This window comes from Serratia sp. szju (assembly GCF_044594185.1).
GTDB classification, from domain to species: Bacteria; Pseudomonadota; Gammaproteobacteria; order Enterobacterales; family Enterobacteriaceae; genus Serratia; species Serratia bockelmannii.
The window spans coordinates 1,426,999-1,542,341 of sequence record NZ_CP172576.1 but is presented as its reverse complement, the minus strand read 5'-3'; the positions used below and the strand labels follow the sequence as shown (position 1 = coordinate 1,542,341).

Annotated in this window: 97 protein-coding genes, 4 tRNA genes, 3 rRNA genes and 1 riboswitch (2 of these 105 only partly in view); of the genes, 48 read left to right on the top strand and 56 right to left on the bottom strand. The window is 60.0% G+C overall.

Annotation, left to right across the window (positions count from 1 at the left end):
* The 4 genes in view from RE418_RS07310 to RE418_RS07295 are tightly spaced (at most 10 nt apart) and all read left to right on the top strand, a layout consistent with a single transcriptional unit that may run on beyond the window.
* Positions 1 to 573 carry the 3' portion of an ABC transporter permease gene (locus tag RE418_RS07310; RefSeq protein ID WP_015379367.1) on the top strand. Its footprint begins 417 nt before the window's first position, so 573 of the gene's 990 nt are visible here — the last part of the coding sequence; its start codon lies off the left edge, out of view; the stop codon is at positions 571 to 573.
* Position 574: 1 nt separating this feature from the next.
* On the top strand, positions 575 to 1,528 hold the full coding sequence (locus RE418_RS07305) for an ABC transporter permease (protein ID WP_049294968.1): 954 nt from the start codon (positions 575 to 577) through the stop codon (positions 1,526 to 1,528).
* 10 nt (positions 1,529 to 1,538) lie between these two features.
* Positions 1,539 to 3,176, top strand: coding sequence for an FGGY-family carbohydrate kinase (locus RE418_RS07300; RefSeq protein ID WP_038873847.1), 1,638 nt, complete (start codon positions 1,539 to 1,541; stop codon positions 3,174 to 3,176).
* Positions 3,176 to 3,775, top strand: coding sequence for an SIS domain-containing protein (locus tag RE418_RS07295; protein WP_043139085.1), 600 nt, complete (start codon positions 3,176 to 3,178; stop codon positions 3,773 to 3,775). Before RE418_RS07300 ends, RE418_RS07295 begins: the two co-directional genes overlap by 1 nt.
* A gap of 28 nt (positions 3,776 to 3,803) precedes the next feature.
* Here the strand turns inward: RE418_RS07295 and rsmJ are convergent, their stop codons facing one another.
* The 4 genes from rsmJ to RE418_RS07275 form a co-directional block, all read right to left on the bottom strand.
* On the bottom strand, positions 3,804 to 4,550 hold the full coding sequence (gene rsmJ, locus RE418_RS07290) for a 16S rRNA (guanine(1516)-N(2))-methyltransferase RsmJ (protein WP_049209145.1): 747 nt from the start codon (positions 4,548 to 4,550) through the stop codon (positions 3,804 to 3,806).
* An 8-nt stretch (positions 4,551 to 4,558) separates the two neighbouring features.
* Positions 4,559 to 6,601, bottom strand: coding sequence for an oligopeptidase A (prlC, locus tag RE418_RS07285; RefSeq protein ID WP_089181433.1), 2,043 nt, complete (start codon positions 6,599 to 6,601; stop codon positions 4,559 to 4,561).
* Between the two features lie 118 nt (positions 6,602 to 6,719).
* Positions 6,720 to 7,181, bottom strand: coding sequence for an HIT family protein (locus RE418_RS07280; RefSeq protein WP_025304615.1), 462 nt, complete (start codon positions 7,179 to 7,181; stop codon positions 6,720 to 6,722).
* A gap of 16 nt (positions 7,182 to 7,197) precedes the next feature.
* Positions 7,198 to 7,602 (bottom strand): ASCH domain-containing protein, encoded by a 405-nt coding sequence (locus RE418_RS07275; RefSeq protein WP_025304616.1) that lies wholly within the window; start codon positions 7,600 to 7,602, stop codon positions 7,198 to 7,200.
* 135 nt (positions 7,603 to 7,737) lie between these two features.
* Between RE418_RS07275 and RE418_RS07270 the strand changes: the two genes are divergently transcribed.
* Both RE418_RS07270 and gorA read left to right on the top strand, forming a co-directional pair.
* Positions 7,738 to 8,580 carry a 23S rRNA (adenine(2030)-N(6))-methyltransferase RlmJ gene (locus RE418_RS07270; RefSeq protein WP_004931012.1) on the top strand — a complete coding sequence of 281 codons (843 nt, stop codon included), beginning with the start codon at positions 7,738 to 7,740 and terminating at the stop codon, positions 8,578 to 8,580.
* Between the two features lie 130 nt (positions 8,581 to 8,710).
* Entirely contained in the window at positions 8,711 to 10,063 is a 1,353-nt protein-coding gene (gorA, locus tag RE418_RS07265) for a glutathione-disulfide reductase (RefSeq protein ID WP_025304617.1), read from the top strand.
* A gap of 78 nt (positions 10,064 to 10,141) precedes the next feature.
* Here the strand turns inward: gorA and RE418_RS07260 are convergent, their stop codons facing one another.
* From RE418_RS07260 to RE418_RS07250, 3 genes are all read right to left on the bottom strand, one after another.
* Positions 10,142 to 10,708: a DinB family protein gene (locus RE418_RS07260; protein ID WP_043139094.1), complete on the bottom strand. Its 567-nt coding sequence runs from the start codon at positions 10,706 to 10,708 to the stop codon at positions 10,142 to 10,144.
* Positions 10,709 to 10,777: 69 nt separating this feature from the next.
* Entirely contained in the window at positions 10,778 to 11,629 is an 852-nt protein-coding gene (locus RE418_RS07255; RefSeq protein ID WP_043139098.1) for a PhzF family phenazine biosynthesis protein, read from the bottom strand.
* Positions 11,630 to 11,662: 33 nt separating this feature from the next.
* A complete protein-coding gene (locus tag RE418_RS07250) occupies positions 11,663 to 12,292 on the bottom strand; it encodes a LysE family translocator (protein ID WP_089181434.1) in 630 nt (209 codons plus the stop codon).
* A 139-nt stretch (positions 12,293 to 12,431) separates the two neighbouring features.
* On the opposite strand from RE418_RS07250, the gene RE418_RS07245 reads away from it, so the two are divergent.
* The 3 genes from RE418_RS07245 (at position 12,432) to RE418_RS07235 (ending at position 16,218) form a co-directional block, all read left to right on the top strand.
* Positions 12,432 to 13,781: a PLP-dependent aminotransferase family protein gene (locus RE418_RS07245; RefSeq protein WP_193402972.1), complete on the top strand. Its 1,350-nt coding sequence runs from the start codon at positions 12,432 to 12,434 to the stop codon at positions 13,779 to 13,781.
* A 161-nt stretch (positions 13,782 to 13,942) separates the two neighbouring features.
* The gene (locus tag RE418_RS07240; RefSeq protein WP_049205620.1) at positions 13,943 to 14,437 is read left to right on the top strand and encodes a molybdopterin-dependent oxidoreductase; all 495 of its coding nucleotides are present in this window, start codon (positions 13,943 to 13,945) and stop codon (positions 14,435 to 14,437) included.
* Positions 14,434 to 16,218, top strand: coding sequence for an ATP-binding protein (locus RE418_RS07235; RefSeq protein ID WP_025304623.1), 1,785 nt, complete (start codon positions 14,434 to 14,436; stop codon positions 16,216 to 16,218). The genes RE418_RS07240 and RE418_RS07235 overlap by 4 nt, the downstream gene beginning before the upstream one ends.
* On the opposite strand, the gene RE418_RS07230 is transcribed toward RE418_RS07235, so the two are convergent.
* The 4 genes from RE418_RS07230 to RE418_RS07215 form a co-directional block, all read right to left on the bottom strand.
* On the bottom strand, positions 16,208 to 17,059 hold the full coding sequence (locus RE418_RS07230; protein ID WP_213928405.1) for a helix-turn-helix domain-containing protein: 852 nt from the start codon (positions 17,057 to 17,059) through the stop codon (positions 16,208 to 16,210). The two genes, RE418_RS07235 and RE418_RS07230, sit on opposite strands and share 11 nt — an antisense overlap.
* A gap of 455 nt (positions 17,060 to 17,514) precedes the next feature.
* Positions 17,515 to 20,619: an autotransporter outer membrane beta-barrel domain-containing protein gene (locus RE418_RS07225; protein WP_399676007.1), complete on the bottom strand. Its 3,105-nt coding sequence runs from the start codon at positions 20,617 to 20,619 to the stop codon at positions 17,515 to 17,517.
* A gap of 118 nt (positions 20,620 to 20,737) precedes the next feature.
* Positions 20,738 to 23,761, bottom strand: coding sequence for an autotransporter outer membrane beta-barrel domain-containing protein (locus RE418_RS07220; RefSeq protein ID WP_399676005.1), 3,024 nt, complete (start codon positions 23,759 to 23,761; stop codon positions 20,738 to 20,740).
* Positions 23,762 to 24,239: 478 nt separating this feature from the next.
* A complete protein-coding gene (locus tag RE418_RS07215; protein ID WP_049209482.1) occupies positions 24,240 to 24,878 on the bottom strand; it encodes a TetR/AcrR family transcriptional regulator in 639 nt (212 codons plus the stop codon).
* Positions 24,879 to 25,192: 314 nt separating this feature from the next.
* Between RE418_RS07215 and RE418_RS07210 the strand changes: the two genes are divergently transcribed.
* Together RE418_RS07210 and RE418_RS07205 are read left to right on the top strand one after the other, a co-directional pair.
* Positions 25,193 to 26,410, top strand: coding sequence for a Tm-1-like ATP-binding domain-containing protein (locus tag RE418_RS07210; RefSeq protein WP_089181438.1), 1,218 nt, complete (start codon positions 25,193 to 25,195; stop codon positions 26,408 to 26,410).
* Between the two features lie 12 nt (positions 26,411 to 26,422).
* On the top strand, positions 26,423 to 27,256 hold the full coding sequence (locus RE418_RS07205; RefSeq protein ID WP_049209485.1) for a phosphoenolpyruvate hydrolase family protein: 834 nt from the start codon (positions 26,423 to 26,425) through the stop codon (positions 27,254 to 27,256).
* A 120-nt stretch (positions 27,257 to 27,376) separates the two neighbouring features.
* Here RE418_RS07205 and spy read toward each other — a convergent pair whose 3' ends face one another.
* Positions 27,377 to 27,868: an ATP-independent periplasmic protein-refolding chaperone Spy gene (gene spy / locus RE418_RS07200; protein WP_025304629.1), complete on the bottom strand. Its 492-nt coding sequence runs from the start codon at positions 27,866 to 27,868 to the stop codon at positions 27,377 to 27,379.
* A 536-nt stretch (positions 27,869 to 28,404) separates the two neighbouring features.
* On the opposite strand from spy, the gene pdeR reads away from it, so the two are divergent.
* Positions 28,405 to 30,399, top strand: coding sequence for a cyclic di-GMP phosphodiesterase (gene pdeR / locus RE418_RS07195; protein WP_049205998.1), 1,995 nt, complete (start codon positions 28,405 to 28,407; stop codon positions 30,397 to 30,399).
* 16 nt (positions 30,400 to 30,415) lie between these two features.
* On the opposite strand, the gene RE418_RS07190 is transcribed toward pdeR, so the two are convergent.
* Complete coding sequence (locus RE418_RS07190) at positions 30,416 to 31,282, bottom strand: crotonase/enoyl-CoA hydratase family protein (RefSeq protein ID WP_025304631.1); 867 nt, start codon at positions 31,280 to 31,282, stop codon at positions 30,416 to 30,418.
* Positions 31,283 to 31,623: 341 nt separating this feature from the next.
* On the opposite strand from RE418_RS07190, the gene yhjD reads away from it, so the two are divergent.
* From yhjD to RE418_RS07175, 3 genes are all read left to right on the top strand, one after another.
* Positions 31,624 to 32,643, top strand: coding sequence for an inner membrane protein YhjD (yhjD, locus tag RE418_RS07185; protein ID WP_025304632.1), 1,020 nt, complete (start codon positions 31,624 to 31,626; stop codon positions 32,641 to 32,643).
* A 329-nt stretch (positions 32,644 to 32,972) separates the two neighbouring features.
* Positions 32,973 to 34,295 carry an MFS transporter gene (locus RE418_RS07180; RefSeq protein WP_016930463.1) on the top strand — a complete coding sequence of 441 codons (1,323 nt, stop codon included), beginning with the start codon at positions 32,973 to 32,975 and terminating at the stop codon, positions 34,293 to 34,295.
* 100 nt (positions 34,296 to 34,395) lie between these two features.
* A complete protein-coding gene (locus tag RE418_RS07175) occupies positions 34,396 to 35,163 on the top strand; it encodes a CDP-diacylglycerol diphosphatase (protein WP_043142940.1) in 768 nt (255 codons plus the stop codon).
* Here the strand turns inward: RE418_RS07175 and RE418_RS07170 are convergent, their stop codons facing one another.
* Together RE418_RS07170 and pdeH are read right to left on the bottom strand one after the other, a co-directional pair.
* A complete protein-coding gene (locus RE418_RS07170; RefSeq protein WP_213928410.1) occupies positions 35,164 to 37,203 on the bottom strand; it encodes an AsmA family protein in 2,040 nt (679 codons plus the stop codon).
* A 90-nt stretch (positions 37,204 to 37,293) separates the two neighbouring features.
* Positions 37,294 to 38,085 (bottom strand): cyclic-guanylate-specific phosphodiesterase, encoded by a 792-nt coding sequence (gene pdeH / locus RE418_RS07165; protein WP_043142934.1) that lies wholly within the window; start codon positions 38,083 to 38,085, stop codon positions 37,294 to 37,296.
* 238 nt (positions 38,086 to 38,323) lie between these two features.
* Here pdeH and RE418_RS07160 point away from each other — a divergent pair, with 238 nt between their 5' ends.
* Both RE418_RS07160 and RE418_RS07155 read left to right on the top strand, forming a co-directional pair.
* Positions 38,324 to 39,259 (top strand): sugar kinase, encoded by a 936-nt coding sequence (locus RE418_RS07160; RefSeq protein ID WP_049209490.1) that lies wholly within the window; start codon positions 38,324 to 38,326, stop codon positions 39,257 to 39,259.
* Positions 39,260 to 39,494: 235 nt separating this feature from the next.
* Positions 39,495 to 40,196 (top strand): LuxR family transcriptional regulator, encoded by a 702-nt coding sequence (locus tag RE418_RS07155; RefSeq protein ID WP_213928411.1) that lies wholly within the window; start codon positions 39,495 to 39,497, stop codon positions 40,194 to 40,196.
* A gap of 47 nt (positions 40,197 to 40,243) precedes the next feature.
* Here RE418_RS07155 and ilvC read toward each other — a convergent pair whose 3' ends face one another.
* A complete protein-coding gene (gene ilvC / locus RE418_RS07150) occupies positions 40,244 to 41,719 on the bottom strand; it encodes a ketol-acid reductoisomerase (RefSeq protein ID WP_213928412.1) in 1,476 nt (491 codons plus the stop codon).
* Positions 41,720 to 41,887: 168 nt separating this feature from the next.
* Here ilvC and ilvY point away from each other — a divergent pair, with 168 nt between their 5' ends.
* Positions 41,888 to 42,778: an HTH-type transcriptional activator IlvY gene (gene ilvY, locus RE418_RS07145; protein ID WP_004929971.1), complete on the top strand. Its 891-nt coding sequence runs from the start codon at positions 41,888 to 41,890 to the stop codon at positions 42,776 to 42,778.
* 9 nt (positions 42,779 to 42,787) lie between these two features.
* Here ilvY and RE418_RS07140 read toward each other — a convergent pair whose 3' ends face one another.
* The 10 genes from RE418_RS07140 to RE418_RS07095 all read right to left on the bottom strand — a co-directional run bounded on the left by RE418_RS07140 (position 42,788) and on the right by RE418_RS07095 (position 53,161).
* Complete coding sequence (locus tag RE418_RS07140; RefSeq protein WP_048326462.1) at positions 42,788 to 43,489, bottom strand: DUF2461 domain-containing protein; 702 nt, start codon at positions 43,487 to 43,489, stop codon at positions 42,788 to 42,790.
* Positions 43,490 to 43,510: 21 nt separating this feature from the next.
* A complete protein-coding gene (locus tag RE418_RS07135; RefSeq protein WP_025304641.1) occupies positions 43,511 to 44,089 on the bottom strand; it encodes a hypothetical protein in 579 nt (192 codons plus the stop codon).
* Entirely contained in the window at positions 44,089 to 45,084 is a 996-nt protein-coding gene (locus tag RE418_RS07130; RefSeq protein ID WP_025304642.1) for a hypothetical protein, read from the bottom strand. The genes RE418_RS07135 and RE418_RS07130 overlap by 1 nt, the downstream gene beginning before the upstream one ends.
* Positions 45,085 to 45,196: 112 nt before the next feature.
* On the bottom strand, positions 45,197 to 46,741 hold the full coding sequence (gene ilvA, locus RE418_RS07125) for a threonine ammonia-lyase, biosynthetic (RefSeq protein ID WP_043142923.1): 1,545 nt from the start codon (positions 46,739 to 46,741) through the stop codon (positions 45,197 to 45,199).
* A 5-nt stretch (positions 46,742 to 46,746) separates the two neighbouring features.
* Entirely contained in the window at positions 46,747 to 48,597 is a 1,851-nt protein-coding gene (gene ilvD / locus RE418_RS07120) for a dihydroxy-acid dehydratase (RefSeq protein ID WP_015379395.1), read from the bottom strand.
* A 106-nt stretch (positions 48,598 to 48,703) separates the two neighbouring features.
* A complete protein-coding gene (locus tag RE418_RS07115; protein WP_049294985.1) occupies positions 48,704 to 49,630 on the bottom strand; it encodes a branched-chain amino acid transaminase in 927 nt (308 codons plus the stop codon).
* 23 nt (positions 49,631 to 49,653) lie between these two features.
* Entirely contained in the window at positions 49,654 to 49,911 is a 258-nt protein-coding gene (gene ilvM / locus RE418_RS07110) for an acetolactate synthase 2 small subunit (protein ID WP_049294986.1), read from the bottom strand.
* A complete protein-coding gene (ilvG, locus tag RE418_RS07105; protein WP_197765233.1) occupies positions 49,908 to 51,554 on the bottom strand; it encodes an acetolactate synthase 2 catalytic subunit in 1,647 nt (548 codons plus the stop codon). The genes ilvM and ilvG overlap by 4 nt, the downstream gene beginning before the upstream one ends.
* A 142-nt stretch (positions 51,555 to 51,696) precedes the next feature.
* The gene (ilvL, locus tag RE418_RS07100; protein WP_013814970.1) at positions 51,697 to 51,795 is read right to left on the bottom strand and encodes an ilv operon leader peptide; all 99 of its coding nucleotides are present in this window, start codon (positions 51,793 to 51,795) and stop codon (positions 51,697 to 51,699) included.
* A gap of 133 nt (positions 51,796 to 51,928) precedes the next feature.
* A complete protein-coding gene (locus RE418_RS07095) occupies positions 51,929 to 53,161 on the bottom strand; it encodes an MFS transporter (RefSeq protein ID WP_025304644.1) in 1,233 nt (410 codons plus the stop codon).
* 341 nt (positions 53,162 to 53,502) lie between these two features.
* Here RE418_RS07095 and RE418_RS07090 point away from each other — a divergent pair, with 341 nt between their 5' ends.
* Entirely contained in the window at positions 53,503 to 55,026 is a 1,524-nt protein-coding gene (locus RE418_RS07090; protein WP_089181441.1) for a YifB family Mg chelatase-like AAA ATPase, read from the top strand.
* Positions 55,027 to 55,053: 27 nt separating this feature from the next.
* On the opposite strand, the gene RE418_RS07085 is transcribed toward RE418_RS07090, so the two are convergent.
* Positions 55,054 to 55,392: a DUF413 domain-containing protein gene (locus RE418_RS07085; RefSeq protein ID WP_004929946.1), complete on the bottom strand. Its 339-nt coding sequence runs from the start codon at positions 55,390 to 55,392 to the stop codon at positions 55,054 to 55,056.
* A gap of 119 nt (positions 55,393 to 55,511) precedes the next feature.
* Here RE418_RS07085 and hdfR point away from each other — a divergent pair, with 119 nt between their 5' ends.
* A complete protein-coding gene (gene hdfR, locus RE418_RS07080; RefSeq protein WP_089181442.1) occupies positions 55,512 to 56,339 on the top strand; it encodes an HTH-type transcriptional regulator HdfR in 828 nt (275 codons plus the stop codon).
* A gap of 267 nt (positions 56,340 to 56,606) precedes the next feature.
* On the opposite strand, the gene RE418_RS07075 is transcribed toward hdfR, so the two are convergent.
* The 9 genes from RE418_RS07075 to btuB all read right to left on the bottom strand — a co-directional run bounded on the left by RE418_RS07075 (position 56,607) and on the right by btuB (position 65,100).
* A tRNA-Trp gene (locus tag RE418_RS07075) sits at positions 56,607 to 56,682 on the bottom strand.
* 51 nt (positions 56,683 to 56,733) lie between these two features.
* Positions 56,734 to 56,810: transfer RNA gene (locus RE418_RS07070), tRNA-Asp, on the bottom strand.
* A gap of 94 nt (positions 56,811 to 56,904) precedes the next feature.
* Positions 56,905 to 57,020: ribosomal RNA gene (gene rrf / locus RE418_RS07065) — 5S ribosomal RNA — on the bottom strand.
* Positions 57,021 to 57,119: 99 nt separating this feature from the next.
* Positions 57,120 to 60,027, bottom strand: a 23S ribosomal RNA gene (locus tag RE418_RS07060).
* Positions 60,028 to 60,234: 207 nt separating this feature from the next.
* A tRNA-Ala gene (locus tag RE418_RS07055) sits at positions 60,235 to 60,310 on the bottom strand.
* Between the two features lie 38 nt (positions 60,311 to 60,348).
* A tRNA-Ile gene (locus RE418_RS07050) sits at positions 60,349 to 60,425 on the bottom strand.
* 74 nt (positions 60,426 to 60,499) lie between these two features.
* Positions 60,500 to 62,041, bottom strand: a 16S ribosomal RNA gene (locus tag RE418_RS07045).
* Together the 16S, 23S and 5S rRNA genes with 4 tRNA genes alongside form the textbook arrangement of a ribosomal RNA operon.
* A gap of 373 nt (positions 62,042 to 62,414) precedes the next feature.
* The gene (gene murI, locus RE418_RS07040) at positions 62,415 to 63,278 is read right to left on the bottom strand and encodes a glutamate racemase (protein ID WP_025921004.1); all 864 of its coding nucleotides are present in this window, start codon (positions 63,276 to 63,278) and stop codon (positions 62,415 to 62,417) included.
* Positions 63,223 to 65,100, bottom strand: a complete 1,878-nt coding sequence (gene btuB / locus RE418_RS07035) for a TonB-dependent vitamin B12 receptor BtuB (RefSeq protein ID WP_399675996.1) — start codon at positions 65,098 to 65,100, stop codon at positions 63,223 to 63,225. The genes murI and btuB overlap by 56 nt, the downstream gene beginning before the upstream one ends.
* A 68-nt stretch (positions 65,101 to 65,168) precedes the next feature.
* Positions 65,169 to 65,382: riboswitch (cobalamin riboswitch) on the bottom strand.
* Between the two features lie 122 nt (positions 65,383 to 65,504).
* Here btuB and trmA point away from each other — a divergent pair.
* Complete coding sequence (gene trmA, locus RE418_RS07030; RefSeq protein WP_049205309.1) at positions 65,505 to 66,608, top strand: tRNA (uridine(54)-C5)-methyltransferase TrmA; 1,104 nt, start codon at positions 65,505 to 65,507, stop codon at positions 66,606 to 66,608.
* Between the two features lie 40 nt (positions 66,609 to 66,648).
* Here the strand turns inward: trmA and RE418_RS07025 are convergent, their stop codons facing one another.
* Together RE418_RS07025 and fabR are read right to left on the bottom strand one after the other, a co-directional pair.
* Positions 66,649 to 67,014: a YijD family membrane protein gene (locus RE418_RS07025; protein ID WP_060448498.1), complete on the bottom strand. Its 366-nt coding sequence runs from the start codon at positions 67,012 to 67,014 to the stop codon at positions 66,649 to 66,651.
* Positions 67,015 to 67,029: 15 nt separating this feature from the next.
* On the bottom strand, positions 67,030 to 67,662 hold the full coding sequence (gene fabR / locus RE418_RS07020; RefSeq protein WP_004931044.1) for an HTH-type transcriptional repressor FabR: 633 nt from the start codon (positions 67,660 to 67,662) through the stop codon (positions 67,030 to 67,032).
* A gap of 218 nt (positions 67,663 to 67,880) precedes the next feature.
* Between fabR and sthA the strand changes: the two genes are divergently transcribed.
* On the top strand, positions 67,881 to 69,278 hold the full coding sequence (gene sthA / locus RE418_RS07015) for a Si-specific NAD(P)(+) transhydrogenase (RefSeq protein ID WP_004931047.1): 1,398 nt from the start codon (positions 67,881 to 67,883) through the stop codon (positions 69,276 to 69,278).
* On the opposite strand, the gene oxyR is transcribed toward sthA, so the two are convergent.
* Complete coding sequence (gene oxyR / locus RE418_RS07010; RefSeq protein ID WP_025304651.1) at positions 69,261 to 70,178, bottom strand: DNA-binding transcriptional regulator OxyR; 918 nt, start codon at positions 70,176 to 70,178, stop codon at positions 69,261 to 69,263. The genes sthA and oxyR overlap by 18 nt on opposite strands.
* 151 nt (positions 70,179 to 70,329) lie before the next feature.
* Between oxyR and RE418_RS07005 the strand changes: the two genes are divergently transcribed.
* From RE418_RS07005 to RE418_RS06990, 4 genes are all read left to right on the top strand, one after another.
* A complete protein-coding gene (locus RE418_RS07005) occupies positions 70,330 to 71,061 on the top strand; it encodes a glutathione peroxidase (protein ID WP_015379403.1) in 732 nt (243 codons plus the stop codon).
* 72 nt (positions 71,062 to 71,133) lie between these two features.
* Positions 71,134 to 72,582, top strand: a complete 1,449-nt coding sequence (locus tag RE418_RS07000; protein ID WP_049205311.1) for a dihydrolipoyl dehydrogenase — start codon at positions 71,134 to 71,136, stop codon at positions 72,580 to 72,582.
* Between the two features lie 162 nt (positions 72,583 to 72,744).
* Positions 72,745 to 73,005: a hypothetical protein gene (locus RE418_RS06995; protein WP_025304653.1), complete on the top strand. Its 261-nt coding sequence runs from the start codon at positions 72,745 to 72,747 to the stop codon at positions 73,003 to 73,005.
* Positions 72,992 to 73,318 (top strand): type II toxin-antitoxin system HicB family antitoxin, encoded by a 327-nt coding sequence (locus RE418_RS06990; protein WP_019452249.1) that lies wholly within the window; start codon positions 72,992 to 72,994, stop codon positions 73,316 to 73,318. Before RE418_RS06995 ends, RE418_RS06990 begins: the two co-directional genes overlap by 14 nt.
* Before the next feature lie 36 nt (positions 73,319 to 73,354).
* Here RE418_RS06990 and argH read toward each other — a convergent pair whose 3' ends face one another.
* The 4 genes from argH to argC all read right to left on the bottom strand — a co-directional run bounded on the left by argH (position 73,355) and on the right by argC (position 77,842).
* The gene (gene argH / locus RE418_RS06985; protein ID WP_089181444.1) at positions 73,355 to 74,728 is read right to left on the bottom strand and encodes an argininosuccinate lyase; all 1,374 of its coding nucleotides are present in this window, start codon (positions 74,726 to 74,728) and stop codon (positions 73,355 to 73,357) included.
* Between the two features lie 69 nt (positions 74,729 to 74,797).
* Positions 74,798 to 76,018: an argininosuccinate synthase gene (locus tag RE418_RS06980; protein WP_019452247.1), complete on the bottom strand. Its 1,221-nt coding sequence runs from the start codon at positions 76,016 to 76,018 to the stop codon at positions 74,798 to 74,800.
* A 25-nt stretch (positions 76,019 to 76,043) separates the two neighbouring features.
* Complete coding sequence (gene argB / locus RE418_RS06975) at positions 76,044 to 76,817, bottom strand: acetylglutamate kinase (protein ID WP_016929723.1); 774 nt, start codon at positions 76,815 to 76,817, stop codon at positions 76,044 to 76,046.
* A 20-nt stretch (positions 76,818 to 76,837) separates the two neighbouring features.
* Positions 76,838 to 77,842 carry an N-acetyl-gamma-glutamyl-phosphate reductase gene (gene argC, locus RE418_RS06970; RefSeq protein ID WP_025304655.1) on the bottom strand — a complete coding sequence of 335 codons (1,005 nt, stop codon included), beginning with the start codon at positions 77,840 to 77,842 and terminating at the stop codon, positions 76,838 to 76,840.
* Positions 77,843 to 78,058: 216 nt separating this feature from the next.
* Here argC and argE point away from each other — a divergent pair, with 216 nt between their 5' ends.
* Both argE and ppc read left to right on the top strand, forming a co-directional pair.
* Positions 78,059 to 79,204 (top strand): acetylornithine deacetylase, encoded by a 1,146-nt coding sequence (gene argE / locus RE418_RS06965; protein ID WP_164068515.1) that lies wholly within the window; start codon positions 78,059 to 78,061, stop codon positions 79,202 to 79,204.
* A gap of 257 nt (positions 79,205 to 79,461) precedes the next feature.
* Positions 79,462 to 82,098 carry a phosphoenolpyruvate carboxylase gene (gene ppc / locus RE418_RS06960; protein WP_025304657.1) on the top strand — a complete coding sequence of 879 codons (2,637 nt, stop codon included), beginning with the start codon at positions 79,462 to 79,464 and terminating at the stop codon, positions 82,096 to 82,098.
* 107 nt (positions 82,099 to 82,205) lie between these two features.
* Here ppc and metF read toward each other — a convergent pair whose 3' ends face one another.
* From metF to metB, 3 genes are all read right to left on the bottom strand, one after another.
* Positions 82,206 to 83,102 carry a methylenetetrahydrofolate reductase gene (gene metF, locus RE418_RS06955; protein ID WP_019452242.1) on the bottom strand — a complete coding sequence of 299 codons (897 nt, stop codon included), beginning with the start codon at positions 83,100 to 83,102 and terminating at the stop codon, positions 82,206 to 82,208.
* Between the two features lie 229 nt (positions 83,103 to 83,331).
* Positions 83,332 to 85,767, bottom strand: coding sequence for a bifunctional aspartate kinase/homoserine dehydrogenase II (locus tag RE418_RS06950; protein ID WP_043140969.1), 2,436 nt, complete (start codon positions 85,765 to 85,767; stop codon positions 83,332 to 83,334).
* Between the two features lie 2 nt (positions 85,768 to 85,769).
* Positions 85,770 to 86,930: a cystathionine gamma-synthase gene (gene metB, locus RE418_RS06945; protein ID WP_025304659.1), complete on the bottom strand. Its 1,161-nt coding sequence runs from the start codon at positions 86,928 to 86,930 to the stop codon at positions 85,770 to 85,772.
* 304 nt (positions 86,931 to 87,234) lie between these two features.
* On the opposite strand from metB, the gene metJ reads away from it, so the two are divergent.
* On the top strand, positions 87,235 to 87,552 hold the full coding sequence (gene metJ / locus RE418_RS06940) for a met regulon transcriptional regulator MetJ (RefSeq protein ID WP_006317756.1): 318 nt from the start codon (positions 87,235 to 87,237) through the stop codon (positions 87,550 to 87,552).
* Positions 87,553 to 87,629: 77 nt separating this feature from the next.
* Here the strand turns inward: metJ and rpmE are convergent, their stop codons facing one another.
* Entirely contained in the window at positions 87,630 to 87,845 is a 216-nt protein-coding gene (gene rpmE, locus RE418_RS06935) for a 50S ribosomal protein L31 (RefSeq protein WP_004931078.1), read from the bottom strand.
* 200 nt (positions 87,846 to 88,045) lie between these two features.
* On the opposite strand from rpmE, the gene priA reads away from it, so the two are divergent.
* From priA to rraA, 7 genes are all read left to right on the top strand, one after another.
* Positions 88,046 to 90,241, top strand: a complete 2,196-nt coding sequence (gene priA, locus RE418_RS06930) for a primosomal protein N' (protein WP_049205326.1) — start codon at positions 88,046 to 88,048, stop codon at positions 90,239 to 90,241.
* A gap of 291 nt (positions 90,242 to 90,532) precedes the next feature.
* Positions 90,533 to 91,561 carry a DNA-binding transcriptional regulator CytR gene (gene cytR, locus RE418_RS06925; RefSeq protein ID WP_025304661.1) on the top strand — a complete coding sequence of 343 codons (1,029 nt, stop codon included), beginning with the start codon at positions 90,533 to 90,535 and terminating at the stop codon, positions 91,559 to 91,561.
* A 65-nt stretch (positions 91,562 to 91,626) separates the two neighbouring features.
* A complete protein-coding gene (ftsN, locus tag RE418_RS06920; RefSeq protein ID WP_049209114.1) occupies positions 91,627 to 92,559 on the top strand; it encodes a cell division protein FtsN in 933 nt (310 codons plus the stop codon).
* Positions 92,560 to 92,661: 102 nt separating this feature from the next.
* Positions 92,662 to 93,192, top strand: coding sequence for an ATP-dependent protease subunit HslV (hslV, locus tag RE418_RS06915; protein WP_004931085.1), 531 nt, complete (start codon positions 92,662 to 92,664; stop codon positions 93,190 to 93,192).
* Between the two features lie 12 nt (positions 93,193 to 93,204).
* On the top strand, positions 93,205 to 94,539 hold the full coding sequence (gene hslU / locus RE418_RS06910; RefSeq protein WP_025304663.1) for an HslU--HslV peptidase ATPase subunit: 1,335 nt from the start codon (positions 93,205 to 93,207) through the stop codon (positions 94,537 to 94,539).
* 96 nt (positions 94,540 to 94,635) lie between these two features.
* Entirely contained in the window at positions 94,636 to 95,553 is a 918-nt protein-coding gene (locus RE418_RS06905) for a 1,4-dihydroxy-2-naphthoate polyprenyltransferase (protein WP_015379416.1), read from the top strand.
* 75 nt (positions 95,554 to 95,628) lie between these two features.
* On the top strand, positions 95,629 to 96,114 hold the full coding sequence (rraA, locus tag RE418_RS06900; RefSeq protein WP_004931090.1) for a ribonuclease E activity regulator RraA: 486 nt from the start codon (positions 95,629 to 95,631) through the stop codon (positions 96,112 to 96,114).
* A 60-nt stretch (positions 96,115 to 96,174) separates the two neighbouring features.
* On the opposite strand, the gene zapB is transcribed toward rraA, so the two are convergent.
* The gene (gene zapB, locus RE418_RS06895) at positions 96,175 to 96,414 is read right to left on the bottom strand and encodes a septal ring assembly protein ZapB (RefSeq protein WP_004931092.1); all 240 of its coding nucleotides are present in this window, start codon (positions 96,412 to 96,414) and stop codon (positions 96,175 to 96,177) included.
* A gap of 524 nt (positions 96,415 to 96,938) precedes the next feature.
* Between zapB and RE418_RS06890 the strand changes: the two genes are divergently transcribed.
* From RE418_RS06890 to glpX, 3 genes are all read left to right on the top strand, one after another.
* On the top strand, positions 96,939 to 97,784 hold the full coding sequence (locus RE418_RS06890) for an MIP/aquaporin family protein (protein WP_004931095.1): 846 nt from the start codon (positions 96,939 to 96,941) through the stop codon (positions 97,782 to 97,784).
* Between the two features lie 42 nt (positions 97,785 to 97,826).
* The gene (gene glpK / locus RE418_RS06885; RefSeq protein WP_025304664.1) at positions 97,827 to 99,335 is read left to right on the top strand and encodes a glycerol kinase GlpK; all 1,509 of its coding nucleotides are present in this window, start codon (positions 97,827 to 97,829) and stop codon (positions 99,333 to 99,335) included.
* A gap of 131 nt (positions 99,336 to 99,466) precedes the next feature.
* A complete protein-coding gene (glpX, locus tag RE418_RS06880) occupies positions 99,467 to 100,477 on the top strand; it encodes a class II fructose-bisphosphatase (RefSeq protein WP_049294994.1) in 1,011 nt (336 codons plus the stop codon).
* Between the two features lie 194 nt (positions 100,478 to 100,671).
* Here glpX and emrD read toward each other — a convergent pair whose 3' ends face one another.
* On the bottom strand, positions 100,672 to 101,856 hold the full coding sequence (emrD, locus tag RE418_RS06875) for a multidrug efflux MFS transporter EmrD (protein WP_025304666.1): 1,185 nt from the start codon (positions 101,854 to 101,856) through the stop codon (positions 100,672 to 100,674).
* 297 nt (positions 101,857 to 102,153) lie between these two features.
* Between emrD and RE418_RS06870 the strand changes: the two genes are divergently transcribed.
* Both RE418_RS06870 and fpr read left to right on the top strand, forming a co-directional pair.
* Positions 102,154 to 102,765, top strand: coding sequence for a metalloregulator ArsR/SmtB family transcription factor (locus tag RE418_RS06870; protein WP_043140982.1), 612 nt, complete (start codon positions 102,154 to 102,156; stop codon positions 102,763 to 102,765).
* A gap of 3 nt (positions 102,766 to 102,768) precedes the next feature.
* The gene (gene fpr / locus RE418_RS06865) at positions 102,769 to 103,515 is read left to right on the top strand and encodes a ferredoxin--NADP(+) reductase (RefSeq protein ID WP_049294995.1); all 747 of its coding nucleotides are present in this window, start codon (positions 102,769 to 102,771) and stop codon (positions 103,513 to 103,515) included.
* A gap of 11 nt (positions 103,516 to 103,526) precedes the next feature.
* On the opposite strand, the gene RE418_RS06860 is transcribed toward fpr, so the two are convergent.
* Positions 103,527 to 103,946: a DUF805 domain-containing protein gene (locus RE418_RS06860; RefSeq protein WP_016929710.1), complete on the bottom strand. Its 420-nt coding sequence runs from the start codon at positions 103,944 to 103,946 to the stop codon at positions 103,527 to 103,529.
* Between the two features lie 199 nt (positions 103,947 to 104,145).
* On the opposite strand from RE418_RS06860, the gene RE418_RS06855 reads away from it, so the two are divergent.
* A complete protein-coding gene (locus RE418_RS06855; RefSeq protein WP_049294996.1) occupies positions 104,146 to 104,730 on the top strand; it encodes a DUF1454 family protein in 585 nt (194 codons plus the stop codon).
* Positions 104,731 to 104,857: 127 nt separating this feature from the next.
* Positions 104,858 to 105,625, top strand: a complete 768-nt coding sequence (gene tpiA, locus RE418_RS06850; protein ID WP_004931113.1) for a triose-phosphate isomerase — start codon at positions 104,858 to 104,860, stop codon at positions 105,623 to 105,625.
* Between the two features lie 65 nt (positions 105,626 to 105,690).
* On the opposite strand, the gene RE418_RS06845 is transcribed toward tpiA, so the two are convergent.
* The 4 genes from RE418_RS06845 to cpxP all read right to left on the bottom strand — a co-directional run bounded on the left by RE418_RS06845 (position 105,691) and on the right by cpxP (position 109,572).
* Complete coding sequence (locus tag RE418_RS06845) at positions 105,691 to 106,680, bottom strand: sulfate ABC transporter substrate-binding protein (protein WP_043140999.1); 990 nt, start codon at positions 106,678 to 106,680, stop codon at positions 105,691 to 105,693.
* A gap of 183 nt (positions 106,681 to 106,863) precedes the next feature.
* Positions 106,864 to 107,826, bottom strand: coding sequence for a 6-phosphofructokinase (gene pfkA, locus RE418_RS06840; RefSeq protein WP_004931116.1), 963 nt, complete (start codon positions 107,824 to 107,826; stop codon positions 106,864 to 106,866).
* 231 nt (positions 107,827 to 108,057) lie between these two features.
* Positions 108,058 to 108,960 (bottom strand): CDF family cation-efflux transporter FieF, encoded by a 903-nt coding sequence (fieF, locus tag RE418_RS06835; RefSeq protein WP_043141001.1) that lies wholly within the window; start codon positions 108,958 to 108,960, stop codon positions 108,058 to 108,060.
* 132 nt (positions 108,961 to 109,092) lie between these two features.
* Entirely contained in the window at positions 109,093 to 109,572 is a 480-nt protein-coding gene (gene cpxP, locus RE418_RS06830) for a cell-envelope stress modulator CpxP (protein WP_004931122.1), read from the bottom strand.
* A gap of 148 nt (positions 109,573 to 109,720) precedes the next feature.
* On the opposite strand from cpxP, the gene cpxR reads away from it, so the two are divergent.
* From cpxR to RE418_RS06805, 5 genes are all read left to right on the top strand, one after another.
* On the top strand, positions 109,721 to 110,419 hold the full coding sequence (gene cpxR, locus RE418_RS06825) for an envelope stress response regulator transcription factor CpxR (RefSeq protein ID WP_025304671.1): 699 nt from the start codon (positions 109,721 to 109,723) through the stop codon (positions 110,417 to 110,419).
* Positions 110,416 to 111,810: an envelope stress sensor histidine kinase CpxA gene (gene cpxA, locus RE418_RS06820; protein ID WP_015379421.1), complete on the top strand. Its 1,395-nt coding sequence runs from the start codon at positions 110,416 to 110,418 to the stop codon at positions 111,808 to 111,810. The genes cpxR and cpxA overlap by 4 nt, the downstream gene beginning before the upstream one ends.
* A gap of 43 nt (positions 111,811 to 111,853) precedes the next feature.
* A complete protein-coding gene (trmL, locus tag RE418_RS06815) occupies positions 111,854 to 112,327 on the top strand; it encodes a tRNA (uridine(34)/cytosine(34)/5-carboxymethylaminomethyluridine(34)-2'-O)-methyltransferase TrmL (protein WP_025304673.1) in 474 nt (157 codons plus the stop codon).
* A 50-nt stretch (positions 112,328 to 112,377) separates the two neighbouring features.
* The gene (locus RE418_RS06810; protein ID WP_089181446.1) at positions 112,378 to 113,151 is read left to right on the top strand and encodes a CHAD domain-containing protein; all 774 of its coding nucleotides are present in this window, start codon (positions 112,378 to 112,380) and stop codon (positions 113,149 to 113,151) included.
* 104 nt (positions 113,152 to 113,255) lie between these two features.
* A complete protein-coding gene (locus tag RE418_RS06805; protein ID WP_025304675.1) occupies positions 113,256 to 113,927 on the top strand; it encodes a DUF3313 domain-containing protein in 672 nt (223 codons plus the stop codon).
* A 61-nt stretch (positions 113,928 to 113,988) separates the two neighbouring features.
* Here RE418_RS06805 and cysE read toward each other — a convergent pair whose 3' ends face one another.
* Both cysE and gpsA read right to left on the bottom strand, forming a co-directional pair.
* Positions 113,989 to 114,810, bottom strand: a complete 822-nt coding sequence (gene cysE / locus RE418_RS06800) for a serine O-acetyltransferase (protein ID WP_025304676.1) — start codon at positions 114,808 to 114,810, stop codon at positions 113,989 to 113,991.
* Positions 114,811 to 114,916: 106 nt separating this feature from the next.
* Positions 114,917 to 115,343 carry the 3' portion of an NAD(P)H-dependent glycerol-3-phosphate dehydrogenase gene (gene gpsA / locus RE418_RS06795; RefSeq protein WP_060448503.1) on the bottom strand. It continues 593 nt past the right edge of the window, so the window shows 427 of its 1,020 coding nt (coding positions 594–1,020); its start codon lies beyond the right edge, outside the window; it ends in the stop codon at positions 114,917 to 114,919.

Genomic DNA, 115,343 nt, shown 5'->3' with positions numbered 1-115,343 from the left:
GCCACCAACGGCACCTGGCTGTACGGCTTCCCGGACTGGTTCATGAACGGCATCAACTGGTTCTCGTTCCAGGGCGCCGACGGTTACGACTACGGCCTGACGCTGCCGCTGCTGTGCCTGCTGGCGACCATCGTCGTCACCGGCGTGCTGATGAACCGCACCCGGCTGGGGCGCCAGATCTACGCCATGGGCGGCAACCGCGACGCGGCGTCGCGCCTGGGGTTGAACCTGCTGCGGCTGCACTTCTGCGTCTACGGCTATATGGGCATTCTGGCCGGCGTCGCGGCGGTAGTGCAGGCGCAGATCACCCAGTCGGTGGCGCCCAACTCGCTGCTCGGCTTCGAGCTGACGGTATTGGCGGCGGTGGTGCTGGGCGGCACCAGCATGAGCGGCGGCCGCGGATCGTTGACCGGCACCCTGCTCGGCGTGGTGCTGCTGGCCTTCCTGCAAAATGGGCTGACGCTGCTCAGCGTCTCGGCCTATTGGCACCAGGTGTTCAGCGGCGCGATCATTTTGATCAGCATCAGCACCACCGCCTGGAACGAAAAACGCAAGCTGCTCAAGGAGATCTGACATGACGCAGTTAACTCGGTTGATCCCAAGCGATCGGATCATTCGTCTGCAGGGCGCGATCATCATCGCGGTGGCGCTGCTGTTCGCCGGTCTGCTCGGATCGCGCTTCTTCAGCCTCGGCAACTTCCAGTCGATCGCCTCGCAGCTGCCGATCCTCGGCCTGCTGGCGCTCGGCATGGGCATCACCATGCTGACCGGCGGCATCAATCTGTCGATCATCGCCGGCGCCAACGCCTGTTCACTGGTGATGGCGGCGATCATCGTCAGCCATCCCGACCAGCCGCTGTTCCTGGCACTGGCGCTGTTGGCCGGCCTGCTGGTGGCGGTGGCAATCGGCGCACTGAACGGGGTGCTGGTGGCCTGGATCGGCGTCTCGCCCATCCTCGCCTCGCTCGGCACCATGACCCTGATCACCGGCCTGAATATCCTGCTGTCCAACGGCGCGGTGATCTCCGGCTTCCCGGCGGCGATTCAATTTCTTGGCAATGGCGCCGTACTCGGCGTGCCGGTGGCGCTGATCCTGTTCCTGCTGGTAGCGGTCGGGCTGTGGCTGCTGCTGGAGCACACCACGCTGGGCCGCAGCCTGTACCTGATCGGCTCCAACGAGCAGGCCACCCGCTTCAGCGGCGTGAACACCGCGCGGGTGCAGATCGCGGTGTATATCCTGTCGGCGCTGCTCGGCTGGGGCGCCGCCCTGCTGATGATGGCCAAGTTCAACTCGGCCAAGGCCGGCTACGGCGAATCTTATCTGCTGGTGACCATTCTGGCCTCGGTGCTGGGCGGCATTAACCCGGACGGCGGTTTCGGCCGTATTCTGGGGCTGGTGCTGGCGCTGATCGTGCTGCAAATGTTGGAAAGCGGCCTCAATCTGCTGGGGGTCAGCAGCTACCTGACCATGGCCCTGTGGGGCGGCGTGCTGATCCTGTTTATCGCGTTACAGAATCGAAAAGCCTGAGGAGAAAATAATGGCAAGCTATTTTATTGGCGTAGATGTGGGCACCGGAAGCGCGCGCGCAGGCGTATTCGATCTCAACGGCCGCATGGTCGGCCAGGCCAGCCGGGCCATCGATCTGTACCGGCCGAAGGCGGATTTCGTCGAGCAGTCGTCGGATAACATCTGGCAGGCGGTGTGCAATGCGGTACGCGACGCGGTCAACCAGGCCGACATCAACCCGATCCAGGTCAAGGGGTTGGGCTTCGACGCCACCTGTTCGCTGGTGGTGCTGGATAAAGAGGGCAAGCCGCTGACCGTCAGCCCCTCCGGCCGCACCGAACAGAACATCATCGTGTGGATGGATCACCGGGCGATCGCCCAGGCCGAGCGCATCAACGCCACCAAACACCGGGTGCTGGACTTCGTCGGCGGCATTATCTCGCCGGAGATGCAGACGCCGAAACTGCTGTGGCTGAAACAGCACATGCCCACCACCTGGGCCAACGCCGGCTACCTGTTCGATCTGCCGGACTTCCTCACCTGGCGCGCCACCCAGGACGCCACCCGTTCGCTGTGCTCGACGGTGTGCAAGTGGACCTATCTCGGCCACGAGCAGCGTTGGGACAAGAGCTACTTCCAGCAGATCGGGCTGGAAGACGTGCTGGAACACGACGCGGCCAAGATCGGCAGCGACGTTAAAATGATGGGCGAGCCGCTGGGCCACGGCCTGACTCAGCGCGCCGCCAGCGAGATGGGGCTGATCGCCGGCACGGCGGTGAGCGTATCGATAATCGACGCCCACGCCGGCACCCTCGGCACGCTGGGCGCCACCGGCGTCTCCGGCGAGGTGGCCGACTTCAACCGCCGCGTCGCGCTGATCGGCGGCACCTCCACCGGTCATATGGCGATGTCGCGCACCGCGCGCTTTATCGGCGGCGTCTGGGGGCCGTATTACTCGGCGATCCTGCCGGAATACTGGCTGAACGAGGGCGGCCAGTCCGCCACCGGCGCGCTGATCGACCACGTCATCCAGTCGCACCCGTGCTACCCGGAGCTGCTGGCGCAGGCGAAAACCCAGGGGCAGACCATCTATGAGGTGCTGAACGCCATTCTGCGCCGCATGGCCGGCGAGCCGGAGAATATCGCCTTCCTGACGCAGGACATTCACATGCTGCCGTACTTCCACGGCAACCGCTCGCCGCGCGCCAACCCGACGCTGACCGGCATCCTGACCGGGCTGAAGCTGTCGCGCACGCCGGAGGATATGGCGCTGCACTACCTGGCCACCATTCAGGCCATCGCGCTCGGCACCCGCCACATCATCGAAACCATGAACCACAGCGGCTACAGCATCGACACCATCATGGCCAGCGGCGGCGGCACCAAGAACCCGATCTTCGTGCAGGAGCACGCCAACGCCACCGGCTGCGCCATGCTGCTGCCGGAGGAAAGCGAAGCGATGCTGCTCGGCGGTGCGATGATGGGCACCGTGGCGGCGGGCGTGTTCGACACCTTGCCGGAGGCGATGAGCGCCATGAGCCGCATCGGCAAGACGGTGACGCCGCAGACCAACCAGATAAAAAGCTACTACGACCGCAAATACCGGGTGTTCCATGAGCTGTACAACGACCACATGAAATACCGCCGGCTGATGCAGGAGGAGGCGTGATGCAGCAGGAGTGGCGGCAGGCCGTGCAGGGTTGGCAAACCTACAGCCAGGAGCTGGCGCAGCTGGGCGAGCGCCTCGACGCGCGCACCTGGCAACGGCTGCTGGCGCAGCTGGCCGACTGCCGCGGTAAAATCGCCGTCACCGGCGTCGGCACCTCGGGGATTGCGGCGCGCAAGATAGCCCACATGCTAGCCTGCGTGGAACGGCCGGCGATCTACCTCGACGCCACCGGCGCGGCGCACGGCGATCTGGGCTTTCTGCGCGCCGACGATCTGCTGATCCTGATCTCGCGCGGCGGCAATTCCGACGAGCTAACCCGCCTGCTGCCGACGCTGCAGGCCAAGGGGGTGACGCTGATCGCGGTGACGGAAAACCCGCACTCCGCCATCGCGCAGGCGGCGCAGCTGACGATCGCCACCGGGGTGCAAAAGGAGATAGATCCGCTGAACATGCTGGCCACCACCTCAATTGTGCTGGTGCTGGCGATCTTCGACGCCGCCTGCGCCTGCCTGATGGCGCGCAGCGGTTACGACAAGGAGACCCTGCTGGCGGTGCATCCGGGCGGCGGCGTGGGGAAAAGTTTGCGGGAGGAAAACTGAGGGCCCGACACGGCGGGCCCGGCTGACATTACAGCGGCATGTAGATATCGAAACGGTGGCTTTTGGTCAGCGTGGCGGCGTGCGCCGGCACGTCGGCCAGCGGCGGCGCGTAGTCCGGGCGTTTCACCACCACGCGCTTGGTCGCCAGGCGGCGCGCCGGCTCCAGCAGGCCGTCGGCGTCATCGTCGCTGCCCACCAGCGATTGAAACACCCGCATCTCTTTCTTCACCAGCGCGCTTTTTTGCTTGTGCGGGAACATCGGATCGAGATACACCACCTCGGGGCGCGGGCTGAGATCCGCCAGCGCCGTCAGGCTGGAGGCGTGCAACAGCGTCAGGCGCTCGCGCAGCCACGGGCCGATTTCCGCATCCTGATAGCCGCGCTGCAGTCCGTCGTCCAGCAACGCCGCCACCACCGGATTGCGCTCCAGCATCCGCACCCGGCAGCCCAGCGCCGCCAGCACGAAGGCGTCGCGCCCCAGCCCGGCAGTAGCGTCCACCACGTCCGGCAGGTAGCTGCCCTTGATGCCGACCGCCTTGGCCACCGCCTCGCCGCGGCCGCCGCCGAAACGGCGCCGGTGCGCCATGGTGCCGGTGACGAAGTCGACATAGATCCCGCCGAGCTTCGGCTCGTCGCGCTTACGCAGCTCCAGCCGTTCCGGCGTCAGTACCAGCGCCATCGGCGCATCGTCATCGGACACCAGCTGCCAGCGCTGCGCCAAAACAGACAAGGCGCCGGGATCGGCGCCTGCTTCACACAATAAACACACGCTCACGTGTCGGGTTATCCTTTAATGCCGTAATGGCGCAGCATAGCATCCAGCTGCGGCTCGCGGCCACGGAAGCGTTTGAACAGCGTCATCGGCTCTTCCGAACCGCCGCGCGACAGGATGTTGTCGAGGAAGGATTTGCCGGTCTCGGCGTTGAAAATCCCCTCTTCTTCGAAGCGCGAGTAGGCGTCGGCCGACAGCACTTCCGCCCACAGGTAGCTGTAGTAACCCGCCGCGTAGCCGCCGGCGAAGATGTGGCTGAAGGCGTGCGGGAAGCGGCCCCAGCTCGGCGAAGGCACCACCGCCACCATTTTCTTCACTTCCGCCAGCGTCGGCAGGATCTGCGCGCCTTTTTCCGGGCTGTATTCGAAATGCATGCGGAAATCGAACAGGCCGAACTCGAGCTGGCGCAGGATGAACAGCGCCGCCTGGTAATTCTTGGCCGCCAGCAGCTTGTCGAGCATGGCCTTCGGCAGCGGCTCGCCGCTCTGGTAATGGCCCGAGATAAACGCCAGCGCTTCCGGCTCCCAGCACCAGTTTTCCATAAACTGGCTCGGCAGTTCGACCGCATCCCACGGCACCCCGTTGATGCCTGAGACGCCGGCGGTATCGATCTGCGTCAGCATATGGTGCAGACCGTGGCCGAACTCGTGGAACAGCGTGGTCACTTCGTTATGGGTGAACAGCGCCGGCTGGTCGCCCAGCGGACGGTTGAAGTTGCAGGTCAGGTAAGCGACCGGTTTTTGCAGCGTGCCGTCAGCCTTGCGCAGGCTGCCGACGCAGTCGTCCATCCAGGCGCCGCCACGTTTGTTTTCGCGGGCGTACAGATCGAGGTAGAAACTGCCGCGCAGCTCGCCGTCGGCGTCGAACAGATCGAAGAAGCGCACGTCCGAATGCCAGGTCTCCACGTCTTTACGCTCTTTGGCGGTGATGCCGTAGATGCGTTTCACCACTTCGAACAGCCCTTCCACCACACGCTGTTCCGGGAAGTACGGGCGCAGCTGCTCGTCGCTGATGGAGAACAGGTGCTGCTTCTGTTTTTCGCCGTAGTAGGTGATGTCCCAGGCGTCGAGCTCGTCCACGCCATAGTGCTGTTTGGCGAAGGCGCGCAGCTGTGCCAGCTCCTGCTCGGCCTGCGGGCGGGCGCGCTTGGCCAGATCGCTCAGGAAGCCGATCACCTGCTCCGGGCTTTCCGCCATCTTGGTCGCCAGCGACTTGTCGGCGTAGGTGTCAAAGCCCAGCAGCTGAGCCAGCTCATGGCGCAGCGCCAGCGTTTCCGCCATCACTTCGCTGTTGTCCCATTTGCCGGCGTTCGGCCCCTGATCGGAGGCGCGGGTGGCGAAGGCGCGGTACATCTCTTCACGCAGCGCGCGGTTGTCGGCGTAGGTCAGCACCGGCAGGTAGCTCGGCATGTCCAGCGTCAGCAGCCAGCCGTCCTGCTCTTTGGCCTGCGCCATCGCCTGGGCCTGCGCCAGGGCGCTCTCCGGCAGGCCGCTCAGCTCGGCTTCGTCGGTAATCAGTTTGCTCCAGCCCATGGTGGCGTCGAGCACGTTGTTGCTGTAGGTGGAGCCCAGCTCGGACAGGCGTGCGACGATCTCGCCGTAGCGCTGCTGTTTGTCCGCCGACAGGCCGATACCCGACAGCTCGAAGTCGCGCAGCGCGTTGTCCACCGCCTTGCGCTGCGGCACGCTCAGCGTCTCGAACGCCGCGCCCTCTTTGAGGCTGCGGTAGGCCTGGTACAGCCCTTCGTGCTGGCCAACCCAGGTGCCGTACTCGGACAGCAAGGGCAGCGCCTGCTCATAGGCGGCACGCAGCTCCGGGCTGTTTTTCACCGAGTTCAGGTGCCCGATCGGCGACCAGATGCGCGACAGGCGATCGTCCGACTCCGCCAACGGCTGACACAGATTGTCCCAGGTGAACGGCCCCGGCTGCGCGACCACGCGCTCTACCGCTGCGCGGCAGTCCGCCAGCGCGGATTGCACCGCAGGCACGATATCTTCAGGGCGGATCGCCGAGAACGGAGGCAGGGAAAACGGGGTCAGCAACGGATTTGTCATAGGGCAGTCCTGATTAGCGTTGGGGCCCGCCACGGGGGCGAGCCTTAAAATGCGTATGAATCTCTAACATGGAGCCAGGCAACAGGAAAATCAATGCCCGGCGTTGATCGTTCGTGCCTTAAACGGCGCATTGGCGAATGCGGGCGGCCAGCGCCGCCAGCTGTTCGTCGTCGGCGCGCGCCGCGTCGTGGGAGGAGATATAGCCTTCGTAACGCGCGAAAAACTTCGGCGAGGTCGATTCGATCGGCCGCCACTGTTCCAGCGACGCGGTGCCGTGCAGCGGGATCAGTTTGGCGTGCACATGGTCAACGCCGTAGCCCTCGAACACCATGCCGCAGCGGCCGACGTCGTCGAACGCGCGATCCAGCTGCTTTGCCACCCGCTTGGTCGCCAGCATCAACGCGCTCAGCACCTCGTCCGGCAGGTCAAAGGCGTAGCTCGGGTGGTGCGCCTTGGGGATCACCACGCTGAAGCCGTCGGTGTTGGGAAAGATGGACAGGAACGCCAGATGGTCGTCGTCTTCCCAGATTTTATGGCACGGCGCCTTGCCCGCCACGATGTCGCAAAAAATGCAGCTCATCCTTTCTCCTTGTGATTCACAGCGTTTCAACCCGTTCGAATTCTTCGAACACCAGCCACATGTCCGGCGCAAAGCTCCCCTCGCGGGTAAAGAATGCCTGATGCCCCTCGCGCCAAAACGCCAGGCTTTTGTCGCCTTCGCCCTCTTTGGCCGCCATCTCGGCGGTCACTTGGTCGTAGCGCACCAGGCGCAGCGCCAGGGTTCTGATCACGCAGGCCGGTTCGCCGCGGCCATCGAGAACGATGCTGTAATCGCCGATCCGCGGGGTTTGTTCCCGACGATAGCTCGCATAGGAACTGCAGGTGGCGGTTTTATCCCCGCTCAGCACCAATCCCAGCAGTTCGTCGGCTAACGCCGGGCCGTCGCCGAACGCCCAGCGCGCCGCGTCGGGGTAATTCGCCAAAATCGCCTGTTTGCTCATCGTCCTGTCCCTTTCTGTTAACGTCTGCGGCAACGGAGTCCAGTTTTTCCCGGCCAGACAGTTTATACTGTGCAGATTATAAGCCTTATTGCATTGAATGCTCCGTCTGCGGAGCACAAGGAACCGCCACCCGTCATGTTAAGTTATCGCCACAGTTTCCACGCCGGCAACCACGCCGACGTGCTCAAACACACCGTTCAGAGCCTGATCATCGAGTCGCTGAAGGAAAAAGAGAAGCCGTTCCTATATCTGGATACCCACTCGGGCGCGGGCCGTTATCAGCTCAGCGGCGAACACGCCGAGCGCACTGGCGAATACCTGGAAGGCATCGGCTTGCTGTGGCAACGCGACGATCTGCCGGAAGAGCTGGCGGCCTACATGAGCGTGGTGCACAACTTTAACCGTTCCGGCACGCTACGCTACTATCCCGGCTCGCCGCTGATCGCCCGCCAGCTGCTGCGCCCACAGGACAAAATTCACCTGACCGAGCTGCACCCGAGCGACTACCCGCTGCTGCGCAGCGAGTTCCAGAAAGACGAGCGCGCCAAAGTGCAGCGCGCCGACGGCTATCAGCAGCTGAAATCCCAGCTGCCGCCCCTGTCGCGCCGCGGCCTGATCCTGATGGACCCGCCGTATGAAATGAAGACCGATTACCAGGACGTGGTCAAAGGCATTCAGGAAGGCTACAAGCGTTTCGCCACCGGCACCTATGCGCTGTGGTACCCGGTGGTGATGCGCCAGCAGATCAAACGCATGCTGCGCGATCTGGAAGCCACCGGCATTCGCCGCATCCTGCAGATCGAGTTGGCGGTGAAACCCGACAGCGATCAGCGCGGCATGACCGCCTCCGGCATGATCGTCATCAACCCGCCGTGGAAGCTGGAACAGCAGATGAAAAACGTGCTGCCGTGGCTGCACAAGGTGCTGGTGCCGTCGGGCATCGGTCACCATCTGGTGAACTGGGTGGTACCAGAATAATCCCCATCAGGGCGCGGTTTGCCGCGCCCTGCGTCCACCTATCGCAGCCATCGACGCAATCTTTGCGACAAACCCCGGTCAGGCGTTAAACTCTTACCCTCTTCAAATTCACAACTCATGGAAATCCCAGATGACGAAACATTACGATTATCTAGCAATTGGCGGCGGCAGCGGCGGTATCGCATCGATCAACCGGGCAGCCATGTACGGCCAAAAGTGTGCGCTGATTGAAGCCAAAGAGCTGGGCGGCACCTGTGTAAACGTGGGTTGTGTACCGAAAAAAGTCATGTGGCACGCGGCGCAGATCGCCGAGGCCATCCATCAGTACGGCCCGGACTACGGCTTCGACACCACCGTCAACGCCTTCGACTGGAAGAAGCTGGTCGCCAACCGCACCGCCTATATCGACCGCATTCACAACTCCTACGATAACGTGCTGGGCAAGAACAAGGTCGACGTGATCAAAGGCTTCGCGCGCTTCGTGGATGCGCACACCGTGGAGGTGAACGGCGAGACCATCACCGCCGACCACATCCTGATCGCCACCGGCGGCCGCCCGAGCCATCCGGCTATTCCGGGTGCGGAATACGGCATCGACTCCGACGGCTTCTTTGAGCTGGACGCCATGCCGAAACGCGTCGCCGTAGTCGGCGCCGGCTATATCGCCGTGGAGATCGCCGGCGTGCTGAACGCGCTCGGCGCGGAAACGCACCTGTTCGTGCGCAAGCACGCGCCGCTGCGCAGCTTCGATCCGATGATCGTCGAAACCCTGGTGGAAGTAATGAACACCGAGGGGCCGAGCCTGCACACCGAATCGGTGCCGAAAGCGATCGTCAAGAACGCCGACGGCAGCCTGACGCTGCAGCTGGAAAACGGCAAAGCATTCACCGTCGACTGCCTGATTTGGGCCATCGGCCGCGAACCGGCGACCGACAACCTGAACCTCGGCGTCACCGGAGTGAAAACCAACGAGCAAGGCTACATTGACGTCGATAAGTTCCAGAACACCAACGTCAAAGGCATCTACGCGGTGGGCGACAACACCGGCGCGGTAGAGCTGACCCCGGTCGCCGTGGCCGCCGGCCGCCGCCTGTCCGAGCGCCTGTTCAACAACAAGCCGGACGAGCACCTGGATTACAGCAACATCGCCACCGTGGTATTCAGCCACCCGCCGATCGGCACCGTCGGCCTGACCGAGCCGGAAGCCATCGAGAAATTCGGCGCGGACAATGTGAAGGTGTACAAATCCTCCTTCACCGCCATGTACAGCGCCGTGACGCAGCACCGCCAGCCGTGCCGCATGAAGCTGGTGTGCGCGGGTAAAGAAGAGAAGATCGTCGGCCTGCACGGCATCGGCTTCGGCATGGATGAAATCCTGCAGGGCTTCGCGGTGGCAGTGAAGATGGGCGCCACCAAGAAGGACTTCGACAACACCGTGGCGATCCACCCGACCGCGGCGGAAGAGTTCGTCACCATGCGCTGAGGCGCAACCTCGCCGAGTTTCGGCGCGTAACAGGCCAGGCGCGAAAGCGTCTGGCTTTTTTTATTTATCTCGCTCGCCTCACGGCGCCCGGCGGTAATGATCGCGAAGAAACACCGGCAAATCGTTCGCCGGCGAGGCGAAGGGTACTTGATAGAGCATATCGCCGACAAAACCGCGATGATAGGTAGCGTGGTTGACGACATGCAGCACGATTTCCTGGCGCGTCATCCGGCCTTCCCCCCCGCCGACGAACTCGAAATGTACCACCTGCGCCAGCGCCTCGGGTGACCAGTTGTCCACCTGTTCGATATACCAGCGGTCCATTTCCTCCACCGCACACCGCAAGTCGTCAAGCGCAGGCGTTTGCTCGGTGTTGCGCGCGAGGTAGCCATGTTTTCGACCTTGCAGATGGTGCCTGAAGATATCGTCCACCACGTACACATGATTTAAGGTATGCACCATATTGCCAAAACGGGTCGGCCGCTGCCGTAAGGCTTCACCGGCCGGCAAGGACATCACGGTGTCAAAGGTCAGCGCATTCGCCCACGCTTTGTAACGTACCAGCATTTTCAACGTTTCGGTGACCGTCGTCGGCTGCGTAATATCAGCTTCGACAGGGGTATCGTTTGGTGGCATCGCAGACATACTGTTCACTCCTTATCATCGGATGAAAATCGATATTCCGTTCAGCCGCACACAGTGCGGCGACGCTTTCTACGCCGTGCCAATCCCTTGCAGCCGCCCTTCGACCTGAGTGCGCGTATTGCCGCCCACCCAAATCCGGCCGCTCTCGTCGTGGGTGATATGCACGCGCCCGTTGCGCCCACGGCAGCGGCCCTGGGCGGCGATATAGCCACCGCTGACCACGCCGCTTGCGAACAACCACTGGGCCAGCGAGGCATTGAGGCTGCCGGTGACCGGATCTTCGACGATAGCGCCAAGATGATCGCTCAAAAAGGCGCGAACTTCGAAGGCTGCGTCACCATCGGCATGTGGGCCGACGACGCCAATGTCCACTCTGCGCGGCCAGCTTCTCGCCGGCGTAAGGGAAAGTACCCGCTCAGCGCTGGCCAGCCGGATCCCCAGCCACCCCGGACCGTTATCGATCCAGGCGGCATCGAGCGCCTCCTCAGGCGCGATACCTAAAAACTGCAGCGCGTCGGCCAACGTCTCTTCTGAGGGCGCCCCGGAGCGAATCAACGGCGGCGCGGCAAAACACAGCCGTCCTGCCTCGCGGCGAATGCTCACCAAGCCCGCCCCGCATTCCTGGATGATCTCCGCCCTATTGCGCGGCATCCCCTCCGCAGTGAGCCAGGCATGACAACTGCCCAGCGTCGGGTGTCCGGCAAACGGCATTTCACGATCCAGGGTGAATATCCGCACCCGGTAATCCGCCTGGGGGTGCGTCGGCGGCAGCAAAAAGGCCGTCTCCGACAGGTTGAACCAACGCGTCAAACACTGCATGTCTTCCGTCGACAACGCTCCGGCGCCCGTGATCACCGCCAACGGATTGCCGGCAAGCGGCCCGGCGCCAAAGACATCCACCATCTGCATGCCAAAAACCATCGCTTCTCTCCTCAGGTTAACGCCGGGCGTTCATTACCCCCGCGATATCAACAGCTCCAGGCCCGCCAAAGCGAACAGCAGCGCAAGCGTTCCTTCAATCCAGCGCCTCACCCGGGTGTAAAACGCGATCATCGGCGCCGTTGAGAACAGCAGGGCATACCCCCCGAAAATCGTCACGCCGAGCAGCGCGCAACCGCCAATAATTGCCGGTAAAACCTGCTCAGGCGCGCCTTGCCGCAATCCCAGCGACATGATCGCCATCCAGGACATGATGGCCTTGGGATTGCCGAGGTGCATCAGCACGCCCTGCCGATAAAGCGCCCGATAAGGCCGCGCATCGCGCCCTGCGGCCATGCCCGGCGCCGCAGCGGACGTCCGTAACGCGGACTTTCCAGCGCGCAGCGCCAGATACAGCATATACACGCCGCCAACGATTTTGATGGCCCACAGCGCCTGCGCATACGTGGCCAACACGGCGGAAAGGCCGGTCGCGGCCAACATCGCCCAGCACAGCGATCCGGTCATCACGCCGGCGGCCAGCACCAATGCGGGCCTGCGGCCGTCACGCATCGCCACGCCCATGATCGCCATGTTGCTGGGGCCGGGGCTGGCGGTAGCGAGGAGATAGGCGCCGTAAACCAACGCAAGCTGACTGACCATCATGGAAAAACTCCGCTGACCCGCCTTACGGCCGAGCCGTTGTTGAAAACGCCGGGACTCCTCACCAACATAGTATGTGTTACACTTTTCGCCTATTTAAATAGTGTCACGTGACACTATATTCTTTCTCCGGAGAGCGACCATGCGGCTTCAATCCCCCTGGCAACCCCGCCTGGCCAACGTGGAAGCCACTACCGTCGAACGGCTGGTGCTGGCGTTGGCTGACGACATTATCGAGGGCAAGCTGCAAGGAGGCGATCGTTTGCCGGCACACCGCCCCCTCGCCTGGCAATTGGCGATCGGTCTGGGCACGGTGACCAAAGCCTACGCCATCCTGGAACGACGCGGGCTGGTCCGCAGCGTGAAGGGGCGCGGGATGTTCGTGGCGATCCGCCGCGCCCGTGAAGAACGTGAAATCGATCTCTCGTCCAATGCGCCGCCGGCGATGCTGACTGACCGTTTGCTGGCACGCACGCTGGCCGGCATCGCACGGAAAATGGATGCAGATCATCTGAACCTCTATTCCCCTCCGACCGGGCACTTGGAACATCGGCGTCTGTTGGCCCGCTGGCTGGAAAACGCCGGCGTCACGATCGAACCGTCGCACCTGGCGCTGACCAGCAATGCCCGTCAGGCGATTTCGTTGGCATTTGACCTGGCCTGCGGGCCACGCGGGACGATACTGACCGAGAGGCTGACCTACCCCGGCGCGATCGCGCTGGCCCGACGTAAAGGCCATCGCCTGATCGGCGTGGAGATCGATGCGCAAGGCATGGTGCCGCAGGCGCTGGCGAGCGCGCTCGAGCGTGTCTCCTCCGGCCATATTGCGGTCTATCTGACACCGACGCTGCATAACCCGACGACCGCCACCATGAGCGCCGAGCGCAGGCGGGCTATCGTCGAGATATGCCGGCAGGCGAATGTCTGGATCATCGAGGATGGCGTGTATGCCCTAGGGCATTCAGCAGTGCCTGCGCTCGCGACGTTGGCACCCGAGCGGGTGTTCCATGTCAATGGCCTGTCGAAAACGCTCGGCCCGGGGTTGCGGATCGGTATGCTGACTCTACCGCCCGACATGCAAACCGCGGCGGAAGAAGCCTTGCAAGATATTCCCTTCGCACCTTCGCCACTGTCTTGCGCCGTGGTGGGGGAGTGGTTGTCCAGCGGCGCAATCGAGGCGATACCGCAAGCGTTGCGCCATGAGGCTCAGCGAAGAGTGCATCTGGCTACCTCGATATTCGATGCCGACGAATGCGTATCGCATCCCGACGCTTACCATGTCTGGCTGCCGATGCCGCGCGAAACCGCCGAGTCTGTGGCCGCCGCCGCCGCGTTGGCGGGCGTTAAAGTCACGCCGCCGGCCGCGGTCATGGTCAATGACGGCGAAAGTGAATCGGGCATTCGCCTGTGCCTGGGTTCCCCCTCACTGGACGAGCTAACGGCAGGCCTGACGCAGCTGGCCCAGCTGTTGAAAGCACATCGGAACGGCTGACAAACGGAAGGGAAAGGTTACGCGCACGGGCCGACCGACCCAGACCTGTTCTTTTTGTGCGGTTTACTATTCCCTTCGCACCCGCCTGCTTTTTCTGCCATTATTCTGCCTGATAAATTAGCGGGACTGATACAACCTCCCCGCGCCTCTGGAGAACACCGATGCTGTTCAAACTATGCAAAACCCTTGCGATAGCCTGCGTGGCCCTGATTATCGCCCAGAGCAGCGCCCTCAGCTTTACCCTGGAAGTGGCGGGCAAGATCGACAACGTGACCGACCCGGTCAACAAAAGCTATCTGTTCACCGATAAACAACTGTTGGCGATGCCGGTGCGCAGCATCACCACCTCCACGTCCTGGACGCCGCAGAGAAAATTTGAAGGGATTTCGGTGGCCGATATCCTGGAGCGCGTCGGCGCCAAGGGCGAGACGCTGACCTTCTACGCGCTGAACGATTATTACATCGACGTGCCGCTGTCCGACGTCACGAAATACAACATGATCCTGGCCTACAAGATGGACGGGGAAATGCTGAAGCTCAGAAACTTCGGCCCGCTGTTCCTGGTGTACCCGCGTGACGCCGCCGGGCCTGAACTGAACTCGCCGTTGTACAATTCACGCTTTATCTGGCAAGTCGACAGGATCGTGATCAAATGAAGCTGACGACCTTTAAGAACGGCAGCAGGCTGGCGATCCCGGCCATCTTTGCCGCACTGTTTTTAGTGGCTTCGACCGTCACGCTCTATTACTACAGCGCCACCCTATCGAAGAAAGGGCTGTATGCCATCGCCGGCACGCAGGAGAACTACTCCTGGTCGATCGCCAAGTTCTCCATCAAGCTGGCGGAGTTCGACACGCTGGTCGAACAGCAAAGTCACGCGCCGCAGGTGGACAACGACAACCTGCGGCTGCGCTTCGAAATCCTCTATTCGCGTTTTTACGTGCTGGAAACCGTCTCCGAATCGACCCAGCCGCTGTACGCCGAGCCGGGTTATCCGGAAGTGGTCAAACAGATGCGCCTGCAGATGGATCGCATCGATAAGCTGCTGGACAGCCCGAAAATCGACTTCGACCAGGTTTTCGCGGCCATGAAGGCCATCAAGCCTTACTCCATCGAAATGGCCAACCTGACCGACCATGCCGAGGTGAAGCAGCGCACCGCCGCCTATGAGGACTACATCGAGAAGCGGCACATTATTTTCTATGGGCTGGTGATCGTCATGTTCTCGGTGATCGCGCTGATCGCCATCACCCTGATCGTGTTCCGCCAGCAGCGGCTGACCATTCGCCAACAGGCCAAGGCGATTGAGGCGGAGAAAGCGACGCGCACCAAAAACGCCTTCCTCGGCGCTATTGGCCACGAGCTGCGCACCTCATTGCAGAGCGTGATGTCGGCCATCGACGTGCTGGTGAATACCCGGGTGTCGGCAGAGCATGCGGACACCTTCCAGCGGCTGGAGACCGCCGCGCAGCAAATCGAAAGCCAGATGAAAGATCTGACCGACTACGCGCACCTCGACAGCGGCATGATGGAATTGCGCATCGTACCGTTCGACGCGCAGAAGCTGATCGCGGAGACCGCCAACGAAATCGCCACCCTGACCCGCAAAGAACAGGTCAAACTCAGCTGTGAAGTGGAATGCAGCCACCTGCTGGTGCACTCCGATCCGCTGCGCATCCGGCAGATTATCGTCAACCTGCTGACCAACGCCTACAAGTACACCGAAAGCGGCAGCATTACGCTGCACAGCTGCCTGCGCCGCCAACCGGGCGGCAGTTCGTTGATTATCGAAGTGACTGACACCGGCATCGGTATCGAAAAAGACCAGCTCGATCAGATCTTCAAGCCCTTTACCCAGTTGGATCAGTCGCATACCAAGCAGTATGCCGGCGTGGGGATGGGGTTGGCGATCGTGCACGGCCTGGTGACGTTGCTCAACGGCACCATCACGGTGTACAGCGAAATCAAGAAGGGCAGCACCTTTATCGTCAGCATTCCGGTGCAGATCAGTGAAGACGAACGTGCCGACGAGCCCGCCGCTGCCAATGCCTCTCTGCAGCATAAGCCGCAGCAGGTTCTGGTGGTGGATGACAACAAGTCGGTGGGTGACGCCTTTGCGGCGCTGCTGGACAAGCTGGGTTACCAGCACGAACTGTGCGACTCGCCGGAACGCGCGCTGCAGAAGCTGCTCAGACGTCCTTACGATGCGCTGTTGCTGGATTTGCAGATGCCGGGCATCGACGGCGCTGCTCTGGCCAGGCAGTTGCGCAACCGTCGTGGCCCCAACCGCCATGTGCCGATCATCGGCATCAGCGCCTACACGCCGGAGCAGTTAACGGCGGATCAGCGCGCCCTGTTCGATAACTACCTGATGAAGCCGGTTCGACTGGATGCGCTGTCGAGCGCGCTGGCCGAGGTGTTCCCCGCTAAAGATTAAAACAGCGTTGCAGTGCGGCTTCGATCACATGGAGCCGCACCGGTTTTTCATAAGGGCCGAGCACGTCGTACTCGCGCATCGCCTGAGCGATTTCCGATTCGCGTCGGTCGGTGCCCAGTTCACCGGTCAGCACCAGTACCGGCGCGTCCGGATTGTCGGAGGCGCGGATGGTAGCGATACAGCGATCCGCCGTTTCCTCACCGATCAACCAGTCCACCACATAACCGTCGAACAGGCTTTGCTGCAACGCCTGACAGAAACTGTCGACGTCGTAAAACGCCACCGCGTTGAACCCGCAGCCACCCAGATACTTGGCCAGTTCATCGGCCGCCTGATGCGAATCGTCCAATACCGCGATGCTCAGCCGCTCGTCGTCGCCGAAGCCGGGCCGGATTTCGATCAGATCGACGCCGTAACGCGGGCCTGCCGGCGCCTCATCGGTGCGATAGATATACCACTGCCCTTCCACGCGCAGCGCCACAAATTCCGCCGGCCGCCCGGCAGGAAGCTCGTCGCCGATGTGCCCGACGCAAGGTATCGCCACCCCCGCCACGACAAAGATGGCATCGCGCGCCATGTTTGGCTCGGGAGTCTCGTGTTCGGCGCTCAAATCGGCGATCGCCGCCGGCGTTTCTCCGAGCGCGGCCGCGACGCTGTTGATCTGTTCCAGCGTCCAGGGGCTTTGCCCTTTCAGTTTGCGGTGCGCATGTGAAAAACTCAGATCCAAGATGCGGCTGAGCTCGCGGGCATGCTGACGTTTTCCAATCCCGTAATGTAAAAACAGCTCCCTGACCCGATTGGCAATCGACTGTGAATCGAATTTTTGGTGATTGTTATCCATTTGTTCCTTCGATTTTTTTTACTGATTTATCAGTCGTTTTGATTATTTCTGCTGAAAAAGCCACATCTAAAACTAGCATCTCATGCAATTATGCGTTAAAAACGTTGCTTGACATACCATGTTGCATCGTCAAACATGGTATCAAAAGAGACATACAGCAATACACTATAAAAAATAACACCAGCACGTTTTTTAATAATAACCATAGTAACACCAGGGAAAATTTGTTCCGTTGCCGCTACTGAGACGATGTCCACATCGCTCGGACTGCGCAAATCAAACGGGGCTTGAGCCTTTAGCGCTAATCTGTTTTACCCACTTTTAAGCCGGGATCCGTCAGGGTCCCGGTTTTTTATTGCCCTGGCGCCGCGCCATCATACGGACTCACCCCACAGCCGCAAATAAAAACGGAGCCGGCATGCCGGCTCCGTTGTCCTTGAGATCGCTGCTGAACGTCAGAAGCGCCAGGTGAAGCCGGCGTTGACGCTGTTGTCCTGATGGTTTTGCGACAGCAGTCCGCCGTAGCCCAGCGACAGCGTGGCGTTCTCGTTCACCGCCACTTCCGCCCCTGCCTTCAACACCATGCCGTCACGCGACACCGGCACGCTGTCCACCACGAACGGCGCGTTGCCGCCGTTGAACCGCAGCCCGGTGCCACGGTCCAGACCGCCGTACTGGTGCTGCCACCCCAGCTCGCTGCGCAGCGCCACCGTCGTGCCCGGGGTCACCTGCCACGCGGTGTCTGCACGCAGCCCCAGCGTCGACACCGTCGCGTCGGTATGCTGCTTGTCGCCGCGCAGTGCCGCCGCGCCGCCGCTTTCCGCGATGCCGTTGTTTTCGAAGTTCACGTACGCCAGGTTGACGAACGGCTCCAGGTTCAGCCATTCACCCTGCACGCCGTAGCCCGCTTCCGCGAACAGCTGCTCGGTGCGCGCGCTGTACTTCGCCGTGTCACGGTCCGACTGCATCCCGTAGTTCACCGACCGCTTGGTGTCGATGCGGTGCCAGGTGTAGCCCGCCCCGCCGCGCAGCGCCAGCGCCCCGAACTGCTTGTCGCCGTACGCCGCCAGGTGGTAGTTGTCGCTGTCCGCCTTCGACCCGTACCCCCCGTGCAGCGAGGTACGGGTGTAGCCGGTCGCCACCCCCAGCCGCCAGTCGTCCGCCGCCGCCGAGTCCAGCCCCACCAGCACCCCGTAGGTCGAGGCCTGATAGCCGGTGGCGTTGGCGTCGCCCGACGCGTGGTCCCACGCCCCCAGCAGCTGCGCCCAGGCACCGCCCTCGTCCGCCTTGATGGCCGACGAACTCGCCAGCCCTTCCGCCTGACGCAGACGCCCGTTCAGCGCCTCACGCAGGTAGCGGCTGTCGTTCACCAGCGCCGAGGCGATATCCGCATGGATTTGCCCCGACAGCTGACGGAACGCCTGCCGCGCTTCGCCCGCCGTGCCGCTGGTGAGCAGGCTCTCGTACACCGGGTTGCCCGCCGCCAGCGCATCCGCCGCCACCGCCACCGCCCGCTCGTTCGAGGTCTGCGCCACGCTGGCGAAGCTCGTGCCGTTGCGCCCGACGCTCAGCGTCACCCCGGTCGGCTGGTAGCTCAGCCCGGTGCCGAGGAACAGGTAGTTCGGCGCCACCGCGTCAAACTGCCCGCTCACCCCCTGCTGCGCGCTCAAAATGGTGTACTGCTGGCCCAGCAGGCTGCGCACCTCGCTTTGCGTCAGCAGGTTGGGGCTGTTCTCCAGCGTCACCGCCACCTCGCCGCCGCCGATCGTCGCCGATCCGCTGCTCTGGATCCGATCGCTCTGGCCGTTCGGGCCCACCTCCACCGCGTAGCGCGACCCCGGTTCGAAGCTGACGTTGCCGGCCACGCTCAGGGTGCCGATCGAGTTGCCCGGCGCCACGGTGCCGCCCTGACGGGCGATCAGCGAACCGACCGTGCCGCTGCCGCCGACGATGCCGCCGCTCTGCACGCTGACGGCCGAGGTGACCGAGCCGTTGACGGCCAGCAGCCCCTGATTGACCAGCGTCGGGCCGGCATAGGTGTTGTTACCGGTCAGCACCAGGGTGCCGATGCCCTGCTTGGTCAGGCCGCCGTGGCCGGAGATGTCGTTGCTCCAGAAGTCCAGGCCGCAAAGATCGCTGCTGCAGACGCGCTCGGTCGGTTTACCCTTGTCCAGCACCGCGCCGACGCCCGGCAGATCGACCACGAACTGGGTCGGGCCATAAGCCACGCCCGTCGGATCCGGGATGCGGAACTCTTCGGGAATATCCTCAGCGGTCACCAACATGCCCGGGCCGTTGATGGCCTTGCCCAGGTTGATCATCCCCCAGCCGTAGAGCGCGTCGATGCCCGGCGCGCCCATGTCGGTGGCGGTGGTTTTCAGCACGTCGGCAATCTGCGCCGAGCTCATGTACGGGAAGCGCTGCAGCAACACCGCCACCGCGCCGGTCACGTGCGGCGTCGCCATCGAGGTGCCGTTTTTATTGCCGTAGTCCGACACCAGGTTGGCCGGATCGGAACCGTTGGCCACGGTGCTGTAGATTTTGCTGCCCGGCGACGAGACGCAGAAGCTGGCGGTATAGCCGCAGCGGGAAGAGAAGCTGCTGATGGTATAAGGCACGCTGTTGGTCGATGCCGCATCCTGCGCCACGCTGGCGACCGACAGCCAGTTCGGCGCGATGTCCGGCACGAAGTAGGCCAGCCCGCTGATCACATCCGGCTGGTTGTAGTTGCCGTCGTTGCCGGCGGCGAACAGCACCAGAATGTTTTTGCGCGCCGCATCGATCGCGCCCTGATAGCCTGCGCCGGCCAGGCTGCCGAGCAGCGGTTTGACCTGATCGAATTGTTCCTGCGCATCCTTCAGCTCAAAGTGCAGCGCGTTAGGATCGCGGCCGCCGTCGGACAGGAAATCGGGAATACTGACGCCCCAGCTGTTGTTGATCACCCGTGCACCGCTGTTGATCATCGCCTGCCAGCCGGCATTGGTGACGGCGCCGTCCAGGCCGAGGAATTCGCCGTAGGCCGGGCCGTCGTTATCGTTATCGACGCTGATCACCTGCGAATCGAAGGCCACGCCGTGCATGCCGATGCCGTCGCGGTTCGCCGCGCTGATCCCCGCGACGTGCACCCCGTGATTGCTCAGCATGCCCTGCGAGCCGCTGTAGAAGTGGAAGGTGCCGTCGAAGTAAAAACGATCGCCGGCGTTAATCCCCGGCCGGTGTGGATCGGTATAGGCGCGGTAGCCCTCGGTGACGACGTTGATCAGTTTGCCGTCACCGGCGAACTCGGGATGACGGTTGACCGGAGTGTCGAAAATGCCCACCTTCTGCCCTTTGCCGGTGTAGCCGGCGGCGTAGGCCTCATCGGCGTGGATCGCCCCCAGCCCCCAGTTGGCGTTGAATTCGGCGCTGCGCCAGCTGGCCGGATCGCCGGGTTGGCCGTTCACCTCGTGCGGCGCCGCCTGTGCATACCCCGCCAGCGCCATGCAGCAGACCAACGCGTTCAGCCGCCACGGCAAGCGGCGAGCGTTTCCTTTGCTATCAAAACCCATTGTTGTTGTCATTTCCTTACCTTTTGCTTGTTATTGGCCGACGCCCCAGGTGCGCCGGGTTCTCATTAGCAGGATGTGAAAAAGGAACCGCCCGCAGACGGTTCCCGTACAAGGATTGAGTCAATGTTGCTTAGAAACGCCAGGTGAAGCCGGCGTTGACGCTGTTGTCCTGATGGTTTTGCGACAGCAGCCCGCCGTAGCCCAGCGACAGCGTGGCGTTCTCGTTCACCGCCACTTCCGCTCCCGCCTTCAACACCATGCCGTCACGCGACACCGGCACGCTGTCCACCACGAACGGCGCGTTGCCGCCGTTGAACCGCAGCCCGGTGCCACGGTCCAGACCGCCGTACTGGTGCTGCCACCCCAGCTCGCTGCGCAGCGCCACCGTCGTGCCCGGGGTCACCTGCCACGCGGTGTCTGCACGCAGCCCCAGCGTCGACACCGTCGCGTCGGTATGCTGCTTGTCGCCGCGCAGTGCCGCCGCGCCGCCGCTTTCCGCGATGCCGTTGTTTTCGAAGTTCACGTACGCCAGGTTGACGAACGGCTCCAGGTTCAGCCATTCACCCTGCACGCCGTAGCCCGCTTCCGCGAACAGCTGCTCGGTGCGCGCGCTGTACTTCGCCGTGTCACGGTCCGACTGCATCCCGTAGTTCACCGACCGCTTGGTGTCGATGCGGTGCCAGGTGTAGCCCGCCCCGCCGCGCAGCGCCAGCGCCCCGAACTGCTTGTCGCCGTACGCCGCCAGGTGGTAGTTGTCGCTGTCCGCCTTCGACCCGTACCCCCCGTGCAGCGAGGTACGGGTGTAGCCGGTCGCCACCCCCAGCCGCCAGTCGTCCGCCGCCGCCGAGTCCAGCCCCACCAGCACCCCGTAGGTCGAGGCCTGATAGCCGGTGGCGTTGGCGTCGCCCGACGCGTGGTCCCACGCCCCCAGCAGCTGCGCCCAGGCACCGCCCTCGTCCGCCTTGATGGCCGACGAACTCGCCAGCCCTTCCGCCTGACGCAGACGCCCGTTCAGCGCCTCACGCAGGTAGCGGCTGTCGTTCACCAGCGCCGAGGCGATATCCGCATGGATTTGCCCCGACAGCTGACGGAACGCCTGCCGCGCTTCGCCCGCCGTGCCGCTGGTGAGCAGGCTCTCGTACACCGGGTTGCCCGCCGCCAGCGCATCCGCCGCCACCGCCACCGCCCGCTCGTTCGAGGTCTGCGCCACGCTGGCGAAGCTCGTGCCGTTGCGCCCGACGCTCAGCGTCACCCCGGTCGGCTGGTAGCTCAGCCCGGTGCCGAGGAACAGGTAGTTCGGCGCCACCGCGTCAAACTGCCCGCTGACCCCCTGCTGCGCGCTCAGGACGGTGTACTGCTGGCCCAGCAGGCTGCGCACCTCGCTTTGCGTCAGCAGGTTGGGGCTGTTCTCCAGCGTCACCGCCACCTCGCCGCCGCCGATCGTCGCCGATCCGCTGCTCTGGATCCGATCGCTCTGGCCGTTCGGGCCCACCTCCACCGCGTAGCGCGACCCCGGTTCGAAGCTGACGTTGCCGGCCACGCTCAGGGTGCCGATCGAGTTGCCCGGCGCCACGGTGCCGCCCTGACGGGCGATCAGCGAACCGACCGTGCCGCTGCCGCCGACGATGCCGCCGCTCTGCACGCTGACGGCCGAGGTGACCGAGCCGTTGACGGCCAGCAGCCCCTGATTGACCAGCGTCGGGCCGGCATAGGTGTTGTTACCGGTCAGCACCAGGGTGCCGATGCCCTGCTTGGTCAGGCCGCCGTGGCCGGAGATGTCGTTGCTCCAGAAGTCCAGGCCGCAAAGATCGCTGCTGCAGACGCGCTCGGTCGGTTTACCCTTGTCCAGCACCGCGCCGACGCCCGGCAGATCGACCACGAACTGGGTCGGGCCATAAGCCACGCCCGTCGGATCCGGGATGCGGAACTCTTCGGGAATATCCTCAGCGGTCACCAACATGCCCGGGCCGTTGATGGCCTTGCCCAGGTTGATCATCCCCCAGCCGTAGAGCGCGTCGATGCCCGGCGCGCCCATGTCGGTGGCGGTGGTTTTCAGCACTTCCGCCACCTGCGCGCCATTCAAATACGGGAAACGCTCCATCAGCACCGCAACGCTGCCGGCCACGTGCGGCGCCGCCATCGAGGTACCGCTTTTATTGGCATAGCCGGTCGTCAGGTCGTCCACACCGGTGCCCGCGATCACCGAGCTGTACACCCGGGTACCCGGTGCCGAGACGCACAAACTGGCGGTATAGCCGCAACGGGAAGAGAAGGTGCTGATGCTGTAATCGCCGGTATTGTTGGGATCCTGCAGGCTGGCGACCGACAGCCAGTTCGGCGCGATGTCCGGCACGAAGTAGGCCAGGCCGGCCATGGCATCCGGGTTGTTGAGGTTACCGTCGTTGCCGGCGGCGAAGATGGTGACCACGCCGCTGCGCGCCGCGTCGATCGCGCCCTGATAGGCGCCACCGGGCTTGGTGCCCAGGATCGTTTTGATCTGATCGAACTGCTTTTGCGCATCGTTCACCGTGAAGTGCGGATAAGCCGGGTCATACCCGCCTTCATCGAATTTCTCGGTGATGCCGATGCCCCAACTGTTATTGATGATGCGCGCGCCGCTGGCCACCAGCGCCTCCCAGCCGGCCTGGTAAACCGCGCCGTCGTTACCGAGCACAATGCCGTCCTCCGGGCCGGGGTCGCCGTTTTCTGCGCTGATGATCTGCGCGTTGAATGCCACCCCATGCATGGCGCCACCGTCGCGGCTGCCGGCGGCGATGCCGCCCACGTGGGTGCCGTGCGAGCCTAATTTGCCGCTGGAGTCGGTGCTTGGCGTACCGTCATAGCGGAAGTCATCGCCTTTTTTCACTGGAATATAGGGATCGGTGTATTCGCGAGTGCCATGGGTAACCAGATTGATCACCTTATCTGGGCCGGAAAATTCGGGGTGCTTGGCGTAGACTGGCTGGTCGAAAATACCGAGTTTGATGCCTTTTCCGGTATAACCGGCGGCGTAGGCCTGGTCGGCGTGGATCGCTCCCAGCCCCCATTCCGCGTTGAACTCACTGCTGCGCCAACTGGCCGGATCGCCCGCTTTGCCGTTCTCTATATAGCTGGAGGCCTGCGCCCCGCCGATCGCCGTCAGGCAGATCAGCATCGCGCTCCATTGTGCGCGATGAACTCCGATTTCAGGCCAGCCGAAGGCCGCCCGAGCGGATTTGACTCCTCTAAGTTTCTTCTCCATCCCAGATACCGTCCGTTGTTGTTTGCAAATGTTTTATAAGATTTTTTGTGTAACAGTTTGGTAACACCAAATAAATAAAGCACAACAATCTCAAGTGCGCTTAATGTGTCACTCGGCAGTTCGGCGGGGGGAGAGAACGTTTCAGGGGTGAATCAGGCCAACGCCAATAAGAAATGGCAATGACGTTTGCCGGTAGCGAAGCGGCGATAAAAAGTGAGAGGAAAAACCTTAATACGCTGATAAATAAAAATATAAACAAAGATCGAATGAAGGAGATGGCCGCCTGAAAAGTGCTTAACAGGCGTCTTTTATCACTTTTAATTATAAATTTTGCCAATATTCACTCAGTGAATTATGCTGGTTTTTCACTCGGTCATCGGCAAAAATTGGATTATCCTGCTGATGTTTTTTTGCGGTTCGTCGCGTCCTCTTCCGCCTGACGCAGGATGGCTTTGGCCATCCATTGCGTGACGTCCTGAATGCCCTCAAGTTCCAGCCCCCAGATATCTTTCAACACCAGGAATACCTCCGAGCCGTAAATCAGCGAGAAAGCATGAATCACTCTCTGTAGAGAATCCGGCGGCAGTTTGCCCTGCAACGGTTCTACCGCCAGCGCCAACAGACGCTTGCGGTTGCCGCGCACCAGCTTCTCACCCGGTTTATCGGTGTTGGACCGAGCCAGTGCCCACTGCTGCAACGAAAGCTGCAGGGCCGCTCGCAGCGCCCCCTCATGCTGTTCCATTTGCGGATAAGCAAAACTGAGCAGCTGCAGTATCCGCGCTTCGGCGCTGTCGTCTTTCGGCTGCCACTCCAAAATGGGCCCCAGACTTTCAGCCACAACGGCGGTGATCAAATCGCTTTGCGTAGGGAAGTAACGGTAAGCTGTCGCACGCGAAACTTGCGCATGTTGAGCCAACTCCGTTATCGAAGGAAAGGCACCGCCATCGAACAATTCCATCGCGCTGTCAAGCAACAGCTTACGAGTTCTGGCCCGGATATGAGTCAAGCGGGTAGATACGATTAATGGCACAGCAACCTCTTCTTTCTCTACGCCCGTCTAACATAGACTTGGCGAATAAAGTCCACTGTAACAAACTTGTCAGCTATTACGCCATGCAGCGTACGCAGGGCTCGCTTTCCCTCACGCCGAAAATGAGACTTTCATCTCATTCGATACGAATTAGACTTGCATAAATGATACTACCGTCTCATTATGATGAGGAATTCACCGACTACGCTCAGCTCTCTTAGTCAGCACCAGGGAATTCATTTTTACTAACATATTAAAATATAAATTATAAATCAGCGTGTCGGCCATCTGAACCCTACGTCAGGAAGAGGCTAATGAACGACAATCAGGCAGTGATTTACATTGCAACCACAGCGGATACCAAAGGACGGGAATTGGCTTATGTGCGCAGCCTGATCGCCGAAACCGGGTTACCCACGCTGACCGTCGATCTTTCCACCCAACCGTTAGCACCCGGCAGCTACCAGGCCGATATCTCTGCCGCTACTGTCGCTCACTGCCATCCTGATGGCGAACGCGCCGTCTTTTGTGGCGATCGAGGCAAGGCGATTGCCGCTATGGCGCAGGCGTTTGAAAGGTTCATGCTGTCGCGCCGTAACGTCGCTGCAATACTCGGATTAGGCGGTTCCGGCGGTACCGCATTGATCACCCCCGCTATGCAACAGCTGCCGATCGGTTTACCTAAATTGATGGTTTCCACCATGGCCTCCGGTGACGTCTCCGGGTATGTCGGAGCCAGCGATATCTGCATGATGTATTCCGTCACTGACGTTGCCGGATTGAACCGCATCTCCCGCACCGTGCTGGGCAACGCAGCGCATCAAATCGCCGGCGCCGTTCGCTTCGCCGCTCAAGCGACCGTCGACAGCAAACCGGCCGTCGGCCTCACGATGTTCGGTGTGACCACCCCCTGTATTCAAGCCGCCACGGCGGCGCTCGAAGAGAGCTTGGATTGCCTGGTGTTTCATGCCACCGGCAGCGGCGGCAGAGCGATGGAAAAACTGATCGATAGCCATTTGTTGGACGGCGTGCTGGATCTGACCACCACCGAAGTTTGTGACTACCTGTTCGGCGGCGTACTGGCGTGCAGCGAGGATCGTTTTGGCGCTCTCGCACGCACCGGCATTCCCTGCGTGATATCCTGTGGCGCCCTGGATATGGTGAACTTTTCCCACCCGGACAGCGTTCCAGCTCGATACGCTCAGCGCCAGTTTTATCAGCACAATGCCCAAGTCATGCTGATGCGCACTACGCCGGAAGAGAATGCGCTGATGGGCCGTTGGATCGGCGACAAACTCAATGCTTGCGAAGGCGATGTGCGTTTCCTGATACCCGAGGGCGGCGTTTCCGCACTGGATGCGCCAGGGCAACCGTTTTGGGATCCGGAGGCGTTGGCCGCCTTTGCCGACGCGTTGGAAACTACATTGCGCGTCACGGAAAAACGCCGCCTGATCAAGACCCCTTATAACATTAACGATCCCCGCTTTGCCGCCTTCGCCGTGCAACAGTTCAGGGAGATCGCTCATTTTTGATTGGAGCTAAACATGGCTAAAAATACCCGTCAGGAACTGCTGACTCAATTCAGAGAAATGATTGCCCGTGGCGAGCCGATCATCGGCGGCGGAGCCGGAACCGGCCTCTCAGCAAAATGTGAGGAAGCCGGCGGTATCGATCTGATCGTCATTTATAACTCGGGCCGCTACCGCATGGCGGGCAGAGGTTCTCTGGCGGGTTTGCTAGCCTACGGTAATGCGAACGACATCGTTATGGATATGGCAAAAGAGGTGTTGCCGGTCGTCAAACACACGCCGGTTTTAGCCGGGGTCAATGGTACCGACCCGTTCTGTCAGTTCGATAAATTCCTTAATGACATCAAGGCGATCGGCTTTTCCGGCGTACAGAATTTTCCGACGGTTGGTTTGATCGACGGCAACTTCCGCGCCAATCTCGAAGAAACCGGCATGGGTTATGCGCTGGAAGTCGACATGATTCGCCTGGCGCATGAAAAGGATCTGCTGACCACACCTTATGTGTTCAGCGCAGAAGATGCCATCGCGATGACGCAGGCCGGTGCCGACATCATCGTACCGCATATGGGGCTGACCACCGGTGGCAATATCGGTGCGGAAACGGCGCTGACGCTGGCGGGTTGCGTTCCCCTGATCAACGAGTGGGCTCAAGCCGCGAAACGCGTGCGCGAAGAGGTGATCGTTCTGTGTCATGGCGGCCCTATCGCAACGCCAGAGGATGCAGCCTACATTATGCAACACTGCCCTTTAGTCAACGGATTCTATGGTGCCAGCTCCATGGAGCGCTTGCCCACCGAAGTGGCTTTGACGGAAACAACCCGACAATTCAAAAATATCAATAAAGGTTAACAGACTGTTTTACTCGCGCACAACACCAGGGAAAACCCGTTATTTAACGGGACGTGTAGTGAGGTAAGCAAAAGGGCCAGACAAATAGCCTGGCCCTTTTTTACTCACCGCGAGCGGATATTACTGACCGGAGGACATCTGCTCCTTCATTTTATTCATGTGGTCCATCATCTTTTGCTCGCGTTTCTGATAATTCTCATTGTATTGTTTTTTCTGCTCAGGCGTCAGCAGGTTATACATTTTATTTTCCGCTTTGGCGCGTTCCAGCATGCGTTCGGATTGTGCTTTGCCGATCGCGTCAATTTGCGCCTTCGCCTTCGCTTCGTCAAAGCTGTCGGAAGCGACCAGATTGTGCAGCGCCTGGCGTTCTTCTTTCATGCCCGGCCCGCGCTTCTGGTGCGACTCTTTCATGATATCGCGCATCTGCTGGCGCTGCTGCTCGGTCAGGTTCAACCCGGCGAACGGGCCGCCTTTACCTTCACCCTTGTGATGCATCATTTTCATCGGCGCGGCATCCGCCGCCGGGGCAGCCACCGTATCGGCGGCGAACGCCGCGGAAGCAGAACCCAGAGCCAGCGTGGAAGCAATAAATAAAGCCGTCAATTTACGCATAATCATTTCCTTAAAAGTTTTTCTTCATCAGGAGCGCTGTACGTTAACAGGCTCATTCGTCGTCGGAGATAATAATAGGCTGATAAAATTCAAGTAATGCGAGGGTGTGTAAACTTTTTAAAACCCGTCTCGGATTTATTCACCAATTATGAGAAAACTATGAAGATGGCGTTTATTTGATGGAAATTTTAATTTCTCGGCAAAAATCCCCCCGGTGGAGTTATTTTTCCGCTTTCCCCTCACCGCTATAATTTACTCGCCAGCACGGCAATCTTGCCTCAACCGTTTTCCGATAGCAGGGGGAAGTCAGTACAAGCATCATAGGATCCGATGTTCTCCTACACTTTAAGGCAAGCGGCCGCCGGGCGACATTTACACCGCAAAACTAATCATTGCTTATATAATAGTTTCCATCACCCGTCCCGCCTGCAAAAACCTGTTATATGATGCACAGATGCGTACGGCGATCGCTTTCGGGCCAACAGGCTGCCCGGAGCTGCGCCGACCGGCCGCCCGTGCTCTTTTGAGGAATCATCATGCCCGCAGACCAAGGCCCTGAGCTTCTTAACGCCCACTTCGGCACCCAAAGCCCCCACTGGCGGCTGGCGTTTGACAGCAATGCCCTGGAGCTGTCCGCCGTTAAGGGCAAAGCCCACGTCGCGGTGGCACTCAGCGCCATGGACGCGGCGAAAATTCGCCGTCTGAGCGGCGTAACCGCCAGCCTTGAGCTGACCATTACGCTGGCCGGCGAACCGCTGCATCTGCATCTGGTCGGGCGCCGCGTCAACAACCTCGAATGGGCGGGCACCGCTTCCGCCTTCAGCGACACCCCATCCGTGGCGCGCGATCTGGTGCACGGCCTCTCCTTTGCCGAGCAGGTGGTGTCCGAAGCCAACTCGGTGATCGTGATCGTCGATCAGCACGGCCGCATTCAGCGTTTCAACCGGCTGAGCGAGGAGTACACCGGGCTGCACGAACACGAAGTGATCGGCAAAAACGTTTTCCAGCTGTTTATGAGCCCGGAAGAAGCCGCCGCCTCGCGGCGCAACATCGCCGGCTTCTTCCGCAACGGATCGTCTTATGAGGTGGAGCGTTGGGTAAAGACGGTCAAGGGCGAACGGCTGTTTCTGTTCCGCAATAAGTTCGTGCACAGCGGCAGCGGCAAGAACGAGGTGTTTTTGATCTGCTCCGGCACCGACATCACCGAAGAACGCCGTGCGCAGGAACGGCTGCGGGTGCTGGCCAACACCGATCTCATCACCGGCCTGCCTAACCGTAACGCCATCCAGGATAAGATCAACCACGCCATCGCTACGCGCAGCGAAGAGAGCTTCGGCCTGGTGTACCTCGATCTCGACAACTTCAAAAAGGTCAACGACGCCTACGGTCATATGTTCGGCGATCGGCTGCTGGTCGAAGTCGCGCTGGCGATCCTCGGCTGCCTGAGCCCGGATCAGGTGCTCGCCCGCCTCGGCGGCGACGAATTTCTGGTGCTGGCGCCGCAAACCGATCGCGAGCGCCTGCAAACGCTGGCGCAGCGCATTATCGACAGGCTGAAAACCCCTTTCCGCATCGGCCTGATTGAGGTGTATACCGGCTGTTCGATCGGTATCGCGCTGTGCCCGGAGCACGGCAACGATCTCGACAGCCTGATCCGCAGCGCCGATACCGCCATGTACGTCGCCAAGGAGCACGGCAAACGCACCTATACCGTCTTCTCGCCGGAGATGAACAAACGCGTCGCCGAATACATGTGGCTGGACACCAATCTGCGTAAAGGGCTGGAGCAAAATCAGCTGGTGTTGTATTACCAGCCTAAAATCGACGCGCGCAGCGGCGAAGTGCACAGCGTGGAAGCGCTGGTGCGCTGGGATTCGCCGGAGCGCGGCCTGATCCCGCCGCTGCAGTTCATCTCCTACGCCGAGGAGTCCGGCCTGATCGGCCCGCTGGGCCAATGGGTGCTGCAGACCGCCGCCAGCCAGGCAGCGCAGTGGCAAGAACAGGGATTGAACCTGCGGGTAGCGGTCAACCTCTCCGCCCGGCAGTTGGCCGACGACGGCATCGTCAACGACCTGCTCGGGGTGCTGCGCCATCATCGCATGGCCCCCTGTCTGCTGGACTTCGAGCTGACCGAAAGCAGTCTGATTGAAGACGAGAACCGCGCGCGCGCGCTGATCACCCGGCTACGCGAACTGGGCGCGCAGGTGCATCTCGACGACTTCGGCACCGGCTATTCGTCACTGGCGCAGCTGGCGCGTATACCTCTGGACGCCATCAAGCTGGATAAAAGCTTCGTGCGCGGGGTGAATTTCAATCCGGTATCGCAATCGCTGGTACGCGCGATCGTCGCAGCGGCGGAGGCGCTGGCCTTCCGGGTGATCGCCGAAGGGGTGGAAACCGAGAGCGAAAATCAGTTCCTCGACGAAGTTGGCGTGGACGAAAAGCAGGGCTTTCTGTTTGCGCGGCCAATGCTCCCGGAACAGCTGGAGCATTGGCTGCAGTCCTATCGCCCGCGCTCACCTTCCGCGTGAGGCGGGCGCGTTAACGTTAGCCGGCACGACGCAGGTTCAGGGTGTGGCGATCCTGCAACATCACCAGCCGCTCGATGTAGGCGCGATCTTTTTCCTCAATGGTGAAGGCCGAGTGGACCCAATCCTCGGTAATATCCATCAGCTCGGAACGCGTCAGTTGCAATACGCGCTGACGCGCCCGCAGCATGGCGCGCATGCCGTTGAGCTTCGGCCGGATGGTATCGATGAAAGTGCGCGTCGCCATATAGGCATCGCCGGGCTGGAACAGCTGATCCACCAGACCGCGGCTCTCGAACCACTCTGCGGTGTGCGACTCGCCGCCCCAAATCAGCTCCTCAGCCAAGCGCATGCCCGCCTTGCGCGCCACCAGCGAGTAACCGCCCATGCCGGGAAACAGGTTGAACGCGATCTCCGGGAACCCCATGCGCGCATTGTTCTGCGCCAACACGAAATGGTGCGCCAGCGCCGCTTCAAAGCCACCGCCCAGCGCGCTACCTTCAACCATGGCAATGCTGACCGCGCCGGTGTCGAAACCGCGCGCAGCGGCATGCACACAGTCGATGCAGGCCCGCGCGTAGGCCATCATCGCCTCGCGCCTGCGGTTTTTGATCGCTTCGGCGAAGAACTGCAGATCGCCGCCGACGTTGAACATGTTCGGCACCAGCGAGCCGGTGACCCAGAAATCGAATCGCAGCGAAGACTCCTTCGCCGCCTGCGCCAGCGTCATGATGTCTTCGATCAGCGCCTGGTTGAAGCAGGGGCGGGGCGCAGCGCGCAGCAGCATCCACATGATATGCCTCTCCTCTTCATAGTAGGCGGAAAGCTGCGACAGATTGCCCGCTTCGGTAAACGGACGGCAGGTGGGGTGATTAAGCAATTTCATAAGACCTTCCAGTTTTTCTGTTGATGACGGATGAGACCGTTCCAGCCCCTACGGCTGCAGCGGAGCGGCAGTCGGTAAAGCGCGACGCCACATCATGAGTAAACGCTTTCTCGCCGACGAAACAGATAAAAATTGGAGGTAGGGAAGTGAAAAAAACCGAGGCGCCACGGGCTTTTCATAGGAATTTTACCTATCGCGCCATCGTCGGCATTTCATGCCAGGCGCTAACGCGTTAAGCTCGGAAATTGACCGTTTGCCGCCCCGGCGCTCAAAACGCCGCGAGGCTTTGGCTATAATCAATACGGATACATGCCGTTTAACGTTAAGGAAATCGTGAAGTAATGCCTACAGGACCAGACCAGGAACGCCGCCAGCCCGCACAAGACACGCCGCCGAAGCCGCTTATCGCCATCAAGACCGGCCATGAGACCCTCGACCGCCGCATTGGTGGTTTTTCACGTCTGATTGAACGCATCAAAGCCTGGCCGAGCGTTGCGCACCTGCTGCGCGCGGCCGAACGCTTTAACGATCGGCTGGGTAGCCAGTTCGGCGCCGCCATCACCTATTTTTCATTCCTCTCGCTGATCCCGATCCTGATGGTGTCATTCGCCGCCGCCGGTTTCGTGCTGGCCTCCAACCCGGATCTGCTGGCCCGATTGATCAACCGGATCGTCGGCAGCATCAGCGATCCGACGCTGGCCAGCACGCTGAAGAATACCGTCAACACCGCCATTCAGCAGCGTACCACCGTGGGGTTGACCGGTCTGGCACTGGCGCTCTATTCCGGCATCAGTTGGATGGGCAACCTGCGCGAGGCGATCCGCGCACAGTCGCGTGACGTCTGGGAGCGCAATCCGCAGGATCAGGAGAAAATCTATTTCAAGTACACCCGCGACTTCATCTCGCTGACCGGCCTGGTGGTCGCGCTCATCATTACGCTGTCGCTGACCTCGGTCGCCGGATCGGCACAGGCGGCGATCGTCAACGCGCTGGGGTTGGACGGCATCGAATGGCTGCGGCCGGCGTTGACGACGATCGCGCTGTCGATCTCGATTTTCGCCAACTATCTGCTGTTCCTGTGGATTTTCTGGATGCTGCCGCGCCACAAACCGAAGAAAAAAGCGCTGCTGCGCGGTACCTTGCTCGCCGCCATCGGATTTGAGGTGATCAAGTTCGTGATGACGATGACGCTGCCGCAGGTGGCGAAATCGCCTTCCGGCGCGGCCTTTGGCTCGGTGATCGGGCTGATGGCGTTCTTCTACTTCTTCGCCCGTTTGACGCTGTTTTGTGCCGCCTGGATCGCTACCGCCGACTACAAAGGCGACAAAGCCTTGCCGGAACGCGAGCCACCGGCCCCCTGAAGCCACGCAATCGTGCCGGTGTTATCGCACACGCCGGCACTTTCCTCTGGTTAATAAGCAAAAACCCAGTCAATCCCTCTAAATCATGCGGCATGACATTCGGAAAACCAGCATAACAAACTACCCATTCACTTTTCTTTCCCGTTTTTACAGCCATTCCCTCTGTATGAAACCCATTTCTCAACGTTTAACGCTACAGAAAAGAAGCCCGGTAAAACATTAGTCTTTTTAACCGGTTAGCGGCGGCGCAGCCCAGAGTTACAGCGTTGAAAAGGCGGAATGCTGTCACTAAGATGGATTTTTACCCCCTCCAACAATAAGAAATAGATATGCAAGCCACCATCGCCCCCCCACTCGACGCCGACGACGCGTCTACACCGGTGAATTCCCGCGGGAAAGTCATCGTCGCCTCGCTGGTCGGCACCGCCATCGAGTTCTTCGACTTTTACATCTATGCCACCGCCGCGGTGATCGTGTTCCCGCACATCTTCTTCCCGCAGGGCGACCCGACCACCGCGACGCTGCAGTCGCTGGCCACCTTCGCCGTCGCCTTTGTCGCGCGGCCTATCGGCTCTGCGCTGTTCGGCCACTTCGGCGATCGCGTGGGGCGCAAGGTGACGCTGGTCGCCTCGCTGCTGACCATGGGGATTTCCACCGTGCTGATCGGCCTGCTGCCGAGCTATGAAACCATCGGCATCTTCGCCCCTATCCTGCTGGCGCTGGCGCGCTTTGGCCAGGGTCTGGGGCTGGGCGGCGAATGGGGCGGCGCCGCCCTGTTGGCAACGGAGAACGCGCCGGCCAAAAAGCGCGCGCTATACGGCTCTTTCCCCCAGTTGGGCGCCCCGATCGGCTTCTTCTTCGCCAACGGCACCTTCCTGCTGCTCTCCTGGCTGCTGAGCGATCAGCAGTTTATGGAATGGGGCTGGCGCGTGCCGTTCATTCTCTCCGCCGCGCTGGTGCTGATTGGCCTGTACGTGCGGGTATCACTGCATGAAACGCCGGTGTTCGCCAAAGCGGCCAAGGCCGGCAAACAGGTAAAAGTGCCGCTCGGCACGCTGCTGAGCAAGCATCTGAAAGCCACCATCCTCGGCACCTTCATCATGCTGGCGACCTACACGCTGTTTTATCTGATGACGGTGTATTCGATGACCTACGGCACCGCGCCGCAGCCGCTGGGCCTCGGCTACTCCCGTAACAGCTTCCTGTGGATGCTGATGGTGGCGGTGATCGGTTTCGGCGTGATGGTGCCGATCGCCGGCCTGCTGGCGGACGCGTTCGGTCGCCGCAAGACCATGATCGCCATTACCCTGCTGATGATCGGCTTCGCGTTTCTGTTCCCGACCCTGCTGGGCTCCGGCAACCAGGCGCTGGTCATGGGCTTCCTGCTGTGCGGCCTGAGCATCATGGGGCTGACCTTTGGCCCGATGGGCGCGCTGCTGCCGGAGCTGTTCCCTACCGAAGTGCGCTATACCGGCGCGTCGTTCTCCTACAACGTCGCGTCGATCCTCGGCGCGTCCGTGGCGCCTTATATCGCCACCTGGCTGGCGGCCCATTACGGGCTGTTCTACGTCGGCATGTACCTGGCGGCAATGGCCGGGTTGACGCTACTGGCTCTGCTGTTGATGAAAGAAACCCGCCACCAGTCGCTGTGATCCCCTGCGGCCCCCTCACTGCGGGGGCCGCACGCGTTGTTCGTTTCCTGTCATAAAACCGGGCTATGCTGGATGTTTATCTCGGTAACAGGATCGGCCGATGTCTCTGCGTCGTGGGGTATTTGTCTGCGTTGCGCTGCTGGCGGCTCTCGCCATCGCGCTCTATTACGGGTTGAAGCCCGACCATCCCGATGCGCTGTGGCGCATCGTCAGCCAGCAATGTCTGCCCAATCAGCAAGCGCATGACAACCCGGCGCCCTGCAAGCAGGTGGATGTGCGGGCCGGCTTCGTGGTGTTTAAAGATCGCAACGGACCGCTGCAATACCTGCTGATGCCCAGCGCCAAAATCACCGGGATAGAAAGCCCGGCGGTGCTGGATGCCGCCACGCCGAATTTCTTCGCCCAGGCCTGGCGCGCGCGCCACGTGATGGCGGAACGCTATGGCAAACCCATCAACGACGGTGATATTTCACTGGCCATCAATTCGGAATATGGCCGCACGCAAAACCAACTGCACATTCATATCTCCTGCCTGTTGCCGGCGGTAAAACAGCGCTTGGCGCAGATCGGCCCCGATTTCATCGAGCAATGGCAACCGCTGCCCGGCGGCCTGTTGGGACATGACTATCTGGGGCGGCGGGTAACCCCTGCCGAGCTGGAGCAACAGGGCGCCTTCCGCCTGTTGGCTGCCGGCCTGCCGCGCGCCGACGGGCGCATGGGCAGCTTCGGCCTGGCGATGACCGCGCTGCCGGACGGCGATTTCCTGCTGCTGGCGACCGAGCGCAGCCTGCTGCCGTTCACCCTGGCCTCGGCGGAAGAGATCCAGGATCACGACTGCCGGCTGCTTACGCCACCGCCGCGCGCCTGATTATTTTTTGCCTTTCATCTCCCGCAGGATCTGCCCGCACTGGTTCTCCTCGCCGCCTTCACTGGGCGAGACCAGCGCCAGCAGCGCCGCCGCCGGCGTCAGCACCGCCCCCAACGCCACCGCCGCCGCGCCGCGCGCGATCAGCGGCCCGGCTTTCACCCCGGCGTCCGGGTGCTTGAAGGTGCCTTTCACGTACAGCGGCGATCGCAGGGTCAGCACGCGCATCCCCTTGCTTTCCGGATCGATGGATAAATCCAGCCGCTCTGTGGCGAGGTTAGTGTTACCGGTGATGTTGATCACCGCGTTCTCGGTGTCGAACACGAACAGCCGCGGCGCGGCGACGCCGCTGCGGATGCCGACGTCCGCCGCCGCGCAGTTGATGCCTACCACGTCGTCACCGAACAATTGCGCCACCAGGTAGTTGCCGACGTTCAGACCGAGGATCTCCATCAGGCTACGGCTGATCACCCCGTTATTGATCAGCAGGCGCAGATCGCCGTTGCTGGTCGCCAGCAGCTCGGCCACTGAATTACCGCTGCCCGTCAGCCTCGCGTCGCCGTTCATCTGCCCGAGGCTGCGCTTCATCGCCGCCACGTTAGGCAATAGCTGTTTGAGCTGGAGTTTGCGCGCGTGCATATCTACCTGGCCGCGCATCGGCTTTTTGCCGCCGTCGAGGCGCACCACGGCGTTCAGGCTGCCGCCCGCCATGCCGAAGCGCAGCGGATCCAGACGCAACTCGCCATTGTTCAGCTTCAGGTGCGTGGCCAGATCGCTCAGCGGTAAATCGCTGCCGCGCTCGATGCGCGCGGCGGCAAACTTCACGTCCGCATCCATCTTGCTCCAGCTTTGCGTATCGAACTGTTCAACCGGCAGCACCTTATCCGCCGGCTGGCGGCTCTTCTCGCCGCGGCCGGCTTTGGCAGCGTTGGAATCCGCGCCGATCAGCGGCGCCAGATCCGCCAGCCTCAGCTGCCGGGAGCTCACCGCGCCACTCAGCGTCGGCCGCGGTTTAGCGGCAACGTATTTCAAGTCGCCATGAATGTCGCTGTCGCCGATTTTGCCGTCGAATTTCTGATATTCGAACACGGCGCCGCCCGGCTGGTGCAGGCGGGCAATCAGATGGCCATCGGTCGCATACGGCGGCGTGTTCGGCAGCAGCACGCCGGTCAGGCCATAGAGATTCCCCAGGCTTTCACCGGAAAATTTCAGCTGCACGTCCAGGCCGCCGAGGTTCAGCGGATCGGACAAGGTGCCCGCCACCGCCACCCAGGTGCTGCCGGAGCGCACGTCGGCCTGCAGCGGGAACGGCAGATCGGCGCTCTGCAGTGACAGCATGCCGCCGATCTTGCCGCTGCCGCTCAGCGGTTCGCCGTTATATTTGCCTTTCACTTGCCAGCCGAAAACATAATCGGGTGTAGCGACCTTGCCGCCGCTCTGTTTGCCGGTCACTTCACTGAACGGCAGCGGTTTGCCGAGCGGATCGATAACGGCGCGGAAATCCGCCTTCAGCGTGGCGTCTTTAAAGGCGATCTGTCCCTTGTCGAACACGATATCGTGCACAGTGAACGACCAGGCGGAAGGCGGCTGCTTGGGATCCTGGCCGCCGGCCAGGTCAAACGTCCAGTTGTTGTCGCCGTTGGCCAGGCGTTGCAACGACGCATTCGGCTGCTTGAGCCAGATGCGCGGGATCAGCAGTTCTTTCCTCAGCAGCGCCAGCGGTGCGATGCTGGCGTCGACGCGCTGCAGCGTCACCATGCTGTCGCCGGGGATGTTTTTCGGATTACCCAACCACACGTCTTCGGCGTGAATATGCGGCCAGGGCACCCAGGCGCGCCAGCCGCCCTCCTCAGGGTTACGCGACCAGTCGACGCCCAGATCGCCGCGGATGGCGAAGGGCCGCCGCAGTTCGGCCGACACCTTGTCGTTGATGGTAGGCTTGAGTCGATTCCAGTCGAAGGTGGCGATGAAGATCGCCAGCGCGGCGAGCACCAGCAGCACAATGCCGCCCAGCCAGCTGAAAACCTTTCCTGTTCTTGTCATAGGGCTCCCTCAGCACATAAACCGGGCTGCCGAATGAAAGGAAAAGGAATGAGCAGCCCCGTTTAAGCCTAGCTGAGGATAGGCCGGAGTTCACGCCGGCGCGCCGGGCGCGGCAAACAGCGTCGGTACGCTGTGTAAAGTTTCAAAGCACGCCGGGCGGGAAAGATAGTAACCCTGCGCGGCCAACGCGCCGGAACGCTGCACCAGCCGCCACTCCTGTTCGGTTTCCACGCCTTCGACGATCACCCCGTCGCTGTGCTGGTTCATCATCTTGATCAGGGTGCCGAGCAGCTGTACGCCCTCTTCCGACTGTTTGAGCAAGGTGAACAATTCGCGCGCCACCTTGATGTATTGATAGCGCCAGGCGCCGACGGCGGAGAAGTTGGCCAGCCCGCTGCCGAAATCGTCCAGCCACAACCGTTCGCCGCCGACGATCTGCTGTAACGGGCGGTTTGACGCCGTTGCGGCTTGCTCCACCAGCTCGAAGCGCAGGTAGGGCATCTCGGCGATCTGCCGTTGCAACGCGTCATGACGCTGCAACGCTTGCAGCGCCATACCATCGATATTGACCGACACCATCACCGCGTGGCGAATGAACAACGCCTGCCAGCGCTGCAACAGCGCCAACTGCTCCTGGATCACCCGCAAACGCTGGGCGACGCCGAGCGAGGCAAAATACTGTTCCGGGGATTGCCGTTTGTCCGGCTCATTTGGGTGATACACCGCCGTCAGCAGTTCCACCGCCAGCAACGCGCCGCTGGTGCGATAAATCGGCTGGAAGGTATACAAGCGCCGGCATTGCCGCCAGTAGCGCCGCGATTTGGCGCAGGCATAGAGGGCAAAACAGGGCGCCAGCAGACCCGAGATCAGGTTGGTTATCATCGGTACTATCGCCGTGGCGGGGAAGTGAGAGCGCTGCCGCTGTTTCTTTACCCAGCTTATCGGCCGCGCCGCGTAAAACTTTAAGCACGAATTACCGCAGGCTTTCCTCTTCACCCTGTTGGTGTTGGTCGATCGCGATCATAAAAAATTAAAACACTGTTTTAATTTATTGACTCCCTGACCGCCTTACGTGGAGACTGGCGGCTGTTGCTTCTTCTTTAGCCAGGGCTTATTGACGATGACTATCCGAAATCTCGCCGTGATCGGCGAATGCATGATCGAGCTGTCACAGCAGGGCGCACAGCTGACGCGCGGCTTTGGCGGCGATACCCTCAACACCGCCGTCTACCTTGCCCGCCAAATGCCGGAACAGACGCTGCAGGTGCATTACGTCACCGCACTCGGCACCGACAGCTTCAGCGGCGAGATGCTGCTGGCCTGGCGGCAGGAGAACATCGAAACCGGGTTGATTCAGCAGTTGGACAACAAACTGCCGGGCCTGTACGTGATCGAAACCGACGCCGCCGGCGAACGCACCTTTTACTACTGGCGCAACGACGCCGCCGCCCGGTATTGGCTTGCGGGCCCCCAGGCCGACGCACTGTGCGACCGATTGGCGCAATTCGATTACCTGTACCTCAGCGGCATTAGCCTGGCGATCCTCGCGCCTGCCGACCGCACGAAGCTGCTGGCGCTGCTGCGCCGCTGCCGTGCCAACGGTGGTCTGGTCATCTTCGACAACAACTACCGTCCGCGCCTGTGGCCAAGCCGTGAGGAAACGCAGCAGGCCTACCGTGAGGTGCTAGCCTGCACCGACATCGCCTTCCTGACGCTGGATGACGAAGCGTTGCTGTGGGGCGCGCAGCCGGTTGAACAGGTGGTGGCACGCACGCAGGCGCTCGGCGTCGGCGAGATCGTTATCAAACGCGGCGCAGAGGCCTGCCTGGTGTTCAGCGTGGAGGGAGAGCGGCTTGAGGTACCGGCGATCGCACTGCCGCCGGAGCGCGTGGTGGATACCACCGCAGCAGGCGACTCTTTCAGCGCCGGTTACCTGGCGGTGCGCCTGAACGGCGGCAGCGCCCAGCAGGCGGCGCAGCGCGGCCATCTGCTCGCCGCATCGGTGATCCAACATCGCGGCGCCATCATTCCCGCAGCAGCGATGCCCAACCAATAAGACGACGGCGAGGTGACCTCGCCGCCGGCGCAATGGCTCCCAGACGTATTGATGAGAGGATGATTGAAGAATTTCCCTGGCGTTGGCTTATTGATACCCAGAACTGCTAAGCTCAGGTCTTGGCATTGCCGACTTTTTGAATTTATTAGCCGAGTATAAATTTCAATCCGCCGCACTGACTAGCTGGACTTTGGTGCAGGTCGGGCTGAATCGCCGAACGACAGGGAGGTTACCGATGGCCGTCGCATTCGCCAACGCCGTCGCCGCAAGACTGCATCTGGACAGCCGGCTGCACGCCTTCGGCAGATTCAAATATGCTTATTTGACCTTCAACAAACACCATCCCGATCGCCATCTGTTGGTATCGAGCTACCCGCAAGAATGGCTGAACATCTACAGCGACAATCGCTATCAACGCATCGACCCCGTCGTGCGCGCCGCCCATAGTCGCTGCGCGCCCTTTATGTGGCACGACACCCCAATCACCACCGAGGATCGGCATTACCGGAAGATCTTTAGCCAGGCACGGGAGTACGACATCGTGCACGGCTGCAGCTTTGTTTTGCACGATCACGACAACAACCTGGCGATCTTGTCGATCAGCGCGACGGCGGCCGATGACGCCGAACTGCGGCAGCTGATGGAAGACGAAAGGGCCAACCTGCAGATGGTCTTGGTCGATACCCACCAGCACGCGCTGGCCTTGGCCAGCGCCGAGGCGAGCCGGACAGACCGGCTCTCGCCGCGCGAAGGGGAAATTCTCTATTGGGCCAGCCAGGGCAAAACCTACCACGAGATCGCACTGATCCTGGGGATCAAAACCCGTACGGTGAAGTTTCACATCGGCAATGCGGTGCGTAAGCTGGGGGTCACGAACGCCAAACACGCGATCCGGCGCTGTCTCGAGCGGCAGCTTATCGCACCGCCGGAAGCATAAAAAAGCCGGCATCGCTGCCGGCTCTTTGTGCTTTGCCTTGCGGAAAATCAGCCCGCGACGGCGATGCGTTTCATGTCAGTCATGTAGCCACGCAGTTTACGGCCAACGGTTTCGATAGGGTGGCTGCGCACCGCTTCATTCACGTCGCGCAGTTGCGCGTTGTCCACCGCCGTACCCGCCACGGCTTTGCCCAAATCGCCCGTCTGCAGAGTGGTCATGAAGTCTTTCAGCAACGGCACCGCCGCGTTGGCGAACAGGTAGTTGCCGTACTCCGCGGTATCGGAGATGACCACGTTCATTTCATACAGACGCTTACGCGCAATGGTGTTGGCGATCAACGGCAGCTCGTGCAGTGACTCGTAGTAAGCCGACTCCTCGATGATACCGGCATCGACCATGGTTTCGAATGCCAGCTCGACGCCTGCTTTCACCATCGCCACCATCAGCACGCCATGATCGAAGTACTCTTGTTCACCGATCTTGCCTTCAAACTGCGGCGCATTCTCGAACGCGGTTTTGCCGGTCTCTTCGCGCCAGGTCAGCAGTTTCACATCGTCTTCCGCCCAGTCGGCCATCATGCCGCTGGAGAAAGCGCCGGAGATGATGTCGTCCATGTGCTTCTGGAACAGCTGTGCCATGATGGTTTTCAGCTGTTCGGACAGCGCATAGGCACGCAGCTTGGCCGGATTGGACAGGCGATCCATCATCAGCGTGATGCCGCCCTGCTTCAGCGCTTCGGTGATGGTTTCCCAGCCGAACTGAATCAGTTTCTCGGCGTAAGCAGGATCGGTGCCCTCAGCAACCAGCTTGTCGAAGCACAGCAGCGAACCCGCCTGCAGCATGCCGCACAGAATGGTCTGCTCGCCCATCAGGTCGGATTTCACTTCGGCGACGAAGGAGGACTCCAGCACGCCGGCGCGGTGGCCGCCGGTCGCCGCCGCCCAGGCCTTGGCGATCGCCATGCCTTCGCCTTTCGGATCGTTTTCCGGGTGAACCGCAATCAGGGTCGGCACGCCGAAGCCGCGCTTGTACTCTTCACGCACTTCGGTGCCCGGGCATTTCGGCGCGACCATCACCACGGTGATGTCTTTACGCACCTGCTCACCCACTTCAACGATGTTGAAGCCGTGGGAGTAACCCAGCGCCGCGCCGTCTTTCATCAGCGGCTGCACCGCGCGCACCACGGAAGAGTGCTGCTTGTCCGGCGTCAGGTTGACCACCAGATCCGCCTGCGGGATCAGGTCTTCGTAGGTGCCGACCTTAAAGCCGTTTTCGGTCGCTTTGCGCCAGGAAGCGCGCTTCTCGTCGATCGCTTCTTTGCGCAGGGCATAGGCGACATCCAGACCGGAATCGCGCATGTTCAGCCCCTGGTTCAGACCCTGGGCGCCACAGCCGACAATCACCACTTTTTTACCTTTCAGGTAGCCGGCTTCGTCAGCAAATTCGTCGCGCGCCATAAAGCGGCATTTACCCAATTGCGCCAACTGCTGACGCAGGTTCAATGTGTTGAAATAGTTAGCCATGGTGGTACTCCGGTTTGATGTTGTCTTGCATTGTTATTTTCATTCCCCGCCCTGTCTGTGCGGAGATTCGTTAAACTCAATGTATAACAGGAAATGCGTTGCTTAAATTGATATATTGAGAACGTGACATTGCAATTTTTGCAACACTCTCACTGCGAGCGTATCGATATGGATTTACGTGATTTAAAGCTGTTCCTGCATCTGGCCGAAAGCCATCACTTCGGGCGCACCGCCAAGGCGATGCACGTCAGCCCGTCGACGCTCTCCCGCCAGATCCAGCGGCTGGAAGAGATCCTCGGGCAGCCGCTGTTCCTGCGCGATAACCGCACCGTGCAGCTCACCGACGCCGGCGAACAGCTGAAAGAATTCGCCCAGCAAACGCTGCTGCAGTATCAGCAGCTGAAGCACTCGCTCGGCCAGCACGGCCCTTCGCTGAGCGGCGAACTGCGGCTGTTCTGCTCGGTGACCGCGGCGTACAGCCACCTGCCGCCGATCCTCGACCGCTTCCGCGCGCAGCACCCGCTGGTAGAGATCAAGCTGACCACCGGCGACGCCGCCGACGCGGTCGACAAGGTGCAGTCCAACGAGGCCGATCTCGGCATCGCCGGCCGGCCGGAAACGCTGCCCGCCAGCGTGGCGTTCACCAAAATCGGCGAAATTCCGCTAGTGCTGATCGCGCCGGCGCTGCCCTGTGCGGTGCGCAGCCAGGCGTTCGCCGACAAGCCCGACTGGGCCGAGATCCCGTTCATCCTGCCGGAGCACGGCCCCTCGCGAAAACGCATCGAGCTGTGGTTCCGCCGCCATCGCATCAGCAATCCGCTGATTTACGCTACCGTCGGCGGCCACGAGGCCATCGTGTCGATGGTGGCCCTGGGCTGCGGCATCGCGCTGATCCCAAGCGTGGTGGTGGACAACAGCCCGGAGCCGGTACGTAACCGCATCTCGCAGCTGGATAACATCTCGATGGTCGAACCGTTTGAACTGGGGGTCTGCGTTCAGAAAAAGCGCCTCAGCGATCCGTTGATCGACGCCTTTTGGCGGTTGCTGCATCCTCGCTGACGCGGGGTTTCAAAGGTCCGCCGGATCGATCTGCTTCATCGTCTCTACCTGCATCAACCAGTGGTAGAGCGGCTCAAGCTGCAAAAATGCCCCGGCCAGCAGCGGCGCCAGATCGGCGTTGAACAGCTTTTCCACTTCGCTGTCCGTCACCATCACCGCAAACGACTTGCGGTTGTACCAGGTGGCGATCTCCGCCGCCTGTTCCTTCACCAGCGGGCGCTTGTAGCTCTCGCCCACCAGCTCGAACGGCGGCCGGCAGCAGGCGGCCACCTCCAGGAAAGGCTGCGGCCGCTGCCTCAGCGTATGGCGGAACAGATCCATGGTCGGCTTGTTGGCGCTGTAGTAGCCGAGCCCATAGCGCAGCATGTCCGGCCCCAGTTCGAAAAAGTAGACCGGCGCGTCTTTCCAGTCTTTACTCGGGCGCTTGAACGTCAGCCACATGCGGCTGCGGTAGCGCGATTTATCGTGAGAAAACCGCGTATCGCGATGAATGCGCGACAGCGTTTTGCCGATCGCCGGGCGGGTCTCGAACTGCGGGTCGATCGCCAGCATGCCGGGAGCCAGTTGCTCCACCAGCGCGCGAAACGGCGCCAGCAGCTCGCGATCGTAGATGTCGCGATTGCCGTCGAACCAGGCCTTATCGTTCTCGATCCGCACCTGCTGCAGGAAATTCAGGCCCTGCTGGCTAAAGCCGGAGAAAGGTTGCGTCATAAGTTTTTCCGTTCTGACGGTTTATCGGGTGTTGCGCAGATCTTCCCTCTGCCAACGGCGTTTGATAAACACGCGCCGACGCGTGCGGAAATAGGCGACATACAGGTAGAACGCCGCCCGGTTACTGAACAGCGCACCGCCAACCACGCCCCCCAGCAGCAGGGCGCCGGTGGCGATGCCGGTCATGCCCGCCGCCCACGCCGCCGCGGCGCCGAGGCAACACAGACCGAGCATGCCAAGGTAATATTGCAACAATACCACCCCGCTGTTTTTACCCTGCACTAGTTGGAACAGGATCAACGTCATCCACACCGCCACGATCGCGCCGCTGCCCATCAACACGGCGGCGGAGGTCTTGCCGCTCCAGGCGGCCGCCACATCCGTGACCAGACCCATCACGCCCGCCAGCCCCAGCGTCAGGCACACCATCAGCAACATGACATTGCCGACGCCCGGCGGCGACAGCCGCTGGCCCGGCGTCATGAAATGCTGCTCGAGCTGCGCATCCACACCGGCGAAAAGTGCGCGATCGCGCGCCGCGATTTGGCTTTCCATCTCCCGACCCTGCACGATCAGGCGTTTAATCATCCACTCCGCCATTACCTCACCATCTGCGGCAATTTCTGCATAATGCCCACAAAATACTGCCCGGTGGTTTTCACATTCACCGGCGCCGACAGGGTGCCGCTGATGCCGCTGCCGACAAACGTCAACGCGTTATTGAGCGCCGAGTGCAATTGCTGGCGCAGCCCGTTTTGGATCGCTTCCGTCGGGTAGCGTTTCGGGTACAGGCCGTTCTTCACCATCTCTTTCAAGACGTTGTTGGAAATTCCCGGATTTTCCGCCCGAATGATGTTTTCGGTCAGTCGCTTCCTTTCGCTGCGGGGCATGCTTTTCAGCCACTCCGTCGCCTTGCGCGCCGAAATGCGGCGCATGGCACGATAGGTCATCGTCGCTTCCTTCAGGGCAGCCCCGGCGCTGGCCAGCGAGATCACATCGAGCACGGTACTGGTGGCGATATACCACTGCTCTGAATCGAGCTGAGCCAATTCATCGCCTTTCCCGTCATAAAGCTTGTTGACGCGGTACAGCCCATTACCGCACTGCAACGCGCTGGCGGCCATGCCGGCATAGCCCAGATAAGCCACCGCTGAGCTGGTACCGCCGGTAAATGGCACGGCGACGCTGCCCGACGCCAGTAAAAAGACCGATACCAGCAGCGTTCCACACGACAGCGCGGCCGAGGCCAGCTCTTTGCTGACGCTGGGTTTGCTCAACGCTTCCGACAGCGTATTGGTCGCGGCAACGCGCGAGGTATGAGCCACCGTTTTGCTGATGACCACGTGGGTAACCTGCGAAGCGTTCGAGTAACCGGTGTGCTGCGTCGGGCGGACTAAAAATGAGTTTTGCCCGTCGGAAAAAATAATTCCCACGCCATGAAAGGCGAGGCTGCAGTCCAGCGAGTCCTGCAAGGCTTGCAGATTAATATCGCGATAGAATTCTTGTACGCCGGTATTGCCCAACAGGCGGGCAAACTCGGCGTTGGTCAAATCGTCTTCGGGAGAACCGAACGGCGTAGAAAAAGCAGTTTTCATTGTCGTGCATCCCTATACGTCAGAAGTCTTGGCAGTATAAAAATGCACGACAAAATCACAACCGCACAACCCATAAACTGACTCATGCGTCACGGTTACTTATCAATCCGACTCACCCCTGCAAAAAGAAGCGGAACGCCGGGTTGTCGGTTTCATCGTGGCAATCGTAGCCCAACGCCTGCAGGTGCCGCTCGAATTCCGGCTCGGATTGCGCCAGCTCGAAGGCCGCCAGCACCCGGCCGAAGTCGGTACCGTGGCTGCGATAGTGGAACAGCGAAATGTTCCAGTGCGTGCCCAGCGTTTGCAGGAACTTCAGCAGCGCGCCCGGCGACTCCGGAAATTCAAAGCTGTACAGCCGTTCGCGCAGCGGCTTCGACGGACGCCCGCCCACCATGTAGCGCACGTGCAGCTTGGCCATCTCGTCGTCCGACAGATCCACCACCTGGTAACCGTCGGCGTTGAGTTCGTCGATGATCTCCCGCCGTTCGGGGTGGCCGCGCGTCAGCCGCACGCCGACGAAAATGCAGGCGTTGTCGGCATCGGCGTACCGGTAGTTGAATTCGGTCACCGAGCGGCCGCCCAGCAGTTGGCAGAACTTGAGGAAGCTGCCCTGCTGTTCCGGAATGGTCACCGCCAGCAGCGCTTCGCGCTGTTCGCCCAGTTCGCAGCGCTCGGAAACGTAGCGCAGCCCGTGGAAGTTGAGGTTGGCGCCGGACAGCACGTGCGCCAGACGCTCGCCCTGAATATTGTGCTGCTGGACGTACTTTTTCAGCCCCGCCAAAGCCAGCGCGCCGGAAGGTTCGGCAATGGCGCGCACGTCCTCGAACAGATCTTTGACCGCCGCGCAGATGGCGTCGCTGTCCACGGTGATCACGTCGTCCAGATACTCACGGCACAGGCGGAACGTTTCGTCGCCGATGCGCTTCACCGCCACGCCTTCGGCGAACAGCCCGACGCGCGCCAGATCCACCGGATGGCCGGCATCCAGCGCCGCGCGCAGGCAGGCGGAGTCTTCCGCTTCGACGCCGATCACTTTGATCTGCGGCATCAGCTGTTTGATCAGCACTGCCACCCCGGCGGCCAAGCCGCCGCCGCCGACCGGCACGAAGACCCGATCCAAATGCGCGTCTTGCTGCAACAGCTCCATCGCCAGCGTGCCCTGCCCGGCGATCACCGTCGGGTGATCGAACGGCGGCACGAAGGTCATGCCTTGCTGATGGGAAAGCTCGATTGCCTTCGCTTTGGCCTCGTCGAAATTGGCGCCGTGCAGCAACACTTCGCCGCCGAAGCCGCGCACCGCATCCACCTTGATGTCCGCGGTGGACACCGGCATCACGATCAGCGTTTTGATGCCCAGCCGTTTACCGGAGAAGGCGACGCCCTGCGCGTGGTTGCCGGCCGAAGCCGTCACGACGCCGCGCGCCTTCTGCTCTTCGTCCAGCCCGGCAATCATCGCATAGGCCCCGCGCAGCTTGAAGCTGTGCACCGGCTGGCGATCTTCGCGCTTCACCAAAATGGTGTTGCCGAGGCGCGAAGAGATTTTGCTCATGGCCTGCAACGGGGTGACTTGCGCCACCTCGTAAACCGGCGAGCGCAGTACCGCTCGCAGATATTCCGCGCCGCAGGGGGCGCTGGGTAGGGGTTGAGAGACCGCCATGCTGCTTATCCCCCCAGTTTGCTCTTGTCGCGCACCGCGCCTTTGTCGGCGCTGGTGGCCAACGAGGCGTAGGCGCGCAGCGCGAAGGATACCTGACGTTCACGGTTTTTCGGCGTCCAGGCCGCGTCGCCGCGCGCCAGTTCCGCCTCATGCCGCGCCGCCAACTCCTGCTCGCTGACATCCAGCTGGATGCCGCGATGAGGAATGTCGATCGCGATCATGTCGCCGTCCTGCACCAGGGCGATCAGGCCGCCGTTGGCCGCTTCCGGCGAAGCGTGGCCGATGGACAACCCGGAGGTGCCGCCGGAGAAACGCCCGTCGGTGATCAGCGCACACGCCTTGCCCAGCCCCATCGATTTCAGGTAGGTGGTTGGGTAAAGCATTTCCTGCATGCCCGGCCCGCCTTTCGGCCCTTCGTAGCGAATCACCACTACGTCGCCCGCCACCACTTTGCCGCCGAGGATCGCTTCTACCGCGTCGTCCTGGCTTTCATACACTTTGGCCGGGCCGCGGAAGGTGAGGATTTCTTTGTCCACGCCGGCAGTTTTGACGATGCAGCCGTTTTCCGCCAGGTTGCCGTACAGTACCGCCAACCCGCCGTCCTGACTGTAGGCGTGCTCACGGGTGCGGATGCAGCCTTCCTTGCGGTCGGTGTCCAGCGAATCCCAGCGGCAATCCTGAGAGAATGCCTGCGTGGTGCGGATACCGGCCGGCCCGGCGGAGTACATTTTCTTGACGCTTTCGTCGCGGGTCAGCATCACGTCGTAAGCTTCCAGCGTCTGCGGCAGGGTCAGCCCCAACACGTTGTTCACCTCGCGGTTCAGCAAGCCGGCGCGGTCCAGCTCGCCGAGGATGCCGATCACGCCGCCGGCGCGGTGCACGTCTTCCATGTGATATTTCTGCGTGCTCGGCGCCACCTTGCACAGGTGCGGCACTTTGCGCGACAGGCGATCGATGTCTTCCATGGTGAAGTCCACCTCGCCTTCCTGCGCCGAAGCCAGCAGGTGCAGCACGGTGTTGGTCGAGCCGCCCATGGCGATGTCCAGCGTCATGGCGTTTTCAAACGCCGCCTTGTTGGCGATATTGCGCGGCAGCGCGCTTTCGTCATCCTGCTCGTAATAGCGTTTGGTCAGCTCGACGATGCGCTTGCCGGCGTTGAGGAACAGTTCCTTGCGATCGGCGTGGGTGGCCAGCAGCGAGCCGTTGCCCGGCTGCGACAGGCCCAGCGCTTCGGTCAGGCAGTTCATCGAGTTGGCGGTAAACATGCCGGAGCAGGAGCCGCAGGTCGGGCAGGCGGAACGCTCGATCTGCTCGCTGTCGGCGTCGCTGACGTTCGGGTTCGCGCCCTGGATCATCGCGTCTACCAGATCCAACTTGATGATCTGGTTGGAGAGTTTGGTTTTGCCAGCTTCCATCGGGCCGCCGGAAACGAAGATCACCGGAATGTTCAGGCGCAACGCCGCCATCAGCATGCCCGGGGTGATCTTGTCGCAGTTGGAGATGCACACCATCGCGTCGGCGCAGTGGGCGTTCACCATGTATTCGACCGAGTCGGCGATCAGCTCGCGCGACGGCAAGGAATAGAGCATGCCGCCGTGGCCCATGGCGATGCCGTCATCCACCGCGATGGTGTTGAACTCTTTGGCCACGCCGCCGGAGGCTTCGATCTGTTCGGCGACCAGTTTGCCCAGATCGCGCAGATGCACGTGGCCCGGCACGAACTGGGTAAAGGAGTTGACCACGGCGATGATCGGCTTGCCGAAATCGGCGTCGGTCATCCCGGTCGCGCGCCACAATGCGCGGGCACCCGCCATATTGCGGCCATGGGTGGTGGTGGCGGAACGGTACTTAGGCATGCTCTTTTCACTCCAAATGTATTTATGACAGGCGGCGAACGAACCGCCTGGATATTCTTATCTTGTCTGTCTTGTCGTCCGCCACGCGGCGCGGCGAGCCTTGTCGTTACGGGTTTACCGGATCCAGCCAACCGTATTTGTCTTCGGTCTTGCCGTTGAACAGGCCGAAGAACGCCTGTTGGATCTGTTTGGTCACCGGGCCGCATTTGCCGATGCCGACCTGAATGCCGTCCACGCTGCGTACCGGCGTAATCTCCGCCGCAGTGCCGGACATGAACACTTCGTCGGCCAGGTACAGCGATTCGCGAGACAGCACCTGCTCACGCACTTCGAAGCCCATGTCTTTCGCCAGCTTGATGATCGCGTCACGGGTGATGCCCGGCAATGCCGAAGAGGTGAACGGCGGGGTGTAAATCACGCCGTCTTTCACTTCAAACAGGTTCTCGCCCGCCCCTTCGGAAATGTAGCCGTGCACGTCGAGCGCGATGCCTTCCTGATAGCCGTGGCGACGCGCTTCGCTGCCCACCAGCAGGGAGGAAAGATAGTTACCGCCGGCCTTGGCCGCAGTGGGGATCGTGTTTGGTGCGACGCGGTGCCAGGAGGAGACCATCGCATCGATGCCTTGATCCAGCGCTTCTTCACCCAGATAAGCGCCCCAAGGAAACGCCGCGATAATCACGTCCGTTTTGTAACCGGCCGGCGGGTTGACGCCCATGCCGACATCGCCGACGAACACCAGCGGGCGAATGTACGCGCTGACCAGGTTGTTCTTGCGCAGCGTGGCGCGGCAGGCTTCCATCAGCTCGTCAACGCTTTGCGAAACCGGCATGCGGTAGATTTTCGCCGAGTCGTGCAGGCGCTGCATATGCTCGCGATGACGGAATACCACCGGCCCCAAATGCGAGTCGTAGCAGCGTACGCCTTCAAATACCGACGTGCCGTAATGCAGCGCGTGCGACATCACGTGCACTTTGGCCTCGGCCCAAGGAACCATCTCACCATTGAACCAAATGTAATCGGCTTTCTTTGTCATTGTTATTTATCCTTCTCGGCGCCTCAGGCGCGTATTTGTTGTGATGTTGGCTGCTGGATCTCGACGCAGGAGACGTCCAGCAGTTTGCTTAACTGAGATGACAACAGGGCGACCGGACGCGGGCTGGCAACGGTCAATTCGATATTGATGCTGTCGGCGTTGGTCGGGGAAACCATATTCATAGCACAAACCTGAAAGCCGCGATGACGCACGACCCGCAATACGCGCTCTAACATTTCGGGGCGAAAACGCGCCTGGATCGAGAGTTGATGCTGCATCATGATATTTCCTCCAACATGGTTTCGTTACCGGCGCCCGGCGGCACCAGCGGCCAGACGTTTTCGAGTTCGTCGATAGAGACCTGCAGCAGATAAGGGCCTTCGGTGTTGAACAGCGCCTCGAGCGCGCCCTCCACCTGATCCTTGCGGCTGATGCGCTGGCCGGGAATGCCGAAGGCGGCGGCCAGCATCAGGAAGTCGGGGTTATCGGACAGGTTGGTTTCGCTGTAGCGGCCGTCGAAGAACAGCTGCTGCCATTGGCGCACCATTCCGAGACGCTGGTTGTCCAGCAGCACGATCTTCAGCGGCAGCCGTTTGCGCTTGATAGTGCCCAGTTCCTGCACGTTCATCATGAAGGAACCATCGCCCGAGACGCAGATCACCGTATCTTGCGGACGCGCGATCTGGGCCCCGACCGCCGCCGGCACGCCGAACCCCATGGTGCCGAGGCCGCTGGAGGTGATGAAATTCTCCGGGCGCTCGAACGTCATGTGCTGCGCGCTCCACATCTGGTGCTGGCCGACGTCGGTGGTCACCACGCTGTTGGCCGGCTTGCGGGCGGACAGCTGGCGCAAGAACAGCGGCGCGTAGATCGGCTGGCCGGGGTGATCGTAGCGGCAGACGTGCTCGGCTTTCAGCGCTATCACCTGCTGCTGCCAGGCGGCGATGTTCAGCGGGCGCTGCAACGCCGGCAGCAACGTTTTCAAATCGCCTTGCAGGGCGACATGCGCCTGGCGCAGCTTGCTCATCTCCGCCGGGTCGATATCCATGTGGATCACTTTGGCGTGCGGCGCGAAGGCGTTCAGCCTGCCGGTCACGCGGTCATCGAAACGCGCGCCGACGGCGATCAGCAGATCGCACTCCTGCACCGCCAGGTTGGCAGCCTTGGTGCCGTGCATGCCCAGCATACCGAGGTACAGCGGATCTTGCGCATCCGGCGCGCCCAGCCCCTTCAGGGTGGCGACGTTCGGCATGCGGGTCACGGCGATGAACTCGCGCAGCGCCGGCACCGCCTGGGCCATGCCCACGCCGCCGCCGACGTACAGCATCGGTTTGTGCGCCTGCGCCAGCAGCTCGGCCGCCTCTGCCAACGCCGCCGCCGGGAACGCCGGCGCTTCATCGACCGGCATCAGGTGCGGATGCAGGTCGCCCTGCGCCAGCTGGATGTCTTTCGGGATATCGATCAGCACCGGGCCGGGACGGCCGCCAGCGGCGATGGCGAACGCTTCCGCCATGATGCCCGGCAAGGCGTCCAGCGATTCCACCAGGAAGCTGTGCTTGGTGCAGGCCAGAGACAGGCCGAGAACATCGATCTCCTGAAAGGCATCGGTGCCGATCAGCGCGGACCCCACCTGACCGGTGATGGCGACAACGGGAACGGAATCGAGCAGCGCATCAGCCAGGCCGGTGATCAGGTTGGTGGCGCCGGGGCCGGAAGTGGCGATACAGACACCGACTTTGCCGGTGGCGCGGGCGTAGCCGATGGCGGCCATAGCGGCGCCCTGTTCATGGCGGCACAGCAGGTGTTCCACGCCGCCGTCGTACAGCGCATCGTACACCGGCATGATTGCCCCGCCCGGATAGCCGAATACGGTATCCACCCCCTGCGTACGCAACGCTTGAACTACCCACTGAGCGCCATTCATGGTTATTTCCCCGCCTTACTTCGAAAATCGCAGGATTTTGTTCTGTTTTTCATGTTCTGCCCCTTGCTCCACTTTTCTCTTGCCAATAAAAAACCCCCGGACCTGACGGTGCGGGGGTTCTCTTGCGATTCCGGCTTGTTTGCTAAGCCTTTCTTCGTCCAAGTGCAGCCCCGCACGGTGGGATAATAATCACCACCACGCTAATCACGACTAGGCTAATCACTTGGGCAAAGGCTTTCATAATGGGTTTGTTCACTGTGCTCATTCAGAACTAATGCTTACAGAGGTACCACAGCCGCGCGCGACATGACAACACTTTTTTTGCGTTATTATTCGGCGCAATCTGGTCATACCTCATGCGAATCGCTTCTCTTTCACACGTTGGCGCGCACGCCCGGATTTTTCACCGCGTCGGTGATCGCCTTACCGCGCGTATCCTTGCCGAAGAACACCAACAGGGCGATCGCCACCGCCACCGTACCGGCGACGATCGCCATCGCCAGGCCGTAATTATGCCCATGATGCTCGGCGATGGTGGCTTGCAGTGTGGCGTTGACCGAGGCGATCAGGTTGCCCAACTGATACACGAACCCCGGCAGCACCGCGCGGGTGTTGGCCGGCACCAGCTCGGTCAGGTAGGTCGGCACTACGCCCCAGGCGCCCTGCACCATGAATTGCATTAGGAAAGCGCCGATCCCCAACATTAGCGAACCGCTGGAAAATGCCCACAATGGGATCACCGGTAAGGCCAGCAATGCGGCGATAATGATCGCTTTTTTACGACCGATTTTTTCCGATAACGAACCGAAGAAAACGCCACCGATAATTGACGCGATATTGTAGCTAATGGCGATGATACTGACGGTTTTAGGGTCGAAACCGTGCTGAACTTTCAGAAACACCGGATACAGATCCTGCGTGCCGTGAGAGAAGAAATTGAACGCCGCCATCAGCAGCACCAGATAGCAGCATAGCTTCCAGTGGCTCTTCAACACCGGCAATAAAGCCGTACTTTCTTTGCGCTCACGTGCCGCCAGCCACACCGGCGACTCCTGCACGCAATAATAAATAAACGGCAGCAGCAGGATCGGCGCCGCGCCGATGACGAACATGCCGCGCCAGCCGACCGTTTCGAACAGCAGGCCGTACACCACCGCCGCCAGCAGATAACCGAACGGATAGCCGGCCTGGAAAATGCCCGACATCAGGCCGCGCGAGCGGTCCGGTATGGTTTCCATCGCCAATGACGACGCCACACCCCAGATACCGCCCATCGCAACGCCGTACAACACTCGTAACAGCAAGAAGACCGTCAACGAGGGCGCGGCGGCGGAGAGCAGCTCAAACACCGAAAAGAAGACGATATTCAGCATCAGGATCGGTTTGCGGCCATATTTTTCCGCCGCACGCCCGAAGATCAGCGCGCCGATCGGGCGCACCGCCAGCGTGAGCAGAATAGCCAACGTGACCTGTTCCAGACCGACGTGAAAAGATTGCGCGATGTCGCTGAGTAAAAATACCAGCACGAAAAAATCGAAAGCGTCGAGCGTCCAGCTTGAAAAACTGGCAATTGCCGCGTTGCGTTGCAGCGGGGTCCAACCAAACATAGTGTTATCCCTACCGTAGAGTACGAAGTCAGGAGGTTTAGCGGCTGCCGGGCAGACTGCGGCGGCGGTCGGAGTGTGTTAAAGAAGTGATTTTTCTTTTAATCAATTGTTAAATACACCCGTTAACCCTATGGTTGCAATGCGTATGGGCCGCTAATGTGTTGCAGCCTTCAGCGAATTGTTAATGGGTATTGCCGCAGGTTGCGAGGCGGTTCGCACAATCTCGTTCAATTCGATGAAAATCAGTGATTATGCTGCGAGTTTCATGGAAAAAATGCCAAGAACGCCGCGCGGTACCTGGATAAATCGCGCATCATGCCGCCCTCAGCAAGGAGAGCGATATGTCACTGGCGGTAATCTATAGCCGCGCCATCATCGGCGTTCAAGCCCCTTCCGTGACGGTGGAGGTGCATATCAGCAATGGCCTGCCCGGCCTGACGCTGGTCGGTCTGCCGGAAACCACGGTAAAAGAGGCGCGCGATCGGGTGCGCAGCGCCCTGATCAACAACGGTTTCACCTTTCCCGCCCGGCGCATCACCGTCAATTTGGCACCGGCCGATCTGCCGAAAGAAGGCGGGCGTTACGATCTGCCGATAGCGCTGGCGATCCTCGCCGCCTCCGAGCAACTGCCCCTCGCACCGTTGGCACGCTACGAGTTTCTTGGCGAGCTCGCGCTGTCCGGCGCACTGCGTGCGGTCAGAGGCGCCATCCCGGCGGCGCTGGCGGCGGCTGACGCCGGGCGACAATTGATCCTGTCGACGGACAACGCCGCCGAGGTCGGCCTGATCGCACAGTCACAATCCCATACCGCCCAACACCTGTTGGAGGTCTGTGCTTTTTTACTCGGCCAGGGCGAACTGCCGGTGGCCGTCACACCCCCCGCAGCCGGCAATGCGTACGAAAACGCCGATCTGCGCGACATCATCGGCCAGGAGCAGGCCAAGCGGGCGCTGGAGATCGCCGCCGCCGGCGGGCATAACCTGCTGCTGATTGGGCCGCCGGGCACAGGCAAAACCATGCTGGCCAGCCGACTGACGGGCTTACTGCCGCCGCTGACGGAGCCTGAGGCGCTGGAAAGCCTGGCGATCGCCAGCTTGCAACACCCTGTTCTGAGCGCTCTGCCATGGCGCCAGAGGCCGTTTCGCGCGCCGCATCACAGCGCATCGATGGCGGCATTGGTCGGCGGCGGCTCACTGCCGCGTCCGGGCGAGATCTCGATGGCGCATAACGGCGTGCTGTTTCTGGATGAGCTACCGGAATTCGAGCGTAAGGTCCTGGATGCGCTGCGCGAGCCGTTGGAATCCGGCGAGATCGTGATTTCACGCGCCAACGCCAAGGTCTGTTTCCCTGCCAGAGTACAGTTGATCGCGGCAATGAACCCCAGCCCGACAGGGCATTATCAGGGGTTGCACAACCGCGCCTCACCGCAGCAGGTGTTGCGCTATCTGGCCCGGTTGTCAGGGCCTTTTCTCGACCGTTTCGATCTGTCTATCGAAGTGCCGCTGTTGCCGCCGGGTACGCTCAGTAAGCGGCAAACGCAGGGAGAAAGCAGTGAGCTGGTTCAGGAAAGAGTGCGACTGGCACGCGCCCGCCAGCTCGAACGCGCCGGTAAAGTCAATGCGCTGTTGAGCAACCGCGAAGTAGAACGGGATTGCGTGTTGCAGCCGGCAGACGCCGAGTTTTTGGAAGCGACATTAAACGCGTTAGGGCTATCGGTACGCGCCTGGCAGCGCATCCTGAAAGTGGCTCGCACGCTGGCGGATTTGGCGGGAGATACTGAGATCGACAGGCGCCACCTCAGCGAAGCGCTGGGCTATCGCAGTATGGACCGTCTGTTGTTACAGCTGCACCGTAGTCTGGAATGAAAATGGGGCCCGCAGGCCCCATCGTCTTTAGTCTTCGCTGTCGCTGTAATCTTCCACTGCGTCAGCCTGCGGTTTACCGCCAGACAGAGTATGGAATTTCTTCGGGCGACGTGTGCGCGCCAGATATTTAGCCCATACTTTTTCCTGCTCGGTAGCCGCTTCGCGCTCACCTCGGCACACTGCGACGAACAGCTGTTCTTCTTCAGTCGCTGGCTGGCGTTTACCCGAGTCCAGCTCGTTAAACGCGTAGCCGAAACGCTCTAGCAATTGCGCCTCTTTAATGGTGAAATCGCCGTGACGGGAGAACCCGCGAGGGTAATGTTTATTATCAAAAAAACGATTGGTCGTGGTGAAGCTATCCGCCATCTGACACGCTCCTAATTCTCTTATGGCCGTGCTGTTTATGGCGCGGAGTATTAGATAGGCTTGACAGCGTGTAAAACAAAACATTTAAATCTTAACGACAAATTTTTTTGGAGATAGGTGTGGATACCGAATTACTGAAAACCTTTTTGGAGGTCAGTAGAACGCGTCACTTTGGCAGAGCCGCAGAATCTTTGTACTTAACGCAGTCCGCGGTCAGTTTCCGCATCCGTCAGTTAGAAAACCAGCTGGGCGCAAATTTATTTACCCGTCATCGCAATAATATCCGCCTGACGCCTGCCGGTGAGCGGCTTCTGCCCTATGCCGAAAGCCTGATGAACACCTGGCAGTTGGCGAAGAAGGAGGTCGTGCGTTCGCTGCAACACACCGAGTTGTCGATCGGCGCTACCGCTTCGCTGTGGGAGGCCTATCTGACCCCTTGGTTGCAGGCGCTCTATCAACAACGCGAGGCGCTGCAGCTCGAAGCCAGGGTGGCATTAAGGCACTCTTTGGTAAAACAACTGCATGAAAGGCAGCTCGATTTACTGATCACCACTGAGCCGCCAAAGATGGACGAACTGGCCAGCCAGCAGCTGGGCAATTTCTCATTACGCCTGTTCTCATCCGCGCGTCGTGACAAGCAATCCCCCATGCCGTACATCAAGCTGGAATGGGGGGCCGACTTCCACCAACAGGAAAACCGCATGTTGGAAGGTGATAACGTGCCGGTACTCACGACCACCTCGGCACACCTGACGCGTCAGTTGCTGGAAACCACAGGCGGATGCGCTTTCCTGCCCAGCCAGTGGGAAAAAGAGTATCCGCAGTTGCTTGCCGCCACCGAGATCCCGCCGATTGTCCGCCCACTGTATGCCGTCTGGTTGCAAAACAGCGATCAACAACCTTTGATTCGGCAATTACTTAAAATACCTTTAAATATCGCAGCCTAAAGCATTATGGCGGCCTTAAATGCCGTCATCGTGGTAATGACTGTCTATCATGCTAAAAGCCGCCCATCGCCTTCTGAGAGAAGATAATGCAAAACGATAAGAGAATCCGGAGGCGTGCAGGGTAAAGCTCGGAAGAACATGAAGCAGCCAGGATCGGGCAAACCTCGGCATATAGCGTCAAAAGCGCTCTTTTCCAAAGCGGGAATGCACTAAGGGAAGGGATAATAGGTAAAAAAAACCCTTTGCTTTCGCAAAGGGTTCTTAATATGGCAGGGGCGGAGAGACTCGAACTCGCGACACCCGGTTTTGGAGACCGGTGCTCTACCAACTGAGCTACGCCCCTAAATCTCGCTTAACATTATGCCTGCTAATAAAGCAGGCATAATTAAATAAGTGGCGGAACGGACGGGGCTCGAACCCGCGACCCCCTGCGTGACAGGCAGGTATTCTAACCAACTGAACTACCGCTCCACCGATTCTTTTACGTTGCATCTCTCGATGCCGGCAAATTCGCGCTTTGCGATTTGCGCATTACCAGTCGTCACACTGATAACGTTAATTTGATGCCTGGCAGTGTCCTACTCTCGCATGGGGAGACCCCACACTACCATCGGCGCTACGGCGTTTCACTTCTGAGTTCGGCATGGGGTCAGGTGGGACCACCGCGCTATTGCCGCCAGGCAAATTCTGTTTCATTCCAACCGCCTCACTTCCATGAAGCCATCAGAACCAATCTCGGAACTTCGCTGAAAATCTCTCTAAAAACACCTTCGGTGTTGTAAGGTTAAGCCTCACGGATCATTAGTACTGGTTAGCTCAATGCATCGCTGCACTTACACACCCAGCCTATCAACGTCTTAGTCTTAAACGTTCCTTCAGGGGCCTTAAAGGCCCAGGGAAGACTCATCTTGAGGCAAGTTTCGCGCTTAGATGCTTTCAGCGCTTATCTTTTCCGCACTTAGCTACCGGGCAATGCCATTGGCATGACAACCCGAACACCAGTGGTGCGTTCACTCCGGTCCTCTCGTACTAGGAGCAACCCCTCTCAATCTTCCAACGCCCACGGCAGATAGGGACCGAACTGTCTCACGACGTTCTAAACCCAGCTCGCGTACCACTTTAAATGGCGAACAGCCATACCCTTGGGACCTACTTCAGCCCCAGGATGTGATGAGCCGACATCGAGGTGCCAAACACCGCCGTCGATATGAACTCTTGGGCGGTATCAGCCTGTTATCCCCGGAGTACCTTTTATCCGTTGAGCGATGGCCCTTCCATTCAGAACCACCGGATCACTAAGACCTACTTTCGTACCTGCTCGAGCCGTCACTCTCGCAGTCAAGCTAGCTTATGCCTTTGCACTAACCTCACGATGTCCGACCGTGATTAGCTAACCTTCGTGCTCCTCCGTTACTCTTTGGGAGGAGACCGCCCCAGTCAAACTACCCACCAGACACTGTCCTCACCCCAGATTATGGGGCCGAGTTAGAACATCAAACATTAAAGGGTGGTATTTCAAGGATGGCTCCACGCAGACTGGCGTCCACGCTTCAAAGCCTCCCACCTATCCTACACATCAAGGCTCAATGTTCAGTGTCAAGCTATAGTAAAGGTTCACGGGGTCTTTCCGTCTTGCCGCGGGTACACTGCATCTTCACAGCGAGTTCAATTTCACTGAGTCTCGGGTGGAGACAGCCTGGCCATCATTACGCCATTCGTGCAGGTCGGAACTTACCCGACAAGGAATTTCGCTACCTTAGGACCGTTATAGTTACGGCCGCCGTTTACTGGGGCTTCGATCAAGAGCTTCGCCTTGCGGCTGACCCCATCAATTAACCTTCCAGCACCGGGCAGGCGTCACACCGTATACGTCCACTTTCGTGTTTGCACAGTGCTGTGTTTTTATTAAACAGTTGCAGCCAGCTGGTATCTTCGACTGGCTTCAGCTCCATCCGCAAGGGACTTCACCTACATGCCAGCGTGCCTTCTCCCGAAGTTACGGCACCATTTTGCCTAGTTCCTTCACCCGAGTTCTCTCAAGCGCCTTGGTATTCTCTACCTGACCACCTGTGTCGGTTTGGGGTACGATTTAATGTTACCTGATGCTTAGAGGATTTTCCTGGAAGCAGGGCATCAACTACTTCTGCACCGTAGTGCATCGTCATCACGCCTCAGGGTTAGTATGCAACCGGATTTACCAGGTCACACCCCCTACACGCTTAAACCGGGACAACCGTCGCCCGGCTAGCCTAGCCTTCTCCGTCCCCCCTTCGCAGTAACACCAAGTACAGGAATATTAACCTGTTTCCCATCGACTACGCTTTTCAGCCTCGCCTTAGGGGTCGACTCACCCTGCCCCGATTAACGTTGGACAGGAACCCTTGGTCTTCCGGCGAGCGGGCTTTTCACCCGCTTTATCGTTACTTATGTCAGCATTCGCACTTCTGATACCTCCAGCAACCCTCACAGGCCACCTTCAACGGCTTACAGAACGCTCCCCTACCCAACAACGCCTAAGCGTCGCTGCCGCAGCTTCGGTGCATGGTTTAGCCCCGTTACATCTTCCGCGCAGGCCGACTCGACCAGTGAGCTATTACGCTTTCTTTAAATGATGGCTGCTTCTAAGCCAACATCCTGGCTGTCTATGCCTTCCCACATCGTTTCCCACTTAACCATGACTTTGGGACCTTAGCTGGCGGTCTGGGTTGTTTCCCTCTTCACGACGGACGTTAGCACCCGCCGTGTGTCTCCCGTGATAACATTCTTCGGTATTCGGAGTTTGCATCGGTTTGGTAAGCCGGGATGGCCCCCTAGCCGAAACAGTGCTCTACCCCCGAAGATGAGTTCACGAGGCGCTACCTAAATAGCTTTCGGGGAGAACCAGCTATCTCCCGGTTTGATTGGCCTTTCACCCCCAGCCACAAGTCATCCGCTAATTTTTCAACATTAGTCGGTTCGGTCCTCCAGTTAGTGTTACCCAACCTTCAACCTGCCCATGGCTAGATCACCGGGTTTCGGGTCTATACCTTGCAACTAATCGCCCAGTTAAGACTCGGTTTCCCTACGGCTCCCCTATACGGTTAACCTTGCTACAAAATATAAGTCGCTGACCCATTATACAAAAGGTACGCAGTCACACCACGAAGGTGCTCCCACTGCTTGTACGTACACGGTTTCAGGTTCTATTTCACTCCCCTCGCCGGGGTTCTTTTCGCCTTTCCCTCACGGTACTGGTTCACTATCGGTCAGTCAGGAGTATTTAGCCTTGGAGGATGGTCCCCCCATATTCAGACAGGATGTCACGTGTCCCGCCCTACTCATCGAACTCACGACCTGTGCATTTTAGTGTACGGGGCTATCACCCTTTGCTGCGCGACTTTCCAGACGCTTCCACTAACACACAAGCCGATTCAGGTTCTGGGCTCCTCCCCGTTCGCTCGCCGCTACTGGGGGAATCTCGGTTGATTTCTTTTCCTCGGGGTACTTAGATGTTTCAGTTCCCCCGGTTCGCCTCATGCCACTATGTATTCATGACATGATAGTGTGTCGAAACACACTGGGTTTCCCCATTCGGGTATCGCCGGTTATAACGGTTCATATCACCTTACCGACGCTTTTCGCAGATTAGCACGCCCTTCATCGCCTCTGACTGCCTAGGCATCCACCGTGTACGCTTAGTCACTTAACCTCACAACCCGAAGATGTTTCCATCGTTCGTGCTGCAAACATTTGAGAGACTCTATGACAGGTTACTCTTCATCCCAGTACATCTACGGAGGGATAAATTTCAGCCGTCATGTTTCAATTTTCAGCTTGTTCCAGATTGTTAAAGAGCAAAATACTTCGCAGCATACTGTCGCCAATATACTCTGAAGTATTGAAATACCGGACTATATGGTGGAGCTAAGCGGGATCGAACCGCTGACCTCCTGCGTGCAAGGCAGGCGCTCTCCCAGCTGAGCTATAGCCCCATACAGTCACGTGCAGTACCTTTTCCACTTCTGAGAAGTGGTAGGCCTGAGTGGACTTGAACCACCGACCTCACCCTTATCAGGGGTGCGCTCTAACCACCTGAGCTACAAGCCTATAAAGGTATTTCTGCTCGTTACTTTCTATCAGACAATCTGTGTGAGCACGCCACTCGAATCAATATCTTTAGGTAAGGAGGTGATCCAACCGCAGGTTCCCCTACGGTTACCTTGTTACGACTTCACCCCAGTCATGAATCACAAAGTGGTAAGCGCCCTCCCGAAGGTTAAGCTACCTACTTCTTTTGCAACCCACTCCCATGGTGTGACGGGCGGTGTGTACAAGGCCCGGGAACGTATTCACCGTAGCATTCTGATCTACGATTACTAGCGATTCCGACTTCATGGAGTCGAGTTGCAGACTCCAATCCGGACTACGACATACTTTATGAGGTCCGCTTGCTCTCGCGAGGTCGCTTCTCTTTGTATATGCCATTGTAGCACGTGTGTAGCCCTACTCGTAAGGGCCATGATGACTTGACGTCATCCCCACCTTCCTCCAGTTTATCACTGGCAGTCTCCTTTGAGTTCCCGGCCGAACCGCTGGCAACAAAGGATAAGGGTTGCGCTCGTTGCGGGACTTAACCCAACATTTCACAACACGAGCTGACGACAGCCATGCAGCACCTGTCTCAGAGTTCCCGAAGGCACCAATCCATCTCTGGAAAGTTCTCTGGATGTCAAGAGTAGGTAAGGTTCTTCGCGTTGCATCGAATTAAACCACATGCTCCACCGCTTGTGCGGGCCCCCGTCAATTCATTTGAGTTTTAACCTTGCGGCCGTACTCCCCAGGCGGTCGATTTAACGCGTTAGCTCCGGAAGCCACGCCTCAAGGGCACAACCTCCAAATCGACATCGTTTACAGCGTGGACTACCAGGGTATCTAATCCTGTTTGCTCCCCACGCTTTCGCACCTGAGCGTCAGTCTTCGTCCAGGGGGCCGCCTTCGCCACCGGTATTCCTCCAGATCTCTACGCATTTCACCGCTACACCTGGAATTCTACCCCCCTCTACGAGACTCTAGCTTGCCAGTTTCAAATGCAGTTCCCAGGTTGAGCCCGGGGATTTCACATCTGACTTAACAAACCGCCTGCGTGCGCTTTACGCCCAGTAATTCCGATTAACGCTTGCACCCTCCGTATTACCGCGGCTGCTGGCACGGAGTTAGCCGGTGCTTCTTCTGCGAGTAACGTCAATTGATGAACGTATTAAGCTCACCACCTTCCTCCTCGCTGAAAGTGCTTTACAACCCGAAGGCCTTCTTCACACACGCGGCATGGCTGCATCAGGCTTGCGCCCATTGTGCAATATTCCCCACTGCTGCCTCCCGTAGGAGTCTGGACCGTGTCTCAGTTCCAGTGTGGCTGGTCATCCTCTCAGACCAGCTAGGGATCGTCGCCTAGGTGAGCCATTACCCCACCTACTAGCTAATCCCATCTGGGCACATCTGATGGCAAGAGGCCCGAAGGTCCCCCTCTTTGGTCTTGCGACGTTATGCGGTATTAGCTACCGTTTCCAGTAGTTATCCCCCTCCATCAGGCAGTTTCCCAGACATTACTCACCCGTCCGCCGCTCGTCACCCAGGGAGCAAGCTCCCCTGTGCTACCGCTCGACTTGCATGTGTTAAGCCTGCCGCCAGCGTTCAATCTGAGCCATGATCAAACTCTTCAATTAAAAGCTTGATTTGCTTCCACTCGAGAAGCGATGCTCAAAGATTTACTGCATGAATTTTACTTCAGTTAGTCACTCTTCAAGACTTGATATTTTTTTGCATCCGAAGATGCTGGATATCGTCTTGTGGAGTGCCCACACAGATTGTCTGATAAATTGTTAAAGAGCAGTGCCGAGAAACTCATCGGCGCGGGCTGCGTATATTACGCTTTTCGCCCTGAGAGTCAAGCGTTTATTTCGCTTTCTTCTCGCTGACCCGGCGGCTTGTCAGTCGTTGTTCCCGGTCAGTGGAGGCGCATTATAGGGAGTTCTCGGCAGGCCGCAACCCCTATTTTCAATATTTTTTCCGACCGTTGAATGTTTAACCAAAACACCGTTAAAGCGGCAGTTTTTTCAACGATTTAAAGCCATAACCCTGCAAAACGGGCAATAAAGCGTCAGTATCTTCATTTAACGCCATGCAATACGCCAGATTCTCTTCCTGGCTCGAGACCAGATTTTCCTGCGTTGAGATGAGCCAGGCGGTGCGGCGGGCAATCGCCGCGCCGGAATCCACCAGCCGGGTGCCTTCCGGCAACACCTGCATCAACTCTTCAGCTAATAGAGGGAAATGGGTGCAGCCCAGCACGACAGTATCCGGCGGCTCGCGCATGCTCAGCCACGGATGCAGGATCTTCTTCAGCACCGGCAGCGGCACGGCTTCGCCGTGCAGCTTGGCTTCCGCCAGCTCCACCAGCTCTGAAGAGCCCAGCAGTTCAATCTTACAGTCGGTAGCAAAACGGGAAATCAGTTCATGGGTGTAGCTGCGCTGTACGGTACCGCGGGTCGCCAACAGGCCGACAATGCCATTAACGGTAAGACGGGCCGCCGGTTTGATGGCGGGCACCACGCCCACGACAGGGAAACTGAAACGCTCGCGCAAGGCCGGCAAGGAAACGGTGCTGGCGGTGTTGCAGGCAATGACGACAATCGCCAGAGGATGACGTTGCTGTACCGCGCCGACAATTTCCAGCACGCGCTCAACGATAAACTCTTCGGACTTCTCGCCGTAGGGGAACGCCACGTTGTCGAAAGCGTATATATAGTGGAGATCCGGCAGCAACTGCCGAATCTCCTGATACACCGACAGCCCGCCGACGCCGGAATCGAAAACCAGCACCGTCGGGCGAGGTGTGGCGGTGCTGTTAGAAGGTATAGCTTCCAGTGAGGTAGTATTCTCTTCCTGGAGTAGCGTAGCCATAGGCCGTCTCATAATCTTTATCAAACAGGTTGGCAATTCTACCACGAACTGTCAGATGAGATGTGACCGGATACGAAACTGCGAGATCCCACAGGCTCACGCCGCCGAGTTTAACCGTCGGGCTAGGATAAACGCCATAATCCTTGTCGTAGCGCTCACCCAGGTATTGATAGGTCACTGCCCAATCAAAGTCGTACAGTTGCCAATCCAGCTCGTATTTCACCTGCTGTTTAGCGCGGCGCAGCAGCACTTCGTTGGTTTTAGCATTGCGCGGGTCGACATAATCGTAACCAATCTGATGCGTCAGCGGGCCGGTTTCAAAAGAAGCCGTGGCCTCTACACCTTTAATGGTCGCCTTACCGATATTATAATAGCGGTAACTCACCGGATCGCTGTCGATAAGATTATCAATGTCATTGCGATAACCGGAAATACGCCAGGTCACAGGCCCGGTCAAGCCTTCAAAACCGCCTTCCCATTGCTTGCTTTCTTCCGGTTTCAAATTATTGTTGCCGTAAGTGGTACTAAACAACTGGTTCATGTTTGGCGCTTTGAACGCGGTACCGTAAGAGGCAATGAAACGATACCCCTCGATGAATTCCCAGGCTGCACTGGTTTGCCAGGTGCCGTGCCAACCGAACTCCGAGTTGTCGTCGCCACGCGCAGCAGCCTCCAGCATCACCGGTCCCACCAACTGTTGCCCAGTCAGATAGATGCCAGTATTGCGCTGGCTTCTCTCGCTGCTGACGGACGCGGTACCCGGTTTGATTTGTTGATCCTGCCAATCTGCGCCCGCACTAATGGTGCCTTGGGCAACCTTAAACGTGTTGCCCCACTGCAGATTGTACTGTTCCGAATCATCCAAACTGGAGGAGATCGCATACTGGCCTTTGCGCGGATCGTAATTGTAGTCTTTGCTGTGGCTGTAACTCCCCACTAGCTGCGTGGCGTAAATCCCTTCCTGATAGCGCAACCCCGTGTCCCATGTTTGGCTGTACAGCTTACGGGTATCGGGCAGACCGGTAATATTGAAGTCTTTATCGTAAGAATAGAATCCATCGTAGCCTGTACGATTATCGTAACCATAACCACGCACAAAACCGCTGATTTGCTCGTTAAATTGGTGCTGCAATGCGCCGTAGAGCAATTTGCTCATAAAGCCGTCGCGATCGGGCTGAGGAATACTGGTATTACCTTCAGCCACCACGTCATACCCTTTGGTATAGGTGTAATTCCCCGCCACCGTCGCCACGGTGCTGTCACCCAGTTGTTGTTGGGTCGACGCGTCATAGGATTGATAGCCGTTGGAGCCGACGCCGGCTGAGAGCGTCGTGCCGTTCTTTTCGCGGGTGGTAATAATGTTGACCACGCCGCCGATGGCATCGGAGCCGTACACCGCCGAGCGCGGGCCGCGAATGTATTCGACTTTCTGCACCAGCGAAATCGGGATTTGGCTGAGATCGGAAGAACCGCTGACGCCCGCCTGATTAAGGCGAATGCCGTCAATTAGCACCAGCACATGGCTGGAGTTGGTGCCGCGAATAAACAGCGAGCTCTTTTGTCCCAATCCACCGTTTTGGCCAACGTCCACGCCCGGCAAACGGCGCATCACGTCGGTCAGGCTTTTGGCCTGCCAGCGATCGATATCGTTACGGGTGACGATGGAAGTCGGTGCCAGCACAGAAGAAACCGGCTGCGGGAAACGGTTGGCGGTCACCACCAGGTTATCGCCATTCTTGGCTGTGGTGTTGTCTTGCGCCCATCCAGAAAAAGCCGTGACGGAGGAGACCACCGCCAGCAGCATATTTTTTGTAATTGTCATGAGAAAAGCATCCAAACTTAATTGGCGGATGCCGCAGGATCATGGCCGGTAGTTCGCGACGGCCACGGACATTGCGACGTAACACCGGCAGGTCTTCGGGCTTGGGATTTGCGGGCCGCGGGGCGCGACCAGCAACGGGCGATGACTTCCCATCCTGCAGTGGACAGTGTCTGCGTCGAAACGCTATCGCCGTGACTTCCCCTTACCGCTGCGCGTCAGCTCCGGATTCACACCGGATTCCCTTTTCACTCGCTGCTTGAGGCCGGACGGCAATGCTACGATCAATGAAAATAGATGTCTAGACTGCTACTAATGTTACAAATAATAAACGCGACAAAACTGGACTTCATGGGCTGATTCCCTACAATCCCCGCTGATCAAATTTGCCTGACGAGAAGACACACATGACGCCCGAGAATTTGCCTATTGAACGTTACGATGACCAACTGGCGGAGAAAGTCGCCCGCCTGAAGATGTTGATGTCACCGTTCGCGGCGCCCGAGCCGGAAGTGTTCCGCTCGCCAGTCGACCATTACCGCATGCGCGCCGAATTCCGCATCTGGCACGACGCGGATGACATGTATCACATCATGTTCGATCAACAGACCAAGCAGCGTATTCGCGTCGACCAGTTCCCGGCGGCCAGCGAACTGATCAACCGCCTGATGACCGCCCTGATCGCCGCGCTGAAACCGGAGCCGATCCTGCGCCACAAGCTGTTCCAGATCGATTATCTGTCGACGCGAAGCGGCAAAATCATCGCTTCGCTGCTGTATCACCGCAAGCTGGATGACGTTTGGCAACAGCGAGCCGAGCAGCTGCGCGACGAGCTGCGCGCTCAGGGTTTCGACCTGCAGCTGATCGGCCGGGCGTCGAAGACCAAGATCATGCTCGACCAGGATTATGTTGACGAAGTGCTGCCGGTCGCCGGCCGCGACATGATCTATCGTCAGGTGGAAAACAGCTTCACGCAGCCCAACGCGGCCATGAACGTGCAGATGCTGGAGTGGGCGTTGGCGGTTACCGCCGGTTCCAAAGGCGATTTGCTGGAGCTGTACTGCGGCAACGGCAACTTCTCGCTGGCGCTGGCGCGCAATTTCGAGCGCGTGCTGGCGACCGAGATCGCCAAGCCGTCGGTGGCGGCGGCGCAGTACAACATCGCCGCCAACCATATCGACAACGTGCAAATCATCCGCATGGCGGCAGAAGACTTCACTCAGGCGATGAACGGAGTACGCGAATTCAACCGGTTGAAAGGCATCGATCTGAGCGGCTACAACTGCGAGACGATTTTCGTCGATCCGCCGCGCAGCGGGCTGGACGAGGAAACGGTGAAGATGGTGCAGGCTTACCCGCGCATTCTGTATATTTCATGCAATCCGGAAACGCTGTGTGCCAACCTGGAAACGCTGCAGGCCACCCACCGGGTCAGCCGCCTGGCGCTGTTCGATCAGTTCCCGTATACCCATCACATGGAATGCGGTGTGTTGCTGGAAAAGCATCGCTGATACGACAGGGGCGCCATGATGGCGCCCCGTTTCATTACGATTATTGAGTCGGCGCATCCGGCGCCTTGCGCGCCTTCAGTTTCATCCCGATCCACAGCACCAGCGCCACGCAGATCACCGACGGCAGGAAGTTGGAGCCGATCTGCGGATATTCGGCGCGCACGATGGCGCTGTACAGCAGCAGCCCCAGCAGGAAACAGGCCGCCGCCAGCTTCGGCATACCGTCCGGCATGGCGCGGTTCAGGTAACGCTGATGCAGGCAGTACACCGCCAGCACCAACGCGATCAGCGGGAAGATCGAAAACGGCACCACCGAGCTGAACAGCGCAGCAAAGGAACCGTTGATCGAAAGGCCGGCAATTAACGCCAGCAGTAAGGTGCCATTTTCACGGCCTGGTTTTTCCATCATTTTTTACCTTTTTTATACGTGGGACACAGAAGCTTTTTCTTGTTCGCGACGATACCAGTAATACGCCCCTTTGGAGATCATCCGTAGCTGCAGCACCAGCCGTTCTTCCAGCTGCTGCCGCTGCTCGACGTCGATATCCAGCGCTTCCGCGCCGGCGCTGAACACGATGGTGACCATCGCTTCCGCCTGCGCTTCGGTAAAACTGCGCGGCATGTGGTTTTCCAATTCGAGGTAGTCCGCCAGTTCAGCGATGAAATGCTGGATCTCGCGCGCCACTGCCGCACGGAATGCCGCCGACGTGCCAGAGCGCTCACGCAGCAGCAGGCGGAAGGCGTTCGGGTTGTTGCCGATAAATTCCATAAAGGTGGATACCGAGGTGCGGATTACGCTGCCGCCCTTGGCGATGCGTTGGCGCGCCTGGCGCATCAACTGACGCAGCATCAGGCCGCTTTCGTCCACCATGGTCAGCCCCAGCTCGTCCACATCGCGGAAATGGCGATAAAACGACGTGGGCGCAATGCCCGCCTCGCGTGAAACTTCCCGCAGGCTCAGGCTGGCGAAGCTGCGTTCGGCGCTCAGCTGGCTGAAAGCGGCTTCGATCAGGGAACGACGAGTCCGTTCTTTTTGTTGTGCTCTGACGCCCATATGCATATCCGGATAGGTTCCATTTTCTCAGTCTAACGCCCTAGACTCGGCAATATAGCAAATTTTATTGCAACAGCATTTATACTAACGCGCTCTATCACACTTCCGCCCTGAGCCGATTGTGCTTTGACTCAAAAAGCCTAATGGTGATTGGGTGAGCAGCGCTATGATGTTAAGATACCGTTGTAATCTTGTATAAAAAAACAGGTCTCTCCTACATGCAACAGCACTATCAATTTGATGCCATTGTGATTGGCTCGGGCCCTGGTGGTGAAGGTGCCGCCATGGGGCTGGTGAAACAGGGCGCCCGCGTGGCCGTTATCGAACGGTACAATAACGTAGGCGGCGGATGTACCCACTGGGGCACCATCCCTTCCAAAGCCCTCCGCCACGCCGTCAGCCGCATTATCGAATTCAACCAGAACCCGCTTTACAACAACTCGCGCACGCTCAGCGCGACCTTCCCTGACATTTTACGCCACGCCGATAACGTCATCAGCCAGCAGACCCGCATGCGCCAAGGGTTCTATGAGCGGAATCAGTGCAAACTGTTCGCCGGTGACGCGCGCTTCATCGACGCCAACACCGTCAGCGTCAGCTATATGGACGGTACCCAGGACACCATCCGCGCCGACCACATCGTGATCGCCTGCGGCTCGCGTCCTTACCATCCGGCCAGCGTCGATTTCAATCACCCACGCATCTACGACAGCGACTCCATTCTCGAACTGAGCCATGAGCCGCGCCACGTCATCATTTACGGCGCCGGGGTGATCGGCTGCGAATATGCGTCTATCTTCCGCGGCCTGAACGTCAAGGTGGATCTGATCAACACCCGCGACCGCCTGCTGGCGTTCCTCGATCAGGAGATGTCGGATTCGCTCTCTTACCACTTCTGGAACAACGGGGTGGTGATCCGCCACAACGAAGAGTTCGAGAAGATCGAAGGCACCGAAGACGGCGTGATCGTGCACCTGAAGTCCGGCAAGAAGGTGAAAGCGGACTGCCTGCTATACGCCAACGGCCGTACCGGTAATACCGATTCGTTAGGGTTGGAGAACGTCGGCCTGGAGTCGGACAGCCGCGGGCTGCTGAAAGTGAACAGCATGTATCAAACCGCGCTGTCGCACATTTATGCGGTCGGTGACGTCATCGGCTATCCGAGTCTGGCTTCCGCCGCCTACGATCAGGGCCGCATCGCCGCGCAGGCGATCGCCTCCGGTGAAGCCAGCGGTCACTTAATCGAAGATATCCCGACCGGCATCTACACCATTCCGGAAATCAGCTCCGTCGGCAAAACCGAGCAGGAACTGACGGCGATGAAGGTGCCGTATGAAGTGGGCCGCGCCCAGTTCAAACATCTGGCGCGTGCGCAGATCGCCGGGATGAACGTCGGCAGCCTGAAGATCCTGTTCCATCGCGACACCCTGCAGATCCTCGGGATCCACTGCTTCGGCGAACGTGCGGCGGAGATCATCCACATCGGTCAGGCGATCATGGAACAGAAAGGTGAAGGCAATACTATCGAGTATTTCGTTAATACGACCTTCAACTATCCGACCATGGCCGAAGCCTACCGGGTGGCAGCGCTTAACGGCTTAAACCGCCTGTTTTAACGCGTTGTCGATGTAGCCCTGCATGTGCTCGCGGATCGCTTCGGCCAACTGCTCATAACGGCTGCGCAGTGGGGAACCGGGGCGATACACCAACGCGATGGTGCGCTTCGGCTCCGGCTTGTAGCAATCCAGATAGCAGACGCCATCGCGCTCGCGCTGCGGCGGCACCGCCAGGGACGGCAGCAGGGTAATGCCGCTGCCGGCCGCGACCATATTGCGCAGCGTTTCCAGACTGGTGGCGCGGAAGTGGGTATCCTCGTCCGCGCCCGCCTGGAAGCAGAAGCCCATCGCCTGATCGCGCAGGCAGTGGCCATCTTCCAGCATCAGCAGCTTTTCTCCCGCCAAATCCGGCATCGCCACGCGCTCGCGCTGCGCCCACGGGTGATCGGAATACACCGCCAGCTTCATCGGTTCATCGAACAGAGGCACTTCGATAAACGCCTCGGTTTCCTTCACCAGCGCCAGAATGGCGCAGTCCAGCTTGCCGCTGTCGAGTTGCGCCAGCAGTTGGTGGGTTTGCGCTTCGTGCAGGTACATTTCCAGTTTCGGGAAGGTTTTGTGCAGCGTCGGGATGATCTGCGGCAGCAGATAAGGCCCCACGGTCGGGATCAGACCGATGTGCAGCGGCCCGGACATGGCCTCGCCCTGCTGGCTGGCCATCTCCTTCAACACTTTCACTTCGCGCAGCACGGTACGCGCCTGCTCCACCAGCAACAGGCCCGCCTGGGTGAACAGTACCTTGCGGCTGGTGCGTTCGAGCAGCATGACGCCCAACTCGTCTTCCAGCTTGCGGATCTGCCCGCTCAGCGTGGGTTGGCTTACATGGCATGAATCGGCCGCGCGGCGGAAGTGCCGGTGCTCGGCCAAGGCGACCAGATACTCTAAATCACGAATATTCATTGTTTCCCTCCATTCCATGATAGCTCATGGCGATAGATAAGATAGCAATGAGCGATTAGATCTATCAAGCCCCAGCGACAATAATGTGTCCCAACGAAGCGATATCGCGCTAAATGCTAAAAATTACTTTTCCTAATTAAGGGGTTAATCAATGTTTACCAGTCAAGAAGGCAAGAAAGTTCCTCAGGTTACTTTCCACACCCGTCAGGGCGACCAATGGATTGATGTGACCACTGATGACCTGTTCAAAAACAAAACCGTCATTGTTTTCTCGCTGCCGGGCGCGTTCACGCCGACCTGTTCTTCGAGCCACCTGCCTCGCTACAACGAACTGTCCAGCGTATTCAAGCAGCACGGCGTCGACAGCATTCTTTGCGTCTCCGTGAACGATACCTTCGTGATGAACGCCTGGAAAGCCGACCAACATGCGGAAAACATCACCTTCGTGCCGGACGGCAACGGTGAATTCACCAAAGGCATGAACATGCTGGTCGAGAAAGCGGACCTGGGCTTTGGCCCTCGTTCATGGCGCTACTCGATGCTGGTGCGCAACGGCGTGGTCGAGAAAATGTTCGTCGAGCCGAACAAGCCGGGCGACCCGTTTGAAGTGTCCGACGCCGACACCATGCTGAAATACCTGGCGCCGGAATTCAAAGTGCAGGAATCGGTCTCCCTGTTCACCAAACCGGGTTGCCCATTCTGCGCCAAAGCCAAACAGATGCTGCAAGAGCGCGGCATTCAGTATGAAGAGATCGTCCTGGGCAAAGACGCCACCACCGTTAGCCTGCGCGCCGTCAGCGGCCGCGCCACGGTGCCGCAGGTGTTCATCGGCGGCCGTCACATTGGCGGCAGCGACGATCTGGAAACTTTCCTGTCAGCTTAATAAGTAATAACAAAGCCAACGTGAACTTTGGCGGGCTACGGCCCGCCCTTTTTTTACCTTTCAGGAGCGGATATGAAACTGTTGAACGTTGATGTTGCGGTCATCGGCGGCGGCACCGCAGGGCTCGGCGCCTATCGCGCGGCCAAACTGTCTACCCCCAGCGTGGTGATGATTGAAGGCGGGCCTTACGGCACCACCTGTGCGCGCGTTGGCTGCATGCCATCCAAATTATTGATCGCCGCCGCCGAAGCGGTGCATCAAATCGAACGTGCGCCGGGCTTTGGCGTGCACCCAACCGGCAAAACGCGTATCGACGGACGCGAGGTGATGGCGCGCGTCAAACGCGAACGCGATCGTTTCGTCGGCTTCGTGCTGGAAGGCGTGGACGAGATCCCGGCCGCCGACAAAATTCAGGGCTATGCCCGCTTTATCGACGACAACACGCTGCAGGTCGATGACCATACGCGCATCGTGGCGCAGCGCATCGTGATCGCCACCGGCTCTCGCCCCAGCTGGCCGGCGCCGTGGAACGAACTGGGCGATCGCCTGATTGTCAACGACGATCTGTTCAACTGGGATGACTTGCCGCAGTCCGTGGCAGTATTCGGCCCCGGCGTCATCGGGCTGGAGCTGGGGCAAGCGCTGCACCGCCTCGGCGTCGACACCAAGGTCTTCGGCATCGGCGGCGCCGTCGGGCCGCTGACCGACAGCGCCGTGCGCGATTACGCTGCGAAGGCGTTGGGAGAAGAGTTCTACCTCGACGCCGACGTGAAAGTGGAGATGATGCAGCGCGAAGGCGACCGCGTATTTATCCGCTATCAGGATCTGCAGGGCCAGTCGCAGGAGATCCTGGTGGACTACGTGCTGGCCGCCACCGGCCGCCGCCCCAACGTCGATCGGCTGGGTCTCGAAAACACCGACCTGCAGCTCGACGCTCGAGGCGTGCCGCTGGCCGACCGCCTGACGATGCAAACCAGCGTGCCGCATATCTTTATCGCCGGCGACGCCAGCAACCAGCTGCCGCTGTTGCACGAGGCCAGCGATCAGGCGCGCATCGCCGGCGCCAACGCCGGCAGCTTCCCGGAGATCAATCCAGGTCTGCGCCGCAGCGCGATTTCGGTGGTGTTCTCCGATCCGCAGATCGCCATGGTCGGCTCGACTTTCCGCGAGCTGAGCGAGAAGTTCAGCGCCTGCGGCTGCTTTGAAGTGGGCAAAGTCTCGTTTGAGAATCAGGGCCGCTCGCGGGTGATGCTGCGCAATAAGGGCATTTTGCACGTCTACGGCGAGCAAGGCACCGGCCGTTTCCTCGGCGCGGAAATGATCGGCCCCGACGCCGAACACATTGCGCACCTGTTAGCCTGGGCGCACCAACAGCAGATGACCGTCGATCAGATGCTGGACATGCCGTTCTATCATCCGGTGATCGAAGAAGGCTTGCGCACCGCGCTGCGCGATCTGCAGGCGAAGCTCAAACTCGGCACGGCCGAAATCGAGCGCTGCCAGCGCTGTCCGGGTGAGTAACCTCTTATTCTCCGTTTATATCCACCGGGCCTTCAGGCCCGGTTTTTTTGCGCAGCACTTTCCACAATTTCCTCCCTCCGCTTGCCTCACGGCCCGCCCGCGCTCATTTTTTATGCTTTGGCATTGAATTGATACCAATAACGATACTAAAATGGAGGCGGCATGAACGAGATCAGGGATGACATCGCTGATTTGCAACAGCGGCAGAACAGCATCAAATTCGCCGAGTTAGCGAAAGTCTGCGTGCGATGGTTTGGGCCGCCGCGCATAAACGGTAGCAGCCATCACGTTTATCGCATGCCCTGGCCAGGCGATCCGCGCATCAATATCCAACGCGGCAACAACGGCGCGGCCAAGGCATATCAGGTTAAGCAGGTCATCGCCGCACTGGCCAGAATGGAGGAAGAACATGGAAAAGCATGAACACTATACCTATCGCATCACCTGGTCAGCGGAAGATCGTGAATATGTCGGGCTGTGCGCCGAATTCCCCTCGCTGTCCTGGCTAGCCGCCACGCGTACCGGCGCACTGGAGGGTATCGAAAAAGTCGTGAGCGAAACGATCGCCGACATGCTGGCGCAAGGTGAAACGCCGCCGCAGGCGCTGGCGGAAAAGAACTTCAGCGGAAAACTAGTGTTACGCATGACGCCGGAACAGCATCGCCGGCTGGCGATCGGCGCGATGGAGGAAGGCGTGAGCCTGAACCGTTATCTGTGCGCACGCCTGGCGGGGTAGAGGTGCAAGGGCGGCACCAGGCCGCCCTTATCGTCCTCAAGCTAAACGCTGTTTCGCTGCGGCGATTGCCGCGGCCACCTGCTGCGGCGCGACGCCGCCTTTGGCCGCACGTTTGTCCAGGCAAGATTGCAACGCCAGGATCGGATAGACGTCGTCGCCAATCGTCGCGCTAAACTGCTGCAAATCCGCCAGCGGCAGCGCTTCCAGCGGTTTGCCCTGGCGAATCGCCTCTACCACCACCTCACCGACGATATGGTGCGCTTCGCGGAACGGCACGCCCTTGGCGACCAGGTAATCCGCCAGCTCGGTGGCGTTGGCATAGCCCTGCTCCGCCGCTTCCTGACAGCGCGGGCGCTTCACCTGAATGCCGTCCAGCACCAGCGCCGCCATCTGCAGGCAGTCCATCCAGGTGTCGAGCGCGTCGAACAGCCCTTCTTTGTCTTCCTGCATGTCTTTGTTGTACGCCAGCGGCAGGCCTTTCAGCGTCATCATCATGCCGGTCAGCGCGCCCTGTACGCGGCCGCACTTGCCGCGGATCAGCTCCAGCGCGTCCGGGTTTTTCTTCTGCGGCATCAGCGAAGAGCCGGAGGTCACGCGGTCAGACAGCTCGACAAACGCCGCTTCGCCGCTGTTGAAGAAGATCATATCTTCGGCGAAGCGTGACAGGTGCACCATGCTGATGGCGGCGTTGGACAGCAACTCCAGCACGTGATCGCGATCGGATACGCTGTCCAGGCTGTTGCGGGTCGCCGAGGCGAAGCCCAGCCAGCCGGCCAGTTGCTCGCGATCGATAGGATACGCAGTGCCGGCCAGCGCGCCGCTGCCCAGCGGGCTGACGTCCAGCCGTTTCAGGGTATCCTGCAGTCGGCTCTCATCGCGCGCCAGCATCTCGACATAGGCCAGGCACCAGTGCGCGAAAGTCACCGGCTGCGCGCGTTGCAGGTGGGTATACCCCGGCATCACCGCATCCTGATTGGCTTCGGCGGTCTCCACCAGCGCCTGCTGCAGCTGGACGATCGCCTGATGCAGATCGCCGATCTGCTGTTTGCACCACAGCTTCAGATCGGTCGCGACCTGATCGTTGCGGCTGCGGCCGGTGTGCAGCTTCTTGCCCAAGTCACCGACCTTCTCGATCAGCTTCTGCTCCACCCAGCTGTGGATGTCTTCGGCATCGCTTTGGACGATCGCCAAAGGATCGGCCTGGACTTCCGTCAGCAAGGCATTCAGCGCCTGCTCCAGCTGCTGTTGCTCCGTTGCCGTCAACACGTTAACGGTCACCAGCGCCTTCGACCAGGCCACCGAGCCCACGATATCTTGCTCCGCCAGGCGATAATCGAACCGCAGCGAATCGTTGAGTTGCTTGAACCGCTGATCCGCCGCCTGAGTGAACCGTCCGCCCCAAAGTGCCATACCTTTACTCCTGAATTTTTATGCGAAAGGGCGCAGCATGCTGCGCCCTTGCAGAGTCACGCCAATCGGTTATTTATTCTTTTTCTCGTTCAACGCGCGGATGCGTGAAGACAGAGAGAACAGGCGGATAAAGCCGCCCGCGTGGCTATGATCGTAAACTTCGTCTTCGCCGAAGGTGGCGAACTCTTCGGAGTACAGGCTGTTGGCGGATTTCTTCTGAGTCGCCGTCACCTGACCTTTGTACAGCTGCAGCACGACTTCGCCGTTCACCTCTTCAGCCAATGCTTCGGCAGAGGCCTGCAGCGAGCGGCGCAGCGGCGCGAACCAACGGCCGTCGTACACCACATAGGACATCTCCAGGCCCAGCTGCTCGCGCCATTTGAAGCTGTCGCGATCCAGCACCAGCTGCTCGACGGCGCGCAGCGCCGCCACCATGATGGTGCCCCCTGGGGTTTCATAACAGCCGCGGGATTTGATGCCCACCAGGCGGTTTTCCACGATGTCGATCCGGCCGACGCCGTGCTTGGCGCCCAGCGCGTTCAGGGTTTCCAGGCACTGGTACGGCGACAGCGCTTTACCGTTAACCGCCACGACGCGGCCTTTCTCAACGGTAACGGTCACCTGCTCAGGCTGATCCGGCGCTTCCTGCGGATCGACGGTCCATACCCAGCAATCCTTGTTTGGCGCGTTCCACGGGCTTTCCAGCACGCCGCCTTCGGTGGAGATGTGCCAGGCGTTCTCATCGCGGCTATAGATTTTTTCCAGCGACGCGGTGGTCGGGATGTTGCGCTCTTTCAGGTAATCCAGCAGCGCTTCACGGGAACGCAGGTTCCACTCGCGCCACGGCGCCACCACTTTCAGCTGCGGCGCCAGCGCGGTGTAGGTGGTCTCGAAACGCACCTGGTCGTTGCCTTTGCCGGTCGCGCCGTGGCACAGCGCATCGGCGCCCACTTTCAACGCCAGCTCGACCTGCGCCTTGGCGATGATCGGCCGCGCCATCGAGGTACCCAGCAGGTAGCTGCCCTCGTACAGGGCGCCGGTCTGCAGCACCGGATAAACGTAATCGCGGATAAATTCTTCACGCAGATCGACCACGTGACATTCAGAGGCACCGGACTGCAGGGCTTTTTGCTCCACGCCTTCCAGATCGCTGCGCTCCTGGCCGATGTCCGCCACGAACGCCACCACTTCACAGCCGCCGTAGTTCTCTTTCAGCCATGGAATGATGGCCGAGGTATCCAGGCCGCCGGAGTACGCCAGAACGATTTTTTTGATGCCTTGGTTTTGCATGATCTATTCCTTTCTAATTCTAAAATTAAGCGAGGATCCGGGTGCCAATCGACACGCCGTTAAACAAAGCAGGAAGCTGATCGGCATGGCGCCAGCTGGCGATATCCACCGGGCGGCCGAGGGTGCGGGCGGCGTCGAGCGCCGCATTCACCTTCACCACCATACCATCGGTGATGATGCCTTGCGCGATCAGTTGTTCCGCTTTTTGCGCCGTCATTTCCGCAATGCGTTGCCCCTTGCCGTCGAGGATGCCGCTGACGTCCGACAGCAGGATCAGGTCCGCCCCCAGCGTCGCCGCCAGCGCCGTCGCCGCCTGATCGGCGTTCACGTTCATTAACTGCCCTTCGGCGGTGATGCCGATGGAGCTGATAACCGGCAGGTAGCCGGCGCCCAGCAGGGTATTGAGCAGCGCGGGCGAACCGGGCTGCGCGTTGCCGACGTGGCCCAATGCCGGATCGAGCGGGGTCACGACCGCGCTGCCGCCGTCCGCCAGGCTCAGGCCGACGGCGTTGATTTGGTGTTTAATCGCCCACGCCAGCAGCGTTTTGTTGGCGGTGCCGGCCAGCGCCCCAGTGATGATGTCGATCTGATCGGCCGGCGTGACCCGCAGGCCGTTCTTTTTCACCACCGGCAAAGCAAGCTGCTTCATCAGTTCGTCCACCACGCAGCCGCCGCCGTGCACGATCACCAGCGGACGCTGATGCTGCTGGCGGTAGCTGTCCAGCGCGGTAAACAGACGCTCCAGCGCTTCTTCACTGTCTAATAACACGCCACCTAACTTGATAATTAACGGGTTCATTGCTGTTTACTCACGCTGGTTTAAAGGAGTGACTGGGTTTCCGGGAAGCCGAAACGGATATTCAGGCATTGCACCGCCTGCGCCGCCGCGCCTTTCAGCAGGTTGTCTTCCACCGCGACGGCGATCAGATGCTCGCCCTGCACCGCAAAACCGATATCGCAGAACGGCAACCCCACCACCGCTTTCAGCGCCGGCACGCCCTGGTCGTACAACCGCACCAGCGGCTTGTCGTCATAGGCGGCATGATAGGCGGCCGCGACGTCCTGCGCGGTCACGCCGGCTTTCAGGCGGCAGGTGATGGTTTCAAGGATGCCGCGCGGGAAGTTGCCCAGGTGCGGCGTAAAGATAACCGGCACGCCCAGGTGCGCGGCGATCTCCGGCTGGTGCCGGTGAGTGAAAATACCGTACGGCTGCAGGCTCACTTCGCAGAAGCTGGTGGTCATGCTGGCCTTGCGACCGGCGCCGCTAACGCCGCTGGTGGCGTTGATCACCGGCCACTGGTCGAGGTTCAGCAGCTGTTTTTCGATTAACGGTTTCAGCGCCAGCTGCGCCGCCGTCGGGTAACAGCCCGGCACGGCAATCAGCTGCGCCTGTTTGATCTTGTCGCTCTGCCACTCCGCCAGGCCGTACACCGCCTGCTCCAGCAGGGCGCCATGCTGATGCTCGAAACCGTAGTACTGGCTATAAAAACCGGCGTCCTGCACGCGAAAGGCGCCGGACAGATCGAACACCACGCAGCCCGCCGCCAGGAAGGCCGGTGCGATATCGTGGCTGACTTCATGGGCGGTGGCGAGGAACACCACGTCGATGCCCTGCGCCGCCTTGGCAACGTCGGTCAACGGTTGCAGCGGCAGATCAACGATGCCTTTCAACTGGGGATGGAGATCGGAAAGCAACTTTCCTGCATCTGCACTTTGCGCTGAAACCGCTAAAGCGGTTATGTTCATGTGTGGGTGGCGATTCAGGTAAGCCGTGAGCTCCGCTCCGGCGTAACCGCTGGCACCAACGATCAGCGTATTCAACATGTGGCCTTTCACCTTCTAAACTGACGTGCGGTCGCTTGCGACCCAGGTAACAGGGCTAGCCAGCGTTGTTGCGCCGTTCACCCACGGAGCCAGGCGTTGATGCTTTTATAAACATCCGGGTATCGGGTTCCCTTACGCGTCGGCTTACTGTATTTTTATTCAAAATAAATGCATGAATATTGATACTATCCTAACCAAAGGCTGTCAACAGTGAAGATGAAATTACCTCCATTTATTGAGCTGTACCGGGCGTTGATCGCAACGAAGTCAATCAGCGCCACCGATGCCGGCCTCGATCAGAGCAATGAGGCGTTAATCAACTTGCTGGCCGGATGGTTTGCCGACCTGGGCTTTCGCGTCGACGTACAGCCGGTGCCGGAGTCGCGCCACAAATTCAACCTGCTGGCCAGCATCGGCGAAGGCAGCGGTGGCCTGTTGCTGGCCGGCCACACCGATACGGTGCCTTACGACGAAGGCCGCTGGACGCGCGATCCCTTCACCCTGACCGAGCACGACAACAAGCTCTACGGGCTAGGCACCGCCGACATGAAAGGCTTCTTCGCCTTTATTCTGGATGCGGTGCGCGATATCGACGCGAGCAAATTGACCAAGCCGCTGTACATTTTAGCCACCGCAGATGAAGAAACGACGATGGCCGGCGCGCGTTACTTCGCCGCCTCTACCGCCATTCGTCCAGATTTCGCCATCATCGGTGAGCCGACCTCGCTGCAGCCGGTGCGCGCACACAAGGGCCACATGGCCAACGCCATTCGCATCGTCGGCCAGTCCGGCCACTCCAGCGATCCGGCACGCGGCGTCAACGCCATCGATCTGATGCACGAATCCATCGGCCGCCTGATGGAGCTGCGCAAAACCCTGCAGGAGCGCTACAACAACCCGGCGTTCGCCGTGCCTTATCCCACCATGAACTTCGGCCATATCAGCGGCGGCGACGCGGCCAACCGCATCTGCGCCTGCTGCGAGCTGCACCTGGATATCCGCCCGCTGCCCGGCATGACGCTCGACAACATCAACGAACTGATGCATCAGGCATTGGAGCCGGTGAGCCAACGCTGGCCGGGCCGCCTGACCATCGAAGAGCTGCACGCGTCGGTACCGGGCTACGAATGCCCGACCGACCACCGCATGGTGGCAGTGATCGAGGAACTGCTGGGCACCCGCACGCAGGTGGTCAACTACTGCACCGAAGCGCCGTTCGTTCAGCAGGTCTGCCCGACGTTGGTGCTCGGCCCCGGTTCCATCGATCAGGCCCACCAGCCGGACGAATACATCGACACCGCGTTTATCGAACCGACGCGCAAACTGTTGGGCCAGCTGATCAATCACTTTTGCCAGCAATAAACCAGACATTTAGCAGGGGAAATGCTTTATGCTTCCCCTAACTCAAAATAAGTAGAAGGCAGCGAAATAAGCCACGCTGATAACCCACGCGGCGTAATTAAATTTCAGAAAATGCGCCGATTTTGATGTTTTTTTGCTAAAAATAGTGTCAATTGACGATTGGACAGGAACGCGATGTGATCAGGCAGGCGGTCTGCGCCTGACGCGTGAAATTTATTTACAAGATAAAAATCATACAGAACTGGGTCAGGGGTTATATGAACGAACAATATTCGGCAATGCGCAGTAATGTCAGTATGCTCGGCAAATTGCTCGGCGATACCATCAAAGAAGCGCTGGGCGAGCATATTCTCGATCGCGTTGAGACCATCCGTAAGCTTTCCAAATCCTCACGCGCCGGCAACGAAGCGCATCGCCAGGAGCTGCTCTCCACCCTGCAGAACCTGTCCAACGACGAGCTGCTGCCGGTGGCGCGCGCCTTCAGCCAGTTCCTCAACCTGACCAACGTCGCCGAACAGTACCACAGCATTTCGCCCAACGGCGAAGCCGCCAGCAATCCGGAAGCGCTGGCTCAACTGTTCAGCCGCCTCAAAGACAAAAAGCTCAGCGACAAAGAGCTGCAGCACGCGGTGTCGCAACTCTCCATCGAGCTGGTGCTGACGGCGCACCCGACGGAGATCACCCGCCGCACCCTGATCCACAAGCTGGTGGAGGTCAACACCTGCCTCAGCCAGCTCGATCACAACGATCTGGCCGACTACGAGCGCAACAAGATCATGCGCCGCCTGCGTCAGCTGGTAGCCCAGTCGTGGCACACCGATGAAATTCGCAAACACCGCCCTTCTCCGATCGACGAAGCCAAATGGGGTTTTGCCGTCGTGGAAAACAGCCTGTGGGAAGGCGTGCCGGCGTTCCTGCGCGAATTCAACGAACAGCTGGAAAACTCCATCGATTACAGCCTGCCGGTAGAAGCGGTGCCGGTGCGCTTCACTTCCTGGATGGGCGGCGATCGCGACGGCAACCCGAACGTCACCGCCGAAATTACCCGCCATGTGCTGCTGCTCAGCCGCTGGAAAGCCTGCGACCTGTTTACCCGCGATATTCAGGTACTGGTCTCCGAGCTGTCGATGACCGAGTGCACCCCGGAGCTGCGCGCCCGCGCCGGCGGTGACGAAGTGCAGGAACCGTACCGCGAAATCATGAAGCAGCTGCGCAGCCAGCTGATGAGCTCCCAGGCCTATCTGGAAGGTCGCCTGAAGGGCGAGCGCGTGCTGAAACCGCACGACCTGCTGGTGAACAACGAGCAGCTGTGGGAGCCGCTGTATGCCTGCTACCAGTCGCTGCAGGCCTGCGGCATGGGCATCATCGCCAATGGTCAACTGCTGGATACCCTGCGCCGCGTGCGCTGCTTCGGCGTGCCGCTGGTGCGTATCGACGTGCGCCAGGAAAGCACCCGCCATACCGAAGCCATCGCCGAGCTCACCCGCTATCTGGGGCTGGGCGATTATGAAAGCTGGTCGGAAGCCGATAAGCAGGCGTTCCTGATCCGCGAACTGAACTCCAAACGCCCGCTGGTGCCGCTGAAATGGCAACCGAGCGCCGATACGCAGGAAGTGCTGGAAACCTGCCGGGTGATCGCCGAAGCGCCGCAGGGTTCGATCGCCGCCTACGTGATTTCGATGGCGCGCACGCCTTCCGACGTGTTGGCGGTGCACCTGCTGCTGAAGGAGGCCGGCTGCCCGTTCGCGCTGCCGGTCGCCCCGCTGTTCGAAACCCTCGACGACCTGAACAACGCCGACGACGTGATGACCCAGTTGCTGAACATCGACTGGTATCGCGGCTTCATCCAGGGCAAACAGATGGTGATGATCGGCTATTCCGACTCGGCGAAAGACGCCGGCGTGATGGCCGCTTCCTGGGCGCAGTACCGCGCGCAGGACGCGCTGATCAAAACCTGTGAAAAGGCCGGCGTAGCGCTGACGCTGTTCCACGGCCGCGGCGGCTCCATCGGCCGCGGCGGCGCACCTGCGCATGCGGCGCTGTTGTCGCAGCCACCGGGCAGCCTGAAGGGCGGCCTGCGCGTCACCGAACAGGGCGAGATGATCCGCTTCAAGTTCGGCCTGCCGGAAGTCACCATCAGCAGCCTGGCGCTGTATGCCGGCGCGATCCTCGAGGCCAACCTGCTGCCGCCGCCGGAACCGAAGAAAGAATGGCGGGCGCTGATGGACGACCTGTCCGAGACCTCCTGCCGGATGTATCGCGGCTACGTGCGTGAAAACCCGGACTTTGTGCCTTACTTCCGCGCGGCCACGCCGGAGCTGGAGCTGGGCAAACTGCCGCTGGGTTCACGCCCGGCCAAGCGCAAGCCGAACGGCGGCGTAGAGAGCCTGCGCGCCATTCCGTGGATCTTCGCCTGGACGCAGAACCGCCTGATGCTGCCGGCCTGGCTCGGCGCCGGCGCCGGATTGCAGGAAGCGGTGAAAGCCGGCAAACAGGCGGAGCTGGAAGCGATGTGTCGCGACTGGCCGTTCTTCTCCACCCGTATCGCCATGCTGGAAATGGTGTTCGCCAAAGCCGACCTGTGGCTGGCGGAATACTACGATCAGCGCCTGGTGGATAAAGCACTGTGGCCGCTGGGCCAACAGCTGCGCGATCAGCTGGAAAGCGACATCAAGGTGGTGCTGACCATCGCCAACGATGCGCACCTGATGGAAGACCTGCCGTGGATCGCTGAATCCATCGCGCTGCGCAACGTTTACACCGACCCGCTGAACGTCTTGCAGGCCGAATTGCTGCACCGTTCGCGTCAGCAGGAGCAGCCGGACGCTCGAGTGGAGCAGGCGCTGATGGTCACCATCGCCGGCGTCGCCGCCGGGATGCGCAACACCGGCTAGTGAGCCTCATCGCGGCCCCGTTTATCGGGGCCGTTTTTTTATGCCTTTCCCCCACAAAAAAAGGGCGCCGCAGTAAAGCGGCGCCCTTTTTTTGTGGGGGAAGCCTGTCAGGCGGCGGCCACCGGGCGCACGCCCAGCGTGTGGCAGATCGCGTAGCTCATCTCTGCACGGTTCAGCGTATAGAAGTGGAAATCTTTCACCCCTTCGCGGCTGAGGATCTTCACCATGTCCATGGCGATGTTGGCGCCGACCATTTTACGGGTCTCCGCATCGTCGTCCAGCCCTTCGAACATGCTGGTCATCCAGCTTGGCACCCGCACGTTGGTCATGGTGGCGAAGCGCTGCAGCTGCTTGAAGTTGGACACCGGCAGAATGCCCGGCACGATTTCCACGTCGATACCGGCGGCAACGCAGCGGTCGCGGAAGCGCAGGTAGCTCTCAACGTCGAAGAAGAACTGGGTAATGGCGCGATTGGCGCCGGCATCGATCTTGCGTTTCAGGTTAATCAAATCGGCCTGGGCGCTTTTCGCCTCCGGGTGCACTTCCGGGTAGGCGGCGACGGAAATGTCGAAGTCACCCACGTCTTTCAGCAACGCCACCAGATCGGTCGCGTACATGTCCGGCTTGCCGCCGCCCGGCGGCAGATCGCCGCGCAGCGCCACGATGTGACGAATGCCGCTGTTCCAGTAATCGGTCGCAATGTCGCGCAGCTGCGCCGGGCTGGCGTCGATGCAGGTCAGGTGCGGCGCCGCCTCCAGGCCGGTGCGCTCCTTGATCCCCTTGATGATGCTGTGGGTGCGATCGCGCTCGCCGGAATTGGCGCCGTAGGTGACGGAAACGAATTTAGGTTTGAGGATGCTCAGACGATCGATCGACTGCCACAGGGTCTCTTCCATCTCGCTGGTGCGTGGCGGGAAGAACTCGAATGATACGTTAATCTGGCCGTTCAACTCCGCCAGACTCTGATTCAGCGCTTCCCGCTGGTTTGCGTGGAAAAAACTCATACCCTGCTCACCTCTTTATCGATCACTGTTTTTATTTCATCTTGATGAGCGTCTATACGTTTAGACGTCTAGATAGAAAATGCCGCATGTTGGCTAAAGAGTCAACAGGAAAATGAGGGGAATAAGATGATTAATCCTCACCCGCTCAACGAGGGAATTTCATGATCGCGGCAAAGATAAGTATGGCAGGAAAAGCAAAGGGGCGCGGTGAGCCCGCGCCCGCAGAGGATTAAAGCAGCTGCGCCAAACGGTTAAGGTCTGACTGGATAGCGCCGGCGGTCACATCGCGGCCGGCGCCCGGCCCGCGGATCACCAGCGGATTATCGCGATACCAGCGGCTTTCGATGGCAAACACGTTGTCGCACGGCAGCAGCGAGGCCAGCGGGTGCTCAGGGCGCACCGCCTCCACACCGACCCGCGCCTTGCCGTTGGCGTCGAAACGCGCCACGTGGCGCAGCACCAGGCCCATTTCGCTGGCGGCCTCAAAGCGCTGCTGCATCTGCTGATTCAGCGCCTCACCGTTCTCGAAGAACTGATCGACGGAGCCCAGCTCGCAGCCCGCCGGCACCAGCGACTCGACCCGCACCTGGTTCGGTTCGATGTCGTAGCCCGCCTCGCGCGCCAGGATCACCAGCTTGCGCATCACGTCCTGGCCGGAGAGATCGACCCGCGGATCCGGTTCGGTCAGCCCCTGCTGCCAGGCCTGATCCACCAGCTCGGTGAACGGCACCGTGCCGTCATATTGCAGGAACAGCCAGGAAAGCGTGCCGGAGAAGATGCCGCTGATCGCCAGAATGCTGTCGCCGCTGTCGCGCAGATCGCGCACCGTGTGGTTGACCGGCAGGCCGGCACCGACGGTAGCGTTATACAGCCAGTGGCGGCCGGTTTTGGCGAAGGCGTCGCGTATTTGGCGATAGCTGTCGCTGCACGAGGCCCCCGCCAACTTGTTGGCGCTGATCACGTGGAAACCGTAGCTGGCGAAATCCAGATACTGCCCGGCCAGCTCTTCGCTGGCGGTCACGTCGAGCACCACCAAATCGTCGAACGGGTGCGCGCGCATCCACAGGAACAGCGATTCTTCATCCAGCTCCTGCGCTTCGTCCTCAAAGAATGCCAGCGCGCGGCTGGCGTCCAGCCCGTCATAGTTCAGCAGGCTGCGGCGGCTGTCCACCACCCCCGCCAGGATAAATTCGAAGCCGCTGCGCGCGGAGATATTGGTCTGCTCACGAGCGAACAGCTCCAGCCAGCGCGACCCGATGTTGCCCTTGCCGAACAGCACCAGACCGATGCGCTTCTCGGCGCGGAACAGGCTTTGGTGCAGCCCCTGAATCAGCAGCGCGGTCGGCCCCTGGCGCAATACCGCCACCAGGCTGATGCCATCTTCCGCCTGCCAGATAAATTCGACCGGCTGATCTTTCAGTTGCTGATAGAAACGGTGGCTGTGCAGCGGGTTCTTGCATACCCCGGCGCCGACCATCGCCACCAGCGCCAACCCTTCACGCAGATGCAGTTCACCCGGCAGCGCCGAGGCCTGCAGGATCGCCAGTGCGCTGTTGACCACCTCGGAGGTGTAGCACAGCTGCACCCGATTGCGGTCAGGATGGATGCCCACCGCCAGCGGTTTGATCTGCGCGCGTTTGAGCACCAGATCCAACTCTTTCTGCGCCAGTTTGAAGTCATGCTGAGCGGCGACGTGCAGCTCAATCAGGCACACGTCATCGTGGCTGGTGACAATCTTGGCGCCGGTGCCGGACGCCAATACGCGCTCGATGCGCGTCGAGCCCTGCTCCGGCTGGTAGCTGCAGCGCAGCTGAAGATCGATATCGCTGCCGGAGACCGGCTGCAGGGTACGGGTGTGCAACACCGGCGCAGCCAGACGCGCCAGCTCGCTGGCTTCGTCCAGACGCAGCAGCGGCAGCAGGCAGGCGTCTTTCACCTTGCGCGGATCGGCGCTGTAAACCCCGGCCACGTCGCTCCAGATGGTGACGCGCGCAGCGCCGGCCAACGCGCCGACCTGAGTGGCAGAGTAATCACTGCCATTGCGCCCCAACAGCACGGTTTCCCCGGCGTCGTTGCGCGAAATGAAGCCGGTCACCACCAGGCGCTTGCCCGGATGTTGAGCCAACAATTGCTGCAGCAGCGGATAAGAACGGCCTTCATCCACCTGCGGCTGCGCGGCGCGTTCGGCGCGCAGGAAATCACGCGCATCCAGCCAGGCCGCCTGCATATCCAGGTGGTTGAGCACCGCCGCCATCAGGCGCGCCGACCAGATCTCGCCGTGCCCGACCACTTCGGCATAGCACACCTCGTCAGCTTTACCGTCCAGCAGCACCGCCAGACGTTCCAGATCCTGAATGAACTCGGCGATCAGCGGCTCGGCGCTTTCCGGCGGCAACAGGCCGCTGATAAGATCGCTGTGATAACGACGCAACGTCTGCTGCACCTGGTGCGCAGACAGGCGATCGCTCTGGCTGAGCTTCAGCCAGTTGATCAACTGGTTGGTGGTACTGCCGGCGGCCGATACCACCATCATGTCGCCCGGCTGGCTGTATTCCGCCATAATCCCGGCCACACGCAGATAACACTTCACATCCGCCAGACTGCTGCCGCCAAACTTGTGCAGTTGACGCCCGCTCACCGGCCCTGCTACAGCAATTGCATTCATGCTTACCTCGTTGCCGCCGCCTGGAAAGCGCGTTCCAGATCGGCAATCAAATCTTCACTGTCTTCAATACCCACGGAAATGCGCAGCAGGCTCTCGGAGATGCCGGCCGCTGCCCGCGCCTCCGCCGCCATGCCGGCGTGGGTCATGGTCGCTGCATGCGAGATCAGGCTTTCTACGCCGCCCAGCGATTCTGCCAGAGTAAACAGCTCAAGGGCAGAGAGAAAACGGCGCAGCACCGCTTCATCGCCGTCCAGTTCAAAACTCAGCATCGCGCCGAAACCACGCTGCTGCCGGCGGGCGATCTCATGCCCCGGATTTTCCGGCAGGGAGGGATGATACAGCTTTTTCACCAGCGGTTGCTGCTGTAAATAACCGACAATCGCTTCGGCGTTTTGCTGCGCCGCCTTGATGCGCGGCGACAGCGTGCGCATGCCGCGCAGCAGCAGATAGCTGTCGAACGCACCGCCGGTTACACCGATATTGTTCGCCCACCAAGCCAATTCGACCGCCAGCTCGGGATCTTTGGCAATCACCGCGCCGGCCACCACGTCTGAATGCCCATTCAGGTATTTGGTGCAAGAATGGACCACCAGATCGGCACCGAGTTCGATCGGCTGTTGCAGGGCCGGGCTGAGGAAGGTGTTGTCCACCACCGTCAACGCGCCCGCCGCGTGCGCGGCGGCGCAGATCGCCGCGATATCCACCACCCGCAGCAGCGGATTGCTGGGGCTTTCAATCAGCACCAGCTTCGGCTTTTGCGCCAGCGCCTGCTGCAGGGCGGCTTCATTACCCTGATCGACGAACAGCACGCGATAGGCGCCGCGCTTGCTCAGGCTGTCGAACAACCGATAGCTGCCGCCGTAGCAGTCGTGCGGCGCCACCAGCAGATCGCCGGGCTTCAGCAGCACAGTGGTCACCAGATGGATCGCCGACATCCCGCTGCCGGTCATCACCGCGCCGGCGCCGCCTTCCAGCTCCGCCAACGCACGTTGCACCACGTCGCGCGTCGGGTTGCCGCGGCGCGAGTAGTCATGGGCTCGGGGTTGGTTGAAGTCGGTAAAGTTATAGGTGCTGGACAGATGAATCGGCGGGACGACGCAGCCGTACTGTTCGTCATCGTTCAGGCCGCTGCGTACGGCAATCGTGGCTGGTTTACGCGTCATGGTCTCGCTCGGCTCTCGGTTCGGTGAATGAGGCCTAAAGAGTAATCGCAGGATTGATAGACGTCAATACATCTGGACATCTAAACTTCTTTGCGTATAGATTGAGCAATGACACAATACCCGCTAAAATTATGCCGATATGACATGACGATAAGATGTTAAACGGCAATGCCTGACCGAAGCGGGGCATTCAGTGACCCTGGTCGCGTAAAATTGACATTTATTTAGTGAGAACAGTGAAGATCGGGCATAATTGGCCGGTTTTTAGAATTTTGTAATTTTTCTGACAAAGTTAAGGTGTCCCATGGCTGAGTGGAACGGCGAGTATGTCAGCCCTTACGCTGAACACGGTAAAAAAAGCGAGCAAGTCAAAAAGATCACGGTATCCATTCCGCTGAAGGTCCTGAAAATCCTCACCGACGAACGGACCCGTCGCCAGGTGAACAACCTGCGCCACGCCACCAACAGCGAACTGCTGTGCGAAGCGTTTCTGCATGCCTTTACCGGCCAGCCGCTGCCGAACGATGAAGACCTGCGCAAAGAGCGCAGCGATGAAATCCCGGAAGCCGCAAAAGTGTTGATGCGCGAACTGGGTGTCGATCCCGATACCTGGGAATATTGAGAACCGCCCGGCGAACGCCGGCGGCAGAAACGAAAAAAGGCGCCCAAGGCGCCTTTTTCATCGGACGATAAGAAATCTTATTTCTTAGCGCCTGGTACGCTGAAACGCTTGTTGAAGCGGTCAACGCGGCCACCGGTAGCAACGTCACGCTGCTTGCCAGTGTAGAACGGGTGGCATGCGCCACAAACGTCCAGGTTCAGATCGTGGCCCACGGTGGAGCGGATCTTCATCACGTTACCGCAAGAGCAGTTAGCAGTAACTTCTTCGTATTTTGGGTGGATACCTTGTTTCATGGGAAACCTCAGTTAAGGCCGTGTCGCTATCCAGCCCTGTTTCGCCAGACACCACACGTGGTTGATAATAGAATTTTGGTATCGAATTATACCAAAGGCGGCAAATTATACAGCATTAGCCGAGGCGCGCAATCGGAACCGTACATTTGCCGATGCGCCGTGTAAACTGATGCCCACTTTTTTTCAATTTGGATGAGATCATGCCCGTCGTACACGTTGCCTTACCGGTCCCCCTCGCCCGCACCTTCGACTATCTGCTGCCGCCCGGCATGCAGCCGGTGGCCGGCGCGCGCGTGGGCGTGCCCTGGGGCAGGCAGCATGCGATCGGCATCGTCACCGGCTGCAGCGACACCAGCGAACTGCCGCTGGATAAGCTCAAACCGATCGACAGCGTGATAGACGCCGAGTCGCTGTTCTCCCCCAGCCTGTGGCGCATTCTGCGCTGGGCCAGCGATTACTATCACTACCCCATCGGCGAAGTGCTGTTTCACGCGCTGCCGATCCTGCTGCGGCAAGGCAAACCGGCCGAAGCCGCGCCGCTGTGGCAGTGGTTCGCCACCGAAGAGGGGCGCGCCACCCCGCCCGAAAGCCTGAAACGCGCGCCGAAACAGCAGCAGGCGCTGGCGGCGCTGCTGCAACGCCCGGTCTATCGCCATCAGGTAAGCCAGCTGGAGCTGACGGAAAGCGCCCTGCAGGCGCTGCGCGCCAAAGGGCTGATCGATCTGCGCGCTCAGGTCGCGGATACGCACGACTGGCGCCCCAACTTCGCGGTGCTCGGCGAGCGGCTGCGGCTGAACACCGAACAGGCTACCGCCGTCGGGGCGATCAGAAGCGAGGATGAGCAGTTCGCCGCCTGGCTGCTGGCCGGGGTGACCGGCTCCGGCAAGACCGAGGTGTACCTCAGCGTGCTGGAAAACGTACTGGCCAAAGGCCGACAGGCGCTGGTGCTGGTGCCGGAAATCGGCCTGACGCCGCAAACCATCGCCCGCTTTCGCGAGCGCTTCAACGCGCCGGTGGACGTGCTGCACTCCGGACTGAACGACAGCGAGCGGCTGGCGGTTTGGCTGCGCGCGCGCAGCGGCGAAGCCGCCATCGTCATCGGCACCCGTTCGGCGCTGTTCACGCCATTCCGGCAGTTGGGCGTGATCATCATCGACGAAGAGCACGACAGCTCTTATAAACAGCAGGAAGGCTGGCGCTACCACGCCCGCGATCTGGCGGTGTTCCGCGCCCGGGAAGAAGACATCCCGATGGTGATGGGCTCCGCCACGCCGGCACTGGAAACGCTGCACAACGTGCAACTGGGCAAATATCGCCAGTTGAAGCTCACCCAGCGCGCGGGCAACGCCAAACCGGCGGCGCAGCACCTGATCGATCTGAAAGGGCTGCCGCTGAAGGTCGGCCTGTCGCAACCGCTTTTGAAAAGCATGCAGCACCATTTAAAAGCCGGCAACCAGGTGATGCTGTTCCTCAACCGCCGCGGTTACGCTCCGGCGCTGCTGTGCCACGAGTGCGGTTGGATCGCCGAGTGCCAGCGCTGCGATCACTACTACACCTTCCACCAGCATCAGCGTCAGCTGCGCTGCCACCACTGCGACAGCCAGCGACCGGTGCCGCACCAGTGCCCACAGTGCGGCTCCACCCATCTGGTGTCGGTCGGCGTCGGCACCGAACAGCTGGAGCATGAGCTGGCGCCGCTGTTCCCCGACACGCCGATCACCCGCATCGATCGTGACACCACCAGCCGCAAAGGATCGCTGGAGCAACACCTGGCGGATATTCATCGCGGCGAAGCGCGCATTCTGATCGGCACACAGATGCTCGCCAAAGGCCACCATTTTCCCGACGTCACGCTGGTGGCGTTGCTGGACGTGGACGGCGCGCTGTTCTCCGCCGACTTCCGCTCCGCCGAGCGTTTCGCTCAGCTGTATACCCAGGTCTCCGGGCGTGCCGGCCGCGCGGGCAAACAGGGTGAAGTGCTGCTGCAAACCCACCATCCGGAGCACCCGCTGCTGCAGGTGCTGCTGCAACAGGGTTACGACGCCTTCGCCAAACAGACGCTGGCGGAGCGCAACAGCGTGTTTCTGCCGCCTTACACCAGCCACATCATCGTGCGCGCCGAAGATCACGACAACCAGCAGGCCCCGTTGTTCTTGCAGCAGCTGCGCAATCTGTTGGAAGCCAGCCCGCTGAAGGACGACTCGCTGTGGGTGATGGGCCCGGTGCCGGCGCTGCAGTCGAAACGCGGCGGCCGTTTCCGCTGGCAGCTGTTGCTGCAACATCCGACGCGGCGCGTCCTGCAACAGCTGATGAAAAGCTCGCTGCCGCTGATCGGCACTCTGCCGCAAACGCGCAAGGTGAAATGGACGCTGGATGTCGATCCGATCGACAGCTGATCCCGGAAAAGTCCGATTTAGCTGCGGCAGTGCAAACGTTTACCCTTGAAATTGCGAGCGAACGCTAAAAAACCTTCTCAGGTCACATTTTTTATGCAAATTAGGTAACAAAGGCGGGGCGTATTCTGTTTAGAATGTCTGCGAGGGCAAATTTTGTCGCCACATCGCAGCGCGACGGAGTGCCCGAACGCGAGTGGCGCTCAATGACAACAATCCCGCCACCGCATGCCGGACATTGTGAGCAAACAGCAGTAGTGGCGTCGGCATGGGGCTGACGCAAGGAGAAAGGCGTTGGAACACAAGAAAGAGTTATCCATGGCGACCATGAAAGACGTCGCCGAAATGGCGGGCGTTTCAACGGCTACCGTATCGCGTGCGCTGATGAACCCGGAAAAGGTGTCGACGCCAACGCGCCAGAAAGTAGAACAGGCCGTGCTGGCCGTGGGTTATTCTCCTCATGCTCTGTCACGCAATATCAAACGCAACGAATCTCGCACTATCCTGGTGATCGTGCCCGACATCTGCGATCCGTTTTTCGCCGATGTGATCCAGGGGATCGAACAGACCGCCGCCCAACAAGGCTATCTGGTGCTGATCGGCGACTGCGCGCAGCAAAACCAGCAAGAACGCACCTTCGTCAATCTGATCATCACCAAACAGATCGACGGCATGCTGCTGCTGGGCTCTAACCTGCCGTTCGACGCCAGCAAGGAAGAGCAGCGCAACCTGCCGCCGATGGTGATGGCCAACGAGTTCGCGCCCGAGCTGGAACTGCCGACGGTGCATATCGACAACCTGACCGCCGCCTTTGAAGCCGTGCATTATTTGCATCAACTGGGCCACCGGCAGATCGCCTGCGTCGCCGGGCCGGAACAGATGCCGCTGAGCCATTATCGGCTACAGGGTTACGTTCAAGCGCTACGTCGTAATGGCATTACCGTCGAAAGCAGCTATATTACCCGGGGTGATTTTACCTACGAAGCCGGCGCGCAAGCGCTGACCCAGCTGATGGCTCAGCCGAAACCGCCGACGGCGGTGTTCTGCCACAGCGATGTCATGGCAATCGGCGTGCTGTCCCAGGCGAAGAAAATGGGGCTGCGGGTACCGCAGGATCTGTCGATCGTCGGCTTTGACGACCTCAAGCTGGCGCAGTATTGCGATCCGCCGCTGACCACGGTGGCGCAGCCGCGTTTCCAGATAGGCCAACAGGCGATGTTATTGCTGTTGGAGCAGTTGAACGGCCAGACGGTGGCCAGCGGCTCCCGGCTGTTGGACAGTGAATTGATTATCAGAGGCAGCACCGCTGCCCCGAAACGCTAGTCAAATATTTTAGGGTTCAGTAACATGACGGACTTATCCTCTCATCAGGACACAGCGGAATAATAGTGGCACAAAAAGACTATGTAAGCCGTGGGCGCGCAGCAGGAGCTAAGCGTAAAACCCCCAGCCGTAAAAAACGCAGTTCTCCGAAGGTTTCCAAAACCGTGCTGGCGTTAGCCGCCGCGTTGCTGGTTATCTTTGTCGGTGGCCTCTATTTCATTACCCACAACAAGCCGGAAGACGCGCCGTTGTTGCCTGCGCACACCACGCGCCCCGGCAACGGCCTGCCGCCGAAGCCGGAAGAGCGCTGGCGCTACATCAAAGAGCTGGAAAACCGGCAGATCGGCGTGCAAACACCGACCGAACCGACGGCCGGCGGCGAGCTCAATTCCAAAACTCAGCTGACCGCCGAACAGCGGCAGTTGCTGGAGCAGATGCAGGCCGACATGCAGCAGCGCCCGACGCAGCTGAACGAAGTGCCGTATAACGATCCGGGCCAGGTCAACGCGCGCAGTAACCGCCAGCAGCAGATGCAACAACAGCAAATGCAACAGCAGCCGGTACAGCAACAGCAGCAGGTTACCCAGGCGCCGCGCAACCCGTTCAACAACGGAGCCACCACCGCGCCGGTGCAGCAGCACCAGCAACCGAAGCCGGTCACCCCACCGCCGGTGCAGGCGAAACAACCTGAGCCGAAGCCGCAACCGAAGCCGGAGCCGAAACCGGAAGTGAAACAGGAAACGGCCAAGCAGGAAACCAAGCCGGAATCGAAACAGAAGTGGATGGTGCAATGCGGTTCGTTCCGCGCCACCGATCAGGCTGAATCCGTGCGTGCACGCCTGGCGTTCGAAGGCATCGAGAGCCGCATCACCGCCGGCGGCGGCTGGAATCGCGTGGTGCTCGGCCCCTACAGCAGCCGCGCAGCAGCGGATAAAACCCTTTCACGCCTGAAGGGCGTCGGCATGTCGAGTTGCATTCCCCTCTCCGTTGGGGGTTGAAAAGCGTCAATCCCCCCCCATCTATACTCTCAATATGCCTCGTAGCGTCTGCGAAAGCAGGCGCTGCGGGGACTTCTTTCCGTCTTTAACGAGGGTCTGCTCGTGACAACAATTGTAAGCGTACGCCGCAACGGCCAGGTCGTCATCGGTGGTGATGGCCAGGCAACCCTGGGTAATACGGTGATGAAGGGTAACGTCAAGAAAGTGCGTCGCCTGTATAACGACAAAGTGATCGCCGGTTTCGCCGGTGGCACCGCTGACGCCTTCACGCTGTTTGAACTGTTTGAACGCAAACTGGAAATGCATCAGGGCCACCTGGTGAAAGCCGCCGTGGAGCTGGCGAAAGATTGGCGCACCGACCGCATGTTGCGCAAGCTCGAAGCGCTGCTGGCAGTCGCTGATGAAACCGCTTCGCTGATCATCACCGGCAACGGCGATGTGGTGCAGCCGGAAAACGATCTGATCGCCATCGGTTCCGGCGGCCCGTACGCTCAGGCCGCCGCCCGCGCCATGTTGGAAAATACCGAGCTGAGCGCCCGCGATATCGTTGAGAAATCCCTCAACATCGCCGGTGACATCTGTATTTACACCAACCATTTCCACACCATTGAAGAATTGCCTTCCAAAGCGTAAGGATCGAATACCATGTCTGAAATGACCCCGCGCGAGATCGTCAGCGAACTGGACAGCTATATCATTGGCCAAAACAAGGCCAAACGCGCTGTCGCCATTGCCCTGCGCAACCGCTGGCGCCGGATGCAGCTCAACGAGATGCTGCGCCACGAAGTGACCCCGAAAAACATTCTGATGATCGGCCCGACCGGCGTCGGTAAAACCGAAATCGCCCGTCGTCTGGCGAAGCTGGCCAACGCGCCGTTCATCAAGGTTGAAGCCACCAAGTTCACCGAAGTGGGCTATGTGGGCAAAGAAGTGGATTCCATCATCCGCGATCTGACCGATGCTGCCATCAAAATGGTGCGTATGCAGTCGATCGAGAAAAACCGTACCCGTGCCGAAGAGTTGGCCGAAGAGCGCATTCTCGACGTGCTGATCCCGCCGGCCAAGAACAACTGGGGCCAGCCGGAAGAGCATCAGGAGCCGTCCGCCGCCCGCCAGGCATTCCGCAAGAAGCTGCGCGAAGGCCAGCTGGATGACAAAGAGATCGAAATCGATCTGGCCGCCGCGCCAATGGGCGTGGAAATCATGGCGCCTCCGGGCATGGAAGAGATGACCAACCAGCTGCAGTCGATGTTCCAGAACCTCGGCGGACAGAAGCAAAAACCGCGCAAGGTGAAGATCAAAGAAGCCTTCAAGCTGCTGGTGGAAGAAGAAGCCGCCAAGCTGGTGAACCCGGAAGAGCTGAAAGAGCAGGCGATCGAAGCGGTTGAACAGCACGGCATCGTATTTATCGATGAGATCGACAAAATCTGTAAGCGCGGCGGCCAGAGCTCCGGCCCGGACGTCTCGCGCGAAGGCGTGCAACGCGATCTGCTGCCGCTGGTGGAAGGCTGCACCGTATCCACCAAGCACGGTATGGTGAAGACCGACCACATCCTGTTCATCGCTTCCGGTGCGTTCCAGACCGCCAACCCGTCGGATCTGATCCCAGAACTACAGGGCCGTCTGCCGATCCGCGTTGAGCTGCAGGCGCTGACTACCGAAGACTTCGAGCGCATCCTGACCGAGCCGAGCGCATCGCTGACCGAACAGTACAAAGCGCTGATGGGCACCGAAGGCGTCAATATCGAGTTCACCGCCGACGGCATCCGCCGCATCGCCGAAGCCGCGTGGCAGGTCAACGAAAGCACCGAGAACATCGGCGCGCGTCGTCTGCACACCGTGCTGGAGCGTCTGATGGAAGATATTTCCTACGATGCGAGTGAAATTAATGGCCAATCCATTACAATTGATGCGGATTACGTGCGCAGTCATCTGGATGAACTGGTGGCGGATGAAGATTTGAGTCGTTTTATCCTATAATCGCTCAATCATTGTCTTGTCAGTCATCTGTGTGGGAGGCATTGCCTCCCACAATTATTTCTAACGGACACCGCAACTTACTGACAGAAGCGAAACATGAGCTCATCAACCTCCACCACCCCGATTTCCGCCTGGCTGGAAAGTCTACGCCCCCGCACCCTGCCGTTGGCCTTTGCCTCCATCGTGGTCGGCTCGGCGATCGCCGCCTGGCACGGCAGCCTGAAACCTGAAGTGGCGCTGCTGGCGCTGTTGACCGCCGGTCTGCTGCAGATCCTCTCCAACCTGGCGAACGACTACGGCGATGCGGTCAAAGGCAGCGACAAAGAAGATCGCATCGGGCCATTGCGCGGCATGCAAAAAGGCATGATCACCCAGGCGCAGATGAAGCGGGCGCTGGTGGTGACAGTGGTGCTGATCGCCCTCGCCGGCTGTTCGCTGATCGCCGTCGCCTGCGAGCAACCCAGCGACGTGGTGGGCTTCCTGGTGCTGGGCGGGCTGTCTATCGTGGCGGCGATCACTTACACCGTCGGCAACAAACCCTACGGGTATTTGGGGCTGGGCGACATCTCGGTGCTGGTGTTCTTCGGCTGGCTGAGCGTGGCCGGCACCTACTATTTGCAAACGCACACCTTCGACAGCGTCGTGATGCTGCCGGCCACCGCCTGCGGCCTGCTGGCGACGGCGGTGCTCAACATCAACAATCTGCGCGATATCGAGAGCGATCGCGAAAACGGCAAGAATACGCTGGCGGTGCGTCTCGGCCCGCACAAGGCGCGCATTTACCATGCCCTGCTGCTCGGCGGCGCGGTGCTGTGTTTCGCGCTGTTCACGCTGTTCAACCTCCACAGTCCGTGGGGTTGGCTGTTCGTGCTGGCGATCCCGCTGCTGGTGCGCCACGGCCTGCGCGTGCTGCGCGATCCGACGCCGGTCGGCATGCGGCCGATGCTGGAGCACATGGTCAAGGCGGCGTTGCTGGCCAACCTGCTGTTCGCCATCGGCGTGGCGCTCAGTTAAAAACTGATGATTTTGCCAACAGGGCGAATAAAGGGATATACTGAACATTCCTGCGGCAAACAGACGTAAAATCCTATGAAATACGATACTTCCGAACTTTGCGACATCTATCATGAAGAGGTGAACGTTGTTGAACCTCTGTTCTCCAATTTTGGCGGGCGTACTTCATTTGGCGGGCAGATCACCACGGTGAAATGCTTTGAGGATAACGGCCTGTTATTCGATCTGCTTGAAGAAAACGGCCGCGGCCGCGTGCTGTTGGTCGACGGCGGCGGTTCGGTTCGCCGGGCGCTGATCAACGCCGAACTGGCGCGCCTGGCCGCCCAGAACGAATGGGAAGGCATCGTGGTGTACGGCGCGGTGCGCCAGGTGGACGATCTGGAAGAGCTCGACATCGGCATTCAGGCGATGGCGGCGATCCCGGCGGGTGCTGTAAGCGAAGGCGTGGGCGAAAGCGATATCCGCGTCAACTTCGGTGGCGTCACCTTCTTCTCCGGCGATCACCTGTATGCCGACAACACCGGCATCATCCTCTCCGAAGACCCGCTCGACATCGAGTGATTTTCGGACATGAAAAAGGGCGCCTGAGGCGCCCTTTTCGTTGCTGCATGGCGTGAGGAATCAGACCTCTTCCATTTTGCCCAGCAGCGCGCGCAGGCGATCTTGCCATACGTGCTGTTCTTCTTTCAGCTGTTGGTTTTCGCGCACCAGCGCTTCGTGGTTGCCGGAGGCAGCCTGAACTTCCTGCGACAGAGAGTTGTTTTTGTCTTTCAGCTCTTCAATTTCCATCTGCAACAAGGTGATGGTATCAATCGCCTGCTGTACTTTTGCTTCCAGTTTCTCAAATACTTCAAATGACATGCTTCAGTCCCCTCATGATAGCAAGGCGTACATCTATAAGTAGCGGCCGCAACGTCGGCTGCAGCTACTGCGAATATTGCATCGCGCTCAGTGACGCGCGCCGTTACGGAAGGCGCGCCAGTCTCGATTCGTTAAAAACGATTGTAAGTAGCCAGTCTCCGCCTGTCTAGCAACATACCGGATCATCGCGCAGTCTGTTGCAATTTTCCTGCCCTCACCATCAGTAAAAACTGAAAATCCCCACCATCATCGCCGCGAGTTGTTAACAGCCCTCACCAAAGCACTGGTCAGATCACACTTTTATGGCTCAGAAAGAACACTAAACGACGCGAAATCGCTCAATTTTATGACGTGCCACACACATTTTGATTTCGCTATTTCTCGTTTATGTTCGTTAACGATAAATTTACATCACGTCCTCATTCAATAATTGGACGAGATGAAAAAAACTGTGCCCATAGGCCGGATCTCTACCCAACTGAGCCTATAAACCAACAACCGCCGTTTTGCAGGACACCAACATTATGAGCCAAACCACCAGTCCGACATTAAAAGGCCAGTGCATCGCCGAGTTCCTCGGCACGGCGCTGCTGATCTTCTTTGGCGTAGGCTGCGTTGCCGCACTGAAACTGGCGGGCGCCAGCTTCGGCCAGTGGGAAATCAGCATCATTTGGGGCCTCGGCGTCGCCATGGCCATCTATCTGACCGCCGCCATTTCCGGCGCGCATCTCAACCCGGCGGTCACCCTCGCCCTGTGGCTGTTCGCCTGCTTCGACGGGCGCAAAGTGGTGCCTTACATCATTGCGCAGATCGCCGGCGCCTTCTGCGCCGCCGCCCTGGTTTACGGGCTGTACTACAACCTGTTCTTCGACTTCGAAGCGGCGCACCACATGGTGCGCGGCAGCAACGAAAGCCTCGAACTGGCCGGCATCTTCTCGACTTACCCTAACGCGCACATCTCCGTCGGCCAGGCCTTCCTGGTAGAAATGGTGATCGCGGCAATCCTGATGTGCCTGATCCTGGCGCTGACCGACGACGGCAACGGCATTCCGCGCGGCCCGCTGGCACCGCTGCTGATCGGTATTCTGATTGCCGTGATCGGCGCCTCCATGGGACCATTGACCGGCTTTGCGTTGAACCCGGCGCGTGACTTCGGCCCGAAACTGTTCGCCTACCTGGCCGGCTGGGGCAAAGTCGCCTTCACCGGCGCACGCGACATCCCATACTTCCTGGTGCCGATCTTCGCTCCTATCGTCGGCTGTGGCCTGGGCGCTTTCGGTTACCGCGCGCTGATTGGCCGCCACCTGCCGTGCGACGTCTGCGTGACGGAAGAAGAGCCCGACGCCAAGACCCAGCAGCGCAAAGCGTGATGGGTGCAGTTTTACACGGTTAACAACAGCAGGATAATTACCATGACTGTAGAAAAAAAATACATTGTCGCACTCGACCAAGGGACCACCAGCTCACGCGCCGTCGTGCTCGATCACGACGCCAACATCGTTGCGGTATCGCAGCGCGAATTCCCGCAGATCTATCCAAAGGCCGGCTGGGTTGAGCACGACCCGATGGAAATCTGGGCGTCGCAAAGCTCGACGTTGGTAGAAGTGCTGGCGAAAGCCGACATCAATTCCGATCAGATCGCCGGCATCGGCATCACCAACCAGCGCGAAACCACCATCGTCTGGGAAAAAGAGACCGGCAAGCCGGTCTACAACGCCATCGTCTGGCAGTGCCGCCGCACCGCCGACATCTGTGAGAAGCTCAAACGCGACGGCCTGGAAGAGTACATCCGTCACAACACCGGCCTGGTGGTTGACCCGTACTTCTCCGGCACCAAGGTGAAGTGGATCCTGGACAACGTCGAAGGCGCCCGCGAGCGCGCCAAACGCGGCGAACTGCTGTTCGGCACCGTCGATACCTGGCTGGTGTGGAAGATGACCCAGGGGCGCGTACACGTCACCGATTACACCAACGCCTCACGTACCATGATGTTCAACATCCACGAGCTGGACTGGGACGAGCGCATGCTGGAAGTGCTGGATATCCCGCGCGCCATGCTGCCGAAAGTCCGTCCTTCCTCCGAGGTATACGGCCAGACCAACATCGGCGGTAAGGGCGGCACGCGTATTCCTATCGCCGGTATCGCCGGTGACCAGCAAGCGGCATTGTACGGCCAGCTGTGCGTTCAACCGGGCATGGCGAAGAACACCTACGGCACCGGCTGCTTCCTGCTGATGAACACCGGCAAAGAAGCGGTGCGTTCGAAAAACGGCCTGCTGACCACCATCGCCTGCGGCCCACGCGGCGAAGTGAACTATGCGCTGGAAGGCGCGGTGTTCATCGGCGGTGCGTCTATCCAGTGGCTGCGCGACGAGCTGAAACTGATCAGCGACGCCGCCGACTCCGAATATTTCGCCACCAAAGTGAAAGACAGCAACGGCGTCTACGTGGTGCCGGCCTTCACCGGCCTGGGCGCGCCCTACTGGGATCCGTATGCCCGCGGCGCCATCTTTGGCCTGACCCGCGGCGCCAACAGCAACCACATCATCCGCGCCACGCTGGAATCCATCGCCTTCCAGACTCGCGACGTGCTGGATGCCATGCAGGCCGACGCCAACACCCGCCTGCAATCGCTGCGCGTGGACGGCGGCGCGGTCGCCAACAACTTCCTGATGCAGTTCCAGTCCGATATCCTCGGCACCCGCGTAGAGCGCCCTGAAGTGCGTGAATCGACGGCGTTGGGCGCCGCGTTCCTGGCGGGCCTGGCCATCGGCTACTGGAACGATCTGGATGAGGTGAAGAGCAAAGCGGTGATTGAGCGCGAATTCCGCCCAAGCATCGAAACCACCGAACGCAACTACCGCTACAGCGGCTGGAAAAAAGCGGTGGCACGCGCGCAGGCGTGGGAAGATCACGACTAAACCCAGCCTTGCCGTTACCCCCCCAAATTGCGCTGCCTGCGGGCAGCGCTTTTTTTTGCCCCGCCCCGCCGGCGCCGCGCTGTGATAGACTTTGCCGATATTTTCTTCCCTTTCTCACAGACAGGTTTGCCATGAAACGTGAATTAGCCATCGAATTTTCCCGCGTTACCGAAGCCGCTGCGCTGGCGGGCTACAAATGGCTGGGACGCGGCGACAAGAACGCCGCCGACGGCGCGGCGGTCCACGCCATGCGCATCATGCTCAACAAAGTGGACATCGATGGGCGCATCGTGATCGGCGAAGGCGAGATCGACGAAGCGCCGATGCTGTATATCGGCGAACAGGTCGGCAGCGGCCAGGGCGACGCGGTCGACATCGCTGTCGATCCGATCGAAGGCACCCGCATGACCGCCATGGGCCAATCCAACGCGCTGGCGGTCTTGGCGGTGGGCGATCGCGGCACCTTCCTGCACGCGCCGGACATGTACATGGAGAAGCTGGTGGTCGGCCCGGCGGCGCGCGGCGCCATCGATCTCAATCTGCCACTGGCGGAGAACCTGCGGAACGTCGCCGCGCGGCTGAGCAAACCGCTGTCACAGCTGACGGTCATCGTGTTGGCCAAACCGCGCCACGACGGCGTCATCGCGCAGATGCAGCAGTTGGGCGTGCGGGTATTCGCCATTCCTGACGGCGACGTGGCGGCCTCCATTCTCACCTGCATGCCGGAAAGCGAGGTCGATGTGATGTACGGCATCGGCGGCGCGCCGGAAGGGGTGATCTCAGCCGCAGTGATCCGCGCGCTGGACGGCGACATGCAGGCGCGTTTGCTGCCGCGCTATAAGGTGAAAGGCGACAGCGCCGAAAACCGCCGCATCGGCGAACAGGAGCTGGCGCGCTGCCGGGAAATGGGTATCGAAGCCGGTCAGGCGCTGCGTCTGGATCAGATGGCGCGCAACGACAACGTGATCTTCTCCGCCACCGGCATCACCAAGGGCGATCTGCTGGAGGGCATCAGCCGCCAGGGCAACATGGCCACAACCGAAACCCTGCTGATCCGCGGCAAGTCGCGCACCATCCGCCGCATCCGTTCAACCCACTATCTGGATCGCAAAGACCCGGCGCTGCACGAGTTTCTGCTGTAACGAAACAGGGCGCCGAATGGCGCCCTGATGATTGATGGCAAACCTCATGCCCTTGCCGGGTTGGCAGAGAGCAGCGAATAGAAAACAAGGAAAATCAATTTATTGATTTTCGGCTAATAACCACAAAGGGGAGAAAAACCACGCTTTTTCTCCCTTTTGTCAACGGTATGAGGGCGCCGAATGGCGCCCTGTCGTTATGCGGTGTGTCCCTGATGCTGCATCCGGTTGGACAGCGGCCACCAGCACAGCAGGATCAACAGCGCCATCGCGAACATCAGCAATCCGAGGCTGAACTGCCCGGTTTGCGGCAGCATGGCGGAAAGCCAGGTCGCCAGACCGGACCCCATGTTCTGCATACCGCCCACCAACGCGCCCGCCGCGCCGGCCAGGTAAGGGAACGGCTCCATCGCCCCGGTGGTCGCCAGCGGGAACAGCATGCCGGCGCCGAAGAAGAACAATGCAGCCGGCACGATCAGCGTCCAGATATTCATCACGCCGAACCAGCCCGGGATCCACATCATCGCTCCCGCCAATAGACAGCTCAGCACCGAATGCCACATCAGGGTGTGGAAGGTTTTGCCGTCGCGCCCGGCGTACCAGGCACCGAAAAACGCCGCCGGGATCGGCAGAATGAACAGGATGCTGACGGTCAGGCCGCTCAGCCCCAACACGCCACCCATCAACACGCCGCAGCTGGCTTCAAATACCGCAATCCCCGCCAGCGCGCCGATCAGCATCACCAGATAGCAACTGAAGGTGCTGTCGCTCAGCAGCTGGCGGAAACTGGCCAGCATGCGGCGTTTTTCAGTTTGCACCGGGCGGGTTTCCGGCAACCATCGGAACATCGCGAAGGCGACGCAGGCGCACAGCGCCAGCAGGAAGGCGTAACAGGCGCGCCAGCCGAACACCATCGCCAGCGCGCCGCCGATCACCGGCGCCAGCAGCGGGCTGACCAAAATCCCCATGTTCAGCAGGCTGTTGGCATAGCGCAGCGCGGTGCCGGCATACAGATCGCGCGGCATGGTGCGCGCCATCACGCCCGCCACGCCGGTGCCCATCCCCTGGATGGCGCTGGCGGCGACCAGCATCGTCAGGTTGGTGGACAGCAACGCGCCCAGCGCGCCAACCAGGAAGATCATCATACCCGTCAGGATCACCGGACGACGCCCAATACGATCCGATATTGGCCCGTAAATCAGCTGGGAGAAACCGTAGGTTAGCAGATACGCCGCCATCACCCGTTGCACGGCGCCGGTACGAACCGACAGATCGTGGGCGATATCAGCAATCACGGGAACATAAATGGTTTGCGCCATCTGGCCGACGGCAACCAACAGGATAAGCATCACCAGCAGGTGAAAATTCTCTAGTTTTCTCATTATCTTCGTTAACGTTTCAACTCGTCACAGCGTCCCGGTATGGCCGTTGCAGCAGCCAGAACGGCGAGCAGCCCTCTATGGCGGCATAAACTAATCAAATCTGATTTTTTTAGCGAGTTTCAGGCAGATATTGATCCAGGTCACACTGGCAGCAAACCCGACCAGGCTCGTAAATTAAACTGTACGTCTAACGCTTTGGAGTTAAAAATAGCGCCCTTGCAGTAGCCGGGCTTTAGCATTTAATCGATAATTATTTTCATCAACTTGAAATAAAATAACACCATAGGGATTTGGTTCATGAAAACACCTGAGCTGATTTTATTGCAGTTAAAGGCTCTCGGCCCGCACTCGGCCAAAATGCTGGCGGAGCGTCTGGACATCACGCCGATGGGCATCCGACAACATCTGCAATCCCTGGAAAAACGTGAGTTGGTTTGTTACGAAGAAGCGCGCAGCAAGGTCGGCCGCCCGACGCGCTACTGGTCGCTGACCGAACGGGGGCACGCCTATGTGGCCGCCGATCAGGAGCGGCTGCGGGCATCCGCGCTGCAGCTGTTTGGCGGCGCCGGCGTGGAACCGTTGCTCAGCGCGCGCGAAGAGCAGCTTTATCTGCGTTACACCGAAGAGCTGTCCGCCGAACGCAGCCATCAGGACCGGTTAACCCGCCTAGTGCGTCTGCGGCAACACGACGGTTACATGGCAGAATTGCTCGACCATCCGCACGGTGCGCTACTGGTGGAAAACCACTGTCCGATCGGCGTGGCCGGTTCCAACTGCAGCAGCCTGTGCAATTCCGAACTGCAGCTGTTTCATCGCCTGTTCGGCAACAACTACCGGGTAGAGCGCACCGCGCACGCCATTTCCGGCTCACGACATTGTGCTTATTTGATTCGACCACGGGAGCTTTAGAGTATGGCTGAATGGGTAAACGGCAAAGTTACGCAGGTAAAACAATGGACCGACGGGCTGTTCAGCCTGGTGGTCAATGCCCCCATCGATCCTTTCACCGCCGGGCAATTCGCCAAACTGGCGCTGGAGATCGACGGCGAACGGGTGCAACGCGCCTACTCCTACGTCAATGCCCCCGACGACGCCAACCTGGAGTTCTATCTGGTGACGGTGCCGGAAGGCAAACTAAGCCCGCGCCTCAATCAGCTACGGCCGGGGTCGGATGTAATGGTGACCAAAGAAGCGGCCGGCTTCTTCGTGCTGGACGAAGTGCCCGATTGCGACACGCTGTGGATGCTGGCGACCGGCACCGCCATCGGCCCCTATTTATCGATTCTGCAGCAGGGCGTCGGCCTGGAACGCTTTAACAACCTGGTGCTGGTGCACGCCGCGCGTTTCGCGCGCGATCTGAGCTACCTGCCGCTGATGCAACAACTGCAGCAACGCTACAACGGCAAGCTGCGTATCCAGACCGTCGTCAGCCGCGAAGAAACGCCCGGTTCACTGACCGGCCGCGTGCCGGCGCTGATCGAGGACGGCCGGCTGGAAGCGGCGATCGGCTTGACCATCGACACCGAAACCAGCCACGTGATGCTGTGCGGCAACCCGCAGATGGTGCGGGACACCCAGCAAACGCTGAAAGACCATCGCCAGATGCGCAAACACCTGCGCCGTAAACCGGGCCACATCACCAGCGAACACTACTGGTAACCCAAAGGGGATCAGCGAAACTTCACCGGTTCGGCTTCCGGGCCGAACCGATTGTCTCCCGGCGTGCCGACGAAGGCGCCCAGATCGATCATCATCATCACGATAATCAGCGTCGGGATGAAACGCCCGACGCCCCATTGCCAGATCGGCGCCAGCATCTGCCAGTTCCCTGCCGCCAGCATCCACGCCAGGATCAGCAGCAGCGCCCACCAGCCGGCCTTGTTGCGATCGTGCAGGCGTTTGACCAGCACCGCCGCCGTCGGCCACAGCAGCGCCACGATAAAGAAGGCGATGGATTGGATGGCGATCAGCTGATAATTGGCCAGCGTAAACGCCGCCGCCATCAGCACCAACCACAGCCCCATCCAGATCCAGAAGTCGCGCCGCCCAATGCGACCCTTAAAAGAAAAACACCACTGTTGTAACGTCATCGATTCCTGCGCTCTAAGCCTGCCCATATTCTGCGCCGCAGTGTAACATAGGCGCTGCCGGGCCGAGTTTTCCGCCTCGCATAACGCGGTGCGCCGCACAGCTTTCTCGTCAGCGAACCGATAATGGCGTGGGATCTTTGACAAGGCCCGCGAGTTATCGCTTTAATCGGAGCCATCTTTGTCCTTGATGCCATACGCCATGCTGAGAAAAACCCTCGTCATCGCCTGCCTGCTGCAGGTGGCCGCCAGCGCCTGGGCCGATCCACCGGCCGCCGATGCGACGCCTGCCGCACCATATCTGCTGGCCGGGGCGCCGACGTTCGATCTGACGGTGGTCAAATTCCGCGAAAAATACAATCGCGACAACCCGAAGCTGCCGATTGGCGAATTCCGCGCCATTCCGGCCACCGAAGACGATTCGCCGCTGCTGACGCGCGCCGCCAGCAAACTCAACGAAAACCTGTATGCCTCCACCGCGCTGGAGAAAGGCACCGGTAAAATCAAAACGTTGCAGATCACTCATCTGCCGCTGCAGCAGGCCAATGAAGAAAAAGCCGCGCGCGCCATCGCCATCAGCTACATGGCGGCGCTGATGCGCCAGTTCGAACCGGCGTTGACGGTGGAGCAGAGCCAGAACAAGGTGAACAGCCTGCTGGAAAAAGGCAAAGGATCGCGCTTTTACCAACAGCAGGTCGGCGCCATTCGCTATGTCGTCTCGGACAACGGCGATAAAGGCATAACCTTCGCGGTTGAACCGATTAAGCTAGCGCTTTCCGAGCCGTAACGGCGCGGCATTTAATGACGAAAAGCAAAGCCTTCGCGCTTAATGATCTCTATACTGTTGGGCAGGTAAACTGCCGGTCCGGCAGTTGTCATTTCGACTCTCGCGTTCCCTAGTTGGAGGAAAAAACATGCGTCATCCATTAGTTATGGGTAACTGGAAGCTTAACGGCAGCACTCACATGGTCAACGAACTGATCGCCGGTCTGCGCAATGAGCTGAGCAGCGTTGACGGCTGTGGCGTCGCCATCGCCCCGCCGGTGATGTATCTGGATCAGGCCAAGCACGCGCTGGCCGGCAGCCGCATCGCGCTGGGCGCGCAGAACGTGGACGTTAACCTGTCCGGCGCCTTCACCGGTGAAGTTTCCGCCAACATGCTGAAAGACGTCGGTGCCCAGTACATCATCATCGGCCACTCCGAGCGTCGCACCTACCACAAAGAAAGCGACGAAGTGATCGCCGAGAAATTCGCCGTGCTGAAAGAAGCCGGCCTGATCCCGGTACTGTGCATCGGTGAAACCGAAGCGGAAAACGCGGCGGGCAAAACTGAAGAAGTGTGCGCGCGCCAGATCGACGCCGTGCTGAAAACGCTGGGCGCACCGGCGATGAAAGGCACCGTGATCGCCTATGAGCCGGTCTGGGCCATCGGTACCGGCAAATCCGCGACCCCTGCACAGGCACAGGCCGTGCACAAATTTATCCGCGATCACATCGCCAAACACGATGCCGCGGTTGCCGCTGAAATCATCATCCAGTACGGCGGTTCGGTGAACGACAAGAACGCCGCAGAGCTGTTCTCCCAGCCGGACATCGACGGTGCGCTGGTGGGCGGCGCCTCGCTGAAAGCCGACGCTTTCGCCGTGATCGTCAAAGCCGCTGCCGCAGCAAAAAAAGCCTGATTGCCCTAGGCTTGCCATAAAAAAACCCCGGCTTGCCGGGGTTTTTTATTGCCGCTCAAACGGCATCAGCGTTTGCTTATTTCGTCGAACACGCCGCCGGTAGCGAAGTGCACCTTCTGCGCTTCGGTCCAGCCGCCGAAAGTGTCATCCACGGTGAACAACTTCAGCTGCGGGAACTGCCCGGCGAACTTGGCCGCCACCGCCGCATCGCGCGGGCGATAATAGTTCTGCGCCGCAATAGTCTGCCCTTCCGGTGAATACAGATACTTCAGGTAGGCGGTCGCCACGTCGCGGGTACCACGTTTATCGACGACCTTATCCACCACCGACACCGTCGGTTCGGCCAGGATCGATTCGCTCGGCGTAATAATCTCGAACTTGTCTTTGCCCAGCTCTTTCTCCGCCAGCAACGCTTCGTTTTCCCAAGCGATCAGCACGTCGCCGATGCCGCGCTCAACGAAGGTGTTGGTCGAGCCGCGCGCGCCGGAATCCAGCACTTCGACGTTCTTGTACAGGTTTTTGACGAAGTCCTGCGCCTTGGCCTTATCGTTGTTGTTGTGGTGCAACGCGTAGCCCCAGGCGGCCAGGTAATTCCAGCGGGCGCCACCGGAGGTTTTCGGATTCGGGGTGATCACCGACACGCCCGGCTTAATCAAGTCAGGCCAGTCATGAATTTGCTTCGGGTTGCCTTTGCGCACCAGGAAGACGATGGTCGACGTGTAAGGCGCCGAGTTGTCCGGCAAGCGTTTTATCCAGTCTTTCTCAATGCGCCCGCGTTCGGCGATGGCGTCAACGTCATAGGCCAGCGCCAGCGTCACCACGTCGGCCTCGATGCCGTTGATCACCGAGGTCGCCTGTTTGCCGGAACCGCCGTGCGACTGTCGCACCGTCACCTTGTCGCCGGTTTCCGCCTGATAGTGCTTGCTGAATGCCGTGTTGTAAGCCTGATAGAACTCACGCGTCGGATCGTATGACACGTTCAGCAACTGAATATCCTTCGCCATGGCGCCGGACGCCAACAGCACCAATGTCAGACCTACACCCCATTTACGCATCGACAAGCTCTCCCAGAAAATTAACGCAACCTCAATCGGTTGATTTAGCATCAGAGCCTGCCAGAAACTTTCCCGGCAATTAAAGAATAAAAAATTTTGGGATAGATGATTCTGGAATATGTCGCCGACGGGCATAAAAAAGCCCCCGCAAGCGGAGGCTTTCGGCGCGCGGTGAGCGGCGAATCAGTACAGCTTTTTCGCCGTTTCCAGCCAGTCGCCCTTGAACGGACGCTTCATGTTTTCGATCGCGTCGATGATGTCGTGATGCACCATTTTTTCGTTCTGGATACCGACGCAGCGGCCGCCGTAACCCTGCAGCAGCAGTTCGATGGCGTAGGCGCCCATGCGCGAGGCCAGGATGCGGTCGTAGGCGACCGGTGAACCACCGCGTTGAATGTGGCCCAGCACGGTGGCGCGGGTTTCACGCTTGGTTTCCTGCTCGATGTGGCGCGCCAGCTCATCGATGTCGCAGATGTGCTCGGTGATCGCCACGATGGCGTGTTTTTTACCCTTGGCGATACCGGCCTTGATTTCGCACACCAGATCTTCGCGATTGAATTCGATTTCAGGCAGCACGATGAATTCGCAACCGCCGGCAATCGCCGCCGCCAGCGTCAGATCGCCGCAGTAACGGCCCATCACTTCCACGATGGAGATACGCTGGTGCGACGAGGAGGTATCGCGCAGGCGGTCGATCGCTTCCACCACGGTTTCCAGCGCGGTGAAGTAACCGATAGTGTAGTCGGTACCGGCAACATCGTTATCGATGGTGCCCGGCAGACCGATGCACGGGAAGCCTTCTTCCGTCAGGCGTTTGGCGCCCATGTAGGAACCGTCGCCGCCGATCACCACCAGCGCGTCGATGCCGCGATTCTTCAGGTTTTCAATCGCCTTGGCGCGCACGTTTTCATCCCTGAACTCCGGGAAGCGGGCCGAGCCGAGGAAGGTGCCGCCGCGGTTGATCATGTCGGACACGCTATAGCGGTCCAGCTGCTCCATGCGATCTTCGTACAAGCCAAGGTAGCCATCGTAAATACCAAAAACTTCCAGACCTTCTGAAAGCGCAGAACGCACAACGCCGCGGATTGCAGCGTTCATACCCGGCGAATCACCGCCGCTCGTCAGTACACCGATTTTCTTGATCATGACTACCTCTGAACTGTGTAGATGCAATTTCTTAAGAATTCTGTCTCCGCCGATCGTCTTGAAACCTCTCCGGCTGCAGAAAACCAGCTTTACGGCTTATTGCTGGATATTATATCAAAAACACCCAGCTGAATTGATTCAAGTCACGCAATATAACGGTAAAAACACCGCATGGCACGCTGAGCTAACTCAGATATTCATGATAATACTTCGCGCTATGCCTCTATCTGATTATAGCTCCCAATGCCCCTGCCTACCCGGCGGCACCACGGAGCACGGATCCAGGTGAATGATGACGTCCGCCCCCGCAAAACGGTGTCGCAACGCCTGTTCCACCTGATCGGCCAACCGATGCGCCTCACGCAGCGGCAGCGTGTCTTCCATCTCCAGATGCAGCTGGATGAAACGCGTCGGCCCCGACTGACGCGTGCGCAGATCGTGCGCGCCTTTCACCCCGGGCCAGGAGGAAACCACCTCGATAATCGCCTGGCGTTCGTCATCCGGCAACGCCCGATCCAGTAGCGACTGCACCGCTTCGTAGCCCATGCGCAGCGCGCTATAGAGGATGTATACGCCGATGCCCAGCGCGAACAGCGCATCTGCCCGGTGGAAGCCGTACCAGCTTAGCCCAAGAGCGATAAGAATAGCACCATTCATCATGACATCTGACTGATAATGCAGCATATCTGCGCGCACCGCCTGGCTACGGGTTTTCCTGACCACCCAACGTTGATAGGTGACCAGAATCAGGGTGCTGATTAACGCGATCACCGTCACGACGATCCCAACGCCGGGATCGCGCAGCGTTTGCGGCGCATACAGGTGCTGGAAGCCGGTGAGGAACAGAAACAGGGCGGAGCCGGAAATAAACATGCTTTGCGCCAGCGCCGCCAGCGACTCCGCTTTGCCGTGGCCGAAGGTGTGCTCGGCATCGGCCGGCTGCAGCGAATAACGCACCACCAGAAGGTTGGTCAGCGAGGCGGCGATATCGACCAACGAATCCACCAGCGCCGCCAACAGGCTGACCGAACCGGTGTGGTACCAGGCGACGATTTTGATCAACAGCAGCGACGACGCCAACGCAGTTGCGGCCAACGCAGCGGACTTTACCAGGCGAGCATAACGCTGTTCCATTAAGGGATCCCGGTCAAAAGGTGTGGCGCTCAATATAGCGAAATGTCGGATAAAAAAAACCCCGCCATCATGGCGGGGAAGACAGGGATGGTGTCTATGGCAAGGAAAAACAGGGGACTACTCAGTCGTACTTCACTTCTGGGCAGAAGCTTGCTGCAAACCAGAAATTTGTTGCTCCATCTGCTGCATACGCTGCTGATGTTTCTGGTCTAAAACACTTTTTTGCTCTGGCGTCAGCAGGTTATACATTTGGTTGCGCACCCGGGCCATTTCGACCTGGCGCTTGACCTGCTGTTGGGCCATCTTCTCCGCCTGGGCGTACACGGCGGCTTCGTCAAATTTCTCTGCGGTCACCAGTTTATGCATGGCTTCCATTTCAGCTACATTGACACCAGGCAGATCGTGCCGGGCCTGACGCATCAAATCGCGCATTTGCTGGCGCTGCTGTTCGCTGAGGCTGACACCGTCGAACATATGGTGCTGGCCGGGTATTCGGGTCATCGCGTCGTTGCCGGGAGGTTGGGCTGTGTCCGGTATAGTGTCGGCAGCGAAGGCAGCGGTCGAACCAATTGCCAGCAGTGATGCCATAACTAATGCGGTCACCTTACGCATTTCAACTCCTCAAGCTTTCTCACTTTGCGAATCAACGAGGAGCAGTGTACCGCTACACCTGAAAACCTGCGTCAGTGCATGTAAAACTACGTAAAGTCATGGAATGGCAACAGTTGATGACGTATTTTGCGTCTGGAGGTAAATCATAATGAACAAGATTCTGTTAGTTGACGACGACCGCGAGTTGACCTCGCTGTTAAAAGAACTGCTTGAAATGGAAGGTTTTAATATCGTCGTCGCGCACGATGGCGAGCAGGCGTTGTCGCTGCTGGACAGCTCCATCGATCTGCTGCTGCTCGACATCATGATGCCGAAGAAAAACGGCATCGATACGCTGAAAGAACTGCGCCAACATCACCAGACACCGGTCATCATGCTGACCGCGCGCGGCAGCGAACTGGACCGCGTGCTGGGCCTGGAGCTGGGCGCCGATGATTACCTGCCGAAACCCTTCAACGATCGCGAGCTAGTCGCGCGTATTCGCGCCATTCTGCGCCGTTCCAACTGGAGCGAACAGCAGCAGCAGGTCGACAGCGGCGCCCCGACGCTGGATGTCGATGGCCTGCAGCTGAATCCCGGCCGCCAGGAGGCCAGCTTCGACGGCCAGGTGCTGGATCTGACCGGCACCGAGTTCACCCTGCTTTACCTGCTGGCGCAACACCTCGGGCAGGTGGTATCGCGCGAACTGCTGAGCCAGGAAGTGCTGGGCAAACGCCTGACTCCGTTCGATCGCGCTATCGACATGCACATCTCCAACCTGCGGCGTAAGCTGCCGGATCGCAAAGACGGGCATCCGTGGTTCAAAACCCTGCGCGGGCGTGGTTATTTGATGGTATCTGCAACATGATCAACAGTTTGACGGCACGCATCTTCGCCATTTTCTGGTTTACGTTAGCCCTGGTGCTAATGCTGGTGCTGATGGTGCCCAAGCTCGACTCCCGCCAAATGACCTCGCTGCTCGACAGCGAGCAGCGGCAGGGGTTGATGCTGGAACAGCACGTCGAGGCCGAGTTGCAAAACGATCCGGCCAACGATCTGATGTGGTGGCGCCGCCTGTTCCGCGCCATCGACAAATGGGCGCCGCCGGGCCAACGCCTGTTGCTGGTCACCAGCGAAGGCCGGGTGATCGGCGCGCAGCGCAACGAAATGCAGATCGTCCGCAACTTCATCGGCCAATCCGATAATTCGGATCATCCCAAGAAGAAAAAGTACGGCCGCGTCGAGCTGGTCGGGCCGTTCGCGGTGCGCGACGGCGAAGACAACTACCAGCTGTACCTGATCCGTCCCGCCAACAGCCCGCAATCCGATTTCATCAACCTGATGTTCGACCGGCCGCTGCTGCTGCTGATCGTCACCATGCTGATCAGCGCCCCGCTGCTGCTGTGGCTGGCCTGGAGCCTGGCGAAACCGGCACGCAAGCTGAAGAACGCCGCCGATGACGTGGCGCGCGGCAACCTGAAGCAGCATCCGGAACTGGAGGCCGGCCCGCAGGAGTTCCTGGCCACCGGCGCCAGCTTCAACCAGATGGTCAGCGCGCTGGAACGCATGATGAACGCCCAGCAACGGCTGATCTCGGACATCTCGCACGAGCTGCGCACGCCGCTGACGCGCCTGCAGCTGGCCACCGCGCTGATGCGCCGCCGCCACGGCGAAGGGCACGAACTGGCGCGCATCGAAACCGAAGCGCAGCGGCTGGATTCGATGATCAACGATCTGCTGGCGCTGTCGCGCGGGCAGCAAAAGGGCGAGCTGGCGCGCGAGCAGTTGAAGGCCAACGAACTGTGGGCCGACGTGCTGGACAACGCCCGTTTCGAAGCGGAACAGATGGGCAAACAGCTGGAGATCGCTGCGCCGCCAGGTCCGTGGACGCTGTTCGGCAACGCGAGCGCGCTGGACAGCGCGTTGGAAAACATCGTGCGCAACGCCCTGCGGTATTCACACACCCGCATTGCCGTGGCGTTCAGCGCCGACAATCAGGGCGTGACCATCCAGGTTGACGACGACGGCCCCGGCGTCAGCGCCGAAGACCGCGAGCAGATCTTCCGTCCGTTCTACCGCACCGATGAAGCGCGCGACCGTGAGTCCGGCGGCACCGGCCTCGGCCTGGCGATCGTCGAGGCGGCGGTCAACCAGCATCGCGGCTGGGTGAAGGCCGAAGACAGCCCGCTTGGCGGCCTGCGGCTGGTGCTGTGGCTGCCGCTGCATCATCAACGCCTATCGTCTAAGACAGAACAGTAAGAGTTTGCTATCCTGCGCCCCTCGTTCACGAGGGGCCTGCAACATGCTGAACATCGTTTTATTTGAACCCGAAATTCCACCCAATACCGGCAATATCATCCGCCTGTGCGCCAATACCGGCTTTAATCTGCATCTGATCGAACCGCTGGGTTTTCCGTGGGACGACAAACGCCTGCGCCGCGCCGGGCTGGATTACCATGAGTTCACCCGCGTCCACCGTCATGCCGACTACGCCGCTTTTCTCGCCGCCGAAAACCCGCAGCGGCTGTTTGCCCTCACCACCAAGGGGACGCCGGCGCACAGCGCCGTCAGCTACCAGGCCGGCGACTACCTGCTGTTCGGTCCGGAAACGCGTGGATTGCCTGCCGACATCCTCGATGCGCTGCCCGCGCAGCAAAAAATCCGCATCCCAATGCAGGCGCAAAGCCGCAGCATGAACCTGTCGAATGCCGTATCGGTGGTGGTGTATGAAGCCTGGCGGCAGTTGGACTATGCCGGCGCGCTGATCAAAGCGTAATCCGCGACGACGCGCCATACTGGAAGGGTTAACCTCTCCAGATACGGCACATGGCTTTCATCGCAGATATTGTTACCCAGCTTCGCCGGCTCGAATCGGCGCTGAACGAGGCGCTGTTGCGGCTGCAACAGGCGCAAGACACCGAGGCGCTACACGACTTGCGCGTCTGCCTGCGCCGCATTCGCAGCCTGCTGCGTCCGTTGCGCGGCTGCCCCGGCGCAACGCGGCTCGATCGGGCCGCCGCCGAGTTGGGCAAGCTCACGACGCCGCTGCGCGATCTCGAGGTGCTGATCATCGAATTGGCGCACCATCGCCTCGATTGGCAGGCCAACGTGCGCCAAAGCGATTTTCAGGCCCGCTGCCGCCAACTGCTCGCCAACCCGCTGCTCATCAGCTTCCCTTCGCTATTGCACGCCTGGCCGCACCGCTTTCGCCGCATCGCGCAGCGCCTCGCCAAACACCGTGTGAATCGACGCCTGCAGCGCCAGCAGCGGCAATTACGCCGGGCGTTGGCTGATACCGGCTACGATCGCCACCGTCTGCGGCGGCTGGTCAAACGCCTGCGCTACGCGGCCGAAGCCTACCCGCAACGCCTCCCCCTCTCTCCCGCCGCAATGGCGGGCCTGAAAGCGGTGCAAAACGCCCTCGGCGATTGGCACGACCGGGAGGTCTGGTGCCTGCAGGCAGAACATCAGGCGGATCTCTGGCCCTTGTTGCCCCGATGGCAAGCAGAGCAACACCAGGCGCTGGCCAGAGCGGACGTCTTGCTCGTTGCCTTATCACCCGCACTGGTGGCGAAAACCGGCGGCGCATCACGATCCTGAAAAAAGGCCGCAGCAGGGCACGCCCGGCCCCGAAAATGCCCGATGAGGCGCAGATAATGCGCTATGTTTTGTAAGGGTAATCACCACTCATCATAGGAAACCACATGAAAAAACAACGCTTGAGCGTTGCCATGGCCGTTCTGGCAGCGGGCCTGTTGCTGGCGGGCTGTTCGTCCAAAGTCACCCAAACGTCGCAATATTCGGGCTTCTTGTCCGATTACAGCAAACTGCAGGAAACCACCTCGCCAAGCGGTCATAAAACGCTGCGCTGGGTAGATCCGAGCTACAAGGAATCCAACTATCGCGGTATCTATTTCCAACCGGTGGTCTATTTCCCGGCGGAGAAACCCACGGCGCGCGTCAGCCAGGACACGCTGAACAAGATTAAGGCCTACGCGACCCAGCGAATCAAAACCGCGCTGCAGAACCGCTTTACCATTCTGCCAAGCCCGACGGGCTCGCGCGTTCTGGTGGCCAAACTCGCCATCACCGCCGTTTCGGCCGAAAACGAAGACATGAAGTTCTATGAAGTGGTGCCGGTCGCTGCAGTGGTTGCCAGCACCATGGCGGCTACCGGGCACCGGACGCAAAATACCGCGCTGTATATTGAAGGCGAGTTGATCGACCAGGATACCGGTAAAACGGTGATGGAAGTGGTACGCAAGGCCTACGGTAAAACCGTCAACAACGACAGCACGCCGGTCACGGCGGATGACGTCAAGGCGGCGATCGACGACATCGTTACCGATATCACCCAGTTCCCGAAACAGGGCTGACCGCCGCCTGAAAAACACAGGGGGAGCCAAAGCTCCCCCTGAATGGACCCGCAGGCACGGCTTAGATGCCGTCGCCGTACTCGAATCCGTGGTTGGTGCCGTTGAAGTATTGATCCATATCCATCGACGGCGTATCGCTCTCCGGGCGCCCGACGATACGCGCCGGTACGCCGGCGGCGGTGGTGTGCGGCGGCACCGCCTGCAAAACCACCGAGCCCGCGCCAATCTTGGCGCCCTTGCCCACTTCGATATTGCCGAGAATTTTGGCGCCGGCGCCAATCATCACCCCTTCGCGAATTTTCGGGTGACGGTCGCCGCTGGTTTTACCGGTACCGCCCAGGGTGACCGACTGCAGAATAGAAACGTTGTTCTCCACCACCGCCGTTTCACCGATCACGATGCCGGTAGCGTGGTCAAGCATGATGCCGCAGCCGATGGTCGCCGCCGGGTGGATGTCCACGCCGAAGGCGACGGAAATTTGATTTTGCAGGTAGATAGCCAGCGCTTGCCGCCCTTGCTGCCACAGCCAATGGCCGATGCGGTAAGCCTGCAGCGCATGGAACCCTTTGAGGTAAAGCAGCGGCGTGGAGTATTTATCGACCGCCGGGTCGCGCAGCCGCACCGCGAGGATATCGCGCGCCGCCGAAACGATCATCTGATTGTCGGACTTGTAGGCCTCTTCCACCACCTCGCGCACCGCGATGGCGGGCATGATCGGCGTTGCCAGCTTGTTGGCCAGCATATAGCTGAGCGCGCTGCCCAGATTCTCGTGCTTGAGCAACGTCGCATGGAAAAAGCTGGCCAGCATCGGTTCACAATCAGCCAGTGCTCGCGCTTCTGATTTAATGCTGTTCCAGACCTGTTCCAACTCTTCTGACGACATCACATACCCCTTTGCCTTGCCAAACGGGCCGCTTCACACGGTAGCGCGGAGCGGCCCAGGTCATTTGCGGGGTCAGCATTCCGCTGCCCCGACATATCGTTTTATGTCACGCGCTGGGTTTTTCGTCCTTTCGGGCTCGCCCCAGCAGGCTCAGCGCCGCTTCGCGGGCGTCTTTATGGCAGTAAAGCACCTGATAAATCTGTTCGGTGATCGGCATTTCCACGCCGTGCCGCTGCGCCAGCGCCAACACCTCTTTGGTATTGCGATAGCCCTCGACCACCTGACCGATGCTGTCCTGCGCTTCCTGCACGCCTTTACCTTGCCCCAGCATAATGCCGAAGCGGCGGTTGCGCGATTGGTTGTCCGTGCAGGTTAGCACCAGATCCCCCAGCCCCGCCATGCCCATGAACGTCGAAGGATCGGCGCCCAGCGCAGAACCCAGACGGCTCATTTCCGCCAGCCCGCGCGTAATCAACGCGGTGCGGGCGTTGGCGCCGAAACCGATGCCGTCGGACATGCCAGCGCCGATGGCG

Bases quoted from the DNA above. Each gene is read 5' to 3' on its own strand.
- RE418_RS07025 (WP_060448498.1), bottom strand. From the start codon at position 67,014: ATGGAAAAACCAGGCCGTGAAAATGGCACCTTACTGCTGGCGTTAATT.
- RE418_RS07260 (WP_043139094.1), bottom strand. From the start codon at position 10,708: ATGTCTGCGATGCCACCAAACGATACCCCTGTCGAAGCTGATATTACG.
- fieF (WP_043141001.1), bottom strand. From the start codon at position 108,960: ATGGAACAGCGTTATGCTCGCCTGGTAAAGTCCGCTGCGTTGGCCGCA.
- metB (WP_025304659.1), bottom strand. From the start codon at position 86,930: ATGACGCGTAAACCAGCCACGATTGCCGTACGCAGCGGCCTGAACGAT.
- RE418_RS07295 (WP_043139085.1), top strand. From the start codon at position 3,176: ATGCAGCAGGAGTGGCGGCAGGCCGTGCAGGGTTGGCAAACCTACAGC.
- RE418_RS06890 (WP_004931095.1), top strand. From the start codon at position 96,939: ATGAGCCAAACCACCAGTCCGACATTAAAAGGCCAGTGCATCGCCGAG.
- RE418_RS07130 (WP_025304642.1), bottom strand. From the start codon at position 45,084: ATGAAAACTGCTTTTTCTACGCCGTTCGGTTCTCCCGAAGACGATTTG.
- RE418_RS07280 (WP_025304615.1), bottom strand. From the start codon at position 7,181: ATGAGCTGCATTTTTTGCGACATCGTGGCGGGCAAGGCGCCGTGCCAT.
- tpiA (WP_004931113.1), top strand. From the start codon at position 104,858: ATGCGTCATCCATTAGTTATGGGTAACTGGAAGCTTAACGGCAGCACT.
- RE418_RS06855 (WP_049294996.1), top strand. From the start codon at position 104,146: ATGCTGAGAAAAACCCTCGTCATCGCCTGCCTGCTGCAGGTGGCCGCC.
- oxyR (WP_025304651.1), bottom strand. From the start codon at position 70,178: ATGAATATTCGTGATTTAGAGTATCTGGTCGCCTTGGCCGAGCACCGG.
- RE418_RS07305 (WP_049294968.1), top strand. From the start codon at position 575: ATGACGCAGTTAACTCGGTTGATCCCAAGCGATCGGATCATTCGTCTG.
- RE418_RS07210 (WP_089181438.1), top strand. From the start codon at position 25,193: ATGAACGACAATCAGGCAGTGATTTACATTGCAACCACAGCGGATACC.
- cpxP (WP_004931122.1), bottom strand. From the start codon at position 109,572: ATGCGTAAGGTGACCGCATTAGTTATGGCATCACTGCTGGCAATTGGT.
- RE418_RS07180 (WP_016930463.1), top strand. From the start codon at position 32,973: ATGCAAGCCACCATCGCCCCCCCACTCGACGCCGACGACGCGTCTACA.
- RE418_RS06995 (WP_025304653.1), top strand. From the start codon at position 72,745: ATGAACGAGATCAGGGATGACATCGCTGATTTGCAACAGCGGCAGAAC.
- RE418_RS06980 (WP_019452247.1), bottom strand. From the start codon at position 76,018: ATGCAAAACCAAGGCATCAAAAAAATCGTTCTGGCGTACTCCGGCGGC.
- priA (WP_049205326.1), top strand. From the start codon at position 88,046: ATGCCCGTCGTACACGTTGCCTTACCGGTCCCCCTCGCCCGCACCTTC.
- pdeH (WP_043142934.1), bottom strand. From the start codon at position 38,085: ATGATAACCAACCTGATCTCGGGTCTGCTGGCGCCCTGTTTTGCCCTC.
- RE418_RS06805 (WP_025304675.1), top strand. From the start codon at position 113,256: ATGAAAAAACAACGCTTGAGCGTTGCCATGGCCGTTCTGGCAGCGGGC.
- gorA (WP_025304617.1), top strand. From the start codon at position 8,711: ATGACGAAACATTACGATTATCTAGCAATTGGCGGCGGCAGCGGCGGT.
- RE418_RS07240 (WP_049205620.1), top strand. From the start codon at position 13,943: ATGCTGTTCAAACTATGCAAAACCCTTGCGATAGCCTGCGTGGCCCTG.
- ilvC (WP_213928412.1), bottom strand. From the start codon at position 41,719: ATGGCTAACTATTTCAACACATTGAACCTGCGTCAGCAGTTGGCGCAA.
- metF (WP_019452242.1), bottom strand. From the start codon at position 83,102: ATGAGTTTTTTCCACGCAAACCAGCGGGAAGCGCTGAATCAGAGTCTG.
- fpr (WP_049294995.1), top strand. From the start codon at position 102,769: ATGGCTGAATGGGTAAACGGCAAAGTTACGCAGGTAAAACAATGGACC.
- sthA (WP_004931047.1), top strand. From the start codon at position 67,881: ATGCAACAGCACTATCAATTTGATGCCATTGTGATTGGCTCGGGCCCT.
- emrD (WP_025304666.1), bottom strand. From the start codon at position 101,856: ATGAGAAAACTAGAGAATTTTCACCTGCTGGTGATGCTTATCCTGTTG.
- yhjD (WP_025304632.1), top strand. From the start codon at position 31,624: ATGCCTACAGGACCAGACCAGGAACGCCGCCAGCCCGCACAAGACACG.
- btuB (WP_399675996.1), bottom strand. From the start codon at position 65,100: ATGACAATTACAAAAAATATGCTGCTGGCGGTGGTCTCCTCCGTCACG.
- ilvY (WP_004929971.1), top strand. From the start codon at position 41,888: ATGGATTTACGTGATTTAAAGCTGTTCCTGCATCTGGCCGAAAGCCAT.
- RE418_RS07095 (WP_025304644.1), bottom strand. From the start codon at position 53,161: ATGTTTGGTTGGACCCCGCTGCAACGCAACGCGGCAATTGCCAGTTTT.
- RE418_RS07175 (WP_043142940.1), top strand. From the start codon at position 34,396: ATGTCTCTGCGTCGTGGGGTATTTGTCTGCGTTGCGCTGCTGGCGGCT.
- RE418_RS07255 (WP_043139098.1), bottom strand. From the start codon at position 11,629: ATGGTTTTTGGCATGCAGATGGTGGATGTCTTTGGCGCCGGGCCGCTT.
- argB (WP_016929723.1), bottom strand. From the start codon at position 76,817: ATGAACCCGTTAATTATCAAGTTAGGTGGCGTGTTATTAGACAGTGAA.
- RE418_RS06905 (WP_015379416.1), top strand. From the start codon at position 94,636: ATGAGCTCATCAACCTCCACCACCCCGATTTCCGCCTGGCTGGAAAGT.
- ilvL (WP_013814970.1), bottom strand. From the start codon at position 51,795: ATGAAAGCCTTTGCCCAAGTGATTAGCCTAGTCGTGATTAGCGTGGTG.
- RE418_RS07135 (WP_025304641.1), bottom strand. From the start codon at position 44,089: ATGGCGGAGTGGATGATTAAACGCCTGATCGTGCAGGGTCGGGAGATG.
- RE418_RS07300 (WP_038873847.1), top strand. From the start codon at position 1,539: ATGGCAAGCTATTTTATTGGCGTAGATGTGGGCACCGGAAGCGCGCGC.
- spy (WP_025304629.1), bottom strand. From the start codon at position 27,868: ATGCGTAAATTGACGGCTTTATTTATTGCTTCCACGCTGGCTCTGGGT.
- RE418_RS07170 (WP_213928410.1), bottom strand. From the start codon at position 37,203: ATGACAAGAACAGGAAAGGTTTTCAGCTGGCTGGGCGGCATTGTGCTG.
- argH (WP_089181444.1), bottom strand. From the start codon at position 74,728: ATGGCACTTTGGGGCGGACGGTTCACTCAGGCGGCGGATCAGCGGTTC.
- RE418_RS06810 (WP_089181446.1), top strand. From the start codon at position 112,378: ATGGCTTTCATCGCAGATATTGTTACCCAGCTTCGCCGGCTCGAATCG.
- RE418_RS07220 (WP_399676005.1), bottom strand. From the start codon at position 23,761: ATGCTGATCTGCCTGACGGCGATCGGCGGGGCGCAGGCCTCCAGCTAT.
- RE418_RS07190 (WP_025304631.1), bottom strand. From the start codon at position 31,282: ATGAAATTGCTTAATCACCCCACCTGCCGTCCGTTTACCGAAGCGGGC.
- RE418_RS06860 (WP_016929710.1), bottom strand. From the start codon at position 103,946: ATGACGTTACAACAGTGGTGTTTTTCTTTTAAGGGTCGCATTGGGCGG.
- pfkA (WP_004931116.1), bottom strand. From the start codon at position 107,826: ATGATCAAGAAAATCGGTGTACTGACGAGCGGCGGTGATTCGCCGGGT.
- RE418_RS07160 (WP_049209490.1), top strand. From the start codon at position 38,324: ATGACTATCCGAAATCTCGCCGTGATCGGCGAATGCATGATCGAGCTG.
- metJ (WP_006317756.1), top strand. From the start codon at position 87,235: ATGGCTGAGTGGAACGGCGAGTATGTCAGCCCTTACGCTGAACACGGT.
- RE418_RS07000 (WP_049205311.1), top strand. From the start codon at position 71,134: ATGAAACTGTTGAACGTTGATGTTGCGGTCATCGGCGGCGGCACCGCA.
- RE418_RS07005 (WP_015379403.1), top strand. From the start codon at position 70,330: ATGTTTACCAGTCAAGAAGGCAAGAAAGTTCCTCAGGTTACTTTCCAC.
- argE (WP_164068515.1), top strand. From the start codon at position 78,059: ATGAAATTACCTCCATTTATTGAGCTGTACCGGGCGTTGATCGCAACG.
- RE418_RS07115 (WP_049294985.1), bottom strand. From the start codon at position 49,630: ATGACAAAGAAAGCCGATTACATTTGGTTCAATGGTGAGATGGTTCCT.
- cpxA (WP_015379421.1), top strand. From the start codon at position 110,416: ATGATCAACAGTTTGACGGCACGCATCTTCGCCATTTTCTGGTTTACG.
- RE418_RS06950 (WP_043140969.1), bottom strand. From the start codon at position 85,767: ATGAATGCAATTGCTGTAGCAGGGCCGGTGAGCGGGCGTCAACTGCAC.
- RE418_RS07235 (WP_025304623.1), top strand. From the start codon at position 14,434: ATGAAGCTGACGACCTTTAAGAACGGCAGCAGGCTGGCGATCCCGGCC.
- rpmE (WP_004931078.1), bottom strand. From the start codon at position 87,845: ATGAAACAAGGTATCCACCCAAAATACGAAGAAGTTACTGCTAACTGC.
- RE418_RS07225 (WP_399676007.1), bottom strand. From the start codon at position 20,619: ATGACAACAACAATGGGTTTTGATAGCAAAGGAAACGCTCGCCGCTTG.
- ilvG (WP_197765233.1), bottom strand. From the start codon at position 51,554: ATGAATGGCGCTCAGTGGGTAGTTCAAGCGTTGCGTACGCAGGGGGTG.
- ilvD (WP_015379395.1), bottom strand. From the start codon at position 48,597: ATGCCTAAGTACCGTTCCGCCACCACCACCCATGGCCGCAATATGGCG.
- RE418_RS06845 (WP_043140999.1), bottom strand. From the start codon at position 106,680: ATGCGTAAATGGGGTGTAGGTCTGACATTGGTGCTGTTGGCGTCCGGC.
- fabR (WP_004931044.1), bottom strand. From the start codon at position 67,662: ATGGGCGTCAGAGCACAACAAAAAGAACGGACTCGTCGTTCCCTGATC.
- RE418_RS07205 (WP_049209485.1), top strand. From the start codon at position 26,423: ATGGCTAAAAATACCCGTCAGGAACTGCTGACTCAATTCAGAGAAATG.
- RE418_RS07270 (WP_004931012.1), top strand. From the start codon at position 7,738: ATGTTAAGTTATCGCCACAGTTTCCACGCCGGCAACCACGCCGACGTG.
- prlC (WP_089181433.1), bottom strand. From the start codon at position 6,601: ATGACAAATCCGTTGCTGACCCCGTTTTCCCTGCCTCCGTTCTCGGCG.
- cysE (WP_025304676.1), bottom strand. From the start codon at position 114,810: ATGTCGTCAGAAGAGTTGGAACAGGTCTGGAACAGCATTAAATCAGAA.
- RE418_RS07085 (WP_004929946.1), bottom strand. From the start codon at position 55,392: ATGGCGGATAGCTTCACCACGACCAATCGTTTTTTTGATAATAAACAT.
- ilvM (WP_049294986.1), bottom strand. From the start codon at position 49,911: ATGATGCAGCATCAACTCTCGATCCAGGCGCGTTTTCGCCCCGAAATG.
- glpK (WP_025304664.1), top strand. From the start codon at position 97,827: ATGACTGTAGAAAAAAAATACATTGTCGCACTCGACCAAGGGACCACC.
- RE418_RS06870 (WP_043140982.1), top strand. From the start codon at position 102,154: ATGAAAACACCTGAGCTGATTTTATTGCAGTTAAAGGCTCTCGGCCCG.
- RE418_RS07250 (WP_089181434.1), bottom strand. From the start codon at position 12,292: ATGATGGTCAGTCAGCTTGCGTTGGTTTACGGCGCCTATCTCCTCGCT.
- RE418_RS07140 (WP_048326462.1), bottom strand. From the start codon at position 43,489: ATGACGCAACCTTTCTCCGGCTTTAGCCAGCAGGGCCTGAATTTCCTG.
- murI (WP_025921004.1), bottom strand. From the start codon at position 63,278: ATGGCTACGCTACTCCAGGAAGAGAATACTACCTCACTGGAAGCTATA.
- RE418_RS07090 (WP_089181441.1), top strand. From the start codon at position 53,503: ATGTCACTGGCGGTAATCTATAGCCGCGCCATCATCGGCGTTCAAGCC.
- glpX (WP_049294994.1), top strand. From the start codon at position 99,467: ATGAAACGTGAATTAGCCATCGAATTTTCCCGCGTTACCGAAGCCGCT.
- pdeR (WP_049205998.1), top strand. From the start codon at position 28,405: ATGCCCGCAGACCAAGGCCCTGAGCTTCTTAACGCCCACTTCGGCACC.
- ppc (WP_025304657.1), top strand. From the start codon at position 79,462: ATGAACGAACAATATTCGGCAATGCGCAGTAATGTCAGTATGCTCGGC.
- trmA (WP_049205309.1), top strand. From the start codon at position 65,505: ATGACGCCCGAGAATTTGCCTATTGAACGTTACGATGACCAACTGGCG.
- hslU (WP_025304663.1), top strand. From the start codon at position 93,205: ATGTCTGAAATGACCCCGCGCGAGATCGTCAGCGAACTGGACAGCTAT.
- RE418_RS06990 (WP_019452249.1), top strand. From the start codon at position 72,992: ATGGAAAAGCATGAACACTATACCTATCGCATCACCTGGTCAGCGGAA.
- argC (WP_025304655.1), bottom strand. From the start codon at position 77,842: ATGTTGAATACGCTGATCGTTGGTGCCAGCGGTTACGCCGGAGCGGAG.
- RE418_RS07245 (WP_193402972.1), top strand. From the start codon at position 12,432: ATGCGGCTTCAATCCCCCTGGCAACCCCGCCTGGCCAACGTGGAAGCC.
- rraA (WP_004931090.1), top strand. From the start codon at position 95,629: ATGAAATACGATACTTCCGAACTTTGCGACATCTATCATGAAGAGGTG.
- trmL (WP_025304673.1), top strand. From the start codon at position 111,854: ATGCTGAACATCGTTTTATTTGAACCCGAAATTCCACCCAATACCGGC.
- RE418_RS07230 (WP_213928405.1), bottom strand. From the start codon at position 17,059: ATGGATAACAATCACCAAAAATTCGATTCACAGTCGATTGCCAATCGG.
- zapB (WP_004931092.1), bottom strand. From the start codon at position 96,414: ATGTCATTTGAAGTATTTGAGAAACTGGAAGCAAAAGTACAGCAGGCG.
- ilvA (WP_043142923.1), bottom strand. From the start codon at position 46,741: ATGGCGGTCTCTCAACCCCTACCCAGCGCCCCCTGCGGCGCGGAATAT.
- cpxR (WP_025304671.1), top strand. From the start codon at position 109,721: ATGAACAAGATTCTGTTAGTTGACGACGACCGCGAGTTGACCTCGCTG.
- RE418_RS07155 (WP_213928411.1), top strand. From the start codon at position 39,495: ATGGCCGTCGCATTCGCCAACGCCGTCGCCGCAAGACTGCATCTGGAC.
- RE418_RS07275 (WP_025304616.1), bottom strand. From the start codon at position 7,602: ATGAGCAAACAGGCGATTTTGGCGAATTACCCCGACGCGGCGCGCTGG.